Annotated in this window: 109 protein-coding genes (1 of these 109 only partly in view); 80 read left to right on the top strand and 29 right to left on the bottom strand. The window is 70.7% G+C overall.

The features are described 5' to 3' along the window. The first annotated feature begins 25 nt into the window (after positions 1 to 25). The 30 genes from rplB to glmM all read left to right on the top strand — a co-directional run bounded on the left by rplB (position 26) and on the right by glmM (position 20259). Entirely contained in the window at positions 26 to 865 is an 840-nt protein-coding gene (gene rplB, locus JOE55_RS04505; protein WP_006213505.1) for a 50S ribosomal protein L2, read from the top strand. 12 nt (positions 866 to 877) lie between these two features. After that, a complete protein-coding gene (gene rpsS, locus JOE55_RS04500; protein WP_006213504.1) occupies positions 878 to 1159 on the top strand; it encodes a 30S ribosomal protein S19 in 282 nt (93 codons plus the stop codon). 52 nt (positions 1160 to 1211) lie between these two features. Continuing rightward, a complete protein-coding gene (rplV, locus tag JOE55_RS04495) occupies positions 1212 to 1577 on the top strand; it encodes a 50S ribosomal protein L22 (protein ID WP_006213503.1) in 366 nt (121 codons plus the stop codon). Continuing rightward, the gene (gene rpsC, locus JOE55_RS04490) at positions 1578 to 2396 is read left to right on the top strand and encodes a 30S ribosomal protein S3 (protein WP_024289930.1); all 819 of its coding nucleotides are present in this window, start codon (positions 1578 to 1580) and stop codon (positions 2394 to 2396) included. Next, positions 2396 to 2812 carry a 50S ribosomal protein L16 gene (gene rplP, locus JOE55_RS04485; protein WP_006213501.1) on the top strand — a complete coding sequence of 139 codons (417 nt, stop codon included), beginning with the start codon at positions 2396 to 2398 and terminating at the stop codon, positions 2810 to 2812. Before rpsC ends, rplP begins: the two co-directional genes overlap by 1 nt. A 30-nt stretch (positions 2813 to 2842) precedes the next feature. Further along, positions 2843 to 3067, top strand: coding sequence for a 50S ribosomal protein L29 (gene rpmC, locus JOE55_RS04480; protein WP_006213500.1), 225 nt, complete (start codon positions 2843 to 2845; stop codon positions 3065 to 3067). Continuing rightward, complete coding sequence (gene rpsQ / locus JOE55_RS04475) at positions 3064 to 3351, top strand: 30S ribosomal protein S17 (RefSeq protein WP_006213499.1); 288 nt, start codon at positions 3064 to 3066, stop codon at positions 3349 to 3351. Before rpmC ends, rpsQ begins: the two co-directional genes overlap by 4 nt. Positions 3352 to 3819: 468 nt before the next feature. After that, entirely contained in the window at positions 3820 to 4191 is a 372-nt protein-coding gene (gene rplN, locus JOE55_RS04470; protein WP_006213498.1) for a 50S ribosomal protein L14, read from the top strand. Continuing rightward, on the top strand, positions 4191 to 4535 hold the full coding sequence (gene rplX / locus JOE55_RS04465; RefSeq protein ID WP_006213497.1) for a 50S ribosomal protein L24: 345 nt from the start codon (positions 4191 to 4193) through the stop codon (positions 4533 to 4535). The genes rplN and rplX overlap by 1 nt, the downstream gene beginning before the upstream one ends. Further along, entirely contained in the window at positions 4535 to 5095 is a 561-nt protein-coding gene (rplE, locus tag JOE55_RS04460; protein WP_006213496.1) for a 50S ribosomal protein L5, read from the top strand. The genes rplX and rplE overlap by 1 nt, the downstream gene beginning before the upstream one ends. 64 nt (positions 5096 to 5159) lie before the next feature. After that, positions 5160 to 5558, top strand: a complete 399-nt coding sequence (gene rpsH, locus JOE55_RS04455) for a 30S ribosomal protein S8 (protein ID WP_006213495.1) — start codon at positions 5160 to 5162, stop codon at positions 5556 to 5558. Positions 5559 to 5588: 30 nt separating this feature from the next. Continuing rightward, a complete protein-coding gene (rplF, locus tag JOE55_RS04450; RefSeq protein ID WP_024289932.1) occupies positions 5589 to 6125 on the top strand; it encodes a 50S ribosomal protein L6 in 537 nt (178 codons plus the stop codon). A 2-nt stretch (positions 6126 to 6127) separates the two neighbouring features. Continuing rightward, a complete protein-coding gene (rplR, locus tag JOE55_RS04445) occupies positions 6128 to 6502 on the top strand; it encodes a 50S ribosomal protein L18 (RefSeq protein WP_024289933.1) in 375 nt (124 codons plus the stop codon). Continuing rightward, positions 6499 to 7221: a 30S ribosomal protein S5 gene (gene rpsE / locus JOE55_RS04440; RefSeq protein WP_006213492.1), complete on the top strand. Its 723-nt coding sequence runs from the start codon at positions 6499 to 6501 to the stop codon at positions 7219 to 7221. Before rplR ends, rpsE begins: the two co-directional genes overlap by 4 nt. After that, a complete protein-coding gene (rpmD, locus tag JOE55_RS04435) occupies positions 7221 to 7430 on the top strand; it encodes a 50S ribosomal protein L30 (protein WP_024289934.1) in 210 nt (69 codons plus the stop codon). Before rpsE ends, rpmD begins: the two co-directional genes overlap by 1 nt. A gap of 2 nt (positions 7431 to 7432) precedes the next feature. After that, positions 7433 to 7924, top strand: a complete 492-nt coding sequence (rplO, locus tag JOE55_RS04430) for a 50S ribosomal protein L15 (RefSeq protein WP_006213490.1) — start codon at positions 7433 to 7435, stop codon at positions 7922 to 7924. 293 nt (positions 7925 to 8217) lie between these two features. Further along, positions 8218 to 9528, top strand: coding sequence for a preprotein translocase subunit SecY (gene secY, locus JOE55_RS04425; RefSeq protein ID WP_006213489.1), 1311 nt, complete (start codon positions 8218 to 8220; stop codon positions 9526 to 9528). A 71-nt stretch (positions 9529 to 9599) separates the two neighbouring features. After that, a complete protein-coding gene (locus JOE55_RS04420; protein WP_204782143.1) occupies positions 9600 to 10163 on the top strand; it encodes an adenylate kinase in 564 nt (187 codons plus the stop codon). A 155-nt stretch (positions 10164 to 10318) separates the two neighbouring features. After that, on the top strand, positions 10319 to 11149 hold the full coding sequence (gene map / locus JOE55_RS04415; protein ID WP_006213487.1) for a type I methionyl aminopeptidase: 831 nt from the start codon (positions 10319 to 10321) through the stop codon (positions 11147 to 11149). A gap of 237 nt (positions 11150 to 11386) precedes the next feature. Continuing rightward, entirely contained in the window at positions 11387 to 12547 is a 1161-nt protein-coding gene (gene rlmN / locus JOE55_RS04410) for a dual-specificity RNA methyltransferase RlmN (RefSeq protein WP_051452760.1), read from the top strand. 272 nt (positions 12548 to 12819) lie between these two features. Then, on the top strand, positions 12820 to 13041 hold the full coding sequence (gene infA, locus JOE55_RS04405) for a translation initiation factor IF-1 (protein ID WP_006213485.1): 222 nt from the start codon (positions 12820 to 12822) through the stop codon (positions 13039 to 13041). A gap of 61 nt (positions 13042 to 13102) precedes the next feature. Then, complete coding sequence (gene rpmJ / locus JOE55_RS04400; protein WP_006213484.1) at positions 13103 to 13216, top strand: 50S ribosomal protein L36; 114 nt, start codon at positions 13103 to 13105, stop codon at positions 13214 to 13216. A 182-nt stretch (positions 13217 to 13398) separates the two neighbouring features. Beyond that, on the top strand, positions 13399 to 13767 hold the full coding sequence (gene rpsM / locus JOE55_RS04395) for a 30S ribosomal protein S13 (RefSeq protein WP_006213483.1): 369 nt from the start codon (positions 13399 to 13401) through the stop codon (positions 13765 to 13767). Positions 13768 to 13845: 78 nt separating this feature from the next. After that, entirely contained in the window at positions 13846 to 14250 is a 405-nt protein-coding gene (rpsK, locus tag JOE55_RS04390) for a 30S ribosomal protein S11 (protein ID WP_006213482.1), read from the top strand. Positions 14251 to 14401: 151 nt separating this feature from the next. Beyond that, complete coding sequence (locus JOE55_RS04385) at positions 14402 to 15403, top strand: DNA-directed RNA polymerase subunit alpha (protein WP_006213481.1); 1002 nt, start codon at positions 14402 to 14404, stop codon at positions 15401 to 15403. Positions 15404 to 15488: 85 nt separating this feature from the next. Then, positions 15489 to 16262, top strand: a complete 774-nt coding sequence (rplQ, locus tag JOE55_RS04380) for a 50S ribosomal protein L17, sunset domain variant (protein ID WP_024289938.1) — start codon at positions 15489 to 15491, stop codon at positions 16260 to 16262. A gap of 232 nt (positions 16263 to 16494) precedes the next feature. Beyond that, positions 16495 to 17418, top strand: a complete 924-nt coding sequence (gene truA / locus JOE55_RS04375; RefSeq protein ID WP_024289939.1) for a tRNA pseudouridine(38-40) synthase TruA — start codon at positions 16495 to 16497, stop codon at positions 17416 to 17418. 246 nt (positions 17419 to 17664) lie between these two features. Next, positions 17665 to 18108, top strand: a complete 444-nt coding sequence (gene rplM / locus JOE55_RS04370) for a 50S ribosomal protein L13 (RefSeq protein ID WP_006213478.1) — start codon at positions 17665 to 17667, stop codon at positions 18106 to 18108. 38 nt (positions 18109 to 18146) lie between these two features. Further along, the gene (gene rpsI / locus JOE55_RS04365) at positions 18147 to 18653 is read left to right on the top strand and encodes a 30S ribosomal protein S9 (RefSeq protein WP_024289940.1); all 507 of its coding nucleotides are present in this window, start codon (positions 18147 to 18149) and stop codon (positions 18651 to 18653) included. A gap of 253 nt (positions 18654 to 18906) precedes the next feature. Then, positions 18907 to 20259 carry a phosphoglucosamine mutase gene (gene glmM / locus JOE55_RS04360; RefSeq protein WP_053447815.1) on the top strand — a complete coding sequence of 451 codons (1353 nt, stop codon included), beginning with the start codon at positions 18907 to 18909 and terminating at the stop codon, positions 20257 to 20259. Positions 20260 to 20488: 229 nt separating this feature from the next. Here the strand turns inward: glmM and mscL are convergent, their stop codons facing one another. The 3 genes from mscL to coaA form a co-directional block, all read right to left on the bottom strand. Then, entirely contained in the window at positions 20489 to 20929 is a 441-nt protein-coding gene (gene mscL, locus JOE55_RS04355) for a large conductance mechanosensitive channel protein MscL (protein WP_204782142.1), read from the bottom strand. Positions 20930 to 21048: 119 nt separating this feature from the next. After that, positions 21049 to 21801, bottom strand: a complete 753-nt coding sequence (locus JOE55_RS04350) for a M15 family metallopeptidase (RefSeq protein WP_006213474.1) — start codon at positions 21799 to 21801, stop codon at positions 21049 to 21051. Between the two features lie 45 nt (positions 21802 to 21846). Next, positions 21847 to 22803, bottom strand: coding sequence for a type I pantothenate kinase (gene coaA / locus JOE55_RS04345; RefSeq protein WP_053448314.1), 957 nt, complete (start codon positions 22801 to 22803; stop codon positions 21847 to 21849). Positions 22804 to 22907: 104 nt separating this feature from the next. Here coaA and JOE55_RS04340 point away from each other — a divergent pair, with 104 nt between their 5' ends. The 6 genes from JOE55_RS04340 (at position 22908) to mgrA (ending at position 33181) form a co-directional block, all read left to right on the top strand. Next, positions 22908 to 23321, top strand: coding sequence for a holo-ACP synthase (locus JOE55_RS04340; RefSeq protein WP_024289944.1), 414 nt, complete (start codon positions 22908 to 22910; stop codon positions 23319 to 23321). Next, complete coding sequence (locus tag JOE55_RS04335; protein ID WP_204782141.1) at positions 23321 to 25033, top strand: NAD(P)H-hydrate epimerase; 1713 nt, start codon at positions 23321 to 23323, stop codon at positions 25031 to 25033. The genes JOE55_RS04340 and JOE55_RS04335 overlap by 1 nt, the downstream gene beginning before the upstream one ends. A gap of 161 nt (positions 25034 to 25194) precedes the next feature. After that, positions 25195 to 27390, top strand: a complete 2196-nt coding sequence (gene glgX / locus JOE55_RS04330; RefSeq protein ID WP_204782140.1) for a glycogen debranching protein GlgX — start codon at positions 25195 to 25197, stop codon at positions 27388 to 27390. Positions 27391 to 27514: 124 nt separating this feature from the next. Next, on the top strand, positions 27515 to 29986 hold the full coding sequence (gene treY / locus JOE55_RS04325; protein ID WP_204782139.1) for a malto-oligosyltrehalose synthase: 2472 nt from the start codon (positions 27515 to 27517) through the stop codon (positions 29984 to 29986). Positions 29987 to 30066: 80 nt separating this feature from the next. Continuing rightward, positions 30067 to 31947: a malto-oligosyltrehalose trehalohydrolase gene (gene treZ / locus JOE55_RS04320; RefSeq protein ID WP_204782138.1), complete on the top strand. Its 1881-nt coding sequence runs from the start codon at positions 30067 to 30069 to the stop codon at positions 31945 to 31947. A 133-nt stretch (positions 31948 to 32080) separates the two neighbouring features. Continuing rightward, on the top strand, positions 32081 to 33181 hold the full coding sequence (gene mgrA, locus JOE55_RS04315) for an L-glyceraldehyde 3-phosphate reductase (protein WP_053447809.1): 1101 nt from the start codon (positions 32081 to 32083) through the stop codon (positions 33179 to 33181). 114 nt (positions 33182 to 33295) lie between these two features. Here mgrA and JOE55_RS04310 read toward each other — a convergent pair whose 3' ends face one another. Continuing rightward, on the bottom strand, positions 33296 to 35434 hold the full coding sequence (locus JOE55_RS04310; protein ID WP_204782137.1) for a phosphatase: 2139 nt from the start codon (positions 35432 to 35434) through the stop codon (positions 33296 to 33298). Positions 35435 to 35485: 51 nt separating this feature from the next. On the opposite strand from JOE55_RS04310, the gene alr reads away from it, so the two are divergent. The 9 genes from alr to JOE55_RS04265 all read left to right on the top strand — a co-directional run bounded on the left by alr (position 35486) and on the right by JOE55_RS04265 (position 43652). Continuing rightward, positions 35486 to 36811, top strand: coding sequence for an alanine racemase (alr, locus tag JOE55_RS04305; protein ID WP_338125424.1), 1326 nt, complete (start codon positions 35486 to 35488; stop codon positions 36809 to 36811). Next, entirely contained in the window at positions 36804 to 37403 is a 600-nt protein-coding gene (gene tsaE / locus JOE55_RS04300; protein ID WP_204782136.1) for a tRNA (adenosine(37)-N6)-threonylcarbamoyltransferase complex ATPase subunit type 1 TsaE, read from the top strand. The genes alr and tsaE overlap by 8 nt, the downstream gene beginning before the upstream one ends. A gap of 13 nt (positions 37404 to 37416) precedes the next feature. Then, positions 37417 to 37860 (top strand): zinc-binding metallopeptidase family protein, encoded by a 444-nt coding sequence (locus tag JOE55_RS13415; RefSeq protein ID WP_204782135.1) that lies wholly within the window; start codon positions 37417 to 37419, stop codon positions 37858 to 37860. Positions 37861 to 38042: 182 nt separating this feature from the next. Next, positions 38043 to 39608: an alkaline phosphatase D family protein gene (locus JOE55_RS04290; RefSeq protein ID WP_204782134.1), complete on the top strand. Its 1566-nt coding sequence runs from the start codon at positions 38043 to 38045 to the stop codon at positions 39606 to 39608. Then, positions 39605 to 40444 carry a polysaccharide lyase family protein gene (locus JOE55_RS04285; RefSeq protein ID WP_204782133.1) on the top strand — a complete coding sequence of 280 codons (840 nt, stop codon included), beginning with the start codon at positions 39605 to 39607 and terminating at the stop codon, positions 40442 to 40444. Before JOE55_RS04290 ends, JOE55_RS04285 begins: the two co-directional genes overlap by 4 nt. 34 nt (positions 40445 to 40478) lie before the next feature. Next, a complete protein-coding gene (tsaB, locus tag JOE55_RS04280; protein WP_204782132.1) occupies positions 40479 to 41228 on the top strand; it encodes a tRNA (adenosine(37)-N6)-threonylcarbamoyltransferase complex dimerization subunit type 1 TsaB in 750 nt (249 codons plus the stop codon). Beyond that, positions 41225 to 41791, top strand: coding sequence for a ribosomal protein S18-alanine N-acetyltransferase (gene rimI, locus JOE55_RS04275; RefSeq protein WP_204782131.1), 567 nt, complete (start codon positions 41225 to 41227; stop codon positions 41789 to 41791). The genes tsaB and rimI overlap by 4 nt, the downstream gene beginning before the upstream one ends. After that, entirely contained in the window at positions 41788 to 42900 is a 1113-nt protein-coding gene (gene tsaD / locus JOE55_RS04270; RefSeq protein WP_204782130.1) for a tRNA (adenosine(37)-N6)-threonylcarbamoyltransferase complex transferase subunit TsaD, read from the top strand. The genes rimI and tsaD overlap by 4 nt, the downstream gene beginning before the upstream one ends. Before the next feature lie 38 nt (positions 42901 to 42938). After that, positions 42939 to 43652: a hypothetical protein gene (locus JOE55_RS04265; RefSeq protein WP_204782129.1), complete on the top strand. Its 714-nt coding sequence runs from the start codon at positions 42939 to 42941 to the stop codon at positions 43650 to 43652. Here JOE55_RS04265 and JOE55_RS04260 read toward each other — a convergent pair whose 3' ends face one another. After that, positions 43653 to 44795: a glutamate--cysteine ligase gene (locus JOE55_RS04260; protein WP_204782128.1), complete on the bottom strand. Its 1143-nt coding sequence runs from the start codon at positions 44793 to 44795 to the stop codon at positions 43653 to 43655. Between the two features lie 422 nt (positions 44796 to 45217). On the opposite strand from JOE55_RS04260, the gene JOE55_RS04255 reads away from it, so the two are divergent. Continuing rightward, a complete protein-coding gene (locus JOE55_RS04255) occupies positions 45218 to 46363 on the top strand; it encodes a glycoside hydrolase family 3 N-terminal domain-containing protein (RefSeq protein WP_239547044.1) in 1146 nt (381 codons plus the stop codon). Positions 46364 to 46508: 145 nt separating this feature from the next. Here the strand turns inward: JOE55_RS04255 and JOE55_RS04250 are convergent, their stop codons facing one another. From JOE55_RS04250 to JOE55_RS04230, 5 genes are all read right to left on the bottom strand, one after another. Further along, the gene (locus JOE55_RS04250) at positions 46509 to 47813 is read right to left on the bottom strand and encodes a THUMP-like domain-containing protein (RefSeq protein ID WP_204782126.1); all 1305 of its coding nucleotides are present in this window, start codon (positions 47811 to 47813) and stop codon (positions 46509 to 46511) included. 60 nt (positions 47814 to 47873) lie between these two features. Beyond that, positions 47874 to 48629, bottom strand: coding sequence for an iron ABC transporter ATP-binding protein (locus JOE55_RS04245; protein WP_204782125.1), 756 nt, complete (start codon positions 48627 to 48629; stop codon positions 47874 to 47876). Beyond that, on the bottom strand, positions 48626 to 49663 hold the full coding sequence (locus JOE55_RS04240; RefSeq protein ID WP_204782124.1) for an iron chelate uptake ABC transporter family permease subunit: 1038 nt from the start codon (positions 49661 to 49663) through the stop codon (positions 48626 to 48628). Before JOE55_RS04240 ends, JOE55_RS04245 begins: the two co-directional genes overlap by 4 nt. 14 nt (positions 49664 to 49677) lie before the next feature. Beyond that, a complete protein-coding gene (locus tag JOE55_RS04235) occupies positions 49678 to 50676 on the bottom strand; it encodes an ABC transporter permease (protein ID WP_204782123.1) in 999 nt (332 codons plus the stop codon). A 135-nt stretch (positions 50677 to 50811) separates the two neighbouring features. Then, positions 50812 to 51810 (bottom strand): siderophore ABC transporter substrate-binding protein, encoded by a 999-nt coding sequence (locus JOE55_RS04230; protein ID WP_204782122.1) that lies wholly within the window; start codon positions 51808 to 51810, stop codon positions 50812 to 50814. 404 nt (positions 51811 to 52214) lie between these two features. Here JOE55_RS04230 and groES point away from each other — a divergent pair, with 404 nt between their 5' ends. The 10 genes from groES (at position 52215) to JOE55_RS04180 (ending at position 67341) form a co-directional block, all read left to right on the top strand. Beyond that, positions 52215 to 52511, top strand: coding sequence for a co-chaperone GroES (gene groES / locus JOE55_RS04225; protein ID WP_024289962.1), 297 nt, complete (start codon positions 52215 to 52217; stop codon positions 52509 to 52511). A 162-nt stretch (positions 52512 to 52673) separates the two neighbouring features. Then, the gene (gene groL, locus JOE55_RS04220; protein ID WP_061710802.1) at positions 52674 to 54281 is read left to right on the top strand and encodes a chaperonin GroEL; all 1608 of its coding nucleotides are present in this window, start codon (positions 52674 to 52676) and stop codon (positions 54279 to 54281) included. Positions 54282 to 54499: 218 nt separating this feature from the next. Further along, positions 54500 to 56599: an acyltransferase family protein gene (locus JOE55_RS04215; protein ID WP_053447797.1), complete on the top strand. Its 2100-nt coding sequence runs from the start codon at positions 54500 to 54502 to the stop codon at positions 56597 to 56599. Positions 56600 to 56723: 124 nt separating this feature from the next. After that, the gene (gene guaB / locus JOE55_RS04210; RefSeq protein WP_024289965.1) at positions 56724 to 58250 is read left to right on the top strand and encodes an IMP dehydrogenase; all 1527 of its coding nucleotides are present in this window, start codon (positions 56724 to 56726) and stop codon (positions 58248 to 58250) included. A gap of 43 nt (positions 58251 to 58293) precedes the next feature. Beyond that, the gene (locus JOE55_RS04205; protein WP_204783199.1) at positions 58294 to 59415 is read left to right on the top strand and encodes a GuaB3 family IMP dehydrogenase-related protein; all 1122 of its coding nucleotides are present in this window, start codon (positions 58294 to 58296) and stop codon (positions 59413 to 59415) included. Between the two features lie 104 nt (positions 59416 to 59519). Continuing rightward, positions 59520 to 60542 carry an SURF1 family protein gene (locus tag JOE55_RS04200; protein ID WP_204782121.1) on the top strand — a complete coding sequence of 341 codons (1023 nt, stop codon included), beginning with the start codon at positions 59520 to 59522 and terminating at the stop codon, positions 60540 to 60542. Next, entirely contained in the window at positions 60539 to 61126 is a 588-nt protein-coding gene (locus tag JOE55_RS04195) for a DUF3817 domain-containing protein (RefSeq protein WP_024289968.1), read from the top strand. The genes JOE55_RS04200 and JOE55_RS04195 overlap by 4 nt, the downstream gene beginning before the upstream one ends. 137 nt (positions 61127 to 61263) lie before the next feature. Next, complete coding sequence (gene guaA / locus JOE55_RS04190; protein WP_204783198.1) at positions 61264 to 62850, top strand: glutamine-hydrolyzing GMP synthase; 1587 nt, start codon at positions 61264 to 61266, stop codon at positions 62848 to 62850. A 115-nt stretch (positions 62851 to 62965) separates the two neighbouring features. Then, positions 62966 to 67123: a hypothetical protein gene (locus tag JOE55_RS04185; RefSeq protein ID WP_204782120.1), complete on the top strand. Its 4158-nt coding sequence runs from the start codon at positions 62966 to 62968 to the stop codon at positions 67121 to 67123. Then, positions 67120 to 67341 (top strand): hypothetical protein, encoded by a 222-nt coding sequence (locus JOE55_RS04180; protein WP_155930976.1) that lies wholly within the window; start codon positions 67120 to 67122, stop codon positions 67339 to 67341. Before JOE55_RS04185 ends, JOE55_RS04180 begins: the two co-directional genes overlap by 4 nt. Here JOE55_RS04180 and JOE55_RS04175 read toward each other — a convergent pair. The 3 genes from JOE55_RS04175 to JOE55_RS04165 all read right to left on the bottom strand — a co-directional run bounded on the left by JOE55_RS04175 (position 67310) and on the right by JOE55_RS04165 (position 69497). Next, positions 67310 to 68335, bottom strand: a complete 1026-nt coding sequence (locus tag JOE55_RS04175; RefSeq protein WP_204782119.1) for an SAF domain-containing protein — start codon at positions 68333 to 68335, stop codon at positions 67310 to 67312. The two genes, JOE55_RS04180 and JOE55_RS04175, sit on opposite strands and share 32 nt — an antisense overlap. A 142-nt stretch (positions 68336 to 68477) precedes the next feature. Beyond that, positions 68478 to 68750, bottom strand: coding sequence for an FmdB family zinc ribbon protein (locus JOE55_RS04170; protein ID WP_006213433.1), 273 nt, complete (start codon positions 68748 to 68750; stop codon positions 68478 to 68480). A 102-nt stretch (positions 68751 to 68852) separates the two neighbouring features. Beyond that, positions 68853 to 69497: a 5-formyltetrahydrofolate cyclo-ligase gene (locus tag JOE55_RS04165; RefSeq protein WP_197017351.1), complete on the bottom strand. Its 645-nt coding sequence runs from the start codon at positions 69495 to 69497 to the stop codon at positions 68853 to 68855. A gap of 249 nt (positions 69498 to 69746) precedes the next feature. On the opposite strand from JOE55_RS04165, the gene galU reads away from it, so the two are divergent. The 5 genes from galU to JOE55_RS04140 all read left to right on the top strand — a co-directional run bounded on the left by galU (position 69747) and on the right by JOE55_RS04140 (position 75158). Next, the gene (gene galU / locus JOE55_RS04160; RefSeq protein ID WP_024289973.1) at positions 69747 to 70676 is read left to right on the top strand and encodes a UTP--glucose-1-phosphate uridylyltransferase GalU; all 930 of its coding nucleotides are present in this window, start codon (positions 69747 to 69749) and stop codon (positions 70674 to 70676) included. Then, complete coding sequence (locus JOE55_RS04155) at positions 70673 to 71308, top strand: GNAT family N-acetyltransferase (protein ID WP_024289974.1); 636 nt, start codon at positions 70673 to 70675, stop codon at positions 71306 to 71308. Before galU ends, JOE55_RS04155 begins: the two co-directional genes overlap by 4 nt. A gap of 163 nt (positions 71309 to 71471) precedes the next feature. Then, positions 71472 to 72329: a hypothetical protein gene (locus JOE55_RS04150; RefSeq protein WP_204782118.1), complete on the top strand. Its 858-nt coding sequence runs from the start codon at positions 71472 to 71474 to the stop codon at positions 72327 to 72329. Positions 72330 to 72463: 134 nt separating this feature from the next. Continuing rightward, positions 72464 to 74170 carry a CYTH and CHAD domain-containing protein gene (locus JOE55_RS04145; protein WP_204782117.1) on the top strand — a complete coding sequence of 569 codons (1707 nt, stop codon included), beginning with the start codon at positions 72464 to 72466 and terminating at the stop codon, positions 74168 to 74170. Positions 74171 to 74321: 151 nt separating this feature from the next. After that, positions 74322 to 75158 (top strand): Bax inhibitor-1/YccA family protein, encoded by an 837-nt coding sequence (locus JOE55_RS04140; protein WP_006213426.1) that lies wholly within the window; start codon positions 74322 to 74324, stop codon positions 75156 to 75158. A gap of 99 nt (positions 75159 to 75257) precedes the next feature. On the opposite strand, the gene JOE55_RS04135 is transcribed toward JOE55_RS04140, so the two are convergent. Further along, entirely contained in the window at positions 75258 to 75860 is a 603-nt protein-coding gene (locus tag JOE55_RS04135) for a nitroreductase family protein (protein WP_024289977.1), read from the bottom strand. A 123-nt stretch (positions 75861 to 75983) separates the two neighbouring features. On the opposite strand from JOE55_RS04135, the gene JOE55_RS04130 reads away from it, so the two are divergent. Both JOE55_RS04130 and ilvA read left to right on the top strand, forming a co-directional pair. Further along, the gene (locus JOE55_RS04130) at positions 75984 to 77603 is read left to right on the top strand and encodes an AI-2E family transporter (protein ID WP_235444517.1); all 1620 of its coding nucleotides are present in this window, start codon (positions 75984 to 75986) and stop codon (positions 77601 to 77603) included. A gap of 193 nt (positions 77604 to 77796) precedes the next feature. Then, the gene (ilvA, locus tag JOE55_RS04125) at positions 77797 to 79044 is read left to right on the top strand and encodes a threonine ammonia-lyase (protein ID WP_024289979.1); all 1248 of its coding nucleotides are present in this window, start codon (positions 77797 to 77799) and stop codon (positions 79042 to 79044) included. 95 nt (positions 79045 to 79139) lie between these two features. Here the strand turns inward: ilvA and greA are convergent, their stop codons facing one another. Then, positions 79140 to 79646, bottom strand: coding sequence for a transcription elongation factor GreA (greA, locus tag JOE55_RS04120; protein WP_006213422.1), 507 nt, complete (start codon positions 79644 to 79646; stop codon positions 79140 to 79142). 231 nt (positions 79647 to 79877) lie between these two features. Continuing rightward, on the bottom strand, positions 79878 to 80309 hold the full coding sequence (locus JOE55_RS04115) for a DUF4307 domain-containing protein (RefSeq protein ID WP_204782116.1): 432 nt from the start codon (positions 80307 to 80309) through the stop codon (positions 79878 to 79880). 197 nt (positions 80310 to 80506) lie between these two features. On the opposite strand from JOE55_RS04115, the gene mca reads away from it, so the two are divergent. Further along, positions 80507 to 81430 carry a mycothiol conjugate amidase Mca gene (gene mca / locus JOE55_RS04110; RefSeq protein WP_204783197.1) on the top strand — a complete coding sequence of 308 codons (924 nt, stop codon included), beginning with the start codon at positions 80507 to 80509 and terminating at the stop codon, positions 81428 to 81430. 55 nt (positions 81431 to 81485) lie between these two features. Continuing rightward, entirely contained in the window at positions 81486 to 81854 is a 369-nt protein-coding gene (locus JOE55_RS04105; protein WP_053447785.1) for a hypothetical protein, read from the top strand. Positions 81855 to 81886: 32 nt separating this feature from the next. On the opposite strand, the gene trhA is transcribed toward JOE55_RS04105, so the two are convergent. After that, complete coding sequence (gene trhA, locus JOE55_RS04100) at positions 81887 to 82684, bottom strand: PAQR family membrane homeostasis protein TrhA (protein WP_204782115.1); 798 nt, start codon at positions 82682 to 82684, stop codon at positions 81887 to 81889. Between the two features lie 266 nt (positions 82685 to 82950). Between trhA and JOE55_RS04095 the strand changes: the two genes are divergently transcribed. Both JOE55_RS04095 and JOE55_RS04090 read left to right on the top strand, forming a co-directional pair. Continuing rightward, on the top strand, positions 82951 to 83712 hold the full coding sequence (locus JOE55_RS04095; RefSeq protein WP_006213416.1) for an isoprenyl transferase: 762 nt from the start codon (positions 82951 to 82953) through the stop codon (positions 83710 to 83712). A 195-nt stretch (positions 83713 to 83907) separates the two neighbouring features. Next, positions 83908 to 85305 (top strand): PhoH family protein, encoded by a 1398-nt coding sequence (locus JOE55_RS04090; RefSeq protein WP_029643644.1) that lies wholly within the window; start codon positions 83908 to 83910, stop codon positions 85303 to 85305. A gap of 39 nt (positions 85306 to 85344) precedes the next feature. Here the strand turns inward: JOE55_RS04090 and JOE55_RS04085 are convergent, their stop codons facing one another. Continuing rightward, complete coding sequence (locus tag JOE55_RS04085; protein ID WP_204782114.1) at positions 85345 to 86625, bottom strand: glycosyltransferase 87 family protein; 1281 nt, start codon at positions 86623 to 86625, stop codon at positions 85345 to 85347. A 96-nt stretch (positions 86626 to 86721) separates the two neighbouring features. Beyond that, on the bottom strand, positions 86722 to 87483 hold the full coding sequence (locus JOE55_RS04080) for a hypothetical protein (protein WP_006213413.1): 762 nt from the start codon (positions 87481 to 87483) through the stop codon (positions 86722 to 86724). Positions 87484 to 87577: 94 nt separating this feature from the next. Between JOE55_RS04080 and JOE55_RS04075 the strand changes: the two genes are divergently transcribed. After that, a complete protein-coding gene (locus tag JOE55_RS04075) occupies positions 87578 to 88090 on the top strand; it encodes a prepilin peptidase (RefSeq protein ID WP_024289987.1) in 513 nt (170 codons plus the stop codon). A gap of 133 nt (positions 88091 to 88223) precedes the next feature. Beyond that, positions 88224 to 88742, top strand: a complete 519-nt coding sequence (locus tag JOE55_RS04070) for an NUDIX hydrolase (RefSeq protein ID WP_024289988.1) — start codon at positions 88224 to 88226, stop codon at positions 88740 to 88742. Between the two features lie 62 nt (positions 88743 to 88804). Here the strand turns inward: JOE55_RS04070 and JOE55_RS04065 are convergent, their stop codons facing one another. From JOE55_RS04065 to JOE55_RS04050, 4 genes are all read right to left on the bottom strand, one after another. Then, positions 88805 to 90550 (bottom strand): pyruvate dehydrogenase, encoded by a 1746-nt coding sequence (locus tag JOE55_RS04065; RefSeq protein ID WP_204782113.1) that lies wholly within the window; start codon positions 90548 to 90550, stop codon positions 88805 to 88807. A 202-nt stretch (positions 90551 to 90752) separates the two neighbouring features. After that, positions 90753 to 92165, bottom strand: coding sequence for a class II fumarate hydratase (locus JOE55_RS04060; protein WP_204782112.1), 1413 nt, complete (start codon positions 92163 to 92165; stop codon positions 90753 to 90755). Positions 92166 to 92222: 57 nt separating this feature from the next. Next, positions 92223 to 93011, bottom strand: coding sequence for a carbonic anhydrase (locus JOE55_RS04055; protein WP_239546420.1), 789 nt, complete (start codon positions 93009 to 93011; stop codon positions 92223 to 92225). A 53-nt stretch (positions 93012 to 93064) separates the two neighbouring features. Continuing rightward, positions 93065 to 93823 carry a DUF4245 family protein gene (locus tag JOE55_RS04050; protein WP_204782111.1) on the bottom strand — a complete coding sequence of 253 codons (759 nt, stop codon included), beginning with the start codon at positions 93821 to 93823 and terminating at the stop codon, positions 93065 to 93067. A gap of 1386 nt (positions 93824 to 95209) precedes the next feature. On the opposite strand from JOE55_RS04050, the gene glpX reads away from it, so the two are divergent. Then, positions 95210 to 96202 (top strand): class II fructose-bisphosphatase, encoded by a 993-nt coding sequence (gene glpX / locus JOE55_RS04045; protein WP_006213404.1) that lies wholly within the window; start codon positions 95210 to 95212, stop codon positions 96200 to 96202. Between the two features lie 202 nt (positions 96203 to 96404). Further along, the gene (locus JOE55_RS04040; RefSeq protein WP_204782110.1) at positions 96405 to 98255 is read left to right on the top strand and encodes a hypothetical protein; all 1851 of its coding nucleotides are present in this window, start codon (positions 96405 to 96407) and stop codon (positions 98253 to 98255) included. Between the two features lie 81 nt (positions 98256 to 98336). On the opposite strand, the gene JOE55_RS04035 is transcribed toward JOE55_RS04040, so the two are convergent. From JOE55_RS04035 to JOE55_RS04020, 4 genes are all read right to left on the bottom strand, one after another. After that, positions 98337 to 99416, bottom strand: coding sequence for a peptidoglycan bridge formation glycyltransferase FemA/FemB family protein (locus JOE55_RS04035; protein ID WP_204782109.1), 1080 nt, complete (start codon positions 99414 to 99416; stop codon positions 98337 to 98339). A gap of 88 nt (positions 99417 to 99504) precedes the next feature. Further along, on the bottom strand, positions 99505 to 101379 hold the full coding sequence (locus JOE55_RS04030) for an LCP family glycopolymer transferase (protein WP_338125423.1): 1875 nt from the start codon (positions 101377 to 101379) through the stop codon (positions 99505 to 99507). A gap of 69 nt (positions 101380 to 101448) precedes the next feature. Beyond that, positions 101449 to 101934 carry a 5-(carboxyamino)imidazole ribonucleotide mutase gene (purE, locus tag JOE55_RS04025; protein ID WP_051452763.1) on the bottom strand — a complete coding sequence of 162 codons (486 nt, stop codon included), beginning with the start codon at positions 101932 to 101934 and terminating at the stop codon, positions 101449 to 101451. Between the two features lie 210 nt (positions 101935 to 102144). After that, positions 102145 to 103371 (bottom strand): 5-(carboxyamino)imidazole ribonucleotide synthase, encoded by a 1227-nt coding sequence (locus JOE55_RS04020; RefSeq protein WP_204782108.1) that lies wholly within the window; start codon positions 103369 to 103371, stop codon positions 102145 to 102147. 138 nt (positions 103372 to 103509) lie between these two features. Between JOE55_RS04020 and JOE55_RS04015 the strand changes: the two genes are divergently transcribed. Further along, positions 103510 to 104139 carry a GtrA family protein gene (locus tag JOE55_RS04015; protein ID WP_204782107.1) on the top strand — a complete coding sequence of 210 codons (630 nt, stop codon included), beginning with the start codon at positions 103510 to 103512 and terminating at the stop codon, positions 104137 to 104139. Here the strand turns inward: JOE55_RS04015 and JOE55_RS04010 are convergent. Beyond that, positions 104126 to 104917 carry a TIGR03089 family protein gene (locus JOE55_RS04010; protein ID WP_204782106.1) on the bottom strand — a complete coding sequence of 264 codons (792 nt, stop codon included), beginning with the start codon at positions 104915 to 104917 and terminating at the stop codon, positions 104126 to 104128. The two genes, JOE55_RS04015 and JOE55_RS04010, sit on opposite strands and share 14 nt — an antisense overlap. A gap of 326 nt (positions 104918 to 105243) precedes the next feature. Between JOE55_RS04010 and JOE55_RS04005 the strand changes: the two genes are divergently transcribed. The 4 genes from JOE55_RS04005 to JOE55_RS03990 all read left to right on the top strand — a co-directional run bounded on the left by JOE55_RS04005 (position 105244) and on the right by JOE55_RS03990 (position 108061). Next, positions 105244 to 105708: a WhiB family transcriptional regulator gene (locus tag JOE55_RS04005; protein WP_338125422.1), complete on the top strand. Its 465-nt coding sequence runs from the start codon at positions 105244 to 105246 to the stop codon at positions 105706 to 105708. Between the two features lie 50 nt (positions 105709 to 105758). Further along, positions 105759 to 106580, top strand: coding sequence for a DUF3499 family protein (locus tag JOE55_RS04000; protein ID WP_204782104.1), 822 nt, complete (start codon positions 105759 to 105761; stop codon positions 106578 to 106580). A gap of 225 nt (positions 106581 to 106805) precedes the next feature. After that, positions 106806 to 107057, top strand: a complete 252-nt coding sequence (locus tag JOE55_RS03995; RefSeq protein WP_029643653.1) for a Trm112 family protein — start codon at positions 106806 to 106808, stop codon at positions 107055 to 107057. Further along, a complete protein-coding gene (locus JOE55_RS03990; RefSeq protein WP_204782103.1) occupies positions 107054 to 108061 on the top strand; it encodes a lipoprotein intramolecular transacylase Lit in 1008 nt (335 codons plus the stop codon). Before JOE55_RS03995 ends, JOE55_RS03990 begins: the two co-directional genes overlap by 4 nt. Before the next feature lie 72 nt (positions 108062 to 108133). Here JOE55_RS03990 and JOE55_RS03985 read toward each other — a convergent pair whose 3' ends face one another. Next, positions 108134 to 109768 (bottom strand): dolichyl-phosphate-mannose--protein mannosyltransferase, encoded by a 1635-nt coding sequence (locus tag JOE55_RS03985; protein ID WP_420870979.1) that lies wholly within the window; start codon positions 109766 to 109768, stop codon positions 108134 to 108136. A gap of 47 nt (positions 109769 to 109815) precedes the next feature. On the opposite strand from JOE55_RS03985, the gene rsmI reads away from it, so the two are divergent. The 4 genes from rsmI to JOE55_RS13040 form a co-directional block, all read left to right on the top strand. After that, on the top strand, positions 109816 to 110715 hold the full coding sequence (gene rsmI / locus JOE55_RS03980) for a 16S rRNA (cytidine(1402)-2'-O)-methyltransferase (protein WP_197017352.1): 900 nt from the start codon (positions 109816 to 109818) through the stop codon (positions 110713 to 110715). A gap of 112 nt (positions 110716 to 110827) precedes the next feature. Continuing rightward, positions 110828 to 111832 carry a TatD family hydrolase gene (locus JOE55_RS03975; RefSeq protein WP_204782102.1) on the top strand — a complete coding sequence of 335 codons (1005 nt, stop codon included), beginning with the start codon at positions 110828 to 110830 and terminating at the stop codon, positions 111830 to 111832. A gap of 17 nt (positions 111833 to 111849) precedes the next feature. After that, positions 111850 to 112839 carry a 16S rRNA (adenine(1518)-N(6)/adenine(1519)-N(6))-dimethyltransferase RsmA gene (rsmA, locus tag JOE55_RS03970; RefSeq protein ID WP_204782101.1) on the top strand — a complete coding sequence of 330 codons (990 nt, stop codon included), beginning with the start codon at positions 111850 to 111852 and terminating at the stop codon, positions 112837 to 112839. After that, positions 112836 to 113619, top strand: the 5' portion of a protein-coding gene (locus tag JOE55_RS13040; RefSeq protein ID WP_204782100.1) for a GHMP family kinase ATP-binding protein. The gene runs 191 nt beyond the window's last position; 784 of the gene's 975 nt are visible here — the first part of the coding sequence; the start codon lies at positions 112836 to 112838; the stop codon falls past the right edge of the window. The genes rsmA and JOE55_RS13040 overlap by 4 nt, the downstream gene beginning before the upstream one ends.

Raw genomic sequence — 113619 nt, 5'->3', positions numbered from 1 at the left:
AACAGAGTCAACGAGGAACTAGAACATGGCTATTCGCATTCACAAGCCCACGACGCCGGGCCGCCGCGGCTCGTCCGTCGCGGACTTCGCAGAGATCACGCGCTCGACCCCGGAGAAGTCCCTGCTGCGCCCGCTGCCCAAGAAGGGCGGACGCAACAACCTGGGTCGCATCACCACGCGCCACAAGGGCGGCGGGCACAAGCGCCAGTACCGCGTCATCGACTTCCGTCGCCATGACAAGGACGGCGTGGACGCCAAGGTCGCGCACATCGAGTACGACCCGAACCGCACCGCGCGCATCGCGCTGCTGCACTACGTGGACGGCACCAAGCGCTACATCCTGGCGCCCAAGCGCCTGACTCAGGGCAGCATCGTCGAGTCCGGTCCGGCGGCCGACATCAAGCCCGGCAACAACCTGCCGCTGCGCAACATCCCGGTCGGCACCACGCTGCACGCTGTGGAGCTGCGTCCGGGCGGCGGCGCCAAGCTGGCCCGCTCGGCCGGCGCCTCGGTGCAGCTGGTCGCCAAGGAGGGCAAGTACGGACAGCTCCGTCTGCCCTCCGGCGAGATCCGCAACGTCGACGTCCGCTGCCGCGCGACCGTCGGCGAGGTCGGCAATGCCGAGCAGTCGAACATCAACTGGGGCAAGGCCGGCCGCAACCGCTGGAAGGGCATCCGCCCGACCGTGCGCGGCGTCGTCATGAACCCGGTGGACCACCCGCACGGCGGTGGCGAGGGCAAGACCTCCGGCGGCCGTCACCCGGTCAACCCGAACGGCAAGCCCGAGGGTCGCACCCGTCGCCCCAACAAGGAGAGCGACAAGCTCATCGTCCGTCGCCGTCGCACCGGCAAGAACAAGCGCTGAGGAGCCTGAACCATGCCACGCAGCCTGAAGAAGGGCCCCTTCGTCGACCAGCACCTGTATCTCAAGGTGGCCAAGGAGAACGAGAAGGGCACCAAGAACGTCATCAAGACGTGGTCCCGTCGCTCGATGATCGTGCCGGACATGCTCGGCCACACCATCGCGGTGCACGACGGACGCAAGCACATCCCGGTGTTCGTCACCGAGTCCATGGTCGGTCACAAGCTCGGCGAGTTCGCGCCCACGCGCACCTACCGCGGCCACGTGAAGGACGACAGGAAGGGCAAGCGCCGCTGACCTTCTCAGGTCGCAGCGTTTGACTTCCCGATAAGACGAGAAGAGGAAAGCAATGGAAGCCAAGGCATCCGCGCGCTACGTTCGCGTGACGCCGATGAAGGCCCGGCGCGTCGTCAACCTGATCCGTGGCCAGCAGGCGCACGAGGCTCTGGCGATTCTGAAGTTCGCCCAGCAGGGCGCTTCCGAGCCGGTGTTCAAGGTCCTGTCCTCGGCGGTCGCCAATGCGCGACAGACCGCCGATCAGAAGGGACTGCCGTTCCGCGAGGAGGAGCTCGTCGTGAGCGAGGCCTTCGTGGACGAGGGTCCGACGATGAAGCGGTTCCGTCCGCGAGCCCAGGGCCGCGCGTTCCGCATCAACAAGCGCACGAGCCACATCACCCTGGTCGTGGCGACCCCGGAGAACGAGGAGGTCCGCTAAGTGGGACAGAAGATCAATCCCAACGGCTTCCGTCTGGGAATCACCACGGACCACGTCTCGCACTGGTTCACCGATTCCAACAAGGCGGGCCAGCAGTACAAGGACTATGTCCGCGAGGACATCATGATCCGCAAGCTCATGGACACCGGCATGGAGCGCGCCGGCATCTCGAAGGTCGATATCGAGCGCACCCGTGACCGCGTCCGCGTGGACATCCACACGGCGCGTCCGGGCATCGTCATCGGCCGCCGCGGCGCCGAGGCCGATCGCATCCGCGGCGAGCTCGAGAAGCTCACGGGCAAGCAGATCCAGCTGAACATCCTCGAGGTCAAGAACCCCGAGATCGATGCGCAGCTGGTCGCCCAGGGCGTCGCCGAGCAGCTCGCCTCGCGCGTGGCCTTCCGCCGCGCCATGAAGAAGTCCATCCAGTCGGCGCAGCGCGCCGGCGCGAAGGGCATCCGCATCCAGTGCGCCGGCCGTCTGGGCGGCGCCGAGATGTCCCGCTCGGAGTTCTACCGCGAGGGCCGCGTGCCCCTGCACACGCTCCGCGCGAACATCGACTACGGCTTCTTCGAGGCCAAGACCACCTTCGGCCGCATCGGCGTGAAGGTCTGGATCTACAAGGGCGACCTGACCTCCAAGGAGCTCGCAGCTCAGGAGGCGGCAGCCCAGTCCCGCGGCCGCGGCGGAGACCGTCGCGGCGGAGGCGCCGGCGATCGCCGTCGCCGTCCCGAGCGCACTGACCGCAATGATCGCGGTGGACGTCGTGGAGAGCGCTCCGGCGACGCCCCCGCAGCGAATGCAGAGGGTGGTAACTGATGCTCATCCCCCGTCGTGTGAAGCACCGCAAGCAGCACCACCCCAAGCGCGGTGGCACTGCGACCGGCGGCACCACGGTCTCCTTCGGAGACTGGGGCGTCCAGGCACTGACCCCGGCCTACGTCACCAACCGGCAGATCGAGGCGGCTCGTATCGCCATGACCCGCCACATCAAGCGCGGTGGCAAGGTCTGGATCAACATCTTCCCGGACCGTCCGCTGACCAAGCGCCCCGCTGAGACCCGCATGGGCTCCGGCAAGGGCTCGCCCGAGTGGTGGGTCGCCAACGTCAAGCCGGGTCGCGTGATGTTCGAGCTGGGCGGCGTGTCCGACGAGGTGGCCCGCGAGGCCCTTCGCCTGGCCATCCACAAGCTCCCGATGAAGGCGCGCATCGTGCGTCGCGAAGGCGGTGAATGATCAATGGCCGTTGGATCCAAGGATCTGAACATGGAGAAGCTCGTCGAGCTCGACGACGCCGCTCTCCAGTCCGAGCTGAAGAAGGCCAAGGAGGAGCTGTTCAACCTGCGCTTCCAGTCGGCCACGGGTCAGCTCGAGAGCAATGGCCGTCTGAAGGCCGTCAAGCGCGACATCGCGCGCATCTACACGGTGCTGCGTGAGCGCGAGCTGGGCATCCGCGGCGCAGCCGAGACCTCGAAGGATGGTGCCAAGTGACCGAGCAGCCTCAGAAGACCGCTGAGACCGACCAGCGCGGGGATCGCAAGACCCGCCGCGGCTACGTCGTCTCGGACAAGATGGACAAGACCGTCGTCGTGCAGCTGCAGGACAACGTCACCCATGCCCTCTACGGCAAGGTGATCCGCCGCACGCAGAAGGTCAAGGCCCACGACGAGGCCAACGAGTGCGGCGTGGGCGATCTCGTCCGCATCGCCGAGACCCGCCCGCTGTCGGCTCAGAAGAACTGGCGCATCGTGGAGATCGTCGAGAAGGCCAAGTGATCTGAGGCTCCCGCGCTGCGGGAGCCTCACGGTGCCCCGCCGCATGCGGGGCACCGCAGGGCTAGCGCCCCTTCACCGCTCGCGCGGGGGAGGGGCGCTTCGCCGTCCCCGCCGGCCGGGCCTGCCCGCCAGGACGTGATGCGGCTCAAGCCGTGATCCGCGTCCTGGCGCGGATCACGGCCTGTCGGGCGGGTGCCTCATGTGCTAGAGTTTCGCCCTTGTGTGGGCATCTCTATGCCCCGACCCTCTGCCTTCCGTGCCAGCGCATAATGCTCGCGGCTTCGGCGCGCCTTCGGGCACACCGGCAAGACCACGAGTCCAGATGCTTCTGGCACGGTGCGGCGGAGCCCCTGCCGGGAGCGCCTCGCGCGGAGCCGGTGGAGGGGGATCCATCCGACGAACTGTTCCGCAAGGCCCGCCCCTGCTCTCGAAGGGTGCGAGAACCAGCGTGACGACAGGAGAGCAACAGTGATTCAGCAGGAGTCGCGACTCAAGGTCGCCGACAACACGGGTGCGAAGGAGATTCTCACCATCCGTGTCCTCGGCGGCTCTGGTCGACGCTACGCAGGCATCGGCGACACCATCGTCGCCACCGTGAAGGACGCCATCCCCGGCGGCAACGTCAAGCGCGGCGATGTCGTCAAGGCCGTCATCGTGCGCACGCGCAAGTCGCGTCGCCGCTCGGACGGCTCGTACATCCGCTTCGACGAGAACGCGGCCGTCATCCTCAAGTCCGAGGGCGGCGATCCGCGCGGCACGCGCATCTTCGGCCCGGTCGGGCGCGAGCTGCGCGACAAGAAGTTCATGAAGATCGTCTCCCTGGCACCGGAGGTGCTCTGATGCCCAAGTTCAAGATCAAGACCGGCGACCTGGTCCAGGTCATCACCGGCAAGAAGGAAAACAAGGGCAAGCAGGGCAAGGTCCTGCGTGTCATCACCGAGACCGAGCGTGTGGTCGTGGAGGGCGTCAATGTGATGACCCGTCACAAGCGCCCGACCATGCAGGGTGAGTCCGGCGGGATCGAGAAGGTCGAGGCCCCGATCCACATCTCGAACGTCGCCCTGGTCGATCCCGAGACCAACAAGCCGACCAAGGTCGGCTACCGCACCGAGACGGTGGAGCGCAACGGCCGGACGAAGACCGTGCGCGTCCGCGTCTCCAAGACCACCGGCAAGGATCTGTGATGACTGAGACCACCACCGCCCCGCGCTTCAAGACCAAGTACGACGAGGTCGTCGCGCCGGCGCTGCAGGAGCAGTTCGGCTACAAGAACGTCATGCAGATGCCGCGCATCACCAAGGTCGTCGTCAACATGGGCGTCGGAGATGCCGCCAAGGACTCCAAGCTCATCGACGGCGCCGTGCGCGACCTCACCGCGATCACCGGCCAGAAGCCGGTCATCAACCGCGCCCGGAAGTCCATCGCTCAGTTCAAGCTGCGTGAGGGCATGCCGATCGGCTGCCACACCACGCTGCGCGGCGAGCGCATGTGGGAGTTCCTGGATCGCCTCGTGACCCTGGCTCTGCCCCGTATCCGCGACTTCCGCGGTCTGTCGGACCGTCAGTTCGACGGCAACGGCAACTACACGTTCGGCCTGACCGAGCAGGCGATGTTCCACGAGATCGATCAGGACAAGATCGACCGCGTCCGCGGCATGGACATCACCGTGGTCACGACCGCCACCTCCGATGATGAGGGCCGCGCACTGCTCAAGGCGCTCGGCTTCCCCTTCAAGACCAACTGAACCACTACGTCGCAGGTCCCGCCCCCGGGCGGGAAACCATGACGAGGAAGGGCTAGAGCCCACCATGACAATGACAGATCCTGTCGCAGACATGCTGACCCGTCTGCGCAATGCCAACTCGGCCTACCACGACACCGTGGCCATGCCGTACTCGAAGCTGAAGGCCCGCCTGGCGGAGATCCTCAAGGCCGAGGGCTACATCGAGGACTGGACCGAGGAGCCGGCTCGCGTCGGCAAGACCCTGGTCCTGAACCTCAAGTTCGGCCCGCAGCGCGAGCGCTCCATCGCGGGTGTGCGCCGCATCTCCAAGCCTGGCCTTCGCGTCTACGCGAAGTCCACCAACCTGCCCCGAGTCCTGGGCGGCATGGGCATCGCGATCATCTCCACCTCTTCCGGCCTGCTGACCGATCGTCAGGCCGCGAAGAAGGGCGTGGGCGGCGAAGTCGTCGCCTACGTCTGGTGACCCGCTAGCAGAGGAAGGAAGGAAGAGAACATGTCACGTATCGGACGTCTCCCCATCTCTGTGCCCAGCGGCGTCGAGGTGAAGATCGATGGCTCCCTGGTCACCGTGAAGGGACCTAAGGGGGAGCACCAGCACCAGATCGCAGCGCCGATCACCGCCGTCCTGGAGGACGGTGTGATCACGGTGTCGCGACCCGATGACGAGCGCGAGTCGCGGTCCCTGCACGGGCTGACCCGCACTCTCATCAACAACATGATCGTCGGTGTCACCGACGGCTACTCGAAGGGCCTCGAGATCGTCGGCACGGGCTACCGCGTCACGCCGAGGGGCAAGGACCTCGAGTTCGCCCTCGGCTACTCGCACCCGGTCCAGTTCGAGGCTCCCGAGGGCATCGAGTTCGCCGTCGAGGGCGCGAACAAGGTGTTCGTGAAGGGCACCGACAAGCAGCAGGTCGGCTATGTGGCCGCCAAGATCCGCGCCCTGCGCGCCCCGGAGCCCTACAAGGGCAAGGGCGTTCGCTACGCGGGCGAGCAGATCCGTCGCAAGGCCGGAAAGGCAGGTAAGTGACCATGGCTCTCAAGTTGAAGAGGGGCAAGTCGAAGTCCGCGGCGCGCAACCGCCGTCACCTTCGCGTCCGCAAGCACGTCTCGGGAACCGCCGAGCGTCCGCGCCTGGTCGTGAACCGCTCCAGCCGGCACATGTTCGTCCAGGTCATCGACGACAAGGCCGGTGTGACGCTCGCGTCCGCATCCACCATGGAAGCCGAGCTCCGCGCCGCGGAGTCGGACAAGTCGGAGAAGGCCAAGCGCGTGGGCGAGCTCGTCGCCGAGCGCGCGAAGGCAGCCGGCATCGAGGCCGTCGTGTTCGACCGCGGGGGCAACAAGTACCACGGTCGTGTGGCAGCCGTCGCTGACGGCGCCCGTGAGGGAGGTCTGGCACTGTGAGCGAGCAGAACACCGAGAACACCACCACCGAGACTCAGACCGAGTCCACCGGTGCAGAGCAGTCCAACCAGGGTAGCGGCGGCGATCGCGGCGGGCGCGGCGGCAATGACCGCGGCGGTCGCAACGATCGTGGCGGACGCGGCGGCAACGACCGTGGCGGCCGTGGCGGCCGTGGCGGCCGCGGAGGTCGCGACGAGGAGAAGGACAAGTTCCTCGAGCGCGTCGTGACCATCAACCGCGTGTCCAAGGTCGTCAAGGGCGGCCGTCGCTTCAGCTTCACCGCACTCGTCGTGGTGGGCGATGGCGAGGGCATGGTCGGCGTCGGCTACGGCAAGGCCAAGGAGGTCCCCGCGGCGATCCAGAAGGGCGTCGAGGAGGCGAAGAAGAACTTCTTCCGCGTCCCGCGCATCGAGGACCGCACCATCCCGCACCGCGTGCAGGGCGAGGCCGCCGCAGGCGTCGTCATGCTGCGTCCGGCCACTCCGGGTACCGGCGTGATCGCCGGCGGTCCGGTGCGCGCCGTGCTCGAGTGCGCCGGCATCCACGACGTCCTGTCGAAGTCGCTGGGCTCGTCGAACCAGATCAACATCGTGCACGCGACCATCGAGGCGCTGCGCATGCTCGAGGAGCCCGCTGCTGTGGCTGCTCGTCGCGGCCTGTCGATGGAGGACGCCATCCCGGCGCCCCTGCGCGGCATCCAGCAGAAGGCAGGTGCGTGATGACCACTCCGAAGCGAATCAAGGCTGACGGCCGGGACATCCGGATCACCCAGACCCGTTCCGTGGTCGGCCAGAAGCAGAACATGCGCGACACCCTGCGTTCCCTGGGCCTCAAGCGCCCCGGCAACGTGGTCGTCCGCAAGGCGGATGAGGTGACGGTCGGCATGGTCAACACCGCCGCCCACCTCGTGCAGGTTGAGGAGGCCTGATCATGGCTGAGCAGAACACCGACAGCGTCGTGTCCGTGGACGGCACGACCTCGAGCGCCCTGAAGATCCATCACCTGCGTCCGGCTCCGGGCGCCAAGAAGGCCCGCCAGCGCGTGGGCCGCGGTGAGGCGTCGAAGGGCAAGACCGCAGGCCGCGGCACCAAGGGCACCAAGGCCCGCTACCAGGTGCGTCCGGGCTTCGCAGGCGGGCAGCTCGCGCTGCACATGCGCCTGCCGAAGCTGCGCGGCTTCACCAACCCGTTCCGCGTCGAGTACCAGGTCGTGAACCTGGACCGCCTGGGGGAGCTGTTCCCCCAGGGCGGCACGGTGGACGTCGACCAGCTCGTGGCCAAGGGCGCGGTTCGCAAGAACCAGCCGGTCAAGGTGCTGGGCGACGGCGAGATCTCTGTGGCCGTGAACGTCACGGCGCACAAGTTCTCCAAGTCGGCCGCTGAGAAGATCTCCGCCGCGGGCGGTTCGACCACCGCTCTGTGATCCTGGCGGCGGGCTAGGCGATCCCCGAGGATCCGCCCCGAGTCCGCCACCGGATCGCGACCAGAAGGGCCTGTCTCCCGCACGGGGGACGGGCCCTTCTGCCATCTGCGCAGGCGGAGGGCCGCCTTCGGATGTGAGGAGGCGCTCCCGGGCCCGATGCGCTGATGCTGGACACGATGGTTAGACTTGCACGGGCCATCACAGCCCCATGCCGACCCCCGCCCGTCCCAGGGCGTTCGCCGGATGACGGAAGACCGGCCGACGGTCTGCCCCCACGACCAGAGGAGAGTCGATTGCTCAGCGCTTTCGGACGGGCGTTCAAGACTCCCGAGCTGCGGAACAAGCTGCTGTTCACCATCGGGATCATCGTGATCTACCGCCTGGGCACCTTTGTCCCGGCTCCCGGTGTGGACTACGGCAACGTCCAGCAGTGCCTGGCCCTGGGCAATGCCAGCGGCGGCGTCTACGACCTGGTCAACCTCTTCAGCGGCGGAGCCCTGCTGCAGGTGTCCATCTTCGCCCTGGGCGTGATGCCCTACATCACGGCGAGCATCATCGTCCAGCTGCTGCGAGTGGTCATCCCGCGCTTCCAGGAGCTGCATGAGGAGGGTCCGCAGGGCCAGGCCAAGCTCACGCAGTACACGCGCTACCTCACCATCGGGCTGGCGCTGCTGAACGCGACCACGATCGTCTCCCTGGCCCGGTCGGGCCAGCTGCTGGGCGACTGCCCGCTGCCGATCATCCCGAACGACTCGGTGCTGACCATCGCGATCATCATCATCGCGCTGACCGCCGGCACGACCGTGATCATGTGGCTCGGCGAGCGGATCACGGAGCACGGCGTGGGCAACGGGATGTCGCTGCTGATCTTCACCTCGATCGCGGCGTCGTTCCCGTCGGCCCTGGGCCAGATCTTCAACACGCAGGGCGCGCTGGTCTTCGGGCTCGTCTGCCTGGTGGGCCTCGTGGTGATCATCTGCGTGGTCTTCGTGGAGCAGTCGCAGCGCCGCGTGCCGGTGCAGTACGCCAAGCGGATGATCGGCCGCCGCACGATCGGCGGCTCGACCACGTACATCCCGCTCAAGGTCAACATGGCCGGCGTCATCCCGATCATCTTCGCCTCGTCCATGCTGATGCTCCCCGGGCTCGTGACCCAGTTCGCGGCGCCCACGGACGGCTCGCCCATGCCGGGGTGGATCAACTGGATCAACACCTACCTGGCGTCCGGCGACCACCCGGTCTACATGGTCACGTATTTCCTGCTGATCGTGTTCTTCACGTACTTCTACGTCTCGATCACCTTCAACCCGGAGGAGGTCGCCGGGAACATGAAGCGCTACGGCGGCTTCATCCCGGGCATCCGCGCCGGGCGGCCCACGGAGAAGTACCTGCAGTACGTCATCAGCCGCATCACGCTGCCCGGCGCGCTGTACCTCGGCGTGATCTCGATGATCCCGCTGGTGGCCCTGGTGCTCTTCGATGCCAACCAGAACTTCCCGTTCGGCGGTCCGTCGCTGCTCATCATGGTGGGCGTGGGCCTGGATACTGTGAAGCAGATCGACGCTCAGCTCCAGCAGCGCCACTACGAGGGCCTGCTGCGCTGAAGCGCTGACGTCGGCGTGCAGAGCGGGCCCGGCGCAGCCATCCACCATCCGCTCCAGATCAGGAGAAGCACATGACTCGCATGCTGATCATCGGCCCGCCCGGTGCGGGCAAGGGCACCCAGGCGGTGCGCATCGCCGAGCGCCTGGGGATCCCGGCCATCTCGACCGGGGACATCTTCCGGGAGAACATCCGCGGCGGCACCGAGCTCGGCAAGGAGGCCCAGTCCTACACCGATGCCGGCAACCTGGTCCCGGACTCCGTGACCAACCGCATGGTGCGCGATCGGCTGTCGTGGGACGACTGCGCCGAGGGCTTCCTGCTCGACGGCTACCCGCGCAACACCGCCCAGGCGGAGGAGCTCGACCGCATCCTGCAGGAGTCCGGCACCCAGCTGGATGTCGTCCTGCAGCTGACCGCGGATCGGGACGAGCTGGTCGCGAGACTGCTCAACCGCGCCCAGGAGCAGGGCCGCACGGATGACACCGAGGACGTCATCCGGCACCGACTGGACGTCTACGACCGCGAGACCGCCCCGGTGATCGGCCTCTACGCCGACCGCGGCTTGGTCACCGAGGTCGACGGCCTCGGCACGATCGACGAGGTCACCGAGCGGATCGCTCAGGCCCTGGCCTGATCCGCCGCCGGACGGCGCAGCCTCCGAGAGCATGATGCACCCACGGGTGCGCGGCGCGGCGGAGACCACCATGGCCCCAGCGGGGTCGCACGACAGCGCAGGGCCGGTGCCGCGAGCACCGGCCCTGCGCACTGCCCGAGAAGAGAGGGGGCGGCATGTTCGGCCGCCGCAAGATCGAGTACAAGACCGATGAGCAGCTGCGCGGCATGGTCCGTGCCGGCGTGGTGACCTCCCGCGCGCTCGACGCCGCGGTGGCCGCCGCACGCCCGGGGGCCACGACGGCAGACGTCGACGCCGCCTTCCGCGAGGTGCTGGCCGCCAACGGGGCCACGTCCAACTTCCTGGGCTACTTCGGCTACCCGGCGACGGTCTGCGTGTCCGTCAACGAGGAGGTCGTCCACGGCATCCCGGGCGAGCGCGTCCTGGAGACGGGGGACATCCTCTCGATCGACGGCGGCGCGATCGTCGACGGCTGGAACGGCGACTCCGCCCGCACCGTGATCCTCGGCAACCCGTCGGAGGAGGACCAGCTGCTCTCGGACGTGACCCGCGAGGCCATGTGGCGCGGCATCGCCGCGGCGGCCACCGGAACCCGTGTCGGCGACATCGGCGCGGCGATCGAGGACCACGTGCGCGAGCGCGTGGGCCAGCGCCTGGGGATCCTGGAGGACTACGTGGGCCACGGCATCGGCTCGCAGATGCACATGGCCCCGGACGTGCTCAACTACCGCGCCTCGGGCGGCTCGCCGGCGCTCAAGCCGGGCATGTGCCTGGCCATCGAGCCCATGCTCGTCACCGGAGGCATCGCTACCTCGACCCTGTCCGATGACTGGACCGTGGTCACCGACGACGGCGGCCGCGCCAGCCAGTGGGAGCACTCCGTGGCGATCCACCGCGGCGGGCTGTGGGTGCTGACCGCCGAGGACGGCGGTGCCTCCGAGCTCGAGCCCCTGGGCGTCACGCCCGTGCCGATCCCCGGCAGCTGAGAAGACACAGCCCTCCCCTCATGAGCGACCCTGATCGGGACGCGCCGCAGAACCGACACCGCCCCACCGGGGCCTGGAGACATCGTGAGCCAGACCAACCAGCCGCTGCCGGATCCGACCGTGGGTCGGCCCGAGACGCCGATCGCCCCCGTCGAGGAGCTCGACGAGGCGCAGATCCTGGGAGATGACGCCGAGACCGAGATCTCGGAGGTCGAGACCGCCCAGCCGCCGGTGGACATGGAGCAGACCGACCCGGATGCCGGCACCGCGGACACCCCGCGCCCGGTGCCGGGCCAGCTCGTGTTCCAGGCCGCCCGTCGCGGCAAGCCTCCGCGCCATCTCGCCGACACGGACATGGCAGGACGCCGGGAGATGCTCAAGGAGATGGGGCACAAGCCCTTCCGCGCCGAGCAGCTCTCGCGCCACTACTTCGAGCGCTTCGCCTCCGATCCGGCGGATATGACCGATCTGCCCAAGGACGGGCGCGAGCAGCTGGTGCACGACACCATGCCCGAGCTGCTCAGCACCGTGCGCACGCTCAGGGCCGACGGCGGAGACACCGTCAAGCGCGTGCACCGGCTCTTCGACGGAGCCCTCGTGGAGTCGGTGCTCATGCGGTATCCGAACCGCGTGACCATGTGCATCTCATCCCAGGCCGGCTGCGGCATGAACTGCCCGTTCTGCGCGACGGGGCAGGCGGGGCTGACCCGCAACCTCTCGGCAGCCGAGATCGTGGGCCAGGTGGTCGAGGGCATCCGCATGACCCGCGACGGCGAGGTCGGGCGCCGCGAGCAGGATCCGCAGCGTGTCTCGAACATCGTCTTCATGGGGATGGGGGAGGCCCTGGCCAACTACAAGTCGACCATGCAGGCGGTCCACCGCCTGATCGACCCGGCGCCGGAGGGCCTGGGCATCTCGGCCCGCGGGCTGACCATGTCGACCGTCGGGCTCGTGCCGGGCATGCGCAAGTTCACCCGCGAGGGCCTGCCGATCACCCTCGCCCTGTCCCTGCACGCGCCGGACGACGAGCTGCGCGACGAGCTCATCCCGATCAACAACCGGTGGAAGGTCGACGAGGCGCTGGATGCGGCCCGTGAGTACTTCGATGCCACCGGACGGCGTGTGTCCATCGAGTACGCCCTGATCCGGGACATGAACGACCAGGGCTGGCGCGCCGACCTGCTGGGGGAGAAGCTCAACGCCCGCGGAGCAGGCTGGGTCCACGTCAACCCGATCCCGCTGAACCCCACCCCGGGCTCCAAGTGGACGGCCTCGCGCCGGGGCGTGGAGCAGAACTTCGTCGAGCGCCTGCGTGCCCACGGCATCCCCACGACCGTTCGCGACACCCGCGGCTCGGACATCGACGGCGCCTGCGGGCAGCTGGCCGCCGCGAGCTGAGCCGAGCACTGGGCGACCGCCCGGAGGGATCGAGATCACCCTTCCTGCGGCCGAAGGAGGCCCCGGACCATCTTGTCCACAGGGCCGCAGTAGCGTAATGTCTTCTGCTGGTTGTCTGCGTATCCCTCTGCGTGCCCGGACATCGCCCCGCACCTGTCTCGCCCCCGGGCGTCGGCTGTCGTGCGCGGGACCGGAAGCAGCAGAGATCTGCAGACAGAGAGCCGAACCCCGCCCGTCTCCTTCGGGAGCGGGCACTGAAGTGAGCGGAGTACATGGCTAAGAAAGACGGAGTCATCGAGATCGAAGGCGGCGTGGTCGAAGCGCTCCCGAACGCAATGTTCCGGGTTGAGCTCGACAACGGCCACATCGTCCTGGCCCACATCTCCGGAAAGATGCGCCAGCACTACATCAGGATCCTCCCGGAGGACCGTGTGGTGGTGGAGCTGAGCCCCTACGACCTCTCACGGGGTCGGATCGTCTACCGCTACAAGTGAGTCGGAGAGTCGTCGGTCCTGCCGGCGGCGCCGATTCGTCCAGCAAACGCGAAGGAATGCGATGAAGGTCCAGCCGAGCGTGAAGCAGATCTGCGAGAAGTGCAAGGTGATTCGCCGCAACGGACGAGTCATGGTGATCTGCGAGAACCCGCGCCACAAGCAGCGTCAGGGCTGAATCAGCTCTGAGGCGAGATATCCGCCGCACCAGCGGCGGATGACAGAGGCACCGCTCCCGACCGGAGAGATCCAGGCGGGCACCCCCGGGCACGGAGGCCGGGGACCACGGAACAGGGCTCATGCCCACCGATGGACAGCGATGCTCCAGACCTCCGGAACGAACCGAGGAGAACAGCCGATATGGCACGTCTCGCAGGCGTCGATCTTCCGCGCGACAAGCGCGTGGTGATCGCACTCACGTACATCTACGGCGTCGGGCCGACCCGCGCCAAGGAGGCCCTCGCGGCCACCGAGATCCCCTCCGATGTCCGGGTCAAGGACCTGACCGACTCCCAGCTGGTCGCACTGCGCGACTTCATCGAGGGCAGCTTCAAGGTCGAGGGCGACCTCCGCCGCGAGGTCGCCGCCGACATCCGCCGCAAGGTCGAGATCGGCAGCTACCAGGGCATCCGCCACCGTCGCGGTCTGCCTGTGCACGGTCAGCGCACCAAGACGAACGCTCGCACCCGCAAGGGCCCCAAGCGCACCGTCGCCGGCAAGAAGAAGTAACGCGCTCACCTGATCTGAACCGGTGCGACCGCTCGTCGCGCCGAATGCACAGAAGACCACCACGCAGCAGGAGTAGAAATGCCCCCTAAGACTCGTGCGACCGCCGCTCGCAAGCCGCGTCGCAAGGACAAGAAGAACGTCACCCAGGGCCAGGCCCACATCAAGTCGACGTTCAACAACACCATCGTCACCATCACCGACCCGTCGGGTGCGGTCCTCTCCTGGTCCTCGGCCGGCGAGATGGGCTTCAACGGCTCCCGCAAGTCGACCCCGTACGCCGCTCAGATGGCCGCCGAGGCCGCTGCCAAGCGCGCGCAGGAGCACGGCGTCCGCAAGGTCGACGTCTTCGTGAAGGGCCCGGGATCCGGCCGCGAGACCGCGATCCGCTCCCTGCAGGCCACCGGCATCGAGGTCGGCTCGATCCAGGACGTCACCCCGAGCGCTCACAACGGCTGCCGCCCCCCGAAGCGCCGCCGCGTCTGATCACCGGCACGGCTGAGCGGCGACGGGGCCCCGCCCCTCGCGCCGGCCGTGCCCTCCGCAGCCGTCGGGCCCGATTCCGACGGCAGCGTCCAGAGAGTGCTCCACCACCTGCGTGCGTCATATAGCGGAGGCACGCCGAAAGGAAACATCAGTGCTCATTGCACAGCGTCCTGCCCTTTCCGAAGAGGTCGTGGCCGACAACCGCTCCCGGTTCACCATCGAGCCGCTGGAGCCCGGCTTCGGCTACACCCTCGGCAACTCGCTTCGCCGCACCCTGCTCTCGTCGATCCCCGGTGCCGCTGTCACCAGCGTGCGCATGGACGGCGTCCTCCACGAGTTCTCGACCATCGAGGGCGTGAAGGAGGATGTCACCGAGCTCATCCTGAACGTCAAGAAGCTGGCCGTGTCCTCCGAGGAGGACGAGCCCGTCACCGCGTACCTGAACAAGCAGGGGCCCGCCGAGGTCACTGCCGCTGACATCCAGGTGCCGGCCGGGGTCGAGATCCACAACCCGGGTCTGCCGATCGCCACGCTGAACTCGAAGGCCAGCCTCAACCTCGAGCTGACCATCGAGCGCGGCCGCGGCTACGTCACCGCCGCTCAGAACAAGCTGGCGGATGCCGAGATCGGCCGCATCCCGGTCGACTCGATCTACTCGCCGGTGCTCAAGGTGACCTTCCGCGTGGAGGCCACCCGTGTCGAGCAGCGCACGGACTTCGACCGCCTGGTCCTGGACGTGGAGACCAAGGAGTCCATCTCCCCGCGCGATGCCATGGCCTCGGCTGGCACCACGCTGGTGGAGCTGTTCGGCCTGGCTCGCGAGCTCAACATCGAGGCGGAGGGCATCGAGATCGGCCCGTCCCCGACCGACGCCGCCATGTCCGCCGACATGGCGCTGCCGATCGAGGATCTCGAGCTGACGGTGCGCTCCTACAACTGCCTCAAGCGCGAGGGGATCCACAGCGTGGGCGAGCTCGTGACCCGCTCCGAGGCGGACCTCATGGACATCCGCAACTTCGGCGCGAAGTCCATCGACGAGGTCAAGGCCAAGCTCCAGGAGCTGGGTCTGGCCCTCAAGGACTCGCCTCCCGGGTTCGAGGCGGCCGCGCGGCCCGCGGCCATCGACGACGAGAACCCGTTCGACGTTCAGTAATCCTTCCGCCTCTCCTCATCCGGACCGCCGCGCGCCCCGAGCGCCGGACGGCAACGGCTGAGTCACTTCCAGGAGACCAATCACCATGCCTGCACCTACCAAGGGACCCCGTCTCGGCGGCAGCCCGGCGCACCAGCGCCTGATCCTGCGCAACCTGTCGCAGCAGCTCTTCGAGCACAAGCGCGTCACCACCACGGTGACCCGTGCTCGTCGCGTGCGCCCGTACGCCGAGAACCTGATCACCGCCGCCAAGAAGGGCGATCTCAACGCCCGCCGCAAGGTCCTGGGCCAGCTGTCCGACAAGTCCGTCGTGCACGAACTGTTCACCACCATCGCCTCGGCGATGGAGGACCGTCCGGGCGGCTACACCCGCATCACCAAGATCGGCAACCGCAAGGGCGACAACGCGCCCATGGCGGTCATCGAGCTCGTCATGGAGCCCGTGGCCACCAAGGCGACCGTCGCCGAGGCCGAGGCGGCCACGCGCACTGCGGCTCCGGCCGCCGAGCCGGCCGCTGCCGCTGAGCCGGCTGCTGCCGAGGACGTCGTGTCCGATCCCTCGACCCCGCTGGCCGAGGAGGGCGGCGTCAGCGCCGCCGCCGCGGATGCCGAGGCCCAGGCCTCCGGCGACATCGAGGCCGACGAGTTCGCCGGCTCCGCCAAGCCGCTCGAGTCCGGCGAGACCCCCGAGGGCTTCACCATCAAGGGCAACAAGGACTCCATGAAGTTCCACGTGCCCGGCTCGCGCTGGTACGCCTCCACCCGCGCCGAGGTCTGGTTCGACACCAAGGCCAACGCCGAGGCGGCCGGGTTCGCCCCGGCAGGCGGCGCAGCCGCCCAGAAGATCGACGGCGAGTGATCTTCGGGCTCTGAGGCTCTCGGGTCTCGGGCCGACGACGGCCGCCGTGCGGATGCCTGCGCATCCGCACGGCGGCTTTCGCGTTTCCGCAGGGCCGACGGCGGCAGCAGCCGGGCCGTGCGCTGGTCGGGCGGCGATCGCGCACAGGACGCTGCCGGGGCTGAAGGATCCGCCCCGGTGGACCGCCCAGGAGCGCGGCAACCGATCGACGACGGATGAGGGAGGCGAGGCGATGAGCACGCAGAGGCAGAGCCCAGCAGGGGCGGGCGCCGCCGAGGCGGTGCGCTTCCGCCTGGACCTGGCCTACGACGGCACGCCATTCGCGGGCTGGGCTGTGCAGCCCGGGCTGGAGACGGTCCAAGGCAGCCTGGAGGCTGCCCTGGAGCTGGTCGTTCGCGCTCCGGCCCGGCTCGTGGTGGCAGGACGCACCGATGCCGGTGTGCACGCCCGCGGGCAGGTCGCCCATGCCGATCTCACCGGCGAGCAGGCGATGCGGGTGCTCAGCGGTCGGGAGGGTCCGCGACCGGACGGACTGGAGCGGCGCCTGGCCGGAGGCCTGAGCCGGATCCTGGGCTCCGACAGGCGCCGACGGGGGCTTGCGGAGATCCCGGGGGCGATCGTCGTGCGACGAGCCAGGCCCGCCCCCGAGGGCTTCGACGCCCGATTCTCGGCGGTCGCGCGGCGCTACGTGTACCGGATCGACGACGGAGCGGCCGGCCACGACCCGCTGACCCGGAAGTCCACCTGGGCCCTCGATCATCGGCTGGACGAGACAGCCATGCGGGAGGCCGTCGAGCCGCTTCCGGGGCTGCACGACTTCCTGAGCTTCTGCCGCCCCCGGACGGGGGCGACCACCATCCGGGAGCTGCAGGAGATCTCCCTGCGGCGCACCGACAGCGGTCTGCTCGAGGTCGAGCTGCGCGCCGATGCCTTCTGCCACTCGATGGTCCGCTCGATCGTCGGCTCGATGGTCCGGGTGGGCAAGGGCGAGCGGCCCGCCTCCTGGCTGCGGGACAGGCTGGAGGAGCGGTCCAGGTCCTCCGAGACGCTGCTGGCGCCTCCCCGGGGGCTCGTCCTGGAGGAGGTCGTGTATCCGGAGGACTCGCAGCTGGCGCAGCGAGCCCGGCTCACGCGAGCGCGTCGGGAAGGGGCCTGAGCCGGGGCCGGCCCCGGTGGAAACGGACGGCCGCTTCGGGTAAGGTGGCCTGCTGTTGTGCGTGTCCCGCCTCGGTTCACGTGTACCCGGATCCGCCGTCCAGTTGCAGGGCACAGGGCGATCTGGTGCGCTGAGGTTCTGGGGACCCGGATGCTGCTCGGCCCTCACCCGAGCCCCGGAGGCACACGGAACCCGGCCCCTGACCCCAACTCAGGGCCACTCTTCATCGAACGAAGGCAGATCAACGTGCGCACGTATACCCCGAAGCCCGGTGACGTCCAGCGTGACTGGTACGTCATCGACGCGACCGACGTCGTCCTGGGCCGTCTGGCCAGCCACGCGGCAGTCCTGCTGCGAGGCAAGCACAAGGCCACCTACGCCCCTCACGTCGACACCGGCGATTTCGTGATCGTCGTCAATGCGGACAAGGTCGCCCTCACCGGCGACAAGCTGCAGAAGAAGATCGCGTACCGCCACTCGAACCACCCCGGCGGCCTCACCGCGACCACCTACGCCGAGCTGCTCGCCAAGAGCCCCGAGCGTGCGGTAGAGAAGGCCATCAAGGGCATGCTCCCCAAGAACAAGCTGGCGGCTCAGCAGCTGTCCAAGCTCAAGGTCTACGCCGGCCCGGAGCACCCGCACGGTGCCAACAAGCCCAAGACCTTCGAGTTCAACCAGGTCGCCCAGTAATCCGGGCCTACGAGAACGACTGACACAAGGAGAACATCGTGGCTCAGAATACTGATGAGCAGTTCGCGCAGGACGGTGAGGAGCTGACCTCCTACACCTCCGAGTCCACCGGCGCAGCCGCCGAGTCCGCCGTCGCCACCGAGCGTCCGGCGCTGACCGTCCCCGGCCAGGGCACCGGCCGCCGCAAGGAGGCTGTCGCTCGCGTTCGCCTGATCCCCGGCTCCGGCCAGTGGAAGATCAACGGCCGCACGCTGGAGGAGTACTTCCCCAACAAGCTGCACCAGCAGGAGGTCAACGACCCCTTCACGCTGCTGGACCTGCAGGGCGCCTACGACGTCATCGCGCTGGTGCACGGCGGCGGCCCCTCCGGCCAGGCCGGTGCCATGCGCCTGGGCGTCGCCCGCGCGCTCAACGAGATCGACGCGGAGCACAACCGCTCGACCCTCAAGAAGGCAGGCTTCCTGACCCGTGACGCCCGCGTCATCGAGTCCAAGAAGGCAGGCCTCAAGAAGGCCCGCAAGGCCCCGCAGTACTCCAAGCGCTGATCCAGCGCCTCTGCGCAGCTCCCGCCTGATCGGGACTGCCTGACCCAGCGCCCCGTCGCACACGGACATCGTCCGTCAGCGGCGGGGCGCTGTCGCGTCGACAGGGCGCCTGCGACGGGACTCCTCGGCGGCTGTCCGTGCCGCTGCCACTCGTCGGCGGCGAGACCCGGGCCCAGTGTCCAGCCGAGCCACGACTCCGCATGTGGTGGATGGAATGCGTCAGCGCGGCCCACGGGCCTAGGATGTTGGATCGATGACACGAATCTTCGGAACCGACGGCGTACGCGGTCTGGCCAATGAGCTGCTCACGGCAGACATGGCGCTGGACCTTTCTCAGGCAGCGGCCATCGTGCTGGGCCACGACCATGCGGCTGATGGCCGCCGCCCCAGGGCTGTGCTCGCCCGGGACGGCCGGGCCTCGGGCGAGTTCCTGGGTGCGGCCGTAGCCGCCGGGCTCGCGGCCTCAGGCGTCGACGTCGAGGACGCCGGCACCGTGCCGACCCCGGCGCTGGCCTACCTGGTGGGCGACACCGAGGCGGACTTCGGCGTGATGATCTCCGCCTCGCACAACCCGGCCCCGGACAACGGGATCAAGTTCCTGGCCGCCGGCGGCAAGAAGCTGCCGGACGCCGTGGAGGACCGGATCCAGGCCGTCTACGACGCCAAGGACTTCCGTCGGCCCACCGGCGCCGGGGTGGGACGCATCCGCACCCTCACCGACGCCGAGGACCGCTACGTGATGCACCTGGTCGCGGCCATCCCGCACCGCCTCGAGGGGCTGAAGATCGTTCTGGACTGCGCCCACGGCGCCGCCTCCGGTCCGTCTCCGGACGCGTTCCGCGATGCCGGGGCCGAGCTGGTCGTGATCGGCGCCCAGCCCGACGGCCTCAACATCAACGACGGCGTGGGCTCGACCCACCTGGGGCCGCTGAAGGAGGCCGTGGTGGCCCACGGGGCGGACCTCGGCATCGCCCATGACGGCGACGCCGATCGCTGCCTGGCCGTGGACGCCCAGGGGCAGGAGATCGACGGCGACCAGATCATGGGCATCCTGGCGGTGGCCATGCACCAGGCCGGGCGCCTGAAGGACGACACCCTGGTGGTGACAGTGATGTCCAACCTGGGGCTCAAGCTCGCCCTGCAGGAGCGCGGCATCCGGATCGTCGAGACCAAGGTCGGGGACCGCTACGTCCTCGAGGCCATGGTCGAGCACGGCTTCAACCTGGGCGGCGAGCAGTCCGGTCACGTGATCATGGCGGACTGGGCCACGACCGGCGACGGCCTGCTCACCGGCCTCATGCTGGCCTCTCAGGTGGCGGGGACCGGCCTGCCGCTGTCCGAGCTGGGCACGGTCATGACCCGCCTGCCGCAGCGTCTGCTGAACGTGAAGGGCGTGGACCGCTCCGCCGCCTCGACCGACGAGGGCGTGGCGGAGGCCGTGGCGGAGTCGGAGAAGCGACTGGGGGAGACCGGCCGTGTGCTGCTGCGTCCCTCCGGGACCGAGCCCGTGGTGCGCGTGATGGTCGAGGCCGCCACGCAGGAGCAGGCCGACGAGGAGGCCGCCGCGCTGGCCGAGGTCGTGCGGCAGCGGCTCGCCCTGGGCTGAAGCCGCGGCTGAGACCCGCTGCCTGCTCGATTGAAGCGGCGGCGCAGGATGAGGAGGAGCCCCGACGGCATCGCCCGTCGGGGCTCCTCCTGCTTCTGATCAGCGGCTCCGAGCGCAGAAGAAGACCCCTGCCGCGAGTCGCGGCAGGGGCCTTCTTCTCTCTCCCAGCGCCGCCCGGCGCTGTGCTCTCAGATCATGAGGTGAATGGGGGTGGTGGAGCCTGTGGGGCTCAGACGGACGGCGTGTCCTTGGGCGAGACGCTCTCGGCCTGGCCGGCGCCCGGGACGAGCGCGTCGCGGATCTCGGTGAGCAGGGCGACCTGCGGGTCGACCTCCTCCTCGTCCGGGTTGATGCCGAGGCGCAGGTTGCGGCGCTCGATCATCTTGTTCATCGGCATGACGACCACGAAGTAGAGGGCCGCGGCGATGATGAGGAAGTTGATGATGGCGGTGAGCCACGCGCCCAGGCGGACGTAGTTCTCGGTGCCGTTGACCTGGATGGCCAGGAACTGATCGAAGTTGGGGAACCCGATCAGGCCCGAGATCAGCGGCATGATGACCGAGTCCACGAGCGTGGAGATGACGGGGGCGAACGCGCCGCCCACGATGACGGCGACGGCAAGGTCGATGACGTTGCCCTTCATGATGAATTCCTTGAAACCCTGAAGCATGAGGGCAACAGTAGCGGTGAAGGACGTGTCAACCTGTTGCCGGGAAGCTTTTTCTCGGATCTCAGAGGTGATTTCCGTCACACTGCTCTCGGGGCGCGACCCCGTCGTGACCTGGGGCGTCAGGAGTAGTCCGGTGCGGGGCCCGTTCCGTAGAACTCCTCGAGCGTGGCAGCTCCGGAGTCGGCGAACTCCTGGGCGCGCTCCTCGCCGATGTAGCGGAAGTGCCAGGGCTCGTAGGCGTAGCCCGTGACGTCCTCGCCGTCCTGGGGGTAGCGCAGCACGAATCCGTAGTCCTGCGCGTGCTCGGCGGCCCACTGGGCCGCTGCCGTGTCGGCGAAGCACTCCTGCAGGTCGCAGCCGGAGCCGTCGGCGATGTCCATGACCAGACCCGTCTGGTGCTCTGAGTGCCCGGGGCGGGCCGAGATGGTGTCGGCGGTCTCCTGGCCGTTGACGTCGACCCAGTGCTGATAGGTGGTGACCTGCTCGTCGTAGGGGCGGTAGGCCGAGGTGATGCTCACGGTGATGCCCTCGTCTCGCATGTCCGAGAGCATCTGCTGGGCGGCTCCGGCTGCGTCCTCGCGCAGCTGCTGGCCCTCGATGTCCTCGAGCGGCTCCGGGGCGTAGTCCTCCGGATCCAGCGGGCGCGCCTTGTTGACGACCACATCGGTCGAGGTGGAGGTGTCGACGTCGGCGTCGGACACGGCGGCCGCGCCGGATTCAGCCTCTGCCTCCGCGCCGCCGCTCTGGGCGGAGTCCGCGGCGGCGGAGCTGCTGGAGTCCTCCTGCGGCTGCTCGGATCCGCATGCCGAGAGGCCCAGAAGGCCCAGCAGGGTGACGGAGGCGGCCAGGCGGCGTGGGAGGGGGGTGGTCATGATCGGGCTCCGATGCTCGGGGGTGCGGTGCGGATGTTCGGGGGGTCAGTTCTTGCGCAGCAGGACGCGGCGGATCGAGTGGTCCGAGTCCTTGGAGAGGATCAGCTGCGCTCGGCCGCGGGTGGGCCGGACGTTGCGGACCAGGTTCGGCTCGTTGATGCGGCGCCAGATGTCGGTGGCGACCTCCTCGGCCTCCTCGTCGGAGAGGCTCGCATAGCGGTGGAAATAGGAGTCCGGGTCGGCGAAGGCGCCGTGTCGCAGCTGCTGGAAGCGCTCCACGTACCAGCGCTCGATGTCCTGGGTCCGGGCGTCGACGTAGATGGAGACGTCGAAGAAGTCGCTCAGGGCCAGGGCCGCGCGGTCGTCGGGTCCGATCTTGGCGGGGGCCAGCACATTGAGGCCCTCGATGATCACGACGTCCGGGGCGGTGACCACGACCTCCTCGTCCGGGAGGATGTCGTAGGTGACGTGCGAGTACTTGGGCGCCCGGACCTCCAGCGCCCCGGACTTGATGTCAGCCACGAACCGCAGCAGCGCCCGACGGTCGTAGGACTCCGGGAAGCCCTTGCGGTGCATCAGGCCCCGGCGCTCGAGCTCGGCGTTGGGGTGCAGGAAGCCGTCGGTCGTCACGAGCTGGACGTTGGGCGTGGACGGCCACCGGGCCATGAGCTCGCGCAGCAGGCGGGCGGTGGTGGACTTGCCGGCGGCCACTGACCCCGCGATCGCGATGACGAACGGGGTGCGCGCGTGCTCCTGGCCCAGGAACTGATTGGTCGAGTTGTTCAGCGCGGTGGCGGCGGTGTCGTAGAGGGTGAGCAGCCGGGACAGGGGGAGGTAGACCTCGCGCACCTCGTCGGCGTCCAGATGATCTCCCAGGCCGCGCAGGCTCTCGATCTCCGCCTCATCCAGCGGCAGCTCGATCTCATCGGACAGGCGCGACCACGTCAGCCGGTCGAGCTCGACGAACGGCGACAGTCGGTGGATTCCGGGGGCTGTGCTCATCGGCGCCATCGTAGTCCGCCGAGGCGGCGCGCCCCGATCCAGGCGGTCCGTGATGACCTCCTGCGAAGGATCGGGGGCAGCGCACCGGGATTAGGCTGGCTCGCATGATCATCGGCAGCGGCATCGACGTGGTGGACATCCAGCGGTTCGAGCGGCAGCTCGAGCGCACGCCCAGGCTGCGCGAGCGGCTGTTCGTGCCCAGCGAGCGGGTGCTGCCGCTGCAGTCGCTGGCTGCGCGCTTCGCGGCCAAGGAGGCCGCGGCCAAGGCGCTGAAGGCGCCGCCCGGCATGATCTGGCAGCACTGCTGGATCGAGAAGACCGAATGGGGCGCCCCGATCCTGCGCACCGAGGGCACGGTGGCCCGGGAGGCGGCCCGTCAGGGGATCGACCGGTGGCACCTGAGCATGTCCCACGACGGGGGCCTGGCCATGGCCTACGTGATCGCCGAATCGACGGGCTCAGCGGATCCGGAATCGCTCGGCTCGGCGGACCCCGACGACGCCGAGGCGGTGCTGTGATGCGCCCGGGGTTCTCGGGAGAGGCCGTGCGCACGGCCGAGCAGCCGCTGCTCGAGCAGGGCAGGGGCCCGGCGCTGATGGCGGTGGCCGCGCACGGCCTGCAGCTGCACTGCCGGCGCCTCCTGCGCACTCGTCGGGGGCGGGTCGCCGGATCCCGCGCCGTGGTCCTGGCGGGCAAGGGCAACAACGGCGGGGACGGGCTCTGGGCGGCCGCTGCGCTGCGCGGCGCCGGTGTGGCGGTGACGGCGATCCCCACGGCCGACTCGCTGCACGAGGACGGCGCTCGCGCTCTGCGGCAGGCCGGCGGAGTCGTGAGCGCATGGTCGCTGGACGACGAGCACGTTGAGCAGGCCCTGGACCTGCTGCTCGGCGCGGACCTGGTGATCGACGCGGTGCTCGGCACCGGGGCCTCCGGCGGGCTGCGCGGTGCCATGGCCGAGCTCGCGCGATCCTTCGACCAGCGCTCGCAGGAGACAGGGGGGCAGGGGCCCGTCGTCGTGGCCGTCGACGTCCCCTCCGGGCTCAGCGCCGACGGCGGGGCGCTCGAGGGTCCTGTGCTTCCCGCCGCCTCCACCGTGACCTTCGGCGCGGCCAAGACGGCCCAGCTCACCGCCCCCGGCGATCGGCTGTGCGGCCGTGTGGAGGTCGTGCCGATCGGCATCGAGGCGCACCTGCGATCCCCGGACGTCCTGCGGCTCGAGGATCGCGATCTCGAGGCGCTGTGGCCGCGCCCGGTCGGCTCGGACCACAAGTACACCCGCGGCGTCGTCGGGATCGTGGCCGGGTCCGAGGAGTACCCGGGGGCCGCTGTGCTGACGGTGCGCTCGGCGCTGGCCGCCGGGACCGGCATGGTCCGGTACCTGGGCGATGAGTCCACGCGCAGGATGGTCAACCTGACGAGCCCCGAGGCCGTGGTCTCCGATAGTGCCCCCGCCGACGAGCATGTGCAGGCCTGGATCGCGGGCCCGGGCGCCGTCGACGAGGCGCAGCACCAGCGCTGCGAGCAGGCGCTGGCCGAAGCGCTGCAGCGCAGGATCCCTGCGGTGCTCGATGCCGGAGCCCTGGAGATCGCCGGGCGCAGCCTGGCCGACACGCGGCTGCGGCCGTGGATCGTGCTCACCCCGCACGCAGGCGAGCTGGCCGAGCTGCTGCGCTGGTGCGAGGCCTGGGACCGGCTTCCGGAGGGCGTCGCGGCTGCCGAGCGCGAGCAGATCGAGGCGGACCCCGTGCACTGGGCGCGAACGGCCGCCCGGGCGACCGGGGCCACCGTCGTGCTCAAGGGCGCCACCACGACCGTCGCGGCTCCGAGCACCGCGGAGGGCGCGCCGGACCCGGACGACGACCGGGACGGCGCATCCTGCGTCCTGACGGCCGGAGACGGCAGCCCGTGGCTGGCCACCGCCGGCTCCGGGGACTGCCTGGCCGGCATGCTCGGAACCCTGCTGGCCCACGACTCCGCCCAGCCGCAGCGGCTCGAGCGCGCCCTGGGCCCGTGGCTGGCCGACAGCTCGCTGCCCGAGCATCTGCGGGGCGGTCTGCGCGACCGGCTCGCAGGCGACGGGCGCTGGTCGCTGCTGGCGGCGCTGGCCGTGGTGCTGCAGGGGCGCGCCTCGCGGCGGGGAGGAGAGGGCCCGCAGCCCTGCCGCCCCGAGGACATCCGCGCGGCCCTGACCCGCGGGGACGCGGGATCCGGGGCGGATCTGGGCAGCTGAGGGGGGCCGAGCGCGAACGGACGGGGGCCGTCCGGCCCTGATGTCGGCACCTGCGCTAGGCTCGGTGCAGTGCGCCGACGCACCGGGAGTCCTTTCTGTCTGCGTCCCTCGAGGGTCAGGCGGCGGATCCCGAACCCCTACACCTTCAGGAGATCATCGTCGTGACCGAAGTCTGGCCCGGAACCGCTTACCCCCTCGGGGCGACCTTCGACGGAACGGGCACCAACTTCGCTCTGTTCTCCGAGGTCGCCGAGAAGGTCGAGCTGTGCCTGTTCGACGACCAGGGCACCGAGGAGCGCATCGAGGTCGAGGCCGTCGACGGCTATGTCTGGCACTGCTTCCTGCCCAACGTCGAGCCCGGTCAGCGCTACGGCTACCGCGTGCACGGCCCGTGGGAACCGTCGCAGGGCCTGCGCTGCAACCCCTCCAAGCTGCTGCTGGATCCCTACGCCAAGGCCGTGGACGGCTTCGTGCGCGAGTGGGGCCAGCCGCTGTTCTCCTACGAGTTCGGTGACGAGGACTCCTTCAACGACGAGGACTCGGCCGAGCTGATGATGAAGGGCGTGGTGATCAACCCGTTCTTCGAGTGGCAGGGCGACCGCCCGCCCAAGCGCGAATACCACAAGTCCGTGATCTACGAGGCCCACGTCAAGGGGCTCACGCAGCAGCTCGACGAGATCCCGGAGAACGAGCGCGGCACCTATGCCGGCGTGGCCCACCCGGCGACCATCTCGCATCTGAAGAAGCTCGGCATCACCGCGATCGAGCTCATGCCGGTGCACGAGTTCGTGCAGGACTCCACGCTGCTGGAGAAGGGCCTGCGCAACTACTGGGGCTACAACACCATCGCGTTCTTCGCCCCGCACCACGACTACTGCTCGACCTCGACCCTCGGCGGGCAGGTCCAGGAGTTCAAGGCCATGGTCCGCGCCCTGCACCGGGCGAACATCGAGGTCATCCTGGACGTGGTCTACAACCACACGGCGGAGGGCAACCACCTGGGGCCCACGCTGTCCATGCGCGGGGTGGACAACAACGCCTACTACCGCACCGTCGAGGACGACCCGAAGTTCTACATGGACTACACGGGCACCGGTAACTCGCTCAACGTGCGCCACCCCCATGCGCTGCAGCTGATGATGGACTCGCTGCGCTACTGGGTCACCGAGATGCACGTCGACGGCTTCCGCTTCGATCTGGCCTCGACCCTGGCTCGCGAGTTCTACGACGTCGACAAGCTCTCGACCTTCTTCGAGCTCGTGCAGCAGGATCCGATCGTCTCCCAGGTCAAGCTGATCGCCGAGCCGTGGGACGTCGGCCCTGGCGGCTACCAGGTGGGCAACTTCCCGCCGCAGTGGACCGAGTGGAACGGCATGTACCGCGACACCGTGCGGGACTTCTGGCGCGGCGAGCCCTCGACCCTGGGCGAGTTCGCCTCCCGCATCACGGGCTCGGCGGACCTGTACGAGAACAGCGGACGCCGTCCGTTCGCCTCGATCAACTTCGTCACGGCCCACGACGGCTTCACGCTGCGCGACCTCGTGTCCTACAACGAGAAGCACAACGAGGCCAACGGCGAGGACAACAACGACGGCGAGTCGCACAACCGCTCCTGGAACTGCGGTGTGGAAGGCCCCACGGACGACGCCGACGTCCTGTCGCTGCGCGCACGGCAGCAGCGCAACTTCATCGCCACGCTGATGCTCTCCCAGGGCACCCCCATGCTCCTGCACGGCGACGAGCTCGGACGCAGCCAGGGCGGCAACAACAACACGTACTGCCAGGACAACGAGATCTCCTGGATCGACTGGGACGCCGCCGACGCCCCGCTCGTGGAGTTCACCTCCGCGCTGATCCACCTGCGCCGGGACCACCCCACGTTCCGCCGCGCGCAGTTCTTCGACGGCCGTCCGGTCGAGATGGACGAGCGCACGGACGAGGATCCCATGCCGGACATCGCCTGGATCAGCACCGACGGCTCGGCCATGACGCCGGCCGACTGGGACGAGCCCCTGTCCCGCACGCTCGGGATGTGGCTCAACGGCCATGGCATCACAGGCAAGGACGCCCGCGGTCGCCAGATCACCGACGTCGACTTCCTGGTGTGGTTCAACTCCTCCCCGGAGGACATCACGTGCACCCTCCCGCCCGCCGAGTACGGATCTACGTGGGAGGAGCTGCTGGACACCGCCGGCGAGCACGGCAACGGCTCGGTGCTCACGCACTCGACGGAGTTCGTGCTCAAGCCCAAGTCCATGGTGGTGCTGCGCCAGTGGGATGAGCCCGAGGACGAGCCGGACACCTCGGTGGCGGCCTCCGTCGCCGCCTACGCGTCCCAGGCCCAGCCGGACGAGTGAGCCGCGAGCCGGGTGATCCCGGCTCGCCTGAGACTGGGGCCAGTCCCGACCGATCGGGGCCGGCCCTCCCACCCAGGATCCGCAGCAGGAGAGGTGCTCCTGCACCAGCACACGAGGAGACCACGTGCGCATTCCCGCCTCGACCTACCGACTCCAGATCACCCCCGACTTCGACCTCACCGCAGCAGTCGAGCAGCTCGAGCGCCTGCAGGCGCTCGGCGCGGACTGGGTCTACCTCTCGCCGGTCCTGCGCTCCGTGGGCGGCTCGGACCACGGCTACGACGTGGCCGATCCCACCGAGGTCGACCCGGCCCGCGGGGGCAGGGATGCTTTCGACCGCTTCTGCCGCTCGGCGCACGAGCTGGACCTGGGCGTGCTGGTGGACATCGTGCCGAACCACCAGGGCGTGGCCTCCCCGCCGGAGAACCCGTGGTGGTGGTCGCTGCTGCGCGACGGACGCGGCTCCGAGCACGCGCAGGCCTTCGACGTCGACTGGGAGTCCTTCGGCGACCGGGTGATGATCCCGGTGCTCGGCGACGACGCCGACGAGGACGGCACTCCGCGCCCGGGTCGGGCCGACCAGGCGCTGGAGCAGCTCGAGGTCGAGCTGCGCGACGGGCAGCCGGTGCTGACCTACTTCGACAACGTCTACCCGGTGGCCGAGGGCACGGCGATGTTCGATGACGACGGCCGGGCCACGGAGCCTGCCCGGATGATCCACGAGCGGCAGAACTACCAGCTGGTCAACTGGCGCCGCGGGGATGCTGCCCTGAACTACCGCCGCTTCTTCACGATCGCCACCCTGGCGGGGATCAGGGTCGAGGACCGCCAGGTCTTCGAGGACTCGCACGTGGAGGTCCGTCGCTGGATCGACGAGGGCCTGGTGGACGGGCTGCGCATCGATCACCCGGACGGGGTGCGCGATCCCGCGCAGTACCTCGGCTGGCTGGCCGAGCTCACCGGCGGGCGCTACACCCTGATCGAGAAGATCCTGGAGCCCGGGGAGCTGCTGCCGCGCGAATGGCTGGAGCAGGGCCTGACGGCCGGCACCACGGGCTACGACGCCCTGGGTGTGATCGACCGGCTGCTCGTGGACCCGGACGGGGAGTACCCGCTGACCGCTCTGGACGCCTCCCTGCGCGCCGGCTCGAGCGCCGAGCAGGCTCAGGAGGGCGACTGGGAGCGGATGATCCACGGGACCAAGCGGGCCGTGACGGACGGGTCCCTGCATGCCGAGGTCGAGCGCCTGGCCCGCGAGGCCTCCGTCGAGCCCGCCCTGGAGGGCGTCTCGCACGAGACCCTGGTGGACGCCCTGAGCGAGGTCCTCAGCTGCTTCGGCGTCTACCGCACCTACCTGCCGTGGGGCTCGGAGCACCTGGCCGAGGCGCTGGAGGCCTCGCAGGGCTCCCGTCCGGAGCTGGCCGAGGTGCTCACCGCTCTGGGCCCGGTCCTGGGGCTGGGGGTCGAGGACGAGTCGGAGCTGACTCCGGCGGCACGACGCTTCCAGCAGACCTCCGGCATGGTCATGGCCAAGGGCGTGGAGGACAGTGCGTTCTACCGCTACTCCCGTCTCACCTCGCTCACCGAGGTGGGCGGGGATCCGTCGTCGTTCTCGCTGTCCGCTCAGGAGGCCCACGACGAGTTCGCGCGTCGTCACCGCGACGAGCCGCTGGCCATGACGACCCTGTCCACCCACGACACCAAGCGCTCGGAGTCGGTGCGCGCGCGGATCAGCGTGCTCGCCGAGATCGGGGAGGAGTGGGCCGTGGCGCTCGCCTCCGTGGAGCGCGATGCCCAAGCCAGGGGCGTCGGTCCGCTGGCCGATCGCACGCTGGTGAACCTGGTGCTTCAGGCCATGGTGGGGGCCTGGCCCATCAGCCGCGAGCGCGCCGTGGACTACGCACTGAAGGCCGCCCGCGAGTCCGGGACCGCGACCGCATGGGTCGACGGCGACGAGGCCTTCGAGGCAGATCTCAGCGGGCTGATCGACCTGGTGCTGGAGGACCCGGCCGTGCGCGGCACGGTGGAGGGCATCGTGCGTCGAGTCCAGGCACCGGGCTGGTCGAACGCGCTGTCGCAGAAGCTGATCCAGCTCACCGTGCCCGGCGTGCCGGACGTCTACCAGGGCTCCGAGCAGTGGGCTCCTGCGCTCGTGGATCCGGACAACCGCCGCCCGGTGGGCCACGCCGAGATCGCGCAGCGACTGGCCGCCCTCGACGAGCGCCGCGACGATCCTTCGGTGGCGCGCGAGCATTCCGTGCCCGCAGTGGACGAGACCGGCGATGCCAAGCTGCTGGTGACCTCGCGGGCGCTGCGTCTGCGCCGCGACCGCCCGGAGCTGTTCTCGGACTATGCACCGCTGCAGGCGGAGGGCGAGCAGGCAGAACACCTGTTCGCTTTCGACCGCGGCGGTGCGCTGACCCTGGCGACGCGGCTTCCCGTGGGGCTGGAGGCTGCCGGCGGTTGGGGCGAGACAAGCCTGGTGCTGCCCGACGGGCAGTGGAAGGATGCCCTCACCGGCGGGAGCTTCAGCGGCACCGTGCGGGTCTGGGAGGTGCTCGACCTGCTGCCTGTCGCACTGCTGGTCCGCGACTGAGCTGTTCCACCGTTATACCGAACGATCATTCTCCGAGGCGGGCGCACGCATCGTCTCCCCACCGCAGAACGGAGGACGACATGTCCTACTCCGCAGGAAACGGCCGAGCCCCTCTGGATCGCTTCGACGTCTTCGCCCCGCATGCGGCGGGTGTCGTCGTGCGCATCGACGGGCAGGACCACGAGATGATCAAGGCCCTCGACCTGCCGGGGCACAGCCCGCGCGGGCTGGAGCCGGCTCCCGAGTACGCCTCCGGCGAGCACAGCCCCATGGGCTGGTGGACGCTGCCGGACGAGGCCGCCGAGTCCGTGCCGTCCACGACGGTGCGCTACGGCTACATCCTCTCCAAGGTCCTGGACCCGGGCACGCCCGAGGAGCGCACGATCGAATCGGCCGTGCTGCCGGATCCGCGCTCCATGCGCCAGCCGCAGGGCGTGCACGAGCTGTCATGCACCTACGACCCCGCCGACTTCGAGTGGACCGACCACGACTGGGGCGGGGCCGATCTCGAGGACACCGTGCTCTACGAGATGCACATCGGGACCTTCACCCCGGAGGGCACCTTCGAGGCCGCGATCGAGCACCTGGATGCGCTCGCCGAGCTGGGCATCGACGCCGTCGAGGTCCTGCCCGTCAACGGGTTCAACGGCTCGCGCAACTGGGGCTACGACGGCGTGGCCTGGTACACGACCCAGGAGGAGTACGGCGGGCCGATCGGCCTGCAGCGTTTCGTGGATGCCTGCCACGAGCGCAACCTGGCCGTCGTGCTGGACGTCGTCTACAACCACCTGGGCCCATCCGGGAACTACCTGCCCGAGTTCTTCGAGGTCTTCACCGCCGGTGCCTCCTCGTGGGGCGAGCAGATCAACCTGGACGACTTCGGCTCCGACGGGGTGCGCGATCACATCCTCGACAATGTGCGCATGTGGCAGGAGGACTTCCACGTCGACGGCTTCCGCATCGATGCCGTGCACGCGCTCAAGGACTCCCGCGCCCGCCACATCCTCCAGCAGATCTCGGACCGTGTGGCGGAGACCTCGCAGCGCACCCGTCGTCGTGCCTTCACGATCGCGGAGTCGGACCTCAACGACGTCCGCATGGTCGAGGGCACCGAGCGCAACGGCCTGGGGATGAGCGGACAGTGGCTCGACGACTGGCACCACGGCGCGCACTGGGCGCTGTCGGGGGAGTCGCAGGGCTACTACTCGGACTTCGCCTCGCTGGGGGCGCTGGCCAAGTCCATGGAGGGGGCGTTCTTCCACGACGGCTCGTTCTCGTCCTTCCGCGGGCGCTCCCACGGGGGGCCCGTCGACCCGCAGCGGCAGAAGCCGTGGCAGTTCGTGACCTACACGCAGAACCACGATCAGGTGGGCAACCGGGCGACCGGCGACCGCTTCTCGCAGACGCTGTCCACGGATCGCCTGATCCTGGCCGCGGCCCTGCTGCTGACCCAGCCGTACACGCCCATGATCTTCCAGGGCGAGGAGTGGGCGGCCTCGACCCCGTGGCCGTTCTTCACCGCGCATCCGGAGCCCGAGCTGGCCGATGCCGTGCGCAGCGGCCGCAAGGCCGAGTTCGCGCGCATGGGATGGGACGAGGACTCCGTCCCGGATCCCCAGGCGCAGGAGACCTTCGACTCGGCGATCCTGAAGTGGGATGAGCGTGAGCAGGGCGATCACGCGAAGGTGCTCGCCGCCTACCGGGAACTGATCGACCTGCGCCGACGCACCCCCGAGCTGCGCGGCGGCTTCGAGACGATCCGCACCGAGTTCGAAGAGGACGGCCGCTGGCTCGTGCTGCACCGCGGCCCGGTGTCCGCAGCCTTCAACTTCGGCGACGACGCCGTGGACGTGCCGCTGGGCGGTGCCGCTTCGTCGGTGCTGTGGAGCCACGGCGCCGAGGAGCCGGCCGGGGAGTCCATCCGTCTCCAGGGCAGCGGCGCAGCGGTGCTCAGGGCCTGAGAGGCTGTGCTGGACGGTCCGCCATGATCCAGCGGCCTCCGCTTCCTCCAGGGAGCGGAGGCCGCTTCGGCTCCGAAGCGGTGCGTCCTGCTGCTCCCATTGCGCTGTCGCCGGGCGGTGGAAGGATGGGCACATGCTGATCTACGGAGATGACACCCGCTGGACGCCCGCCGAGGACCGCTACGAGTCCATGCCCTACCGCACGCTCGGGACCTCGGGCCTGAAGCTGCCCGCGATCTCGCTGGGGCTGTGGCACAACTTCGGCGATGACAAGCCCATGGCCACGCAGAAGCAGATCCTGCGTCAGGCCTTCGACTCGGGCATCACCCACTTCGACCTGGCCAACAACTACGGCCCGCCCAACGGCTCGGCCGAGCTGAACTTCGGGCGCGTGCTCAAGGAGGACTTCGCCGATCTGCGCCAGGAGATCGTGATCTCCTCCAAGGCCGGCTGGGACATGTGGCCGGGCCCCTACGGCTTCGGCGGCTCGCGCAAGTACCTCATCGACTCGCTCGATCAGTCGCTCGAGCGCATGGGCCTGGACCGGGTGGACATCTTCTACCACCACCGTCCGGATCCGGAGACCCCGATCGAGGACACCATGCGCACCCTGGACCGCATCGTGCGCTCGGGCCGGGCGCTGCACGTGGGCATCTCCTCCTACAGCGCCGACGACACCGCCCAGGCCCAGCAGATCATGCGCGAGCTCGGCACGCCGCTGGTCATCCACCAGCCGTCGTACTCGCTGCTCAACCGCTGGATCGAGGAGCCCTCCGAGAACGCGGACGGCCCGGCCGGCGGCAAGAACCTGGTGCAGGTGCTGGGGGAGGCCGGTATGGGCTCGATCGTGTTCACGCCGCTGGCCCAGGGCATGCTCACGGACAAGTACCTGAACGGCATCCCGGAGGACTCGCGCGCCGCGGCCTCCAAGTCCCTGAACCCCGAATGGCTCACGGACGAGAACATCGAGCGCATCCGCGGGCTGAACGAGATCGCTCAGCAGCGCGGTCAGACCCTGGCGCAGATGGCGATCGCCTGGACCCTGCGCCCGCAGGACGGCGGGCAGGTCACCTCCGCGCTGGTGGGAGCCTCCTCGGCCCGGCAGATCGCCGACAGCGCCAAGGCCGTGGAGAACCTCGAGTTCTCCCAGGACGAGCTCTCCCGCATCGACGAGCTCGCTCGGGACGCCGGGGTGAACATCTGGGCCAAGGCCACCGAGTCCACCAAGGACTGAGCTTGGACCGCTGAGGGGCCGCCTGCCGGTCGGCGGCTAGGCAGCACGAAGGGGACGCCTCCGAGTGGAAGCGTCCCCTTCGTCGTGCCCGCACCCTGCGCTGCGGGCGAGCGCTCAGCAGATCGGCAGCCCGGCCCGCTCGAGCACGAAGTCGGTCAGCGGGGCGTAGGCCTCGGGCGGGATGTTGTCGTCCATCGGCACGACGACCTCGATCAGGCCCTGCTGCTCGCCCACGAACGGGGCAGGGTCATTGCAGTCGGCGATCGCGATCACCCGCGCCCCGCGGGAGCCGGCGGCACCTGCCATGCCGTGATCGGAGACCACCAGATCAGGCAGGAACGAGGGATCGCCGGCCTGCTCGGCGAGGCGATCGAGGGCCAGTTCCATGGGCTCCGGGCGGTGCGTGTGCCGCAGTCCGCCGTACTGCTCGACCATCATCACATCCGAGACCTGGCGCACCTGCCCGTCGTCCCAGGCGATGCCGCCGTGCATGTGCAGCACCTCGGCACCTGCCGCGCGGGCGGCTGCGGCCAGGCGGGAGTAGATCGGAGGCAGGGCCGCGGGGTGAGCCGTGGCGAAGAAGATCGTGGCGCCGGGTCGCACGGCGTCGGCGAGCACCGCGGCGTAGCGCTCGAGCGCGGCCACGCACAGCTGGGCGCTGATCGTGTCCACGCCCTCGGTGAAGGACGGGTCGGCGCTGATGCCGACGCGCTCGACCATGAGGCGGAAGACACCGTCGTACGTGGTGCCCGGAGTCGGGGTGACGCCCATGTACTGGTGCTCGGAGGAGTCCAGGAAGCCCTGGATGTTCGCCAGATTGGCCTGCCGGGGCGTGGCCACCGGGCCGGTCGCGTGGAATCGGTCGAGGTGATCTGCCAGGTCCTGGGGGCTCAGCGCTGAAGTCGTCATGGCTGCCACAGTAGGTCCGGGCGTGATCCCCCTCTGCGACGGGGCATAGACCTGCTCGACGTGGGCCCGAGCTGCGGCCGCCCAGGAGAAGCCGCGGGCGCGCTCGGCGGCGGCACGGCCACGCCGAGCCAGCTCCACGGGATCTCTCAAGGTCGACCGCAGCGCCTCGGCCCACGCCTGCGGAGTGCGCTGACCGACGAGCCAGCCGGTGCGGCCGTCGTCGAGCGCTGAGCGCAGCCCGCCGGCATCCGAGGCGAGCACCGGGGTCCCACAAGCCTGGGCCTCCAGGGCCACCAGGCCGAAGGTCTCCGACGACGACGGCACCGCCCAGAGATCCGCCCGGCGCATGGCGGCGGCCAGCTCGGTCACGGGCAGCGAGCCGAGCCACTCGATCCGGTCCTCGATGCCGAGAGTCCGGGCCTGCTGGTGCAGGGAGTCGGTGAAGGCGTCGTCGCCCACCCCTGCCAGCAGCAGGCGGGGAACCGGGGCCTTCGGATCGGCGGCCAGCAGGCCCATCGCCTCCAGGAGGATCTGCGGGCCCTTGAGCGGCTGTAGGCGCCCCGCGAAGCCGATCACCGGCTCGTGGTCCTGGCGGGCAGCGGACTGCGGCTCGGAGGACGGAGCGTCGGGAGGCTGCGGGCCGTCCGGGCGGAACACCTCGAGGTCCACGCCCGGGGCGATCACGTGGGTCCGGGCGGGGTCGGCGTCGTAGAGCTCGCGCATCTGCTCGGCCTCGGCGGCGGTGTTGACCACCAGGACCGAGGTCTCGCGGATCAGGCGCTGCTCGGCGCACTCGCGGACCTCCGGCTCGAGGGCCTCCCCGGCGGCCGCCTGCGCGTTCTTGCCGCGGGCACTGGTGTGCAGGGTCAGCGCGAGCGGGATGTCCCAGTCCTGCGCCAGATCCCGGCCGACCTCCCCGGAGAGCCAGTAGTGCCCGTGGAGGACATCGGGGCGGGGCAGCAGCTGCGCAGCGGCGGCCCGCAGAGCCGCGGCGACGGCGGGCAGGTGCCGCGGCAGCTCGTCCTTGGCCGTGCTCGCGGTCTCGGGCAGAGTCACGCTCACCAGCCGCAGCCCCGGCAGCTCGCCGACGGGCTGGGCCGTGACGGTCTGCGCCGGACGCCGCTGCCCGGGGTGCTCGCTGTCGCGCCACAGGGTGATGAGATCGACCGCATAACCCTGGCAAGCCAGCTCGCTCGCCAGGTGCCGGACGTAGACGTTCATCCCGCCCGCATCCCCCTGACCGGGCTGGCGCAGGGGAGAGGTGTGCAGGCACAGCATCGCAATGCGCAGGCACTTCTGCGACGGACCGGTCGGAGCGGCGCAGGGATCTTCGGAGGTGAGCACGCGAACACTCTAGGGCCGCTGGGCGCGCGACCACGGTGCCACAATGGTCCGGTGAGCACCGATCCCCAAGCCCCTGACACCCGCAGCCAGCCGCCTGCCGCAGCGTTCGTCGCCCAAGACGTCCATCGTCAGGGCGCGGCGCCCGAGCGAAGCGCGGTCGTCGATCTCGCCGCGATCCGCCACAACGTGCGGGTGCTGGCCGAGCTCGCCCATCCTGCCGCCCTGATGGCCGTGGTGAAAGCCGATGCCTACGGCCACGGTGCGGTGCCGGTGGCCCGTGCAGCACTGGTCGCAGGGGCGCAGGGCCTGGGCGTGGCACATGTGCGCGAGGCCCTCGAGCTGCGCGAGGCCGGGATCCGCGCCCCGATCCTGGCCTGGCTGCACACCGCGGACACCGACTTCGAGACTGCGCTGCAGCGGGACATCGCTCTGGGGGTCTCCGGTGCGGAGCTCTTCGAGATCGCGGCGACGGCCCAGCGGATCGGGCGCACGGCTCGGATCCACCTCAAGGTCGACACCGGCCTGGGCCGCAACGGCTTCGCGCTGTCGCAGTGGCCGCAGGTCCTCGAGACCGTCCGCGGGCTGGAGCGAGGCGGTGCGCTGCGCGTCGACGGGATCTTCTCCCACCTGGCCGTCGCCGATGAGCCCGAGCGCCCGGAGACCGATGAGCAGGTCGAGGCCTTCGCCGCCGCCGTGCGGCAGGCACGGGAGGCGGGGCTCGCCCCGCGGTTCACCCACCTGGCGAACACGCCGGCGACCCTGTCGCTCGGGCAGCCGGGTGCGCTCGCGGATCCGCAGACCACGCGCGGGGACATCGTGCGCACCGGCGTGGGGATCTACGGCGTCTCGCCGTTCGCCGATCGCAGCGCCCAGGAGCTCGGGCTGCTGCCTGCCATGACCCTGCGGACCTCGGTGGCCAACATCAAGCGGGTCCCCTCGGGCCAGGGGGTCTCCTACGGGTTGAGCTACCGCACCTCCGAGGCGACCACCCTCGCGCTGATCCCCATGGGCTACGGCGACGGCGTGCCGCGCGTGGCCACCGGGGCCCCGGTCATGATCGAGGGCCGCACCTACCCGGTCGTCGGGCGGATCGCCATGGACCAGATGGTCGTTGACCTGCGGACCACGGAGGACATGAGCCATCTGCTGGGTGCGGAGGCGGTCCTCTTCGGCGGCGAGGGCGCCCCCTCGGTGCGCGAGTGGTCCGAGGCCGCCGGGACGATCGACTACGAGATCATCACCCGGATCTCCCCGCGCGTGCAGCGGGTGCACGTGGACACCCGCGCCGACCTCGCGTTCGACCGGGTGGCGCAGGAGCGTGCGGCCCACGCTCGGGCGAACGCATCCGAGACGGGCCAGGGCCGCGCCGATGGCTGAGTCCGGCGGCAGCGCGCCGCGCTGGGAGCGCACCGTGCAGGTCGGCTCGGCGATCGAGACCCAGCGCCTGGCCGAGCGGCTGGGACGCGAGCTGCGAGCCGGTGACCTGATCCTGCTGGACGGTCCCCTCGGGGCCGGCAAGACGACCTTCACGCAGGGCCTGGGCCGCGGCCTGGGAGCGGTGGAGGGGATCATCTCGCCCACGTTCGTGCTGGCCCGTCGCCACCCGAACGAAGCCCACGGCCCCCGTCCCGGCGCCCCGGGGCTCGTGCACGTGGACGCGTACCGGCTGGCCGATGCGGCCCAGGTCGAGGACATCGACCTCGAGGTGACCCTCGCCGAGTGGGTGACGGTCATCGAGTGGGGGCGCGGCAAAGTCGAGGGGCTCAGCGACTCTCGGCTGGAGATCGAGATCGAGCGGCCGCAGGGAGGGCAGCGCTCGCTGTCGGACGTGCTGGCGGAGTTCGCCGCGGACCACGACGAGGACGAAGCTGCCGCCGTCGACGAGCCGCGGACGCTGCGGCTGCGCGGCATCGGCCCACGCTGGGACCGCGTGCCGAAAGCGCTGCACGACTTCGCCGACCAGGGCTGAGCTCACGTTGCCCGTGCCCGGGGCGGGTGCTCCGGCGGTCGTCTTCGACGCCGTGCAGGAGCAGCTTGAAGGGCAGCGCGAGGTCTACATCGACCTCCACGCCCACCCCGAGCTGTCCATGCACGAGACCCGCACCAGCGGCATCATTGCCGAGCGCCTGGAGGGCTTCGGCTTCGAGGTCCACCAGCGCGTCGGCGGCGGCGTGGTGGGCGTGCTCGCCAACGGTCAGGGCCCCGTGGTGATGAACCGGGCGGACTTCGACGCCCTGCCGGTCGAGCAGAGGACAGGGCTGGACTACGCCCCCACCGAGACGACCACCGACGAGGACGGCCGCGCTGGCCTGGCTGGGCTGACCCGCTCTCCGACGAGGGCCCAGCTTCGCAGTCCCTCAGCACTGAGGGGATGCGAAGGTGCGGCCTCGAGCGTCCGGGTGGAGGAATCTCTGATCGGCCGATGACACTGCGCAGGCGCGGACGGCCCGGGGACCCGCACGATCTGATCGGCCCCAGCCGATGCGTCGACGTCTTCAACCACTCGTGACCGGCAGGTCCAGGGGCATTCAGCGCCAGTTCGGGTACGGGAAACCTGAGGCGGGGACGGTGGGGCCTTCCCCCGAAACCCGCTCCCCATGAAGGACCCATGTCACCCACCACGGCCCCGCACACCCTGAACCGACGACGGCTCCTGGAGCTCGGAGGCCTGACCGGCACCGCGCTCGCCCTGGGCATCAGCGCCCCTGCCGAGGCGAGCGAGTCCGGGGAGGCAGCCGGGGCGACGTTCGGGCTGGGAGTCGCCAGCGGCGCACCGCGCCCCGACGGCGCCGTGCTGTGGACGCGTCTGGCCCCGGACCCACTGGCCGAGGACGGGCACGGAGGGATGCCGCTGCGGCCGGCGCCGGTGCGCTGGGAAGTCTCCCGGGACCCGGAGTTCACCCGCGTGGAGCGGCGGGGCAATGCCCTGGCCCAGCCCGAGCTGGCGCATTCCGTGCATCCTCGCGTGGAGGGGCTGGCTCCGGACACGCAGTACTGGTACCGGTTCCGATCCGGCCAGGAGGTCAGCCCGGTGGGGCGGTTCCGGACCCTGCCGGCCCCGGGACAGCAGACCGACGCGTTCTCCTTCGGCCTGGTCTCCTGCCAGGCCTGGTACCACGGGCACTTCACCGCGCACCGCCACCTGGCCCAGGAGGAGGACCTGGACCTCGTGGTCTTCGTGGGGGACTACATCTACGAGTACGGGATCACAGCGGACAACCTGTGGCGCCAGGGCGCGAGCGTCGCGCCAGCGCACGAGGTGGAGATCGAGACCCTCGAGCAGTACCGGCTGCGCTACAGCCTCTTCAAGTCGGATGCGCACCTGCAGGCCGTGCATGCACGGGCGGCGGCCGTGGCGGTGTGGGACGACCACGAGGTCCAGAACAACTACGCCGCGGCGGTCTCCGGCAAGGACGTGTCCCCGGAGGACTTCGAGCATCAGATCGCGGTGGCCTACCGGGCGTTCTACGAGAACATGCCCCTGGACCTCGAGGCCCTGCCCACCGGCCCGGACGCGGACATCACGAGCGGCTTCGACGTGGGCACGCTGGCGCGCTTCAGCCTCCTGGACTCGCGGCAGTTCCGCGATCCGGAGCCTGCCGATGCCCAGGAGCAGAACCGGGAGCAGCGCACGATCCTGGGCGCCCAGCAGGAGTCCTGGATCGAGGGCCGCCTTTCGCAGAGCACTGCCACCTGGGACGTGCTGGCCAACGGGGTCGTGCTCACGGCCGTCTCCGAGGACCGCACCGACATGTGGGACGGCTATCCGGCAGCCCGCCGACGCCTGATGGCGGCCATGTCCGAGGTCTCCAACCCGGTCATGCTCACCGGCGACATCCACAAGCACGTGGCCGCCGAGCTCAAGGAGGACTTCGCGGATCCGTCCTCCGAGACGATCGGCGTCGAGCTGGTCTGCACGTCGGTGGCCTCCGACGGGGACGGATCCGAGACCGATGCCCACACCGCGGACTGGACCCGTCACCCCTACGTGCGCCACTACGACGGGCGCCGCGGCTACGTCCACGTCCGGCTGACCCCGCAGGAGATGACCTCGAGCTTCTGGGCCGTGCCCTGGATCGAGGCCGATGACACAGCGCCCAAGGAGCTCTCGGCGCGCTTCAGCACCCGAGCAGGAGAGCCGGGACTCGCCCCGGCCGGAGAGGACCGAGCATGAGCCCGCGCCCGCAGACCGTCCAGGACCTCGAGGCCGAGGCGGGGATCGGCCGCCTCGAGCTGCGGTGGCAGGCGCTGCCCTGGGAGCCGCTGATCGATCACTACCGGATCTACTCGGGAGCGCCCCGGGGCAGGGGGCGTGAGCCGGACCCGGAGCACCTGGTGGGCCGGACCGTCTTCCCGCGCTTCGTGCTGGACGGGCTGGACCCCGCTGGGGAGCAGCACAGCCTCACGGTCATCGCCGTGAGCGATGCGGGGCGCCTGTCCCTGTCCAGCCGGCCGCTGATCGCAGCCTCGCAGGCCTCGGTCACCGAGACCGGCACGGAGCTGGCCGCGATCGGCTCCTTCGACGGGAGGACCCACGAGCTGCAGTTCGCCCCGAAGGACTACGCGAAGATCCCGAAGGCCTACCCTCAGGCGCTCATCGAGTTCCGCCAGGGCGACGACGAGCCCCGTCAGGCCTGGCCGTACCTGCTGCCCGGTCCCGGCGACGCCTGGGCGGGCCGGAAGTCCTATCGGGCCCGCTGGGTCGTGGACCTCGACGAGGCCCCGGGCACGACTGATCTGGCGCTGTGGCTCGTGGACACGACCTCGCTGGGCGGGAGGCTGGACATCGCCGTCAACGGGACGCCGGTGCGCGGCATCGAGCTGCCGCGGGGGTCGAACAAGGGCTCGCGGCAGGGCGATGCCACGGCGACCGGCTCGCCGCTCAAGCGCTCGCGCCACGAGCTCGAGCTCCCGGCCGGGGCCCTGCGCGCCGGTGAGAACACCGTCGAGTTCGTCCTCGCCGAGGGCGGCTGGGTGGCCTGGGACGCTCTGGGCCTGTTCGCGCGCTGAGCGGGGACGTGAGGCGGCGGCTTAGACTGACCAGGTGCTTCTGCTGTGCCTCGACTCCTCCTCCGCCGCCTCCGTCGCGCTCCTGCAGATCGACGACGATCCAGGACCCCCTTCCGGCGACCACGACGCCTCGCCCGGGAAGGCTCGGGTGCTGGCCGAGTGGTCGACCGAGGACACCCGCAGCCACGCGGAGGTCCTGACCCCGGCAGTCCAGGACGTCCTGCAGCGGTCCGGGACGGCGCCCGAGGACCTGTCCGGCATCCTGGTGGGCACCGGCCCCGGGCCCTTCACCGGCCTGCGCGCAGGACTGGTCACCGCGCGCGTGCTCGGCTACGCCTGGGACCTGCCGGTCTGGGGGATGACGAGCCTGGCCGCTCTGGCCCTAGACGTCGCGGCGCTTCCGCAGCCGCCGTCGTCCTTCGTCGTGGCCGCCGACGCCCGGCGCCGTGAGGTCTACTGGGCGCAGTACCGACTGCAGGGCACGGGGGCGCCGCTGCTCGTCGACGGGCCTCGCGTCGGTCCTGCCCAGGAGCTGCCCGAGCTGCCGGTCTACGGCCGCGGTGCCGGCCTCTACGCCGAGCAGCTGTCGCAGGCCGTCGTCGAGCCGGTGCCGGGCGGGCCGCAGCAGGCGCCGTCGCAGTGGCAGGCGAGCGCGGCGTCGCTGGGGATGGCCGCCGCCGAGGCGCTGGCCGCGGGCCAAGAGCTCTCGCAGGACCTTGCTCCGCTGTACCTGCGCGACTCCGACGCCAAGGTGCCCGGGCCTCGGAAGAAGGCCGGGGCGTGAGCGGGCCGTGGCAGCTGCGCACGGCGGCGCTCGAGGACGTCGCCGCACTGCACCGCCTGGAGCGGGAGCTGTTCCCCGGCGACGCCTGGTCCGAGGACATGCTCGCCGCCGAGATCTCGCATGTGACCCGCCGCTACCTGGTGGCGCTGCAGGACGAGCGGATCGTGGGATACGCCGGCGTGATGGTGGTGGCAGAAACCGCCGACGTGCAGAACATCGCGGTGATCCCGCAGCTGCGCGGGCGCGGCCTGGGCTCGGCCCTGCTGCAGGCGCTGCACGAGATCGCGAGTCGGCGCGGTGCGCAGGAGGTCCTGCTGGAGGTGCGCGAGTCCAATGAGACGGCGCAGTCGCTCTACCGGCGCTTCGGCTACACGGAGATCGCCCAGCGCCCGCGCTACTACCCGGACGGGGAGACCGCGGTGATCATGCTCGCCCCGCTGAGCGCCGACGGCGACGCTTCCGCGGGAGTCAGCACCCAGCGCCCGCCGAGCACGACCGACCTGACGAGCCACATGGACCTGTCCGCCGCAGCGCACGACGACCCCCGGGAGGACCCGCGATGACCACGACCGACAGCCCCCTGGTCCTGGGCATCGAGACCTCGTGCGATGAGACCGGCGTGGGCATCGTGCGCGGGCGGCGCCTGCTGGCCAATGCCGTGGCCTCCTCGATGGACCAGCATGCCGTCTTCGGCGGGGTCATTCCCGAGATCGCCGCCCGCGCCCACCTGGAGGCCATGACGCCCACGATCGAGGAGGCGCTGCGCACCGCAGGGGTGCGCCTGCAGGATCTCGATGCGATCGCCGTGACCGCAGGCCCCGGTCTGGCCGGTGCCCTCATGGTGGGCGTCTCTGCCGCCAAGGCGCTCGCACTGGCCACGGGCAAGCCGCTGTACGCCGTGAACCACCTGGTCGCCCACGTCTCGGTGGGCCTGCTGGATCCCGACGACGACGGCGCCCCGACCCTGATCGCGGAGGACGGCTCCCTGGTGCCCGGTCTGGGTGCGCTGCTGGTCTCCGGCGGGCACACCGAGATCCTGGCCGTGCGGGAGATCGCCGAGGACGTCGAGATGCTCGGCTCGACCATCGATGACGCCGCCGGAGAGGCCTACGACAAGGTCGCCCGCCTGCTCGGACTCGGCTACCCGGGCGGCCCCGTGATCGACCGCGCCGCCGCCGAGGGGGATCCGAAGGCCTTCCGCTTCCCGCGCGGTCTGGCCGCCGGCAAGTACATGGGCAGCGCGGAGGCGCCTGGCCCGCACCGCTACGACTTCTCGTTCTCCGGTCTCAAGACCGCGGTGGCCCGGGTGGTCGAGGCCTTCGAGGCCGAGGGCCAGGAGGTCCCGGTCGCCGATGTGGCCGCCTCCTTCCAGGAATCGGTGGCCGATGTCATCACGTCCAAGGCCATGCTGGCTGCGCGCGAGCATGGGCTGTCCACCCTGCTGCTGGGCGGGGGAGTGGCGGCGAACTCGCGACTGCGCGCACTGGCCGCCCAGCGCTGCACCGAGAACGGCATACGCCTGGTGGTTCCGCCGCTGAGCCTGTGCACGGACAACGGCGCCATGGTGGCGGCTCTGGGCTCGCGGCTGGTCTCGGTGGGGGCGCAGCCGACCGGGCTCGAGTTCACCGCCGATCCCGGGCTGCCCGTGGCCACGGTGTCCAAAAATCAATGAAGAGACGTATTTCCGGCTGATTGACGATTGGAGTTCTAGTGGTATCTGCTGATGATTTCATCCCAGGGGAAGACGAGCAGGATCGTTCTTCGTTGACCGTTTACGTGAATCCACCATTTGGCGGAATGGATGAGATCGTGAAGGCTGGTCAGCTTGTTCACCATTATCTAGAAAAGAGGGGATTCGATCCGGGGCGGATCGATCCGGTCCCTGGGATGGGAGCTTCTGCAGGTGGTATTGAGCTGGGAGTGCTTTTTAAAGCGGCAACGTTGGTATTAAAATGCACCAAAGCTGTGGTTGAGATTTCTCAGCTTGTGAAGGCGCGTCGAAATAGGTGGATCATCGATGAGCATAGGACGAATGGATTGGCGCACATGACCTACGCTGCTGACCCGGGGGCCCATCCCCTTGGTCTTCTGATCCAGCTCGAAGGCTTGGACGACGAATGGCAAGCCGTCTTCCCTGGCACTCACTTGGATTTGGTGTTGAATTTAACCAGTTCGAGAGGGGTGCCGCGCTCCGGCGAAAAATCTGCAATCGTGCATTTAAGGGCTTCTGAAGTCTCGGCCCCTGTGATGGCGGAAATACTTAGGCACTTCGGAAAACAAAATTCCGGAAATATGTTTTACCGAATGCACGGGGGTAAAATTCTCGGAGTGCGTCGCCTTCGTAAGGAGATTCCACCAAGAGATCCCAGTCACAAATTCTGGAAGAGCAATCTTAGGAAGCAGATGATGTGGGATCGGGTCTGATTATTCGCGCCGCGCGCGCTGCACGACGTCGAGGGCGGCGGAGCGCAGGTCGCCGTCGTGGGCGGCCACGGCGGCGCGCTGATGCGTGGAGCCGGTGCCCTCGGCGATGATCCGGGCCACCCCGGCGAGCTCCTCGACGCAACCCAGGTCCACGGCGATCGGCTGCAGGCGCTCGAGCATGTCTGCCAGGTCGTCGGTGACGAGCAGCTCCTCCAGGGCGTTGTCCCGGATGATGATCGCCTCCAGCCCGTAGCGAGCGGCGCGCCATTTGTTCTCTCGGATCAGCCACGGGCGCATCTGCTCGACCTTGCGCCCCGAGTCCACGATCCGCGAGGCCTCCTCGGCCAGGCACTGGGTGAGCGCTGCGATCGCACTCAGATCCCGCACGGAGGTGGGGGAGTCGCAGAAGCGCATCTCGACCGTGCCGTACTTGGGCACGGGGCGGACATCGAGGCGGGATTCGCTGATGTCGTCGATCACGCCGGTGGCCAGCAGATCGGAGACGCACAGCTCGAAGTCCGACCAGTTCTGGAACGAGTAGGGGATGCCCGCGGTCGGCAGCTGCTGGAAGAGCTGGGCGCGGTGGGAGGCGTAGCCGGTGTCGAAGCCGTTCCAGTACGGAGAGTTGGCCGACAGCGCCAGAAGGTGGGCGTAATGGGCCAGCAGGTGGTCCTGGACCGGCAGGGCCTTGTCCTGTGAGTCGACGCCCACGTGGACGTGCATCCCGAAGATCACCATCTGCCGCCCCCAGTACTGAGCGCGGTCCAGGACGGTGAAGTAGCGGTCCTTCTCCACGACCGACTGGTCCTGCCAGCGGGAGAACGGATGGGTGCCCGCGGGGTAGATCTCGATGCCCTGGGGGTCGGTCACCCGGCGGATCTCACCGAGCATCTGCTCGAGCTGACCCACCGCCTCCCCGACGCTGCGGCACACCCCGGTGACCATCTCCACGGTGTTGTTCAGGAACTCGCCGGTCAGCACGGGGTGATCGCCGTCCTCGGCGCGCTGCGGAACCTGGCTGTGCACGGCAGCGAGGATCTCCTCCGCCCGGGGCACGAGCGCGCCGGTCTGGGCGTCGACGAGCGCGACCTCCCATTCGATGCCCAGTGTCGACTGCGGCGATGAGCTGAATTCGATGTTCATGGCACCTCGCTGGCAGGACGTCCGGGGATCCGCTCGGCGGCATCCGAGCGGATCCCACTGTAGAACAGCGCACAGCCCTCGCGGTGCGGATCGCTACCCTGGACGGCATGCCGCGTCATGAACTTCCCCCCGTCGACCGTCGCACCCCCGCCCTGCCGGACTCCGTAGCTGTCCGTGCCCGCTTTCGCACCCGTCGCGCCGGGCTCGGCCTCGTCCTCGCCGGAGGGCTCGTGCTCAGCGCCTGCGGAAGCCAGCAGGCGCCGTCGGAAGGGACGACGCCCTCCGGGACCGCCTCGGACGGGGCGAGTGCCGCGAGCCCGTCGGAATCCTCCGCCCGCTCCGAGGCCGGCTCAGGCGAGCAGGCCGCCGGACTGCTGCCCGATGAGCGGACCCGTGCCGCGGCCGAGGAGGCAGTGTCCGAGATGACGCTCGAGGAGAAGGCCGGGCAGGTTCTCCTGGCCACCTGGAGCGGGGCGGACCCTGCCTCGGTCGATGCCCAGATCAGCCAGATCGGGGATCTGCACCTGGGCGGTGTGATCGTCATGGGGGCCAACGTCCCCACCGCCGACGGGCAGGGGATCACGGAGGAAGCCGGCGCGGGCGGCGGCGCCTCGGACGTCGACGTGGAGGCCATGCGCTCGCAGAACGAGCGGGTCGGTGCGGCCCTGAGCCCCCAGGAGCGCAACTGGTCCGGGATCATCGGCGTCGATCAGGAGGGCGGCTCCGTCGCCCGCCTGGCCGAGCCCCTGACCGTCTGGCCCTCCGCGCAGACCGTCGGCGCCGCGGACGATCCGGAGCTGACCCGCGAGGCGGCCGCCGGGATGGGTGCAGAGCTCGCCGGGCTCGGCTTCACCATGGACTTCGCCCCCGTGGCCGATGTGACCAGCCCCGACGACGCCGTCGTCCAGGACCGCGCCTACAGCGACGACCCCGAGATCGTCTCCGAGCAGACCGTGGCCGCCATGAGCGGACTCTCCGATGCGGGACTGATCTCCTCGCCCAAGCACTTCCCGGGCCACGGCTCCGTCAGCACCGACTCCCACGTGGGGCTGCCGGTCCAGCAGACCCCGGTCGAGACCCTGAAGGATGGGGACTGGGCACCGTTCCGTGCCGCGGTCGACGCCGGCGCCCCGACGATCATGATGGGGCACATCGCCGTGAGCGACTGGAACGCCCAGGTGCCCGCCACGCTGGAGCCGAAGGCCTACCAGGCGCTGCGGGAGGATCTCGGCTTCCAGGGGGCGGTCGTCACCGATGCCCTCGACATGGGGGCCCTGAAGGACGTCGTGGGACCGGGCCGACCCGTCGACTCGGGGGTCACCACCCCTGCCGGTGCGGCCCTGCAGGCCGGCGCGGATCTGCTGGTGATGCCCGAGGACGAGGCCGCGGCCCACGCGGACATCGTGCAGGCCGTGGAGTCCGGTGCCATCCCGCAGCAGCGCCTGGACGAGGCCGCCACCCGGGTGGTGGCCATGCAGATGAGCTATGACCAGGCCCAGGAGTCGGCCCCGGTCGAGCCCGCGGAGCCCGGGAGCCACCAGGAGCTGGCCGCGCGCTTCGGCGGCTGAGCCCGGCTGCCCGTCGCGGCGCTGAGGCCGCAGATCGGCAGCTGATCGACATCGACGACATGCGGAGCTGCGGCTTCGACGAATGGGAGCGCCGAGGCCGCAGATCCGCAGCCGATCAGCAGCGATGGGGTGCGGTGGTGCGGCATCAGCTCATCGGCTCGACGACCAGGACCGCACGGCGCTCGCCGGTGCGGCCCTGTTCGTCGCTGTCCCACAGCCGCGTGACGATCAGCGTGGCGCGATTCGGCCCGGACGGCTTGAGCTGCCGGCGCAGCTGCTCGGGCGTGACGTCGGTGCCGCGCTTCTTGATCTCCAGGGTGCCGATCCGGTTCTGCTTCACCCAGGACTTGAGCACCTTGACGGTGTGGGGCAGGACCTCGCGCACGCGGTAGGCCCGGGCGAACGGGGTCGACGGGTCCTGGACGTCGGAGGCCGTCAAGTAGGCGATGCGGGGATGAACCAGGCGTGCACCCAGACGATCGCCCAGGTCCTGCACCAGTCCGGCGCGGATCACGGCTCCGTCGGGCTCCCAGACGACGTCGCCGGCGGCGATCGGCGGGACGGCGTCGTCGCTGTCCTCGGAGACCGTCAGGGGTGCGTCGTCGGGGTCTGGGAACGGCTCCGAGGAGATCAGCTCGTGGTGGCCCTGCTCGCCCATGACCAGGGCGGCGCGGCGGATCCCGGGGCGGGCCAGTGCTCCGAACCACAGCACGACCTCGACGACGTCGCGGCGGTGGGAGATCCACTGCGCCTCGCACCCCTCCGGCACGGCCGCGTGCGGCAGGCCCGGGCCCATCTTCACGCCCACCGGCATCCCGGAATCGGCCAGCGCCTGGACGAAGGACAGGGGAGGGGAGAAGGCTTCCGGATCGAAGATCCGCCGGGAGGCTCCGGCGGTCTCGCGGCGGGCCGGATCGAGCCACAGCGCCTCGGGGCGTCCGCCGGGCAGCTCGTCGAGGTCGAGGCTCTGGACGTCGGCCTGGACCACGCGGGTCTCGGGGAACGGCGTGAGGTTCACCGTCGCCACGGCCGCGGTGGTCTCATCGAGCTCCACGGCGGTGACGTCGAGCCCGGCGGAGGCCAGGGTCATGGCGTCGGCGCCGATCCCGCAGCCCAGATCGGCCACGCGGCGCACGCCGGCCTGGACGTACCGGCTGGCGTGGACGGCGGAGACGCTCAGCCGGGTGGCCTGCTCGAGGCCGTCCTGGGTGAAGAGCATGTGCTGGGCGAACTCGCCGAACTTGGCGACTGCCGCGGTGCGCAGCCGCGACTGGGTCATGGCCGCGGAGATCAGCTCGGGGGCGAACCCCTCGGCCCGCAGCCGCGAGATCTGCTGCAGCGCCTGGTCCTCCCGGTAAGGACCCAGCCCGTCGAGCAGCCTCATGCCCTCGGGCGTGAGCAGCGCGGCCAGGGACTCGGCGGCGGTCTCGGGGGAGGGGGTCTCTTCCACGTCCTCGACCCTAGCCTCTGAGCGGACGGTGATCGACGGACCTGCGCGGCGACGCGAGGATCAGTAGCAGGAGGCGAGCCGGCCGTTGGGGCCGTCGATCACGGTGATGGGGGTGTCGAAGACCTCCGTGAGCACCTCGTCCGTCAGGATCTCCTCCGGGGTGCCGAAGCGGGCGATCTGCCCGTCCTTCACCGCGCAGATGTGATCGGCGTAGTGCCCGGCGAAGTTGATGTCGTGCAGCACGATGATGATCGTTCGGCCGAGCTCACGGCAGGCGGAGCGCAGGAACTGCATCATCTGCACCGAGTGCTTCATGTCGAGGTTGTTCAGCGGCTCGTCCAGCAGCACGTGATCCGTCTCCTGGGCCAGGACCATGGCCACGTAGGCGCGCTGGCGCTGGCCGCCCGAGAGCTCGTCCAGGTACCGGTTCTGCAGCTCGGTGAGGTGCAGGAAGTCCAGGTACTTCGAGATGATCCGCTCGTCCTCCACGTTCAGCCGTCCCCCGGAGTAGGGGAAGCGCCCGAAGCCCACGAGCTGGCGCACCGTCAGGCGGGTGACGTAGTGGTTCTCCTGCCGCAGGATCGACAGGATCTTGGCCAGGTCCTTGGACTTCGACTTGGCGACGTCCATCTCCGCCACCTTGATGACCCCCTCGTCGAGGGACAGCAGGCGTCCGATCATGGTCAGCAGCGTCGACTTGCCGGCGCCGTTGGGCCCCACCAGCGCGGTCATGCCGCCGGTGGGGATCTCGAGGTCGACCGGGCCGATGCGGACCTCATCGGTGTAGTGCTTGCGGACAGTGTTCAGGGTGATCACAGGCGTCCCTTTCGCAGGATGACGTACAGGAAGACGGAGCCGCCCACGAGCTCGATGATGATCCCCACGACGCCCTGGGCGTAGAAGACGTGGTGCATCAGGAAGTAGGCCCCGGAGAGCACCACGAAGCCGATGAGCATGGCGACCGGGAAGATCCGTCGGTGGTCGTAGGTGTCGGCGAACTGGTAGGCCAGCGTGGCCACCAGGAAGCCCAGGAAGGTCAGCGGGCCCACCAGGGCGGTCGAGACGGCCATGAGGATCGAGATCAGGAACAGGATCCGGATGGTCTCCCAGCGGTGGTTCAGCCCCAGGTTGTTCGAGACGTCGGCGCCCATGGCCACGACGTTCAGCCGCCGGGCCGACAGCCACAGCGCCAGCCCCGCGGCCAGGCACAGGGGGATCGCGATCGGCAGGAGGCTCGCATCCGCGTTGGACACGGAGCCGAAGAGCCGGGCGTTGAGGACGTCGAACTCGCTGGGGGTCAGCAGACGCTGCATGAAGGTCGACACCGAGCCCAGGCCGCCGCCGATGATGATGCCGACCAGCAGCATGACGTGCATGCTGCCTCGGCGCCCGGCGAGCAGCCAGGTGTACAGGGCGGTGGCCAGCAGGACCATCAGGCTCACCTGGACCACGAACTGGGTCATGCCGCTGAAGGCCACCAGACTGGCGGCTCCGGCGAAGTAGACCACGCCCGTCTGGATCGCCACGTACAGGGACTCGAAGCCCATGATCGACGGGGTGATGATCCTGTTGTTGGTGGCGGTCTGGAAGCTCACGGTGGCCATGGCCTGGCAGAACGCCACCACGCCCATCACGATCACATTGGTCAGCCGCAGCTCGACGATGCGCCAGAACCCCGGCGTGCCGAACGGCAGCGGGTTGTCCCAGGCCAGCAGACCGCCGGCGAAGAGCACGGACAGCGCGAGCAGCACCACGACCACGATGACGTAGCGCCGGCGGGCGGCGGGGGTCGCGAAGGCCCCGGCGCTCGAGCGCTGGGCCTTGGCGGTCGTGGGTCTGGCGAGTGTCATCCGGGGGTCCTCCATCAGGCGCTGCGGCGCTGGCGCAGCAGCAGGGCGACGAACACGACGGCTCCGACGATGCCGAGGATCACGGAGACGGGGATCTCGAACGGGGCGATCAGCGTGCGCCCCAGCAGATCGCACACGGTGACGATCGCGATGCCCAGCAGGCAGACCCAGGGCAGGTTGGAGCGCAGGTCGTCGCCGCGGATCATCGAGACGATGTTGGGCACGATCAGCCCCAGGAACGGCAGATTGCCGACCACGACGGTCACCACCCCGGTGGCGATCGCGATCAGGATCGTGCCGAAGAGGATGATCCGGCTGTAGTTCAGCCCGATGCTCGTGGCGATGTCCTCGCCCAGCCCGGCGGCCGTGAGCCTGTCGGCCACGATGAACACCACGACCACGACGGCCGCCACGATCCACAGGACCTCGTACTGCCCGCGCAGCACCGAGGTGAAGCTGCCGGCGAACCACACGCCGAGGTTCTGCAGCATGTCGGTCTGCAGCGCCAGGAAGGTCGAGACGGAGCCGACCACGGCGCCGAGCATGATGCCGACGATGGGCACGATCAGCGACGAGCGCAGGGACACCCGGCGCAGGAAGAGGAAGAAGACCATCGTGCCGACGAAGGCGAAGAGGATGGCGGTTCCCATGCGCGTCATGAGCGTGGAAGACGGGAAGACGATCATGGCGGTGAGCAGGCCCAGCCCCGCCCATTCGGTCGTGCCGGTGGTCGTGGGCTCCACGAAGCGGTTCTGCGTCAGCAGCTGCATGACCAGCCCGGACATGGACATGGCCGCCCCGGCCAGCACGAGGGCGATCGTGCGGGGAAGGCGGGTGATGCCGAGCATCTCAGCGCCGCCCTCCGAGCCGAGGTCGTAGACCCCCGTGAACAGGGACAGGACCAGCAGCCCTGCGACCGCTGCGGTCGCCAGCCACAGCTTCCAGTCGAGCAGGGCTGCGGCGAGCCCGGATCGTCGGGTGCTCGCCTCGGCGCCGGTGCGGGCTTCGGTCATCGGGGTCCCCTCAGCATGGTCGGGCGGTGCGGAGGCATGCGCCTCGTCCCGGGAGGCCGGGCACGAGGCGCATGCCTCAGCGGCGGCACCTGCATCGGGCCTCGACGCCGGTGCCGCCGCTGACAGATCAGCAGGTCAGCTGCTCTTGGACTCGAAGGCGTCGGCCAGGCCGTTGAAGATCTCGGTGTAGGTCTGGATGCCCTCGTTGGTGTAGGTGTCCGCCGGAGCGTAGTAGATGTCGCCCTCCTTCACGGCGGTCACGTCCTGCAGCGCCTCGGACTGCTCGATGACCTCGGCGGCGGGGGTGGCGCCCTCCTCCGAGCTCACGCCGGCGTCGCGGTCCAGGACCACGATCCAGTCCGGGTCGGAGTCGGCGATGGCCTCGACGGAGATGTCGTCGCCCTGGTGGTCGTCCGAGGCGCCTTCGACCTCGAGGGCCGGGGTGAAGCCGAACTCGTCGAACAGCGGTCCGAAGGTGCGTCCCACGCCCGGGGCGATGTAGCCGATCTCGCCGCCGGAGACGTTGACGGCCATGACGGTGTCGCCCTCCTGATAGGAGTCGGACACGCGCTGGGCGGCATCGTCCAGGCCGCCGTTGAGCGAGTCGGCCTCCGAGGTCTTGTCGAAGATCTCGCCGATGGCCGAGGTCTGGCGCTTGAGCTCCTCGAAGAAGTCCTCGCCCTCGCGGGGCTCGAACTCCACGATCGCGGCATCCGGGACGAGCTCGGCGATCTGATCGTGGTAGTCGCCGAAGCGCTGGCCGTTGACCACCAGGCTGGGCTCCACGCCGGCGATGGCCTCGAGGTCCGGCTCGCGGTGATTGCCGATGTCGACGACGTCATCGCCCTGCCAGCACTCGACCGTCTCCGGCAGCAGGGGCTTGGGCGCCGCGGCCAGCTCGACGTCCCACTCGCACAGGGTCTCGAACGTGCGGTTGTCGGTGGCGACCACGTTCTGCGGCGGCAGCGCGACGGTCTCGGTGCCGAAGTTGTCCTCGACCTCGATGCTGTCGGTCTCCCCGGAGCTGCTCTGGCTGTCCGAGTCGCCGGAGCCGCCGCAGGCGGTGAGTCCGAGGGCCAGGGCCAGGGGCAGGGCGGCCAGTGCGGCGCCGGAGCGGCGGCTGGGTGCAGGCATGGGAGCATCCTCTTGTCTGTCGACGACGTGGTGGCGGAGCAAGGTGAGCCTCACCTTGAGTAGGTCAGGATTACCTTACTGGTGACCTTAAAGGATTCTCCCAGCTGTTGCCAGGGCTTTCCTCGGAGTCTGCAGGCCGGCTGGGAGTCGTTCCGGGGCGTTCGTTCCTCCGCGGTGTGCAGCTGGCACTCGCCTTGACCGACTGCCAGCGCCGTCTCTAAGGTGGCTTTAGCACTCGCCCTCGGGGGGTGCTAAGGGATTCGGGCCGATCGGCACCGCGACGACGGTTGGCAGATCCTCTGGCGCACCAGCACCGGGGTCCTCGCAGCAGCGGGGAGCAGCACCTCGGCGGGGCGCCGTGACAGCTTCAGCAACACTTCGAATCCATGAGAGAAGGAGACATCGTGTCGATCTCCATCAAGCCGCTTGAAGACCGCATCGTCGTCCAGGTCGTCGAGGCCGAGCAGACCACCGCCTCCGGCCTGGTCATCCCGGACACCGCCAAGGAGAAGCCCCAGGAGGGCAAGGTCATGGCCGTGGGCCCGGGCCGCGTCGACGACTCCGGCAACCGCATCCCGGTCGACGTCAAGGAGGGCGATCTCGTGATCTTCTCCAAGTACGGCGGCACCGAGGTCAAGTACAACGGCGAGGAGTTCCTCGTCCTGCCGGCGCGCGACGTGCTGGCCGTCGTCGAGAAGTGAGCCTGACGACCCCCTGATCACCTCAGGCGGTCCGAGCAGAGGGCGCCCGCCGCGTGCCCCGCGGTTGCGCGGGTCCGCATGGCCGGCGCCCTCTCTCGTCGATCAAGACCCCAGTCATCCCGACGGGCCCGCGCCCGTCGATCCCGAAGGAGAATCCGGCCCATGGCCAAGCAGCTGCTCTTCCGCGAGGACGCACGCAATCAGTTGAAGGAGGGTGTCGACCGCCTGGCCGACACCGTCAAGGTCACCCTCGGCCCGCGCGGCCGCAACGTGGTCCTGGACAAGAAGTGGGGCGCCCCCGTCATCACCAATGACGGCGTGACGATCGCCCGAGAGGTTGAGCTGGACGACCCCTACCAGAACCTGGGCGCCCAGCTCGCCAAGGAGGTCGCGACCAAGACCAACGACGTCGCCGGCGACGGCACCACGACCGCCACCGTCCTGGCGCAGGCGCTCGTGGAGGAGGGCCTGCGCAACGTGGCCGCCGGCGCCGCCCCGGGCCAGATCAAGAAGGGCATCGAGGTCGCCGTCCAGGCGGTCGCCGATCGCCTGCTCGAGGACGCCCGCGAGGTCTCCGGCGACGAGGTCGCCAAGGTCGCTGCGATCTCCTCGCAGTCCGAGGAGATCGGCGAGCTGATCTCCCGGGCCTTCGAGGTCGTGGGCAAGGACGGCGTGATCACCATCGAGGACGGCTCCTCCACGGAGATCGAGCTCGAGGTCACCGAGGGCATGCAGTTCGACAAGGGATACCTGTCGCCGTCGTTCGTCAAGGACGCCGAGCGCCAGGAGGCCGTCATGTCCGACGGCCTGGTCCTGCTCTACCAGGGCAAGATCTCCTCGGCGCAGGAGCTCATGCCGGTGCTCGAGAAGGTCGTGCAGACCAAGAAGCCGCTGACGATCATCGCCGAGGACGTCGAGGGCGAAGCCCTGTCCACGCTGGTCGTCAACAAGCTGCGCGGCACCCTGGACGTCGTGGCCCTGAAGGCCCCGGGCTTCGGCGACCGCCGCAAGGCGATCATGGAGGACCTGGCGGTTCTCACCGGCGGCACCGTGGTGACCTCCGAGCTGGGCATCGCCCTGGACCAGGTCTCCCTGGAGCAGCTGGGCTCCGCCCGCACGGTCACCGTGACCAAGAACGAGACCACGATCATCGACGGCGGCGGCACCGCCGAGGCGATCTCCGAGCGTGTGGACTACATCCGCGGCCAGGTCGAGCGCACCGATTCCGAGTGGGACCGCGAGAAGCTGCAGGAGCGCCTGGCGCGCCTGGCCGGCGGCGTGTCCGTCATCAAGGTCGGCGCGGCCACCGAGGTCGAGGCCAAGGAGCGCAAGCACCGCATCGAGGACGCCGTCTCCTCGACCCGCGCGGCCCTCGAGCAGGGCATCGTGGGCGGCGGCGGCTCGGCGCTGGTCCACGCCTCCGCGGCGATCGACGACGTCAAGGCCCAGCTCGACGGCGACGCTGCCGTGGCCGCGGACATCGTGCGCCGCGCCCTGCGCCAGCCGCTGCGCTGGATCGCGCAGAACGCCGGCCAGGACGGCTGGGTCGTGGTCTCGCGCGTAGAGCAGATGGAGCTCGGGCACGGCTACGACGCCAAGGCCGATCAGTACACCGATCTGCTGGCGGCGGGCATCATCGATCCCGTCAAGGTGACCCGCTCTGCGCTGCAGAACGCGGCCTCGATCGCGGCCCTGGTGCTGACCACCGAGACCTTGGTCACCGACAAGCCCGCGGAGGACGATCAGGACGGCCACGGCCACCAGCACTGATCCGGAAGCTGCGGCGCTGACAGCGGCCGCAGCAGGCCGAGGACAGGCCCGGCTCCCGTCGCACTCGCGGCGGGAGCCGGGCCTTCTGCGCACCTCGGACGATGCCGCGGGCGGGCAGCCTGCGCTGGTAGGTTGACGCCCGTATTTCCCCCGGAGGCTGCGCAGGCATGCAGGCTTCCGCATGACCCGCTGCCGTGGCCGCAGCACGGAGGAGAAGCATGTCCGAGCAGCAGGAGACAGGCGGCACCGCGGACGACGCCCGCCGCCGGGAATCCGTGGCCAGGTACTCCGGCTTCCGCCCGGAGATCCAGGGGCTGCGCGCCGTCGCCGTGATCATGGTCGTGCTCTACCACGTCTTCCTCGGGCGGGTCTCGGGCGGCGTGGACATCTTCCTGCTGATCTCGGCGTTCTTCATGACGCTGTCGTTCGTGCGCAAGCTCGAGGGCGGGCGCCCGCTGCGGATCGGACGCTACTGGCTGCACACCTTCAAGCGGCTGCTGCCGCTGGCGGTGCTCACGGTGCTGGGCACCCTGGTGCTGGTCGCTCTGTTCTTCCCGGCCTACCGTGTCGAGGAGGCCCTGCGTCAGGCAGCGGCGGCCCTGACCTACACCGAGAACTGGGTCCTGGCTCTCACCTCGGTGGACTACTACGCCGCCGACCGCTCCACGGCCAGCCCGTTCCAGCACTTCTGGTCCCTGTCCGTCCAGGGCCAGGTCTTCCTGCTGTGGCCGCTGCTGTTCGGACTGACCTGGCTGCTGACCCGCGGCCGGTCCCGCCTGCGGCCCGTGCCTGTGCTCGCGGTGCTGTTCAGCGCCATCTTCGCCGCCTCGCTCGTGTTCTCGATCGTCACGACCGCCACCCAGCAGGAGTTCGCCTACTTCGACACCCGAACCCGGCTGTGGGAGTTCGCCCTGGGCTCGTTGCTGGCCTTGGCGCTGCCCTTCATCCGACTCCCGCGGTGGCTGCGCGTGGTGCTGGGGTGGGTGGGGTTCGTCTCGATGGTGCTGGTGGGCCTGCTGGTCGATGTGCAGGGGGCCTTCCCCGGCTGGATCGCCCTGTGGCCCCTGCTCTCGGCGGCCGCCATCATGGTCGCCGGGCAGACGGACTCGCGCTTCGGCCTGGACCGGATCTTCGCCGCCAAGCCGCTGGTGCGCCTGGGGGACTCCTCCTACGCGCTCTACCTCGTGCACTGGCCGCTGCTGATCACCTACCTGGTCATCCGCGACCGCCCGGAGGCGGGGCCGCGCTCCGGGGTGGTGCTGATCGTGCTCTCGCTCGCTCTGGCGATCCTGGCGACCAAGCTCATCGAGACGCCGCTGAAGAGCTGGAAGTGGCCCGAGGCCACCAAGCTGCGCCTGGCCGGAGCGGTCGTCGTGTGTCTGGCGGTCGGTCTGGGGCCGGTCCTTGCCTGGCAGCAGAGCCTGCGCGCGGACGTCGCCGAGGCCCCGGACGGCCCCACGGCCTCGAACCCGGGTGCGCTCGTGCTGCGAGACGACGTGCAGACCGCGCCGGATCCCGACGCCCCGACGATTCCGTTGGCCGCCCAGCTCGACGACCAGGCGCCGGACCGGGGCGCTGCATGCCCGAGCGAATGGGACATCCCCGTCGGATCGCAGCAGTGGTGCCGCGAATCGGTGCCCGCGGAGGACCCGTCGCAGACCGTGCTGCTGATCGGCAACTCGCACTCCGAGCACTGGCTGGACGCCCTGCGGCCGGTGGCCGAGGCGAACGGCTGGCGGGTGGTCAGCTACATCAGGCCCGGCTGCTATTGGACGAGCCACGAGGACCAGCTCGATGACGAGTGCGGCCCCTGGCTCGACGGCTCCATGCCCCTGGTGCATCAGATCGACCCGGATCTGATCATCACCCAGTCGACCTTCACCAACGCCGAGGGCGAGTACTACAAGCCGGACTACGACCAGCGCGTGCGCGAGGTCACGGGCGAGGGCTACCGCGTCCTGGGAGTGCGCGACATCCCGCGGTTCGATCAGGCTCCGCCGGAATGCGTCATGGAGGAGGGGTCCGCGCAGGCTCCGCAGTGCCAGAAGACCCATCCCATGCTCGGACAGCCCGATCCCATGCAGCCGCTGGCCGAGGAGCTGCCGCTGTACGCCGAGATGGACATGACCGATCAGATCTGCCCGGAGGGGACCTGCCCGCCCGTCATCGGGAACATGTACGTGCAGTGGGACAGCGGGCACCTGTCCATTCCCTACTCGCGCTCGCTGGCCTGGACCTTCGGCGACCGCCTGGCCGCAGCCCTGGCCGGGGACGGCGTGGTCGTGGAGCACCAGCCCGCTCTGCCGCAGCTGCAGTGAGGGCCGCCTCGGCAGGCGGAGGGGCCGAGGGCCCGTGAAGGGTCCTAGACTGTCCTCTCGAAACCGCACCGCGCCCGGGAGCCGCCGGGGCGTCGGCCGTGCCGTCGATGGAAAGGTCCTCCCCGTGTCAGAAGCCCCCGTCCCGACCGCCCTGTCCGAGGATCCGTTCGGCTTCGTCGGACTCACCTACGACGACGTCCTCCTGCTGCCGGGCAGCACGGATGTCATCCCGTCGGAGGCCTCCACGCGCACGCGCCTGTCGCGGCGCATCGAGCTCGAGACGCCCATCATCTCGGCCGCCATGGACACGGTGACCACCGCCAAGATGGCGATCCAGATGGCCCGCCTGGGCGGCATGGGCGTCATGCACCGCAACCTGTCGATCGCGGATCAGGCCGAGAACGTGGACCTGGTCAAGCGCAGCGAGTCCGGGATGATCACCGATCCCGTGACGGTCAGCCCGGAGGCCACCCTGCGCGAGCTCGACCGCCTCTGCGGCTACTACAAGGTCTCGGGCCTGCCCGTGGTCGAGGACGGCACCCGCCTGGTCGGCATCATCACCAACCGCGACACCCGCTACCTGCCGGAGTCGGACTTCGACACCCGCACCGTGCGAGAGGTCATGACCCCCATGCCTCTGGTCACCGGGCGCGTGGGCATGCCCAAGGAGGAGGCCTTCAAGCTGCTGGCCTCCAACAAGCTCGAGAAGCTGCCCCTCGTGGACGATCAGGGCGCGCTGAGCGGGCTGATCACCATCAAGGACTTCACCAAGGCGGAGCAGTACCCGCGCGCCACCAAGGACGACGAGGGCCGCCTGCGGGTCGGTGCGGCCGTCGGCTTCTTCGGCGACGGGTGGGAGCGGGCCATGACGCTCGTCGAGGCCGGCGTGGACGCCCTGTTCATCGACACCGCCAACGGGCACTCTCAGGGCGTGCTGGACATGATCGCCCGGCTCAAGGCCGAGCCGTCGGCCGCCCACGTGGACGTGATCGGCGGCCAGGCCGCCACCCGGCAGGGCGCCCAGTCGCTGATCGACGCCGGGGCCGACGGCATCAAGGTCGGCGTGGGGCCGGGCTCGATCTGCACCACGCGCGTCATCGCCGGCGTGGGCGTCCCGCAGATCACCGCGATCAACGAATCCGCCAAGGCCGCGATCCCGGCCGGCGTGCCGCTGATCGCCGACGGCGGCCTCCAGCACTCCGGCGAGATCGGCAAGGCGCTCGTGGCCGGGGCGGACTCGGTCATGGTCGGCTCGCTGCTTGCCGGCACCGATGAGTCCCCGGGCGATCTGATCTTCATCAACGGCAAGCAGTTCAAGGCCTATCGCGGCATGGGCTCGCTGGGGGCCATGCAGACCCGGGCCGGGAACACGTCGTTCTCCAAGGACCGCTACTTCCAGGCGGACGTGGGCTCGAACGAGAAGCTGATCCCGGAGGGCATCGAGGGCCAGGTGCCCTACCGCGGCCCGCTGTCCTCGGTGATCCACCAGCTCGAGGGCGGTCTGCGCCAGACCATGTTCTACACCGGCGCCCGCTCGATCGAGGAGATCAAGCACAAGGGCCGCTTCGTGCGGATCACCTCCGCCGGGCTCAAGGAGTCGCACCCGCACGACATCTCGATGACCGTCGAGGCCCCCAACTACAAGCGCTGATCGGACCCGATCCGGCGCTGGAGACAAGGACGCTGACGTGAACCTGAACTACGACATCGAGATCGGCCGCAGCAAGCGGGCCCGTCGGACCTACTCCTTGGACGAGGTCGCCCTGGTGCCCTCGCGGCGCACGCGCGACCCCCGCGAGGTCTCGACGGACTGGCGGATCGACGCCTACACGTTCGAGACCCCCTTCCTGGGCGCGCCCATGGACTCGGTGACCTCCCCGGCCACCGCGATCGCGCTGGGGCGCATGGGCGCCCTGGGCGTCCTGGACCTCGAGGGGCTGTGGAGCCGCTACGACGATCCCGAGCCGCTGCTCGAGGAGATCGCGTCCCTGTCGGGCGAGGACCTCCCGGCCGCCACGCGCCGCATGCAGGAGATCTATCGCGCGCCGATCCGCCCCGAGCTGATCACCCAGCGGCTGGGGGAGATCAGGGAGGCCGGCGTCATCGTGGCCGGCGCCCTGACCCCACAGCGCACGCAGGAGCACTACCGCACCGTGCTGGAGGCGGGCGTGGACCTGTTCGTGATCCGCGGGACCACCGTCTCGGCGGAGCACGTGTCCCAGGCGGAGGAGCCGCTGGACCTCAAGCGCTTCATCTATGACCTCGACGTCCCCGTGATCGTCGGCGGAGCGGCCGGCTACACCCCGGCCCTGCACCTGATGCGCACCGGCGCCGCCGGCGTGCTCGTGGGCTTCGGCGGCGGGGCCTCCATGCGCACCGAGCAGGTGCTGGGCATCCACGCAGCCGGCGCCTCGGCCATCTCGGACGTGGCGGCAGCTCGCCGGGACTACCTGGACGAGTCCGGCGGGCGCTACGTCCACGTGATCGCCGACGGCGGCGTGGGCACGTCAGGGACCATCGTCAAGGCCCTGGCCATGGGCGCCGACGCCGTGATGCTGGGCACCGCCCTGGCTCGGGCCGAGGAGGCCCCCGGGCGCGGCTGGCACTGGGGTGCTGAGGCCCATCACGGCGAGGTCCCGCGCGGCGTGCGCACGCGCGTGGGCACCGCGGGGCCGCTGCAGGAGGTTCTGCACGGGCCCTCGAGCCAGGTCGACGGCAGCTCCAACCTGGTCGGCGCGCTGCGCCGGGCCATGTCGACCACCGGCTACCTGGACCTGAAGTCCTTCCAGCGCACCGAGGTCGTCGTCCACGGCTGAGCCGTCGGGAGCGCGGAAAGGGGCGCGCACCGCTGCGGTGCGCGCCCCTTCGCGCATCCCGGGAGCGATTCGGCGGCGTCCGAGGGCGTCATTAGACTGGAGCGGTGCTTCGGACCGCCCTCAGACCCAGATCCCTGCTCGTGCTGGCGGTCTGCCTGGGCGTCGCCCTCGTCTTCGTCCTGCTGAGCCGCTGGCAGCTCGAATCCAGCCGGGACGCGCAGACCGTCTACGACCCGGGCAAGGAGATCGTCCGCCCGCTGCAGGAGACCCTGGACCCCGGCGCCGCCTCGACCCTCGAGCAGGTCGACACCGCCGTGGAGGCCACCGGGACCTATCTGCCGGATTCGACCGTGCTGATCGAGGACCGCCTGCAGGACGGGCGCTCCGGGTGGTGGGTCGTGGCGGGGCTGCAGATCCCGGGAACGCAGGACGACTGGTCGGGCGCCGATGCAGACCTGGTGCTGCCCGTCGTGCGCGGCTGGACGGATGACCCCGAGCACATCCCGCAGCTTCCCGAGGGGGAGGTCTCCGTGGCCGGGCGGCTGCTGCCGCAGGAGGCCCCGGTCTCCACCCAGGACCAGGAGCCGCAGCGCTACGCCAGTCTGTCGCCGGCCCAGCTGTCCAACGTGTGGGACGTGCCGATCTACTCCGGATTCGTCACCGCCATGGCCGAGGCCCCTGCCGCGCAGCCCGCGCCCCAGGACGGATCGACCGGCCTGGCGGAGGACGACGGCACCCTGCCGGAGCAGGGCGGCCTGATGTCGCCGCAGCTGGAGGCCGTCTCGGTCGATCAGCAGCCCACGGACACCTCGCTGGACCCGCTGAACATCTTCTACGCGGTCGAGTGGGTCGTCTTCGCGGGCTTCGCGCTGTGGATCTGGTTCTCCTCCGTGCGCGATGACCACCGGCGCAGCCAGGACCCCGCTGCCTGGTTCGAGCTCGACGGCGAGTCCCTGGCCTACGCCTGGGATCAGGAGGCCCAGCGGTTCTACTACTACGATCCCGTCGCCGGGGAGTACTTCTACTTCGACGACCAGCCCGCCGCGGACCAGAGCGTCCCGGCCGGTGCAGATGACCAACCGGAGGACCGCGGGCGAATCGACCCGCAGAGCGGAGAGCAGCGATGACCCAGGGAGCCCCGCAGGAGGGAACGCCCCGGCCCAAGCAGCGCACCGACGGCGTGCGCGTCACGGCGCCGGAGGGGGCGGATCCGTCGAAGGCCCGCGAGCCAGGCCAGCTGCCGCAGTACTCGGCGCTGCGCACGCGCCGGCGATTCGGCGGGACCGAGTCCCAGATCAGGTGGTGGCTGAACTTCTACATGGTCTGGGCCTGGATCTCCGGCACGTTCCTGCTGCTGCTCGTGGCCGAGATGATCCTGCGCTACGCCATGGGCTTCGACGTCATTGCCGGGGGCACCATGGCGGGCACGGGGGAGTCCGTGGCCCTGGGCCTGCGCGACAACGAGCTGATGGACATCGAGGGCGGCGTCAACATCTCCACCTGGGTGCTGATCGTGCACGGCTGGTTCTACGTGGTCTACCTGTTCTCGTGCTTCCGCCTGTGGATGCTCATGCGATGGCCGTTCCCGCAGTTCATCGTCATGGCCCTGGGCGGCGTGGTGCCGTTCCTGTCCTTCATCGTCGAGCGCAAGATCCACCGCTCGACCGCCCAGGAGCTGGCCTCGTTCCCCAAGGCGGCCAAGCGGTACTGAGGCGCCGACCGGCCGCAGCCCTGCGGTGACCTAGACTGTCGGCCGTGACATCTCAGCCCAGCACCGTGACATCTCAGCCCAGCACCACGTCCGCATCCGAGACCGCCGATGCAGCCCACGGGTCCCAGGGCCCGGTCCTGGTCGTCGACTACGGAGCCCAGTACGCCCAGCTCATCGCCCGCCGCGTCCGCGAGGCGGACGTCTACTCGGAGATCATCCCGCACACGCTGTCCACGCAGGAGATCCTGCAGCGCAAGCCGTCTGCGCTGATCCTCTCCGGCGGGCCGTCGTCGGTGTGGGCCGAGGGCGCCCCGGTGCGCGATGCCGAGCTCTTCGAGGCCGGCATCCCGATCTTCGGCATCTGCTACGGCTTCCAGGTGATGGCCAACGCCCTGGGCGGGACGGTGGCCAAGACGGGCGCGCGCGAGTACGGCGCCACGATCGTCGACGCCTCGCTGGGCGTCGCGGACACCGCGCCCGAGGGCCAGGACGTGCCGGGACCGGATTCGATCCTCACCGGCTCCCCGCGCCTGCAGAAGGTCTGGATGAGCCACGGGGACTCCGTGACCGAGGCCCCCCAGGGCTTTCGCGTGCTGGCGTCGTCCGGCGGCGCCCCCGTCGCCGCGTTCGTGGACGAGCAGCGGCGCCTGGCCGGTGTGCAATGGCATCCGGAGGTCCGCCACACCGAGCACGGCCAGGCCACGATCGAGCGCTTCCTCTTCGGGATCGCCGGGCTGAAGCCCACGTGGTCCACCGAGAACATCATCGACGCCCAGGTCGAGCGCATCCGCGAGCAGGTCGGCGACGGCCGCGCGATCTGCGGGCTCTCCGGCGGCGTGGACTCGGCGGTGGCCGCAGCGCTCGTCCAGCGCGCGATCGGGGACCGCCTGACCTGCGTGCTCGTGGACCACGGGCTCATGCGCCAGGACGAGGTCGAGCAGGTCGAGACGGAGTACGTGGCCTCGACCGGCGTCAACCTGCACGTGGCGCGGGAGTCCGAGCGCTTCCTCGATGCCCTGGCGGGAGTCAGCGACCCCGAGACCAAGCGCAAGATCATCGGCCGCGAGTTCATCCGCGCATTCGAGGCCGCCGAGGAGGCGGTGCTCGTGGCCGCTGCGGATGAGGGCGCCAAGGTCACCCACCTGGTCCAGGGGACCCTCTACCCTGACGTCGTCGAATCCGGCGGCGGCGAGGGCGCGGCCACGATCAAGTCCCACCACAACGTCGGCGGGCTGCCCGAGGACCTCGAGTTCGAGCTCGTCGAGCCTCTGCGCGAGCTGTTCAAGGACGAGGTCCGCGAGGTCGGCCGCCAGCTGGGCCTGCCCGAGTCGATAGTGGGACGGCAGCCGTTCCCCGGTCCGGGGCTGGGCATCCGCATCATCGGCGAGGTGACCAGCGAGCGCCTGGAGATCCTGCGCCGCGCGGATGCGATCGCCCGCGAGGAGCTCACCGAATCCGGGCTGGATCAGGAGGTCTGGCAGATGCCGGTCGTCCTGCTGGCAGACGTCCGCTCGGTGGGCGTGCAGGGCGATGGCCGCACCTACGGCCACCCGATCGTGCTGCGCCCCGTGTCCAGCGAGGATGCCATGACCGCCGACTGGTCCCGCCTCCCGGAGGACCTGCTGGCGCGGATCTCCAACCGGATCACGAACGAGGTTCAGGAGATCAACCGCGTGGTCCTGGACGTGACGTCCAAGCCGCCGGGAACCATCGAGTGGGAGTGAGCGGCGGGGCCGCAACGGCCCTGCCGCCTCCCGCAGGCGGCGTCTCCCGCGCCGACTGAGCAGTCCCCGACGCCGCGGCCCGCCCAGGCCGCGGCGCTCACCTATTAGGAGAAGCATGTCCCCCTCGTCCGAGTCCGGAGCCCCCGTTCCGCACGGCTCCGCGTCCTCCCACCGCAGCGGCCAGGAGACCGTCTCGCTGCAGGCCTGGACGCGGCAGATGGACGCCTACACCGGCCCGGACACGCTGCTGGACTTCAACCAGGTCGACAACGTCTGCATCGACCTGACGGAGGCCAACTCCTCCGGGCAGGCGCAGCTGATGATGGGCCGCCCCACCCGCTTGTCCACGATCATGCGCGAGCAGGCGGGGCTGCAGCGGGCGTCGCGCGCGGCGCGGATCCTGCGCACCAAGATCCACGAGCTCTCCGCCCAGCACGGGCTCGATGCCGCCTACCTGGCGGCCGGCACCGCCTCCTGGCTGCAGGCGGAGCCGCGTCCCCGTGCGGAGGACGCCCAGGGCCCGCACGAGGCGGGGGAGCGCGGCCACGGCGACCGGTACTCGACGCAGCGGCGGTTCATCGCCCCGGTCCTGCTCGCCCCCGTGACCATCCGCCCGCGCTCGGACGGCGATGACTTCGATCTGCAGATCGTGGGCCCCGCTCAGCTCAACCCGGCCATGGTCCGGCGCCTGCTGGCCGATCACGGGGTGGACCTGACCACCGGCGAGATCTCCCGCCTGGCCTACGGCACGCGCCGACTGGATCCGGCACCGGTGCTCGAGTCCCTGCGCATGGTCGCCTCCGAGGTCCCGGGCATGCACGTGGAGCACCGCCTCCTGGTCTCCACCTTCGCGGACCTGCACGACCGTCCCGCCGATGAGCACGTGCCCGCGCGCACCGACGTGATCCGCGACCTGGCCCGCCTGAAGTCCACGGCCGTCGGCAAGATCCCGCAGCCGCAGCCGCTGCAGAACCGCTCCGTGCCGCTGGATCAGCGCGATCCGGACTCCGAGCTGCTGCTGCTCGACGCCGACAGCTCCCAGCAGGAGGTCGTCGACCTCGCCACGCAAGGCGACTCTTTCGTGGTCACCGCAGCCCCCGGCACCGGGCAGATCGCGACCGCCGTGAACACCGTCGGCGCGCTCGTGGCCCAGGGCCGCTCCGTGCTCGTGCTGGGGGAGCGCCGGGCCGCCCTGGCCGATTTCCACCGAGGCTTCGAGATGCTCGGGCTGTCGTCGTCGGTGCTGCAGCTGGGCTCGCACCTGACGGGCGAGGAGGTCGCCGGCCAGCTCGTCGAGTCGATCACGCGCGCCGAGCGCGCCCAGGAGCCGGACCTGCGCGCCCTGCACAACCGGCTGCGCTCCGTGCGCGACCTGCTGGCCGGGCACATGGAGGCCCTGCACCGCCAGCGCCCGCGCGTGGAGGCCTCCGCGTATCAGGCCATGCAGGCCCTGGCCGAGCTCACCTCCCGCCCGGACGGGCCCACCACCCGGGTCCGGTTCTCGCGCGGGGTGCTGGACGCCGCCGCCCACCGCGCCGAGATCACCCGCCAGCTCGAGAGGGCCGCGGAGCTCGGAGCCTTCGACGCCGCGACCCTCGACGGGCCGTGGGAGGGCGCGCGCCTGGTCAATGACGAGGAGACCCGGCAGGCCCGTCACCTGGCCCAGTCGCTGCTGCTCGAGCTGACCACCCTGGAGACCGGGATGCGCACGGTGATGTCGGTCTCGGGGATGCGCGCCGGGGCCACGATCCCCGAATGGGGCCAGCAGCTGCGCTTGCTGCAGGAGGTCGAGTCCTCCCTGCGCTCCTTCACCCCGGACATCTTCGACCGTCCGGTGACGGACCTGATCGCGGCCACGGCGGCCTCGTCCTGGCGGCGCGATCACGCGATCGAGATGTCCGGGCTGCAGCGCTCGCGGCTGCGCAAGGCGGCCAAGGAGTACATCCGACCGGGCGTCCACCTCTCGGACCTGCACGCCTCCCTGGTCAAGGTCCAGTCGGAGCGCGACCGCTGGCGCTCCTGGTCCACCACGATCGAGAAGCCCGAGATCTCGGACGCGGTCGACGACGTCGCCGAGATCCAGCAGCGCTTCATCGAGGACCTCGAGGGCCTGATGATCGCCCTGGAGGGCTCCCGCACGGGCGGGGGCCTGATGGAGCTCGACGTCGCCGAGCTGCGCGAGGTGCTCACCCAGCTGATCGACGATGAGGCCAATCTGGAGACCATCCCCGAGCGGACGCTGCTGCTCGAGGGCCTGCGCGATCGCGGCCTCGGCGAGTTCGTCGAGGACCTGACCTCTCGGCGCGTGCCCGGGCACCGGGTGGCCGAGGAGTTCGATCTGGCCTGGTGGCAGTCCTCGCTGGAGGCCATGGCCGCCGATGACGGCCTGCTGCCCATGACGGACGGCTCGAGCCTGCGCCGCGCCGAGCAGGACTTCCGCCGCGCCGACTCCGCGCACATCTCCTCCGGTCCGCAGCGCCTGATCTGGGCCCAGGCCCAGCGCTGGCGCCGTCTGCTGCGGGAGCAGCCGGAGGCCGCCGGGGAGCTGCGCGACATGCTGCGCCAGGGCAGCGCCCCGCTGCCACAGCTGCTCAAGGCCTGCGGCGACCTCACCCGTGCGCTGGCCCCCGTGTGGACCGCGAGCCCGCTCGTGCTCTCGGCTGCGCTTCCCGATGACCTCGAGATCGACGCCGTCGTGGTCCTGGACGGGGAGTCGACGCCGCTGGCGGCCGTGCTGCCCGCCGTGACCCGTGCTCGCCAGGTCGTCGTCTTCGGCGATCCCGCCCTGGGCCGCCCGCAGCCTTTCACCGTGGCGCCCATGACAGGGGAGTCCTCCGGGCCGGTGACCGAGGTGGACTCCGCGTTCGACGCGCTCTCGCGAGTCGTCGATCGCCGTCAGCTGCGCGTGCTGTACCGGGACATGGACGCTCACCTGTTCGATCAGCTCAACGCGGACTTCTACGGGGGGCAGCTCACTCGCCTGCCCTCCGGCGCCGCGCTCACCGAGGGCGATTCCCGCCTGGAGGTCGAGTACGTCGCCGACGGCTACGGCGAGCTGGCCGCCGGGCACGAGGGCGTGCAGTCCCCGAACGCCGAGGTGCGCCGCGTGGTCCAGCTCGTGATCCGCCACGCGCGCCTGCACCCGGAGCGCTCGCTGGCCGTCGTGACCCCGAGCGCCCGCCATGCCGCACGCGTCGCCCAGGGCGTGAGCGCCGTGCTGGGGCAGCGCCCCGAGCTCGCGGAGTTCTTCCGGCCCGGGCCCGAGTCCTTCCGCGTGGTGGATCTGCACCGGGCCGTGGGGCTGCAGCGCGACACCGTGATCTTCAGCGTGGGCTTCGGGCGCACCGATCACGATCGCGTGCTGCCCTACCTGGGGCAGCTCTCGGACCGCGACGGCCGCCGGGGCTTCGTCCTGGGGATGACGCGCTCGCGGCTGAACACGATCGTGGTCTCGTCCATCCGTCCCGAGGAGCTGGAGCCCAGCTCTCTGCACAACGGCGCTCGCGATCTGCATCGCCTGCTGCTGCGCATCGAGGAGGCCGGGCACATCCGCATCGGCGCCGCCGATGAGCCGCTGCTGGCACAGAAGGACGAGCGGCAGGAAGTTCTCCAGGACGCCGCCGGGACTTCGGAGGCAGGGGATGCCGGGGCCGAGGCCCCTGAGGCCGAGGCCGCCCACGAGTCGCCGGAGCCCGTCGAGGCCGCTGAGCGGCCCGAGGCGCAGGACCGTCCCAAGCGCCCGCACCTCTCGCTGGTGGGGGCTCAGGAGCCCGCCCGGGCCGAGCAGGGCGACGAGCCCGCGGCCGAGCCGGCCACGCAGCCGATCCTGGTGCACGATCCCATGGAGCTGGCCGACGCCGCCGTCCACGAGGACGCCCTGGTGCAGGACCTCTCGCGCCGTCTGGTGCAGCGCGGCGCGGCGGTGCGCCACCACCACGAGGACGCGATCGACCTGATCGCCTGGTCCGAGACCGCCGAGTCGCTGTCGGCCGGAGCCGTGGTGGGACAGCGCTCCAGCGGCGACCCGGTGCGCATCCCGGTGGCCGTGGTCTCCGACGGCACCGAGCAGGTGGCCCGCATGTCGGTGCGCGAGCGCTCGCGGCTGCGCCCGCAGCAGCTCGAGCGCAGCGGCTGGAACCACCTCACGCTGTGGACCATCGAGGTCTTCACCCAGCCCGACGCCGTGGCCGGCCTGATCTGCCGCTACCTGGGGCTGCCGGCTGATACCGGCACCACCGGCGTGGACGGGGCCGGGACGACGGGCCGATCGTGAGCCCGCAGGAGCCTCGGCGGCGCCCGCCGCGCGGCACGCGCCGAGCGGTCGGCGGCAGCCCGGCACCCGGGCCGGATGCCGGATCCGGCGGCGCTGAGCAGCGCCCTGCAGCCTCGGATCGAGCGCACGAGCCGACCCCCGAGACCCTGGACGAGGTCCCGGACGACGCCCAGCGCGACGACTGGCTCAGCGCCCAGCGGCCTCCGCACTGGGGCTGAGCGCCTCAGCATCCGCGGGCGCGGCCACGAGCACCGGCACGAGCTCGCCCTCCGGGGCAGCCGCCAGACGCTCGGCCGTGGCGGCATCTGCGCCCACGACCAGAAGGTCGTCCTGGCTCTCCGGCGTGGAGGCCAGCAGGCCGTCGGCAGGCTCAGCCGGATCGGCCACCCAGAGCACCGGCAGCTGCGCCGCCACTCGCGCCGAGGTCTCGGAGGCACCGGTCTGCTCGGAGCCCTCGGCCCCGTCCTCGGACGCGTCGGCGGCATCGCCGTCGGTCCGGTCATCGGCTGCGGCGCTCGGTGAAGGAGCCGGGAGATCGGCATCGGAGCGGATGAGGTCCACGTGCTGACCGGGCCGCACGTGGGTCAGTGTGGCGGAATCAGCCACGCGCAGCGTGACGGCCGTGGTGCCGGGCGGCTGCCCCGAGAGCAGATCCGGTCCGAGCACCGACGGGCCGGTCAGCGGCTGTCCCTCGACGACAGCGCTGGCCAGGGTGCGCCCCACCCATGTCTCGATCTGCTGATCCGCTCCCGGGGACTCCCCGGCCGCATCTGCGGCCAGTCCCTCGGTTGGGGTGCTGAGGGGATCCGTGCTTGGCTGCCGTGTCCCGACGGAGCTGCCCTGGTCGTCGGGGGCCGCGGTGTCCTCGGCGCCTGCTGCGGACTCGCCGGGCACCAGATCGACCGGGTAGTCGGCCACCCGGAGGTCATCGGGGGACAGGGCCGTGCCGGCGCCCAGGGAGCGGGCCGCCACCACCGTGGGCACAGTGCGCTGGGAGGCCGGGCTGATCTGCAGCACGGCGATGGCTGCGGCGATGCTCAGGAGCACAGCGGCGATCAGGCGTCGGCGTCGGGACAGGGCCGTGCGCAGCGTGATCCCCAGCGGATAGCGCGGTCGTCGTGGAGCGGAGCGGGGTCTCCTCCGCGCTGTGCCGCGGCCGCCGAGTCGTGCACGGCGGCCGGGGGAGGGGGCCGAGCCCCGTCGGATCGTCATGCCGGCACGCTAGGCGGGGCCTCGAGTCCCGTGGCGCTGCTGCTGTGCCGGTGGGGGAGCGGCGGCCCGAGAAGGCGGTCCGATGCGCGGCTGTGGAGCCTCGGAGCAGCCGCACATCGGAGGCGCAGCCGCGATCAGCGGGTCAGTCCGACGAGCTCGAGCTCGAGGAGGCGGAGCTCGAGGAGCTCGTGCCAGAGGTGCTGGACTCCGAGGATGAAGCAGAGGACGAGGAGCTGCTCGCACGGGAGTCGTTGCGGTAGAAGCCCGAGCCCTTGAAGACCACGCCCACGGAGTTGAACTGCTTGCGCAGCTCGCCGCCGCACTGCGGGCACTCGCTCAGCGGGGCGTCCGAGAAGGACTGGCGGACCTCGAGCTGGTGGCCGCAGCTCTTGCACTTGTAGGCGTAGACGGGCATGGAGGGACCTTCCGGACGACGGCGAGGCACGGTGCGTGCCGAGGGCGGGGCCGCGGCGGCCTCTGCTGAGGAGACGACGGCGGCTTCGGATCGGCCTCGATTCTATGCGCCTGTGCTCTCGGCCCTCGCCGCCGAGCCCTGCAGATCGACCAGCCCCGTCTCGGTCAGGGCGAGGTGAAGCCGGGCGTCCCAGGGCTCGCCGGGAACAGCGCCAGGAGGCAGCACCTCCCGGGCGAAGACGCAGGCCGCCGCCGGGGTCCCAGGGTCGAGCGACTGCAGGAAGGCGTCGTAGAACCCGCCGCCCATGCCCAGGCGCAGGCCCTCGGCGTCGACGGCCAGGGCGGGCACCAGGACCAGTCCGAGATCCTGCGGAGCCTCGCTGAGGGGCCCGACCGCCTCGGGCAGGCCCCCGGGCCCGGACGGGGCGAAGCCCGTGGAGTCCAGCCACGGCGTCCACAGCATCCTCCGTCCGGGCTGGGTCACAGGCAGCAGCAGGCTCCGATGGGCCATGTGCTCCCGCAGCGCCTCCGTGAGCGGGGGCTCCTCGGGCAGCGGCAGGAAGGCGAGCACGGGGCCGTCGGGATGCCGGGAGAGCAGCTGCTCGAGCCCGGTGGCAAAGCCGACGACCTGCCGGGAGCGCTCCTGCACGGAAGTCCCCGCACGGTCCGCGCGCAGACGTCGACGCAGCGCGCGCTTGCGCTCACGGACTGAGGGCACTGGCGTCTGAGGAGCGTCGGAGCCGGTCATGAGCCCCATCATGGCAGTTCATGAAGCCGACGCCTCTGTCCACACTGTGGCACCGGCCTCGATGAAATCCGATGTGCTGCTGGGCGCTGAGATGCCCCCTGGGGCGACGAGACGGCGGTGGCAGCGGGGCTGCGAAAGCGGCGGGCACAGCGCGACGGCCCACAGCCGGGAGGCCGGTCCGCGAACACGACTCGCGGGGTGATGCGACCCACAAGGATCCCGCAGGGGGTGTTCCGTTAGCCTTCGAGCATGAGCTCTGAGAACCCCAAGCGCACCGTCCGCAAGGCCGTCCTGCCCGCCGCCGGGCTGGGCACCCGCTTCCTGCCCGCCACGAAGGCCACTCCCAAGGAGATGCTGCCCGTGGTGGATCGCCCCGCGATCCAGTACGTGGTGCAGGAGGCCGTCGATGCCGGTCTGACCGATCTGCTCGTGATCACGGGCCGCTCCAAGCGCGCCCTCGAGGATCACTTCGACCGCATCCCGTCGCTGGAGGCCCAGCTCAAGGAGTCCGGCAAGGACAAGCTGCTCGAGGCCGTCGAGCACGCCTCCGAGCTCGGCGACCTGCACTACCTGCGCCAGGGCGACCCCAAGGGCCTGGGCCACGCGGTCCTGCGCGCCAAGACCCACGTGGGCGACGAGCCCTTCGCGGTGCTTCTCGGCGACGACCTCATCGACGAGAAGGAGGACCTCCTCTCCGAGATGATCGAGGTCCAGCAGCGCACCGGCGGCTCGGTCGTGGCCCTGCTCGAGGTCCCGCAGGAGAGCATCGGCGCCTACGGCTGCGCCGACGTCTCCGCGGTCGAGGGCGAGGACTACGTCCGCGTCAACGGCCTGGTCGAGAAGCCCGAGCCCGCCGAGGCGCCGTCGAACCTCGCGGTCATCGGGCGCTACGTCCTGCACCAGGGCGTCTTCGAGGTGCTCGAGCACACCGAGCCCGGCCGCGGCGACGAGATCCAGCTGACCGACGCCCTGGCCGAGCTGGCCGCCCAGGAGGGCGAGGGCGGCGGCGTGTACGGCGTGGTCTTCCGCGGCCGCCGCTACGACACCGGCGACAAGCTGTCCTACCTCAAGGCCAACGTCACCATCGCCTCGGAGCGCGAGGACCTCGGCCCGGAGCTGCGCGCGTGGCTGATCGAGTTCGCCAAGGGCCTCGAGGGCAAGGACGCCGACCAGGCGTGAGCCCGCGGGTTCAGTGGCCCGTGCGGCTGTCCTGGGGCGACCTGCGGCTGCGTCCCCTCGTCGCGCGCGATCGCGGCGAGTGGGATGCGGTGCGGTGGGAGAACCGGGAGTGGCTGGACCCGTGGGAGGCCACGAACCCAGAGCCCTCCGAGACGCTGCCGTCGTTCCGGCGCTTCGTGCGGGAGCAGGACCGGGAGGCGAGAGCGGGACGCAGCCTGCCGTGGGTCATCGCGGAGCGGCGCCCGGACGGCTCCTGGCCGATGGTCGGCCAGCTCGCCGTCTCGTCGATCACCGGCGGAGCCGCGCGCAGCGCCTCGATCGGCTACTGGGTCGACGCCACGTGCGCCGGACGCGGGATCGCGCCCATGGCGGTCGCGATGGCCGTGGACTACTGCTTCCAGCATCGCCGCCTCCACCGGGTCGAGATCAACATCCGCCCGCAGAACGCAGCGTCTCTGCGCATCGTCGAGAAGCTGGGCTTCCGCGACGAGGGGCTGCGGCGGGATTACCTGCACATCGCGGGGAGCTGGAGCGATCACCGCAGCTTCGCGCTGACGGCCCCGGAGCTCGCTGCCGGGGGCCTGGTCGAGCGCTTCACCGGCACCGGCAGGCCGATGATCGTGCAGTCCTGAAGGTGTGTCGCGCGGCGCTTCGCTGCGACGCATTCCCGGCGGAGTATGGGATCATGGGGCCGAGCACCTGAACGTGCCGCCGTTCTGCGCTGTCTTCGACCCGCAGCGGATCCGGCACCAGCCGAACAGCCTCATCACCTTGAGAATCCGAGGAGCCCGGAAGATGCCGAGCAGCGACACCCAGCCTTCAGCCGGCGTCTTCGACGGCCTGGCGATCAGGTGGGATCGCACCTCCGTGTTCCTGCTGGGCGCCGGGAGCCTCGCGCTGGCCGTCGTGCTGGGTCTTCTGACTCCCTTCACCGCCGTGACCTGGCCCTGGCCGGTCTTCCTGCTCCTGCTGGGCACGGGCAGCATCGCAACCCTCGTGTACGTCGCGGATCAGGAGCGCGCCGCTGCGCCGGCCGCCGGCACCTCCGTGCGCAGCGCCCGCAGCGCGCTCGGTGCTGAGGCTGCCGTCGAGGGCCAGCCGGAGCAGGCCGAGGCGCAGGACCGAGCGCTGTTCGACAACGAGCAGCACGTCGCCCGGGAGGCCGAGCGCCGCGAGCAGGCGGATCGCCAGGACCTGGACCTTCCTGAGGATCAGGAGTTCCTGGACGACCTGCGCTTCGAGGACGAGGAGCAGGACGCCGGCCGCAGCGTCGTCCGCTCCTCCACGGCCGCCCCGTACGTCCCGCCGCGCGCCGACCTCCAGCGCTCCGCCGCGCGTCCGGCGGGCGTGCGCACCCAGGCTGCCGGCCAGCTCGTGCCCACCCACGAGGAGCTTCGCGCCGCAGCACGTCGGGTGGCCGAGCAGTCCTCGCAGGGCCGCGGCGAGACCTGGGAGCCCGTCGCGGTGCCCAAGCCCACCTACGCCCGCGTGGCTGTGGCGCCCCGTGCGGCCGTCGAGCCCATGCAGGCTCCGGCCGCGCCCAAGACCTCCGGACGCCCGCTGCGCGAGGCCGCTCAGGTCCCGCAGCCCCAGACCGAGCGCCCCGGCGCCTCCATCGACCTCGACGACGTCCTGTCGCGGCGCCGGGCCTGAGCCGGCCTGCCAACCCGCACACCCTTCGAGAACATCGTCGGCCGCATCGCCATCGGGCGAGGCGGCCGACGACATTCCGCTCCCACCCGCAGAAGCCACAGCACCTCCACGACCTCCCGAGAGGAGATCCGGCGATGACCCCCAGCACCCAGCCCGAGATCGAGCGCAAGTACGAGGTGCCCGCAGGGGCCGAGCCGGTGTGGGATGACATGCCGCGCCTCAAGGTGGAGCCGGAGCAGGATGTCCGCTCCCTCGAGGCCACCTACTACGACACCGCCACCGGCAGCCTGGCCGCCTTCGGGCTGGCGCTGCGCCGTCGTCGCGGCGGTCCGGACGAGGGGTGGCACCTGAAGTTCCGCGCCGATGGCCTCAAGCACGAGGTCCACGTGCCGCTGCTGCGCACCGCCGACCGGCTGCCGGCGCAGATGCGCCAGCTGATCTCGGGCCTGCTGGACGATCAGCCCCTCGAGCCTCTGGCCGTGCTGCGCAACGAGCGCCAGGTGCTGCAGGTGCACGACCCGGAGCACGGCCGCGTGGCCGAGATCTGCCTGGACGACGTCCGCGGCACGGAATCCGCCACGGGCATCACCCGGGTGTGGCAGGAGTACGAGGTCGAGCTGGTCAACGGGACCCAGGCAGATCCCCAGGCCGTCTTCGACGAGATCGAGACGGTGCTGCTGGCGGCCGGGCTGCGTCCGTCCGCCTCCGCAGCCAAGATCGCGCGCACCCTGGGCGCCGAGGACGACGCCGAGGCCGTCACGGTGATCGGCCCCGACGGCGAGCAGCTGCCGGGCACCCAGCCGGAGGATTCCTCCGAGGACCGCGCCGAGAAGGCCTCCTCGAAGGGCAAGAAGGGGAAGAAGGACAAGAAGGACGGCGGGAAGAAGGGCAAGAAGGACAAGAAGGGCGGCGGCAAGAAGGCGAAGCGGGCCGGGGCGGAGCCGGAGTCCGAGCCGAGCACCGAGCAGATCGTGCGGACCGCGCTGCTCGGAGCCGTCCGACAGATCCAGTGGAAGGACTTCCTGGTGCGGATCGGGGCGGAGCCGGCCGTGCACGGCCTGCGCCGCGCGGCGCGCACCTGCGAGGCCCTGCTCATCGGGCTCGGCCCGGATCTGGCGAATCCCCAGGAAGCGGCCGAGGCAGGCCGGATCGTGCGCGAGATGAGCCAGGAGCTCTCCGCGCTGCGCGATGCCGAGGTCGTGGAGCAGCTGCTCCCGCTGCGTGCCCAGGACGCGGGGGAGGCCCTCTCCCGATCGGCTGCCGCCCAGCTGGTGACCATGGCCCGGGAGAACCGCGAGGCGCAGACCACGGCTGCGCGCCGGCGCCTGCTCTCCAGCGGGCACCAGGAGTCGCTGCGGGCCCTGGGCGGGATGCTCGATCGGGCGCGGCTCAGCGAGTCGGCTGCTGAGCGGACGCCCAAGAAGCTCGGCTCGCGCATGACCGAGCGCTGGCTGGAGACCGTCAGGCAGCTGGGGCCCACGCCCGCCGAGACAGTGGAGCTCGAGGACGTGCTGGTCCACGTCCATGCCGTGCGCCGCGCGCTGCGTCTGCTCAGCTTCGGGTCCGAGGTCTTCGAGCTCACCGCGCTGCGAGCCCGCAAGTCCCAGGTCGCGGTCCTCCCGAGCGCGGAGGGCTACCTCGAGACCTGCGGGGAGCTCATGGACTGCCGCGTGATGGATCTCTGGTACGCCTCCGCCGCTCGCGCGCTCGTGCGCAAGGGCGGCGATCGCTACGGCGTGGGCATCCTGCACGGCCGGGAGCGGGCGCGGCTCGAGGCATCGGCCGAGGACAGCGTGCTCCTCCTGGAGGACCTCTTCGGCCAGCTCGAGGGCGAGGACTGAAGCCCCTGAGCCCATGAGGCCCCGCCGGACCGTTCGCCCACAGGTGACGGCCCAGCGGGGCCTCAGTCGCGACTGCTAGCCTGGGGCCAGCCCCCATTACCGCCCTCGACTGCCCCACAGGACATATGCGGGCACAGGAAAGGACGATTGCATGAGCAATCCCATGCTCCGCGACTTCGGCGCCCAGAAGGGCGCCCGGCCCCAGCAGGGCCAGTACGAGCAGAACGGCCGGATCTACGACTACGCCGGCGGGGCCGGTCAGACGGCCAGCGCGGACAAGCTGCAGGGCATGTACGACCAGCCCACGGCAGGCCCTGCGCAGACCGGCCGCATGACTATGACCGACGTCGTCATGCGCACCGCCATGACCCTGGGCACCGTGATCGTCATGGCGGTCGTGGGCTGGTACGTGCCGGCCCTGGCCATCCCCGGCGCGATCATCGGCCTGGTGCTCGGCCTGGTCAACGCCTTCAAGCGCGAGCCCTCGCCCGTGCTGATCATGGCCTACGCCGCGGCTCAGGGAGCCTTCCTGGGCGGGTTGTCCATGATCATGGAGGCCAGCGCTTACCAGGGCATCGTGCTCCAGGCCGTCATCGGCACCCTGGGCGTGGCCGCCGTCGTGCTGGTGCTCAACCAGCTGGGCATCCTGCGCTCCAGCCCCGTGCTGACCAAGATCGTGCTGGTCGCCATGCTCGGCTACCTCGTGTTCGGCCTGGTCAACCTGGGCCTGTCGGTCTTCGCCGGCTTCAACATGCGCTCGGACGTCAGCATCCCGGGCACCGACCTGCCGCTGGGCCTGCTCATCGGTGCGATCGCCATCCTGCTGGCGTCGTACTCGCTCGTGCTCGACTACGAGAACATCCGCAACGGCATCGGCCGCGTGCCGGCAAAGTACGCCTGGTCTGCGGCCTTCGGCCTGACGGTCACGCTGATCTGGCTCTACGTCGAGATCCTGCGCATCCTGGCGCTGTTCAACAGCAACGACTGAGACAGCTCGCGCCGCGGGAGACATCCTGCGCAGCACAGGGCCCGGCCCCCACCAAGCGATCCTTCGCCGGTGGGGGCCGGGCCCTTCTCGTCGCTCGGGTCAGTCCAGGAATTCGAGCGGGGTCTGCGGCTTGGGCCCCGCAGCGGCCTCCCGCGCCTCAGCGGCCGGGACCCGGCCGACGAACAGCCAGCCCAGGATCTCTTCGCGCTCCTGCAGGCCGTAGAAGTCGTGCAGGACCTCCTGGTCGGGCGACTCGCGCGGTGCCCACTGCACGCCCCAGCCGACGCCGCACAGCGCAGCCTCCAGAACGGTGTGCGCGGCCAGTGCCTCCATGCGCTGGCGCTTGCGGGACAGCTGAGCGTCCTCGGCGGGACGGAAGACGAGGGCCAGCGCCATGCCGCCTCGCATGGCGAAGGCCAGCGAGCCGCGGAAGGCCGCCAGACGGCGCAGCTGCTTGCCCTTCAGCGGTGCGCTGCCATCGCCGACGTCCGGCAGGGAGCGCAGCCCGGAGAGCGCGGCGGCCAGCTGCGGGGCCTGCGTGCGAGTGGTGGCGATCAGGCGCCAGGGAGCGGTGTCGTCGGGCGCAGGTCGACCCGCGGCCGCCCGGACGATCTGCTCCAGCTCGGCGCGCGTGGGGGCCTCTGGGAGCAGAGTGATGGCGCGTCGACGCTGGGACAGGATTCTCAGGAACGGGGCGACCATGGAGCCATCATCCCACCTTCGGGACATTGCGCCCCTGTGCGTCGGAGAATCGGGGATGACGAGGTGAAGGCCACTGCCTGTCCTGCCTCGGTGCTGTCCCCCGGAGGTGCCATGATGAAGCCCATGACATCAACCACCGGATCCTCGCCCGATCATGAGCGCGAGCCAGATATCCAGATGCCCAGGAAGGGCGTGAGCGACGGCCAGAGCGTTCCGGCAGGCGTGCGGGTGGCCGCAGCCTGGTCCTGGCGCATCATCGTCATCATCGCCGGAATCTACGTGCTGGGGCGCCTGCTCGGGTCGGTGACCACCGTGCTGATCCCGGTGCTGCTGGCCGCCCTCGTGGCGAGTCTGATCGCCCCGCTGTCCCAGGCGCTGCGCCGCCTGCGGTTCCCGGGCATCCTGGCCTCTCTGAGCTCGATCGTGATCCTGATCCTGGTCGTCTTCGGCCTGCTGGCCCTTGCGGGGCAGCAGATCATCTCCGGCTTCAGCAAGCTCAGCGACTCGGCCATGGCCGGTGTGAACGCCCTGATCGGGCTGATCGAGGACCTCCCGATCGATGTGTCCACGGACCGGCTCAACGACCTGGTGGAGCAGGGCATGGGCTGGCTGCAGGACAACTCCGGGTCGATCCTCTCCGGGGCCGTGTCGTTCGGCTCGACGGCCGGCAACTTCGTGACCGGCTTCTTCATCATGATCTTCACCCTGATCTTCTTCCTCTCCGATGGAGAGCGGATCTGGCTGTTCATCGTGAAGCTGTTCCCCAAGCCGGCTCAGGCCGCGGTGAACGGTTCGGGCCGCAAGGCCTGGATCTCGCTGGGGCAGTACGTGCGGGTGCAGGGCTTCGTGGCGTTCATCGACGCCGTGGGCATCGGCCTGGGAGCGTTCATCCTGGGCGTTCCGCTGGCGGTGCCGCTGGCGATCCTGGTGTTCATCGGCTCGTGGATCCCGCTCGTGGGCGCTGTGGTCACCGGTGCGATCGGCGTGCTCGTGGCGCTCGTGGCCAACGGGCCGATGGCAGCCCTGGGCATGCTGGCCGTCGTCATCATCGTGCAGCAGCTCGAGGGCAACGTCCTGCAGCCGCTGATCATGGGCCAGGCGGTCTCCCTGCACCCGCTGGCGGTCTTCCTGGCCGTGGCCTCGGGATCCGTGGTCGCGGGCATCCTGGGCGCGCTGTTCGCGGTGCCGCTGCTGGCCATGGTCAACTCCGTGATCCGCTATCTCTCCAGCAGGGGATGGGAGCACGACCCGGACATCGCCTGGCAGCCCTATCTGTATCCGTGGGAGATACGCCGAAAGGCCAAGGCCAAGGAGCTCACCCGCGAGGAGGTGCTCCAGCAGTTCCGCCGCTTCAGCCGCACCCGCCGCAATGAGGAGGCCAAGTCCCGCAACAAGGAGGCCGAGAAGGACGTCACGCAGCGCGAGCGCGATCGCGCCCTCGAGGCCGCCGACCGGGTGTCCGAGGCCGAGCGCCGTCGTCACGCCCGGCAGAAGGAGCACCACGGCGCCGCCAAGGAGACCGACGTCCCGCAGCCCCGACCCACGCAGGAGGCGGGCGAGCTCGAGGAGGCGCAGGTGGCGCGCATGCCGCAGGGCCTGGGAGACGACGTCGGCCAGCCCACTCCCGGCGACCGGGTGGTCGCGGGCGTCGACGACGCCGATCCGACTCCGCCCGATCAGGGCGGCTCCGAGGATGGTCTCGATTCCGAGGCGGACGGCCGCGGAGGCTCCCACCGGGTCTGATCGGCCGGGGCCGTCGCAGCGCAGTCGCCTCCGCTGAGGACGACGCGCCTCGTCGGGAGCTCGTCGATGGGTCGCAGCGGCACCGCAGACGGTGTCGGGGCGGCCCATCGTCGCGTCCTAGGATGGATGGCGGCCCGCACCGGGGTCGAGCACGTCCATCGGGTGCCGCAGCACCCAGGTTCAGGAGGACCCCATGTCGCTGTCCGAGCTACCCGTCCAGCTCGAGGACATCGAGCGCGCCGCGCGGCTGCTCGACGGCGTCATCGAGCGGACTCCTGTGGCGCATTCCCGGGCGCTGTCCCGGGAGCTGGGCTCCGAGGTCTGGCTCAAGGCCGAGAACCTGCAGCGCGCCGGCTCCTTCAAGGCCCGCGGGGCCTACGTGCGGATGGCCGGGCTGTCCGATCAGGAGAAGGCCCGCGGGGTCATCGCGGCCTCGGCAGGCAATCACGCCCAGGGGGTGGCGCTGGCCGCCAGCCAGCTCGGGATCCGGGCCAGGATCTACATGCCTCGGGTGGCGGCCCTTCCCAAGATCGCCGCGACCCAGGACCACGGCGCTGAGGTCGTGCTCTTCGGCTCGACCGTGGACGAGGCGCTGAGCGAGGCCAAGCGGGTGGCCGAGGAGTCCGGCATGGTCTTCATCCACCCCTTCGACAACGCGGAGATCGTGGCCGGTCAAGGAACGCTGGGCCTCGAGATCCTCGAGCAGGTCCCGGAAGTGGACACCGTGCTCACGGGTGTGGGTGGAGGTGGGCTCCTTGCGGGTCTGGCTGTCGCCCTGAAGGCCAGAGCCGCCAACGGCGGACGCCCGGTGCGGCTGATCGGCGTGCAGGCCGAGAACGCCGCCGCCTACCCGCCCTCGCTGGCCGGGGACGCGATCGTCTCCCTGGACAGGGTCTCGACCATCGCCGACGGCATCGCCGTGGGCAAGCCCGGAGAGCTGCCCTTCGAGATCATCCGCGACCTCGTCGACGACATCGTGACGGTCTCGGAGGACCGCCTGGCCGAGGCGCTGATCTTCCTGCTCGAGCGCAACAAGCTCGTGGTCGAGCCGGCCGGTGTGGTCGGCGTGGCCGCGCTGCTCGACGGACGCCTCCAGGAGGTCCACGGAGACCTCGGCACCACGGCTGTGGTGCTTTCCGGCGGCAACATCGATCCCATGCTCATGCTCAAGGTGATCCAGCGCGGTCTGGCGGCGGCTGGGCGCTATCAGACCCTGAAGATGATGCTCGTGGACCGCCCCGGCGAGCTGACCCGCATCTCCGGGATCATCTCGAGCCTGGACGCCAATGTGACCGGCGTGGACCACACCCGCATCGGCGGCTCGCTGTCCATGGGCGATGTCTCCATCACGATCGACATGGAGACCAAGGGCCACGAGCATTCGCGCGCCGTGATCGCCGCCCTGGAGGCCGAGGGCTACGAGCCCGTCGTCGTGCACTGAGCCGAGCGCTCCCGCAGCCCGCACCCGCTGCGGGTCGGCATGAGGAAGGCGCCGTCTCCCGAACGGGAGACGGCGCCTTCGCCGTGTGCGGGGCTTCAGCCGCGGAAGGGCTTGGCCTCGAGGATCTCGACTTCGATGGACTTGCCGTTGGGGGCCTCGTAGCTCACCTTGTCGCCGGCCTTGTGGCCTGCGATGGCCGCGCCCAGCGGGGAGCGCAGGGAGTAGACCTCCAGGTCGGAGTCCCCGACGAGGTCCTCGGCGACCTCGCGGGAGCCCAGCAGGAAGGTCATCTCGTTGCCGGCGATCTTCGCCGTGACGATCATGCCGGCTTCGACGACGCCGTTGTCCTCGGCGAACTCGCCTACCGTCGCGTTCTCCAGGAGATTGGTCAGCTGCTGGATGCGGCCCTCGTTCTTGGACTGCTCCTCGCGGGCGGCGTGGTAGCCGCCGTTCTCCTTGAGGTCGCCCTCATCGCGAGCCGCCTCGATGCGGTCGACGATCTCCTGACGGTACGGCCCGGAGATGTGGTCGAGCTCCTTCTTGAGGCGGTCGTAGGCCTCCTGGGTGAGCCAGGCGCCCTCGGTCTCGGGGGTCTCGGACACGGTGCTCTTCTCTCTGTCTGCGGTGGTCTTGCCGGCACGGCACCCGACGCCGGGGCGCGGGGCCTCTGCGGTCTGCTCGGGCGGTGCCGCTGCCTGAGGGGGCTGCGCTGCGCATCGCTGGGATGCGGGCGCGGCGGAACAGGCAGGAGGATCATCTTATCGGAAAGGGGTGCGATCTTCGGCACACCGATCCACGGCGCCCGTGTCAGGCCGAGTGCGCGCGGCCGGGGCTCAGCCCAGGTTCCAGCAGCTGTCGACCCGGGCGGTGTTGGCCGGATTGGTGGTGCGGATGGCCAGGCGGTGGGCGGTCGTGCGCTCGGCCTGGGAGTCCGCGGGCAGCGTGATCTCCTCGTAGCCGACGACGGCCCAGTCCTCGTTCAGCGCCTCGACGCCGCAGCGCACCGCCCGATCGGGATCGCGGGTGACCTCGAAGTCGGCGGTCACCTGGGCCGAGGAGATGAGGTCGAAGCCCACGTCCTTGGAGCTCGGCGCTGCGGACCGGCCCTGCACGATCCACACGACGAACAGGGTGGCCACCAGCAGCGCGGCCCCGATCAGACCCCAGCGAGCACGAGCGCTCAGCCGGCGGCGGGGACGGAGGTCATAGCGCTGCTGCAGCACCGACGTCTCGCTCGCGGCTGCGGGCTCTCTCGTGTGCGGCATGCCTTCCAGTCTAGTGCCGGCCTCGGACGCCCCGGTCGGTCCGGGCACCGAGGGAAGGCCCAGCCGAGGCGCGTAGGATCGCGGGGTGTGCGTGCTGTCGGCCGGAGCCGGAAGCGCGCCGCCTGCTGAGCACGGATGCTTCGTGCTCAGCGCCCCTCATCGGAAAGGATCTCAGGACCTTGCCCTCGTACTCCGACATGCGTCTGCTGGCCGTCCACGCCCATCCCGACGACGAATCGTCGAAGGGCGCCGCCACGATGGCGCACTACCGCCGTCTGGGCGTCGACGTGATGGTCGTGACCTGCACCGGCGGCGAGTCCGGCTCGATCCTCAACTCCGCCATGGAGTCCGTGCCCCACGCCCGGCGCGACCTCGCGGGCTACCGCCGCCAGGAGATGGACCGGGCGGCCAAGGCGCTGGACATCCGCCACCGCTGGCTCGGCTACACGGACTCCGGGCTGCCCGAGGGCGATCCGCTGCCGCCGCTGCCGCCGGCGTGCTTCGCGCTGCAGCCGGTGGACCGGGCCGCCGGCCCGCTGATCCAGCTGGTCCGCGAGTTCCGCCCGCACGTGATCCTCACCTACGACGAGAACGGCGGCTATCCGCACCCGGATCACATCCAGACCCACAACGTCGCCATGCGCGCGTGGGAGAAGGCAGGGGAACCCGAGCACCTGCCGGAGCTGGGCGAGGCCTGGCAGCCGCTGAAGCTCTACTACGACCGCGCCTTCGACCTGGATCGCCTCCAGGCGCTGCACGCGGCCCTGATCGCCAAGGGCCTGGAGTCCCCGTTCGCCGAGCGCATCGCGCGTCGGCTCGAGGCCCGGGACACGGAGGGCAACGACTCCGCGCCGAACGAGCACGTCACCACGACCAAGATCCACTGCGCCGACTGCTTCCCGGTGCGCGACGAGGCCCTGCGGGCGCATGCGACCCAGGTGGCCCCGGAGTCGTGGTTCTTCGCCATGTCCCCACAGGACCAGGCCGCGGCCTGGCCGTGGGAGGACTACGTGCTCGCCGACACCCGCGTGGACGCCGAGCTGCCGGAGACCTGCGTGTTCACCGGGATCGTGGACGAGGTCCACCCGGACCCCGAGGACGCCCCCTCCTGGCAGATCTGAGGGACCCGCGCCCGCGGAGCCCCAGAACCTTCGAAGAGACGAGATCACCGCTTCCATGCTCAGCCTGCCGCTGCAGAACTACAACGATGCCACCGACCCGGGTGAGCTGCGCCCCGGCCTGGAGGCCGAGCAGGTCAGCCCCGGGCTGCTCGGCTTCCTGATCACCTTCGTGATGGTCGCCGTCGTCGTGCTGCTGATCGTCGACATGGTGCGCCGCCAGCGCCGCCTCCGCTACCGCGCCGATTACGCGCGCGCCCGCGAGGAGGCCGAGTCGGGGGCTGCGCTCCAGTCCCCGGAGGCGGCGCAGGAGGACGAGCCCGCCGGATCAGCCGCGTCCACGGACACCTCCCGCGGCGGACCTCCGGGTGCCCGCGAGCAGGACGATGCGCGCGCCGAGAGGGACGCTCCGGGCGAGCGGCCCTGAAGCCGCCCGCGCAGCAGTCGTGCCAGTGCCGCTCAGGCGGACATCGCGACGACGATCGCGCTCCAGTGGCACACGAAGCCGATCACGGTGCACGAGTGGAAGACCTCGTGGAAGCCGAAGTGCAGCGGCGCGATCGCCGGGCGCTTCAGCGCGTAGACCACCGCGCCGGCGATGTAGGCGATCCCACCCACGGACAGCAGCACGGTGGCCGCTGAGCTCACGGGCCAGAACACCGGGAGGTAGGCCACCGCGATGCAGCCCATGACGATGTACAGCGGCGTGTAGAGCCAGCGCGGGGCGCCCATCCACACCAGGCGGAAGGCGATCAGGCCCGCGGCGCAGGACCAGATGATGATCAGCAGCGCCCGCGGATCCTCGAGCAGGGCGATCGCCAGCGGCGTGTAGGTCCCCGCGATCAGCAGGGCGATGTTGCAGTGGTCGAACCGGCGCAGGAAGCCCGTGACCCGGGGGGACCAGTAGCTGCGGTGGTAGATGCCGGAGACCCCGAACAGCAGCAGCCCGGTCACGCCGAAGATCGCGCAGGCGAACCGCAGCTCCAGGCTCGGCGCCAGCAGCACCGCGATCAGGCCCAGCACGAACACGACCGGGGTGAACGCTGCATGGATCCAGCCGCGCATCAGCGGCTTGCGCTCGACCGGGGGATGCCGCTCCGAGAAGCCATGCCGTGAGAGCAGACGGGACGCGGCCACGGAGCGGGTCACGGTGGGCAGCTCGAGCCGACGGCGCCTGCGCCCGCCCGTGGCCCGGGTCTCGTCGCGGTGATTCTGCACACGGCGTCCCTGCGGCGCCTCGGCGGTGTGCGGTGACATGGAGCCTCCCGGGGACGTCACTGAGGATCTGCGCAGCGGTGCGATGCGGATCCTGTCCATGCTATGCCAACGGCCTGCGATCGAGCTGGGTGCATCGTCAGCCGAGAGAGGACGGGATGGGCGGCGCGGTGGATGCGCCGCTGCTCCAGCAGCGCCCGCGCTATCTTTGGGGCAGCGGCGTCACCGGTCCATGAGAGACCGTGCGGGGCCGGACAGGGGTGCCGGGCCGCAAGGCCCGCAGCCGAACCGCCAGATGGAGGGACTGCGTGTCCAAGACCCGCCCGCTGTACCGCCTGTACGAGCAGCGGCTCGAGGCAGGGCTGCCGCCCGAGCAGCTGCCCGGGCACGTGGGGGTGCTCGTGGACGGCAATCGGCGCTGGGCGGAGCAGTCCGGAGGCTCGACCGCAGACGGCCATCGTGCCGGGGCCGAGAAGATCATCGAGTTCCTGGGCTGGTGTCGGGATCTGGAGATTCCGCACGTCACGCTGTACGTCCTGTCCACCGAGAATCTCAAGCGCCCGGCCGAGGAGCTCGGACCGCTGCTGGAGATCATCGCCGAGCTGATGAGCTCGCTGCAGACCCGCAGCCTGTGCCAGGTCCAGGCGGTCGGCGCTCTCGAGATGCTCCCCGACGACCTCCGCGGCTCCATCCGCGAGCTGGAGCGCGCGACCGTGGGGAACGAAGGCCCTCACCTGAACATCGCGGTGGGCTACGGCGGGCGCCAGGAGATCGTCGACGCCGTGCGGGAGATCTTCGCGGGGGCGCTCGAGCGCGGCGAGGACGTGGCCGAGCTCGTCCAGCGCCTGAGCGTCGATGACATCTCCGAGCACCTCTACACGCGCGGGCAGCCGGATCCGGACCTGTTGATCCGCACCTCGGGGGAGCAGCGGCTCTCCGGCTTCCTGATGTGGCAGTCCGCCTACTCGGAGTACCACTTCTGCGAGGCCCTGTGGCCGGACTTCCGCTACGTGGACTTCCTGCGCGCGCTGCGCGACTACGCGAACCGCCATCGCCGCTTCGGCGGCTGAACAGCGCGGCCGACGCGGCCGGTCCGCGCCCGACGATCGCGGGAGCACCATGTCCCGCTCCGGTGAATCACACACGTGCAATTCATGCTGCGTTCATGCCAGCGGAGTCCGGGCACTGCGCCGCTGTGCCACGTTGGAGCCAGGCGGGCCGGAGGATGAGCCATCCGGGCGCCCCGACGGCAGGAGGATGCGGCGATGACGAGCACCACCACCCACCCCACTGGTCAGCAGGGCCCCGTGCGAGCGTCGGAGCAGGCGCCGCCGCGGCCTGAGCCGAGCGCCGAGCCCCCGCGCGCGGGAGTGCGCTGCTACGTGGTGGACACCTCGGTCCTGCTCTCGGATCCCCGGGCCGCGCTGCGCTTCGCGGAGCACGACGTGGTGCTGCCGGTCGTCGTGGTCATGGAGCTGGAGGCCAAGCGCCACGACCCTGAGCTCGGGTACTTCGCGCGCAAGGCCCTGCGGCTGCTGGACCGGCTGCGCGTGGACCATGGTGGGCTGGATCGCCCGATCCCGCTCGGCGATCACGGCGGTCGGCTGCGCATCGAGCTGAACCACATCAGCGAGACCGTGCTGCCGCTGAGCTTCCGGCTGCGCGACAACGACTCGCGCATCCTGGCCGTGGCCCGGAACCTGGCCGATGAGGGCCACGATGTCTGCGTGATCTCCAAGGACCTGCCCATGCGCGTGAAGGCCTCTGCGCTGGGCCTGGACGCCGAGGAGTACCGCGCCGAGTGGATCGGCGACGACGAGCACGAGTGGTCGGGCATGGTCGAGCTCGACGTCGACGACGAGCTCGTGAGCCGCCTCTACGCCGACGAGGACGTCCGCGTCCCCGGCTCGGAAGGGCTGCCCTCGGGCGCCGGACTGATCCTGCACTCGCACCGCGGCAGCGCCCTGGCCCGGCTGCGCCCCGACGGCGGGACCCGGGTGGTGCGCGGGGACCGCGAGGTCTTCGGGCTCAGCGGCCGCTCCGCCGAGCAGCGCATGGCGATCGACCTGCTGCTGGATCCGCAGGTCGGCATCGTCTCCCTCGGCGGGCGCGCCGGCACGGGCAAGTCGGCGCTCGCGCTGTGCGCCGGGCTCGAGGCGGTCCTGGAGCGACAGGAGCACCGCCGGATCATCGTGTTCCGCCCGCTGCACGCGGTGGGCGGCCAGGAGCTGGGCTATCTGCCCGGTTCGGAGGAGGAGAAGATGAGCCCGTGGGGCCAGGCGGTCTACGACACCCTGGGCGCGGTGGTCTCCGAGAACGCGATGGCCGAGATCAGCGCGCGCGGGCTGCTCGAGGTGCTCCCCCTGACCCATATCCGCGGCCGCTCCCTGCATGACGCCTGGGTCATCGTGGACGAGGCGCAGTCCCTGGAGAAGAACGTGCTGCTGACGGTGCTGTCTCGCATCGGGCAGAACTCGAAGGTCGTGCTCACCCACGACGTGGCCCAGCGCGACAACCTGCGCGTGGGCCGTCACGACGGGATCGCGGCGGTCGTGGAGGCGCTGAAGGGCCACTCGCTGTTCGGGCACGTGACCCTGACCCGCTCCGAGCGCTCGCCGATCGCGGCGCTGGTCACCGAGGTGCTCGAGCGCACCGAGGTCTGAGCCGACCGCCTCAGCCCCGGCCGGAGCTCGTGCCGGGGCTCAGGCGTCCTCGGCCGATGCCTGCCGGGGCCGCAGCGCGACCCAGGCTCCAGCGGCCATGGAGACGAGCAGGGGGACGGTTCCGAGCCGCTCGAGCGCAGGGGGACCGTTGAAGACCACGTCGGCCCCGCGGTCGCCCAGGTACTCGGCGGCCATGACCGACGGATTGTCGCTGAAGGCCACCAGGATCATCAGCGCCAGCACCGCGGCCGCTGCCCATTCGGCAGGCGGTGCGCTGCGCGGGCGGTCCGGGACCAGGGCGAACAGCAGCGGCAGCACCCACACCCAGTGGTGCTCCCAGGAGATCGGGGAGATCAGCAGCATCACGAGCGCGCCCAGCACGACGGCGGAGAACGGGTCGCCGGCTCGCGCCGCGCGGCGGATGCCGAGCCCTCCGAGCACGATCACGGCGACCGAGAGCAGCAGCCACAGGGGGGTGACCAGGGCATCCGGCAGACCCCACAGATGCAACATGCCGTTGAGCGACTGATTGGAGATCCGTCCGGCGTCGCCCACACGATCCGTCGAGAACAGCTGGTGCGTGAAGTAGTCGAGCACCTCGCGGGGCAGGACCACGGCCGCGCCCAGGACCGTGATCAGCACGCCGAGGAGCATGCCGATGATCGTTCGCCACCGGCCCAGCACGAGCGGGACCAGGCCCATGGCCGCCGGGGTGATCTTCAGGCCGGCGGCCAGACCGGTGAGCACGCCCGAGCCGGCGCCCCCGCTGCGTCGACGGCCGAGATCCGCGAGGATCAGCACGGCCAGGAGGACATTGATCTGCCCGAAGATGAACGTGAACCAGACGGGGTAGAGATGCCAGGCCAGACCCAGCGCCGTCGCATAGGCCAGCAGCGTGGGGACCGGGCGCAGCAGGAACCAGCCGCGCGAGATCGGGGCCAGGCGCAGCACGACTCCGACGAACACCCCGATCAGCCCCGCATTGACCGCCTTGAGCACGGACCACGCCGATTCCAGAGACATGGCCCCCAGCGGATGGAAGAGGATCGCGGCCGCGGGCGGGTAGGTGAACGGCAGTTCGATCTTCCCGGCCTCCACGAGGCTCGGGGCATAGAGGTAGTCAGTCGTCGGGTTCTGGCCGTGCAGGATCTGGGCCGCGCGCCAGTAGACCTGCATGTCCAGCCCGGGGGCCTCACGCTGGCTGTGGACCACCAGGATGAACACGGCGGTGAAGATCAGCAGCCCCGCCCACATCAGCAGGCGCTGGAGCACGGACGGGGCCGACGGGGAGGACTCGTCGGCGAGGACGGCAGAGGGCATGGGCGCGGCGCCTTCGGTGGGGAGCGGATCGTGCGGTGGAGCTTCCGGGCCTGCAGCTCTGGTCTCGGACAGGCGTGCGGGCGACTCGGAAGTTGTTCAGCCCCGCAGCCTCCACGGCAGGTGCTGGGAGACGTCGGTGAGCCGGAAGGACACGGGGGTGAACAGGTCGTCGTTGAGGTAGTCGTCGACCGCCTCGATCCGCAGCCGGTGACCGGAGCCGGCCTCGGGGCCCTCGAGCACCTCCGACGCGGTGCAGATCCCGGTCTGCTCGTCGATGCTCACGGCGGTGGGTGCGGGAGCCAGCGGATGCCCGGGCTCCACAGGACGATAGCCCACGAGCGGGCGGACGACGGCCCGGCGCACGGGGCGGCCGTCGTCATCGACGGCGCTGCGGATCTCGGTGAGGGCCGCTGGGGCCCGCTCCGCGAGGTAGAGCGGCTGCGGGGCAGGCCCTGCCAGCTCGACCGGATCGAGGACGGCCTGCCACCGGCCGCCGCCGAAGACCGGGTCCCCGTAGGCCGCCTCCGGACGGCGCTCGACCAGCCCCGAGCGGGTGTAGATGGGGCTGAGCAGTCCAGGAGGCACGAGCCAGGACTCGGGGCGAGCGGAGACGTAGAAGTCGTCGCGCGAGCCCACGAGATCCGTGGAGGTGTACAGCGCGGTGCCGTCCAGTGCCTCCACGCGCAGATCCTCCGGGCGGCGGATCCAGCAGCGCACGGGGGCGGTCTCGGGGCCCAGCCAGCTCAGGGTGAAGCGCACCGTGCCCCAGCGCCAGGGGGAGGACCGGCACAGGGCGGCGAACTCGGCCGGATCGGTGGCGGGGGCGGCGCAGGGACGACCGCTCGCAGACGGGGTCATGCAGCCATCTTAGGTCGTCGCAGCGTGGTCACTGCTGTCCACAGCTGCTCGCACGGCCTCCCTCGCAGCTGCCGCCTCGGCTAGCTTCGAGTCCATGGGGGCGATCCTGGGTGGAGTTCTGGACGGCGGGGCCGCGCAGTGGGCTGCTGCGGCTCTGCTGCTGCTCGTGCTCACCGGACTCGCCGTGGTGGGCACCTGGCTCGTGGTGGTGGACCTGCGCGAGCACCGTCTGCCCGGGGACATCGTGCGCCCGGCCTGGATCGCCGCCGCGGCGGGGCTGGCAGGGGCCGGGCTGCTGGCCGGGCAGCCCGCGCGGATCCTCGCCATGGTGATCGGGGCGGCTGCGCTGTGGGGGCTGTACTGGCTGCTGCGCCGCGGCTCGAGCGGGGCTCTGGGCGCCGGCGACGTCCGTCTGGCCGGGCTGCTCGGCACCGTGCTGGGCTTCGACTCGCTGTGGCTGCTGCTGTGGGCCACCGCGGCTGCCTTCGTGCTCGGCGGGCTGGCCGCTCTGGTGGTCGTGGTGCGCGATCGCGGCGACCTGCAGACGCGCATACCGTTCGGACCGGCCATGATCGCGGGTGCTGCCGCCGCGCTCGTCGTGGTCTGAAAGCGCCGCCCGAGCGTACAGCGCGGCCGAGGCGCTGCCTCTCGGTCGGCGCCCGGGCTGCTGTGGGACGCTGAGGTGCTGCCGCTGCGCGGGCCGTCGTCGGGCGGCCCGGCACTGATCGAAGGAGGAGTCCGTGCCCACTCCCGAGTACATCCTGTCCCTGCGCGAGAAGATCGGTCATGATCTGCTCTGGCTTCCCGGAGCGACCGCCGTGGTCCTGCACGAGGGCCGGATCCTGCTGGGGCGGCGTGCGGACAACGGGAACTGGGCGCCGATCACCGGCATCGTGGATCCTGGCGAGGAGCCCGCGGCCGCTGCCGTGCGCGAGTGCCTCGAGGAAGCCGGCGTGGTCTGCGAAGTCGAGGGCCTGGCCGGTGTGAAGGCCGGGGGAGAGGTCGTCTTCCCGAACGGCGACCGATGCCGGTTCCTGGACCACACCTTCCGGTGCCGCTACGTCAGCGGCACCGCGCGCGTGAACGACGACGAGTCCACGGAGATCGACTGGTTCGACCTGGACGACCTGCCGCCCATGCGCGAGGACCTGCTGCGACGCATCCGCTGCGCCATGGACTTCGACGGCACCACGCGGTTCTCCACGGAGCCCGGTCCCTCCCAGGACCCCACGGGCGCCCACGAGCCGCCTCGGAGCTGAGAGCAGAAGAGCCGCCCCCGCCTCCGAAGAGGACGGGGACGGCTCGCGGTCTGCCGGTCGGATCAGCGCAGCGCGTTGATGTTGCGCAGGTTGGAGCGCGCCATCGAGACGGCCTCGCCGGCTCCGCCGTTCATCACGACCCTGCTGATCGCGGTCGCGAAGCCGAAGACCTGGTCCGAGGAGATCTGCGGCGGCATGGACAGGGCATTCGGGTCGGTGATGACCTCCACGAGCGAGGGCCCCTGGTGCGCCAGCGCCTCGCGCAGGGCGGGCTCGACCTCCTTGGCCTTGACCACGCGCCGGGACTGGAAGCCCATGGCGGCTGCGACCTGGGAGTAGTCCGTGTCCGGGACGTCCACGCCGAAGTCGGGCAGCCCGTCCACGAGCTGCTCGAGCTTGACCATGCCGAGCGTCGAGTTGTTGAAGAGCACGACCGTCAGCGGCAGCCGGTAGGTGGCCGCCGTGACGAGCTCGCCCAGCAGCATGGACAGGCCACCGTCGCCGGACATGGAGATGACCTGCCGGTCCGGGTAGGCGAACTGCGCGCCGATCGCATGCGGCAGGGCGTTGGCCATGGTGCCGTGCTTGAAGGAGCCGATGATCCGGCGGGTTCCCAACGGGCGGATGTAACGGGCCTGCCACACATTGGTCATGCCGGTGTCGGCGGTGAACACCGCGTCCTGCGCGGCGACCTCGTCCAGCACGCTGGCCACGTACTCCGGATGGATCGGGGAGAGCCTCTTGACGTTGCGGGTGTAGGCGCCCACGGCATGGTTCATGATCCGGTCGTGGCGCTTGAGGGTCTTCTTGAGGAAGGACCGGCTGCGCTTGCGCTTGAGCAGCGGAAGCAGCCCCTGCACGGTGGCCAGGGTGTCGCCGTGGACGGGGTAGTCGACCTGGGTGCGGCGCCCCAGCACGGAGGCGTCGCGGTCGACCTGGATGGTCAGGGTGTCCGGCAGGAACTGGTCGTAGGGGAAGTCGGTGCCGAGCATGACCATGACATCGGCATCCTTCATGCCCTCCGCGGCCGCGCCGTAGCCGAGCAGGCCGGTCATGCCGACGTCGAACGGGTTGTCGAACTGGATCGCGTCCTTGCCGCGCAGCGAGTGCCCGATCGGAGCGCCCAGCACATCGGCGAGCTCGATCACGGCGTCGTGGGCGTCGCGGACGCCGTCGCCGACGAACAGGGCGACGTTGTCGGCCTTGTTCAGGACCCCGGCCAGCTCGACCAGGCAGTCGGTGTCCGGGACCACGCTGGCGCCCATGACCGGCTTCCACTGCGGGGTCTCGGCGGTCGCCTCAAGATCGGCGACATCGCCGGGCAGGGTCACGACGGACACGCCGTGCAGGGTCGTGGCCTTCTGGATCGCCGATCGCACCACGCGCGGGGACTGGTCGGTCGTGGAGATCATCTCCGAGTACACGGAGCACTCGTTGAACAGGCGGTCCGGGTGGGTCTCCTGGAAGAAGGACTGCCCGATCTGCGCCGAGGGGATGTGCGAGGCGATGGCCAGCACAGGCGCCCCGGTGCGCTGGGCGTCGTACAGCCCATTGATCAGGTGCAGGTTGCCGGGGCCGCAGGAACCGGCGCACACGGCCAGCTCACCGGTGAGCTGGGCGTCGGCGGCCGCGGCCATGGCCGCGCCCTCCTCATGGCGGACGTGGATCCAGTCGATCCCGCCCTGGGCGGCACCTCCGGTGCGGCGCACGGCATCGACCACGGGGTTCAGGCTGTCGCCCACGATCCCGTAGATCCGGCGGACGCCGGCCTGCTGGAGCTGGGCCACGATCTGGTCTGCGAGCTTCATATCGTCTCCTTCGGGCGCGGTCGCTTCAGGGGGCGGCCCGCGCAGAGTCTGGAATGACACCATCGTAAGCGCGCATGCGATCGACGGCCGGGTCTTCGTGAGGCGCCTGACATCAGCTGTGAGCGGACGACGACGGCCGCCCTGCGCATCGGGTGCGCAGGGCGGCCGTCGTGGGGCCGAGCGGATCAGCGCCGGAGATCGCTCACTTGTACTGCCCGATCATGGTGGTGACGTCCAGGGCGGCATCGAGCTGGTCCTCGGTGAGCTTCTCGCCGTCCACGTAGCCGAGCTCGACGGTCGCCTCGCGGACCGTGACCTTGTTGGCCACCGCGTACTTGGCGATCTTGGCGGCGGACTCGTAGCCGATCGCCTTGTTCAGCGGGGTCACGATCGAGGGGGAGGCCTCGGCCAGGAAGCGGCAGCGGTCCTCGTTGGCGGTGAGGCCGTCGATCATCTTCTCGGCCATGACCGTGGAGGTGTTGGCCAGCAGGCGGATCGACTCGAGCAGGTTGGCGGCCATCACGGGGATGCCCACGTTGAGCTCGAACGCGCCGTTGGTGGAGGACAGCGACACTGTGGTGTCATTGCCGATGACCTGGGCGCTGACCTGGATCGCGGCCTCGCAGATCACGGGGTTGACCTTGCCCGGCATGATCGACGAGCCCGGCTGCAGGTCCGGGATGGCGATCTCGCCCAGACCGGTGTTGGGACCGGAGCCCATCCAGCGCAGGTCGTTGTTGATCTTCATGTAGGAGTACGCGATGTTGCGCAGCTGCCCGGAGGCCTCGACCAGGCCGTCGCGGTTGGCCTGCGCCTCGAAGTGGTTGCGCGCCTCGGTGATCGGCAGGCCCGTCTCCTCGCCGAGCAGCTCGATCACGCGCGCCGAGAAGCCGTCCGGGGTGTTGATGCCGGTGCCCACAGCGGTGCCGCCGAGCGGGACCTCGGCCACACGCGGCAGCGAGGACTGGACGCGCTCGATGCCGTAGCGCACCTGCGCAGCGTAGCCGCCGAACTCCTGGCCCAGGGTCACCGGGGTGGCGTCCATGAGGTGGGTGCGTCCGGACTTCACGATGCCCGAGAACTCCTCGGCCTTCTTCTCCAGCGATGCGGCCAGGGTCTCCATGGCCGGGATCAGCTCGTTGCTCAGCGCGGAGGTCACGGCCACGTGCACGGAGGTGGGGAAGACGTCGTTCGAGGACTGCGAGGCGTTGACGTGGTCGTTCGGGTGCACGGTGACGTCCGCGGAGGCCAGCTCGTCCGAGGCCAGCTTGGAGAGGACCTCGTTGGTGTTCATGTTGGACGAGGTGCCGGAGCCGGTCTGGAAGACGTCGATCGGGAACTGGTCGTCGAACTCGCCGGCGGCCACGCGATCCGCGGCGCTGCGGATCGCCTCGGCGCGCTGGGCGTCCAGGACGCCGAGCTCCTGGTTGGCCTTGGCGGCGGCCTTCTTGACCTGGGCCAGCGCCCGGATGTGCTGGCGCTCCAGGGTCTTGCCCGAGATCGGGAAGTTCTGGACGGCGCGCTGGGTCTGAGCGCTGTAGAGGGCGTCCGCGGGTACGCGGACCTCGCCCATGGTGTCGTGCTCGATGCGGTATTCGGACGTGTTCTCAGTCATGGGGCCAGTCTAGAGTCCCGCCGGGCCGCTCGCAGGGCGGAGCGGCCCGGCCGCAGATCAGCCCTGGTGCTCGACGCCGCCGTGCTCGGGGACGTCCAGCCACGAGCCGTGGCCGAAGGTGAGCTCGGCGCGGCCGTGCTTCAGGCTGTAGCACATGCCCACGATCGCGACCCGGCCCATGGACACGGCGGAGGCGATCGAGCGGGACTGATCGAGGATGCGGTGGGCCACCATCTCGACGTTGGCCTCCACGATCTCGTCGACCGAGTCCCGGCCCGCGCGCTGGCTGTCGAGGACGGCCGGCATGATGCGCTCGACGAGCGAGCGCTGGAAGCCGCGCGGCATCTCGCCGCTGCGCACCGACTCGCGCGTGGCCGTGACGGCTCCGCAGCTGTCGTGGCCGAGGATCACGATCAGCGGGACGTTGAGCACCTCGACCGAGTACTCGAGAGTTCCGATCACGGCGTCGTCGATGACCTGCCCGGCGGTGCGGACCACGAAGGTGTCGCCCAGGCCCAGGTCGAAGATGATCTCTGCGGCCAGGCGGGAGTCCGAGCAGCCGAAGATCGTGGCGAACGGGTTCTGCGACTGCGTCAGGGACTCGCGCCGCGAGGCGTTCTGGTTCGGGTGCTGCGAGGTGCCCTCCACGAACCGGAGGTTGCCGGCCTGCAGCTTCTCCCAGGCCTGGCGAGGGGTCAGCTGCGCTGCGGCGGCAGCAGGCGCGGTCGCCGTCGTCGTCGGCTGCTCGGCCGACGGGGAGGCGGCCTCGAGGGTCTCCTCGACGGCAGGTGCGGGTGACGGCTGCTCGGGGGCGGTCTGCGCGTCCGTGCGCGTTGCGGCGGTCATGGGATCCTCCTGGGTTGGATGGAAGTAGGCGGGTGTGAGGGAAGGGGCGCGGCTCACGCGCTGTCGTCGGCGGCGTCCGCAACGGCCTGGGCGGCGTGGTCGAACTCGGAGTCGGGTGCGGTGCCCTGCAGGATCACCGTGGTGCCCTCGACCTCGCCGATCCAGGCGGTGCGCTGCTCGTCGTCATCGTCCTCGCCGAAGTGCACCTCCCACTCGATGCCTCCGGCCTCAACGGTGTCCGCCTGCGGCAGCGAGTCGATCTGCTCGAGGGTCCAGGTGGGGTTGGCCTGATCGGTCTGGATCAGCCCGATGAAGCCGCCGCGCGGGGTCACCCAGCCGGCGTTCCAGGAGTCCACGCCGTCGGACTGCTGGCCCTCCCAACGGGCGTAGTTGGGGCTCCAGCCCTCGCCAAGGTCGGGGACGAGGGGATCGAAGTCCGCGACGTCGGCCGCGTAGCCGGCCTCGCGCTGCACGTCGACGTCCGGGCGGTAGGTCTGGGCATCGGGGCGCGGCTGCAGGAAGAAGAAGACCAGCACGAGCGCGATGAGCACCACCATGGACAGCACCATGGCCCGTGCCGGGGCGTTGACGCGCTTGGCCTGCTTCTGCGTCAGCTGGGGGACTACCGGCGGCTCCTGGTCGGCGCCGCTGCCGCGGTCCTGGCCGGCCTGCTGCGGCTGAGCCTCCTGCGCCTCGGGCTCCGGGCCTGCTGTCCGCACGGGCCGCCCCTCGGGGGCCCGTCGGGGCGCGGGGTCGGTGGGGGCGGGGGCTGCGCCCGAGCCGGCCCTGCTGCTGTCGTCGTTCTCCGTCACGCCCCCATTGTGCCCCGCCCGCGCGGCGCCGGGCGAACCGCCCCCCGGCGATGTCGCTCGAGCCGACCCCCGGAGCCCGACGTCCGCCGCGGCCCAGCGCCGGGCCGCGGTCCGGGACCTCGGTGCGCAGGTCGTAGGTGTACTGGGCGCTGCGCCACTGGGGATCCTCGCCGATCCGCGAGGCGGAGATCACGACGGCCTCGCGCTCGTTCATCCGCAGGATCTGCGAGACGTACCGCGGCAGGTTCCCGGGTTCGCGACCGCCGGTGCGCCAGGCGCTGCCGTAGTAGTGATCGGGCTGCTTCGCCCGCCGCAGCACGGAGGCGCGGACGGGGGCGGGCAGGTGCGCCTGCCGGTCGGCCGGCCTCCTGGTCAGGGTCGCAACCTCGGCCGAGTCCTCGTCCGCGGACTTCGTCGCCGTGCTCGTCCCCGCTGCATTCGTGGGGCTCCCGGCCGACGGCGACGTCGAGTCGACGGCCACGTCTCCCACGCGCGCGGTGGCGGGCTTGCGGGCTCGGCGCTTCACGGTGCCCGCCTTGACCCATCCTCCGCTGGGCTTGAAGGTGCCGCGCGGCTGGACCTCGAGCTCCTGCCCGACTCCGAGTCCCGTGAGGATTCCTGTGCCGATCTCGCCCATGACCATGGCATTCATGGCGTCCAGCGCGGCCAGACGGGCGAAGAGCGTCAGGAACCAGAGCTCACCCTGCTTCTCCTCTCCCAGCAGAGCATGGGCTCGCCGCTGCCGGACCTGCTGCCGCCGTCCGGGACGAGGCTCCTCGGGCAGCCGTCGGCGCAGGTCCTCGGTCTGGCCCCACCAGCTCGGCCCCCGGCGGCCTCCGCTGATCTGCGCCCAGGCATCCAGTCCGGCATGTCTGCGCGGGTCGTGCTGCGAGCGATCCGGTGCAGGCTCCCCGGCCCCGATGCCCTTGACGGCGGTGTCCGGCGCAGGGGGAGCAGTCGGCGGTGCGTCATGAGGCGCGTCCTCGATGGGAGCGCCCCACCCGGGCATGCCAGGTTCGGCATCGCCACCGGTCGCGTCCGCCTCGTCGCCTGGCGGGGGCTCGGTCTCGCCCTGGTCCGGTGGTCCACAGCGATCGGATCCTGCCGCGAGGCCTGCGCGCAACCCTGCCCTCGGACGGCACGCTATGCCGAACGGCACGCTGATCTGCCCGTCGGGCTGCAGGCACCGCGAATATGTCAGGGCGGCCTGCGACGGCACGGCCCTTCCTCGCCCGGGCCGCCGCAGGTGAGCATCAGGGGCGCGGACGGTCGCGGGCCTGCACCGAAGACGTGCCCGCCCTCCTTCCAGCCCGTTTCGCGGCTACTCTGGGAGACGTATATCGATGACGACGACGTCCTACGAGTACTCGACGGTGAGGAACCCCAGTGGCAGATCAGACCACCACCCAGTCCGCCCCCGACCGCAACCTGGCGCTCGAGCTGGTCCGCGTGACCGAGGCGGCGGCGATCGCCGCAGGCCACTGGGTCGGCGCCGGTGACAAGAACAGCGCGGACGGCGCGGCTGTCGATGCCATGCGCTCGTTCCTGTCCACCGTCGACTTCAACGGCACCGTCGTGATCGGCGAGGGGGAGAAGGACGAGGCCCCCATGCTCTTCAACGGCGAGCAGGTCGGCGAGGGCACCGGCCCCGCCAGCGACATCGCCGTGGACCCGATCGACGGCACCCGTCTGACCGCCCTGGGCATGAACAACGCCCTGTCCGTGATCGCCGTCGCCGACGGCGGCGCCATGTTCGACCCCTCCGCGGTGTTCTACATGGAGAAGCTCGTGGTGGGCCCGGAGGCCGCCGACTTCGTGGATCTGCGCCTGCCGGTCAAGCAGAACCTTCACCTGGTCGCCCGCGCCAAGGGCGTGCCCGTCAACCAGCTGACCGTCTGCGTCCTGGATCGCCCGCGCCACGAGGGCCTGGTCGATGAGATCCGGGCCACCGGCGCCCGCACGCGCATGATCCTCGACGGCGACGTCGCAGGCGCGATCGCCGCCTGCCGCGCCGGCACCGGCGTGGACGTCATGATGGGCACCGGCGGGACCCCGGAGGGCATCGTGACCGCCTGCGCGATCAAGGCCACCGGCGGCGTCATCCAGGGCCGCCTGGCCCCCATCGACGACGACGAGCGCCAGCGCGCGATCGACGCCGGCCACGACCTGGACCGCGTCCTGACCACCGATGACCTGGTGACCACGGACAACTGCTTCTTCGCTGCCACCGGCATCACCGACGGCGACCTGCTGCGCGGCGTGCGCTACCGCGGCGACCGCATCTCCACCCAGTCCATCGTCATGCGCTCGCGCTCCGGCACGGTCCGAGTGGTCGAGGCCGAGCACGTGGCCGAGAAGTGGTCCAAGTACTCCCGCTGAGACCTTCCGCTCGAGGCCCCGTGAGGCTCGACACCACGGGGCCCGGACCGCTAGGTCCGGGCCCCGTGGCCTTAGACTGTGCTCGATCTCAGCCCCTGGTGTGCCGTGTCACACGAGCGCTTCAGGCACCGCCCACCCGCAGCGGCGCACCTGCGCCGCCAGGGCACGCCCATCGCCCATGCCGCTAAGGAGTCCCCCCATCGTGGCTCTGTCCGTCACCTCCTCCCAGAACCAGAAGACCTGGGATGCCACCGTCCGCGTGACCGGCGGCCATCCCCTGCAGCTGTGGGGGATCGGCGAGTCCCAGGCCGCGGCGGAGCCCGGTCTGAAGCTGGATCGGGTGGTGGTCCGCGATGAGAACGATCGGATGGTCGGCTACGGGCAGCTGCAGATCCGCCGCGAGAACGTGGGCCGCGACGGCAAGGCGCTGCTGGTGGCCGAGTGCCTCAACGTGCACTCCAACCGGGCCAGCACCATCCCCGTCCTGCTGGATGCGCTGGCCGAGCACGCCGCCGAGCAGTGGGATGCCGCCCTGTTCAGCGTCGAGCTCGACGCCCCCAGCAGCCCCGAGCTGGTGGCAGCGGTGCGCGAGCACGGCTGGCAGCGCACCGGCGAGACGCCCGAAACGGAAGCCGGACCCCGGCGCCTGCGCGTGAACCTGGGCCACAGCGAATCCGACCTGTCCTCGAGGCTGTCCCAGGCCACCCTGGACCGCTGCCGCTCCGGGCTGAGGGTCTCGGACGTCGCGGTGCGGGAGATCACGACCCGCTCCGGGGATCTGCGGGCGGCAGGGCTGCGCACGGAGCAGATCGGCCGCCTGCTGCGCGAGCTCGGCCAGGACTCGCTGCTGCTCGTGGCCACCCAGGAGCGCGAGGGGCAGGAGCCCACCGCCCTGGGCTACCTCTGGTTCGTGCACACGGTCGGGCAGGCCATGCTCTACCGGGTCGGCTTCACGCGCGCCGCCCGCGAGATGGGCATCGACGACGCTCTGCTGCTCACCGGCGCCGTCGAGCTGCAGAAGCGGGGCGTCCAGCGCCTGGACGGCGGCGATGCCGCCGATCCCGACGTCCCCACCGTGGTGCGCGAGCTCGCCGATGTGCAGCGCACGATCCTGGGCCCGTGGCGCAAGCCACTGGGCGCGGAGACCATGGTCGCTGCCGACGAGACCTCGCATGGTGCTGCGGAGGAGAAGGGCGGGAAGAAGGCCGACAAGCCGGGCAAGCGCCGTCGCGGGCTGTTCCGCTCCGCCCGGTCGCAGAAGCCCGAGCAGCCTGAGGCCGAGCCGCAGGCTCCGGCCTCGCCCGAGCCGGAGCGGACCGTGGCCATGGACGCCGATGCCGCGGCCGACCGAGCCGCCGCGGAGCGCCGCCGCGACGTCCGCCGGCAGATCAGCTCCGACCTGGGTGTCGAGGTCACCGATCAGACCCCGGCGGTGACGACCACGGGCGCTCCTGCTTCAGAGGCGGCTGGCTCGGAGGCGGGTGCGACCGGACTCGCTGCCGCCGGCGGATCCGCGGACGCGGATCGCAGCCCCCGCAACCGCAGCCCCAAGGCCGGGGGCAAGGCCGAGCGCAAGCAGGCCAAGGCCCGCAAGCGCCAGGAGGCCGAGGCCCAGTCCGAGAGGGCGGGCACCCCGGACGGGAAGCAGCCCGGCAGCCCGGCAGCGATCAGCGTGGCGGCGAGCACCGGTGCTGCGGCTGCCGAGCCTGCGACCGCGATGACCGCAGCCCGCAAGGAGGCCGAGGCAGGCTCCGCCGAGGACGCGGCCGCCGAGCCCGCGACCCAGCCGTCGCAGGACGCGCGGCAGGCCCACGAGCAGCCTGCCGAGGCGGCCACCGCCGCGGCCGTCGAGGAGGCCCCGGTGCGTCCCGTCGACGTGGACGTCCAGGCCGCCCGGCGCGAGCGCGAGTTCAAGGCCGAGCAGCGTCGCGCGGAGCGGGTCGCGCAGAAGGCGGAAGACCTCGAGGTCCAGCAGAAGCCCAAGCGCGAGCCGATCGGCAAGCGCCTGCGCCGCGAGGCCGGCGGAGCCATCCGCGACGCCATGGGGCGCTGACGGCCCCGGCCGAGCAGAGCATGACCAGAGGCCCCGAGCGCATCAGCGCTCGGGGCCTCTGTCCTGTGCCGCGTCACCGGCTCAGCGGCCGAAGCGCCCCCGCAGCCGCTCGCGGATCGATGAGGCGCACTGGGCGGCCGCGGCGGGTGCGCGCTTGAGGGACGAGGGCCCCTCCTCGCGCAGCGAGCTCAGGGCGGCGCGGCCGTCGGTGCGGGCGGCGCCGAAGCCCTCGCGCAGGGCGCGGGCGGTCGTGTACGTCGCGTAGCCGCCCTTGGAGACCGGCAGGTCCCAGGTTCCGGGGTACTCGACGGGGCTGCCGCCGAAGGCCTTCTTGAACCGGGTGAAACCGTGCCACTCGTGCTCGGGGCCGGCGTCGTCGGGGGCGGTTCCGAACAGATCGAACGTGCTCAGCCCCTTCTCCTTCGCATCCAGGATCATCCGCACGACCAGGGGGATGCCCGCGGAGAGCTTCCGGTGCTGCACATCCATGGAGGCGTGCGCGTAGGTGCGGGTGTCGTCGGAGTCGTAGACCAGGGAGGCCCCGATCGGCTCGCCCTCCAGGCGAGCGATGTAGAGCACCGCAGCTCCCTGCGGCATGAGGACCTCGGCGGCAGTGCGCAGGTAGTCGTCGTGCTGGCGGTTGAAGCCCTTGCGCTCGGCGGTCTGCTCCAGGAACCGCAGCAGCACGGAGACCGTCTCGGGCTCCGTGTGGGCGGTGAACGTCACGCCCTTCTTGGGGATGTTGCGGTGCAGGTTGCGGTTGGTGGACTTCATGTCCCTGAGGATCGCGTCCTCGTCCTGCGTGAGGTCGATCAGCTGCGTGTGCCCCGGCTGCAGGTGTCTGGGGGAGGGGCGGAAGCCGCGCCGGCGCATGGCTCGGTCCTTGGACTCGGCACCGGTCTGGATGACGGCGAAGGCCGGCTCGACCCGCACGAACCAGCAGCCATGATCCTGCGCCGCCTGGCGCAGGGAGGCCATGGCGGCCTCGAACGACTCGACGGAGTCGGCGATCGGGCCGTAGGGCGCGTAGAGGTAGCGCCCGGTGCGTCCGCCCTCGACGGTGGCCTGCCAGGACCATCCCTGTCCGGATTCTTGGAGCACGGTGTGGCCCAGGGCGCGCTGGAAGTCCGCCCACGGCTGGGTCTGCAGAATATTCGTCACGCCGCCACTGTACCGGCCGAGACCACGGGCCCGGTCCGTGCCGGCGGGCGGCTCGGACCGGGCCCGTGAGGCCTGCGGGCGGGTGGGATCAGGGCACCGAGCAGGTGCCGTTGGGCGAGAGCTCGGGCGTGTCCCCGGAGGAGCCCTGGCCGTCGTCGGTGGTCTGGGCGGGCACCGTGACGAGGCTCGCGGAGCCCAGGGGGCCCGCACCGCCGACCGCCCCGGAGGCCTGCGGATCCTCGCCCTGTGCGGACTCCAGCATCTCCTGCACATCCGCGTGGAGCTGGTCGTAGTCCGGGTAGGTGGGGAACAGCTCGTCGTAGTAGGGCGGGCCGGCCGCATAGGTCACGAACTCGTGCTCCTTGGCCTTCACCGCCAGGTCCACGAACGAGCCCAGCGACGACTGCGGTATGTCCGTCTCGACCACCTGAGTGCCGGCGGCGGCCAGCTCCTCGAACTGGGTGACGACGTTCGCGGGGTTCAGCTGATCCAGCATGGCGGCCTGGACGCAGCGCTGGCGGGCCTGGCGGTCGTAGTCCGAGGCCCCCTGGCGGGAGCGGGCGTACCAGAGGGCGTGATAGCCGTCGAGTTTCTGGACCCCGGGCTCGATGTAGCCCAGGACCTCGTTGGGCTCGCCCGTGCGGGAGTTCGTGCCGCCGCCCATCGCGACCTGGCCGCCGACGTCGATCGTGATGCCGCCCAGGGCGTCGATGAGCTGCTCGAAGCCGTGCATGTCGATCATGGCGTAGCCCTGGACCTCGATGCCCAGCACGCCGGTGGCCGCATCCTTCATGGCCTCCACACCAGGATCCTCGACGTCATCGCCGTAGATGTCCTGGTGGTTCTGCATGACGTCCGTGTAGACGGCGTTGAGCAGGCACTCGTCGCCGCAGTTGTAGCCCTCCGGGTAGATCTCGTGCATGGGCGAGTCCTCCGGGAAGGGCACGTTCTGCAGATTGCGCGGCAGCGAGATCGTGGCGGTCTGGCCGGAATCGGCGTCGATGCTCAGCACCGTCATGGAGTCGGGGCGCAGGCCCACCCGGTCCCCGCCGGCGTCGGCGCCCATGAGCAGGATGTTGTAGCGCCCGTCGACAGGGCGGAACGGCATGCCGCCGGCGAAGATCTCGCCGACGGTCCCGCGAGTGACATTGAGCAGATGCGCCGAGTAGAGCAGCCCGCCGGAGGTCGCGAACAGCAGCACGGCCAGACCGGCGCAGGCCAGGGCCCTGGGGCGGGTTTCGAGCAGGCCGGGGCGGATCAGGCGCAGCGTGTCCAGGAAGAGCAGGCCCCACCAGATTGCGGCGATCACCAGGGCGAAGGCGATGACACGGCCGGAGATGCCGTTGGTCAGCAGGAACACCAGGGGATTGCGCCACAGCAGCGCCGAGAGCAGCGTGACGATCAGCACCGCCCAGCACACGACGCTGATCGTCAGGGCGATGCGGCCCAGTCGGCGGCTGCCGGCGGCGACCTGCGCCGAGCCCGGGAGCACGAGGGTGCCCAGGATCAGCAGCCAGGCCCGCCACGTGCGCCGACCGGAGGAGACGAACGACGGATCCCGCAGAGCGCGCGCCCACGAGGCCGTGCCGTCGCGGTTGCTCAGCTGCGCGTCCGAGGAGACCTCGGCGGCGATGTCCCGGTCCTGGGGGTCATCGCGCTCGAGGTCCTCGGTCTGGGGCGCGCTATCGCGAGCCGGGCGGTTCTCCGCCGGGCGCTGATCGGCGGGATGGCTGTCCTCGGGGGCGTCGGCGGCCCATGCGTCCTCGGCCCAGTGACGGCCGGCGGGGCGGGCGGAGTCCATGGACCCGTCCGAGCGCCGCGGGTCGGCGGCCTCAGGGGCAGGGGGCTGGTCGGGAGCGCTGCTGGGGCTGCGTCTGTCGTCGGAGACGGGATCCCGGCGGGAGGCGCCCGAGGCGTCGAGGCGTCGCCGACGGGGATCGCGGGGAAGCTGAGGTCCGGTCACGGTGTCACTCGCTGGATCTGGGAGGCGGGGAAGCGGCCGGGCCCGGAGCAGCGGACCGCGGCGGCGGAGTCACTCGGCGAGACGGCGACGCAGCGCGCGTCCCTTGTCCTGAGCGGAGGCGTTGAGGTCGGCGGCGAAGGAGTTGAGGTCGCGGCGCAGCTGGCGGGCGCGGTCGTCGGTGCCGGAGGCCAGGATGCGAGCCGCCAGCAGGCCGGCGTTGCGGGCGCCTCCGATCGAGACGGTCGCCACCGGGACACCGGCGGGCATCTGCACGATGGACAGCAGCGAGTCGAGGCCGTCGAGCGTCTTCAGCGGCACGGGCACGCCGATCACCGGCAGCGGCGTGGTCGCGGCGATCATGCCGGGGAGGTGGGCTGCTCCGCCGGCACCGGCGATGATCACGCGCAGCCCGCGCATCTCGGCCGAGGAGCCGTAGTCGAGCATCTCGGAGGGCATGCGGTGCGCGGAGACCACATCGACCTCGCAGGAGATGCCGAGCTCGTCGAGGACCTGGGCGGCGGCCTCCATGACGGACCAGTCCGAGTCCGATCCCATGATGACGCCGACATCGGGAAGCGCTTGGGTCACTGCACACTCCTGGAACTCGGGCCCGAGGCGGGGCCCTGGTCTGCGGGGGTGGCGCCGAGGGGCGCCGGTTGGGGATCAGCGCACACGGTACTCGCGAACCCTGGACGGGACGTGGAGATCGACGGACGGCGCCCCTGAGGAGGCGCTGCCGTCTCGGAGAGCCGTGCCCCGGAGCTCTCAGCGGCCGTCGCGCACCACAGCCGCTGCCGCCGAGGCCAGGGCGCGGACCTCGGCGGTCACGGAGCCGTCCGCCGGGTCCTCACGCCTGGACAGGGCATTGACGTGCCCGACCTTGCGCCCAGGCTTCACGGACTTGCCGTAGAGGTGGATCTTGGCGCGCGGATGCTCGGACATCGCCTGGGTGAGGCCTGCGAACAGGTTCGGCTGCTCGCCGCCCAGGATGTTCTTCATCACGGCGACGGAGGCAAGGGGCTCGGGCGATCCCAGGGGCAGGTCCAGCACGGCGCGCAGGTGCTGCTCGAACTGCCCCGTCACGGCGCCGTCCATGGACCAGTGCCCGGAGTTGTGCGGGCGCATGGCCAGCTCGTTGACGAGCAGTCTGCCGTCGCGGGTCTGGAACAGCTCGACAGCCATCACACCGGTCACATCCAGCTGCTCCGACAGCTCCAGGGCGATGCGCTGGGCGGTCGCGATCTCGTCCGGGGCCAGGTTCGGGGCGGGGCTGATGACCTCGTCGCACACGCCGTCGACCTGGATCGACTCGACCACCGGCCAGCAGCGCTGCTCGCCGCTGCGGCGCCGTGCCACCTGGGCCGAGAGCTCACGGGCGAAGTCGACGGCCTCCTCCGCCAGCAGCGGGGACTCGGCGCGGCCGAACCATTCGGCGGCCGTGCCGGTGCGGGCCTCGTCCTGCGAGCGGACCACCAGCACGCCCTTGCCGTCGTAGCCGCCCCGCGGCGTCTTGAGGATCACGGGCCACCGGCCGTCGGCGAAGGCCACGAGGTCCTCGGCGTCCGAGACCTCGGCCCAGCGCGGGTTCGGCAGGCCCAGGCGCTCGACAGCCCGGCGCATCACGATCTTGTCCTGGGCGTGGATCAGGGCATGGGGGCGGGGCTCGACGACGACGCCGTCGGCCAGCAGGGCCTCCAGGTGGGCGTTCGGGACGTGCTCGTGATCGAAGGTCAGCGCGTCCAGGCCCTGGGCGAAGGCGCGCAGGGCCTCGAGGTCATCTCCTGGGCCCACCTGATGCGAGGCCGCGGCCGGAACGGCCCCGGCATCCTGCGACTCCGCCAGCACCCGCAGCTCGATGCCCAGCTCCGTGGCGGCCGGGCCCATCATGCGGGCGAGCTGGCCTCCGCCGACCACGCCGATCACGGGTCCGGTGGGGGCGAAGCGCCGGGAGTCGGCTGCGGGATCGGGGCTCTGGCTGCTGTCGTCGTTCATCACACTCCCAGGGTAGTCGCGGGTCGGGTCGGCTCCCCGCCCGGTTCGCAGTAGTACACTTCTGCAGGCCCTCGTTCCGTTCCGATGCGCGCGACCTGCGCAGCTGCGGGGCCGTCTCGAATCCGGAGTCCTCACGCCATGACCGTTCGCTTCAAAGCCCTCTGGGACCTGTTCATCGCGGAGCTGATGAAGTTCGGGACCGTCGGCGGGCTCGCCTTCTTGGTCAATGCGGCAGTGGTCTGGGTTCTGATGTCGACGGTCCTGCACGACGGCCACCTCAAGGCCAAGGCGATCGCCACGGTCGTGGCCACGATCTTCTCCTGGCTGGCCAACCGCTACTGGACCTTCAAGGACAAGCGACAGGCGGACACCAAGCGGGAGGCCTGGCAGTTCCTGGTCGCCAATGTGATCGGCCTGTCCATCGAGCTGTCTTGCCTGGGTGTGAGCGTCTACGTCCTGGGCCTGACCAGTGAGCTCGCCTCGTTCATCTCCGGCACGATCATCGGCACCGTCCTGGGCACCGTCTTCCGGTACCTGGCCTATCGCTTCTGGGTCTACGCCAAGCCGCTGGACAGCGAGCCGGGCTTCGCTCCCTCGACCGCCTCGGAGATGGCGGCGATCACGGGAAGCCTCCCGGTCGTGGGGCAGGACCGGGCTCGTCGCCGCACCGGCAGCACCGCCCACGGGACCCCGGGCGCCCCGGAGCCGGTCATGGGCGATGACCGGCAGGGCCCGGAGGCAGAGGCCTCGGATCTCAGCTCCAGGTGAGTCCCACGCGCTCGGCGGCCAGATCCCGCTGCAGCGCCTCATCCCGAGGACGATCGCTGAGCACTGCTGTGCCCTCAGCGGCCCAGATCGCCAGCAGTCCCGCCAGAGCATCGCGATCCCAGCCGTCGACGGCCACGTGCACCACCGGGGCGGAGCCCAGCTCGGCGGCCCGGGCCTCGGCCTGGTCCCGCAGCTCGGCGAAGCTCAGAGCCCCGTCGCTCGTCTTGAGGGCGGCATCCGCGTCTGCGGGCCGGCTGGCCCCCGACCACCGGTCGCCGTGGGAGCGGATCTCGGCGCAGTAGTCAATGTCCCCGGGCTCGAGCACCGAGTCATCCGGCAGTCGCATGGCCAGCGCCGGGTAGGCCAGGATCAGACGATCCTCGACCTCCGCCACAGCCGCTGCCGCTGATCCTTCGGGCGAGGGGAGCGCATCGGCTGCCGCGCCGGTGCGATCGAGCAGAGCGCTGAGCCGGACGTCGCCGTCCGTGGGCTCCAGCACCACGCAGGCCCCGGTGCGCCAGGCCGCTGCGGCCAGCACCAGCGTGCGCCAGTGCAGCGCGGGATCCAGGACCACGCGGTCGCCGGGCATCAGGCCCAGATCATCCACCAGGAGGTTCGCGGTCTTGGCGATCCAGTTCTCGCTCACGCGACCGGACAGCTCGACCCGGCCTCCATCGGAGCCGTACCAGACCACGGCCGGAGTGGGGCGCTGGGCCAGGCGGGTCAGCAGACCGGTGATCTCGGCATCCGGTCGGCGTGCATCGGTGCGATCGTCCATGGTGATCCTCTCGACGGGGCTTGGGCGGGGCGGTCTCGCGGGGAGGCGAAGGCAGATCCTGAGTGTGCCGCTGCGGGCATCATTCGAGGTCAGAATGGGGCTCGACGGGGCTTCAGGGGCCTGCGCGCACGAGATCCTCGCTTGACGCAGGACACTTACACACGTGTAATTAAGGCTCCGAGCAGGTGATCTCCCACTGAGGGGAGCTGATCTGCTTCCCCCGCACAGTCTTCGCCGCGATCCTACGGCTCGCGCGTCTTCGCCGCATGAGATGGCGCATGACGCCGCACGAGCCCCACGGATCCTCGCGCACCGGAAGGACCGACATGGCAGAGCCCGCACGAAGTCGCGCAGAGCTGTCCGAGCCCGCCCGCCGCCGCCGCGGCGCCCGCGCAGTGCCGCAGGACTGGTTCCTGGACCCGGTCGACGGCGATTCCGCCTCCGCGGCGCCCGCGCGGCGTCTGAGCGGGCTGTCGGATACGGAGAGCGCGGATTTCCAGGATGCCTCCGAGGTCCCCGGCTCCATCTGGCAGGCCGTGGCCGGCGTCTACGGCGTGGACGACGACGAGGGCGAGCTCACCTGGCAGACCGATGCCCTGTGCGCTCAGACCGATCCCGAGGCCTTCTTCCCGGAGAAGGGCGGCTCGACCCGCGACGCCAAGCGCGTGTGCTCCGCCTGCCCGGTGCGCGATGAGTGCCTGGACTACGCCATGGCCCACGACGAGAAGTTCGGCATCTGGGGCGGGCTCTCCGAGCGCGAGCGCCGTCGTCTGCGCCGCGCCGGGCGCTGACGCGCCCGGATGCCCGGGCGACGGATCGACCGGAGGGTAGCCTTCCTCGAATGAGCACCGCAGAAGCACCGCTGGATCGACTCTGCTCCCGGCAGAGCTGCCGTCGACCCGCGCGGACCACCCTGACGTTCGTGTACTCGGACTCGACCGCTGTCATCGGACCGCTGTCGGTGCATGCGGAGCCGCACGCGTATGACCTGTGCGTTCCGCACGCCCAGCGCATGACCCCTCCGCGCGGCTGGGAGATCGTCCGCCTCGAGGGCATCCCCGACTCCCAGGACGAGGAGGCGCCCGCGGCTCAGCGCGGTGACCTCGTGGCGGATTCCGCGCCGCTGGCGCCGCTGAGCACGCTGCCCGGTGCCGCACGGACCCACGCGCCTGCCGCGGACGCCGGATCGCAGACGCAGAGTCCGCAGGCCGATGACGAGGACGCCGCCGGGGATGATGCCCCGGGGAACCCCTTCGGCTCCGCCTCCAAGGGGTGGGGCCGCAGGCGTCGTTCCCGGCTGAGGGCCGTGAGCTCCTCGGGGCACCAGGAGCCGGCCGAGGAGTCCGTCGAGCACGGCGGCGAGGCATCGTCCTCCGCGCCGGAGGAAGCCCCGGTCGCTGCGATTCCCGAGCACCCGAGCGTGTCGGGCGGGCGCGCGGCTGGGCTGCGCGCCGTCTCCGATCCCGTGCAGGACCGGGAGCCCGTCCAGGGCATCGACGATCCGGGCGAGGAGGGCTCCCTCCACGGCGAGGACGGCGCCTTCGACTCCCTGACGGATGAGATCTTCGCCAGCCACAGCACGGTGTACGTGCCCGCACGCCGAGCAGCGCGCCCCCAGCCCGAGGGGATGCGCCGCCCGCACCTGCGCCGCGGGCGCTCCTGAGCCCGACTCGGGGCCTGACCTGCCCCTACAATGGCCCACGGCGCCCCTCGATGAGGTCGCCTCGACCATGGTCCCCCCAGCCGAAGGCCTCCGCACATGACCAGCGCTCCTGGCTCCGATCCGTCGTCTCGACCCGCAGAAGGCTCGTCCCCTGACGGGACCTCCGAGTCGGATCTCCCCGCATCCGGCTCCACCAGCCGTCCGAGCACGGGACGGCTCCCATGGGTGCAGGATTCCGCTGCTCAGGAGTCGATCGAGCGCGCCCGCCACCGCGGGCGAGGGATCTCCGAGCTCTCCCCGGACCTGCTCGAGATCCTGCGCTGCCCGCTGACCCGCGGTCGGCTGCTGCCCCTCGACGAGCATCACCTCATGAGCGAGCTTCCGCACCTGGAGGGGATCCACCCCGTCTACGAGATCACCGACGGCATCCCGCATCTGCTGCCCGCTCAGGCGATGGCGGACCGAGGGCCCCGGTGAGCCGGTCGCGTCCGGCTCGCCCCCAGCAGCCGCTGACCTCCGGAGCGCAGTGGGCCCACCTGGGCCCGGCGGTCTCCGCGCAGAGCAGTTCCGAGCAGCTGGCCTCCTCCGGGTGGCCTGACGCTTCACGCGCGGCGGACGGCTCGACGAGCGGGCCCGTCGAGCCCTGGAGCGATGCTGGTCGGCAGAACGTCTCCCCGCACTCCGCCGAGCAGCCCCGCACACATGATCGATCGGAGCCGGAGTCTCCGGGCCTCGGCAGCACGGCGCATGCGCCCGAGGCCCGTTCGGGCGGCTCCCGTCGAGCGGAGGAGCAGGGCGGGCGACTGGGCGCACTGGGGGTGCTGACCCGCGTGCTCGTGGCACTGGCGGTGCCGCTGTCGCTGCTGGTGGTGAGCATCCGCCTGGTGGCCACGCCGCTGTTCCTGTGGATCGAGTACCACCGCCCGGGCTTCCCCGAGGATCCCTACGGGTTCCAGGCCGAGGACCGCATGATCCTGGGCTCCCACGGCATGGACTACGTCCTCAACTGGGCCCCGGGGCCGTTCCTGGGGGAGGTGCGCACCTCGTCCGGGCGGCCATGGTTCACGCCGGAGGAGGTCTCCCACATGACCGACGTGAAGTGGGTCCTGCAGATCGGCCTGTGGGCGGGGGCCGTGGTCGTCCTGGCGGCACTCGTGCTGGGCCTGCTGCGCCGCCGCGACCGCGACGGCCTGCTCACCTCCGTGGCCGTGGGCGGCTGGCTGACCGTGATCGCCGCCGCAGCTCTGGCGGTGGGGGCGGCACTGGGCTGGCAGCAGTTCTTCGCGGGGTTCCACTCCCTGTTCTTCTCCGATGGCACCTGGACGTTCTCGAACGCCGACACCCTGATCCGGCTCTACCCCACGCAGTTCTGGATGGACGCGGCGGGGACGATCGCCGTGATCACCGTGTGCGGCTCGGTGCTGGCCGCAGTCCTGGCGCAGCGGGCCCGTTCGGGTCGGCCCGGGCGTCGTCGGGCTTGATCCAGCAGACCCGGCAGACGAGGAGTCCCGCAGGAGCGCACAGCGCACCTGCGGGGCTCCGTCCTCCTCCGCTCAGATCCAATTGTCGAACCACATGCGGGCCCGCCAGTGGTCGTAGGGCAGGACCTGGGCGCTCCACAGGGGCCAGAAGAACACGGCCAGAGCCAGCACCGCGCACAGCCACAGGCCCACCACGATCCAGCCGATCCGCGCCGGCCACGGCCGTGTGTGCGGCCCCGGCAGCAGCAGCCCGGCCACTCCGGCCAGGACGAGGACCAGGAACGGCAGGTAGGGCAGGGCGTAGAAGAAGAACTTGGTGCGCTCCGGGTACATCAGCCACGGCAGCCACCCGACCGCGATCAGGCTCAGCAGGCTCGCCATGCGCCAGTCGCGGCGCACCGCCACGACCACGACGGCCACGACGAGAGCGATGAGGCCCGCCCACCAGATCCCGGGGTTGCCCTGGTTGAAGATCTGCTGCGAGCACTTGGCGGCCTCGCAGCCGGACTGGCCCTGGCCCAGGGACTCGTAGAAGTACGACGTCGGCCGGCCCAGGAACATCCAGTCCCACGGCTGGGACATGTAGGTGTGCTCGGAGGAGAGCCCCTGATGGAAGTCGTAGGCGGAGACGTGGTACTCCCACAGCGAGCGCAGCGGGGCCGGAAGCCACTGCGGGCCGTCGTCGGGGTGCTCGGCGGCCCACTGCCTGCGGTAGCCGCCGGTGGAGCGGAACCAGCCCGTCCAGGTGGCCAGGTACACCGCCAGCGCCACGGGGATCATGGACAGGAAGGCCGGGATGCCGTCGCGCAGCAGCCCCGACGGCAGCCAGAGCCTCACACCAGCGGCGCGCCGTGCCGTGAGGTCCCAGATCACCGTGAGCAGGCCCAGGGCGGCCACGAAGTAGAGGGCGTTCCACTTCACGGCCACGGCGAGCCCGCAGGAGACGCCGGCGGCGATCCGCCACCAGCGCACGCCGAGCCCGAGGCCCCAGCGGACGCTCCGGGCGCTCATCCGTCGGGCCAGGCGCTTTCGGGCGTCCTGGCGGTCGAGCAGCAGCAGCACGAAGGCCAGCAGGACGAACAGCGCCAGGAAGATATCCAGCAGGGCCAGGCGCGAATGGGCGATGTGCAGCCCGTCGACGGACAGCGCCAGCCCGGCGATGGCCGAGACGATGGGGGAGCGGAACAGCAGGGCGGCGGCGATCACCACCAGCACGATCATCAGCGTCCCCGCCACGGCGGAGGAGAAGCGCCAGCCGAAGGCATCGCCGGCGCCGAAGAGACGCATGCCCAGCCCGATCAGGATCTTGCCCAGCGGCGGATGCACCGCATAGGAGGGCGCCTCCAGCGGCTCGGGAGGGGTTCCGGCGGCGAAGCCGGCATCGGCGTCGTCGGGCCACTCGCGCTCGTAGCCCGAGAGCATGATCGCCCAGGAGTCCTTGACGTAGTAGGTCTCGTCGAAGGCGATGTCCTGCGGCTGTCCCAGGTGCCAGAAGCGCAGGAAGGCCCCCAGCAGGATGCTCAGCAGCGGCAGCAGCCACAGCCGGGACAGGCTCAGCGGCGTGCGCGGCAGAAGCCGTTCACGCAGCTCGGCCTCCGTGGGCGCGGACCGGCGCGGAGTCCAGGCGGCCGAGTCGAGGACGGCCATCGAGGTCGTGGGAGGACGGGCCGGCGGCGGCGCTGAGTGCGAGGGGGACACGGAGATCATGCTAGGGGAAGCGAATGCCCGTGAGCCCCGGGATCTACAGTGGTCCGGTGAGCACCGATCGCAACGCCCCCGCTGACCGCCACGACTCCGCTCGGATCGCGGGGCTGCCCCAGGGCGGCTGCCTGGTCCTGGCCGCCACCCCGATCGGCAACCTGGGCGATGCCTCCGACCGGCTGAAGGCCGCCCTGTCCATCGCCGACGTCGTCGCTGCGGAGGACACGCGCCGCACCCGTCGTCTGGCCTCGGGACTGGGGATCGAGATCACGGGACGGCTGGTGGCTCATCACGAGCACAACGAGGAGTCCAGCTCCCAGCAGCTGCTCGACGAGGTGCGCAGCGGCTCGATGGTCGTGGTGGTCTCCGACGCAGGCATGCCGACCGTCTCCGATCCCGGCTACCGGGTCGCGGCCGCCGCCGCTGCCCAGGACCTGCCGGTCACGTCGCTGCCGGGTCCGTCGGCCGTGCTCACGGCGCTCGCGGTCTCGGGGCTGCCCAGTGACCGCTTCGCCTTCGAGGGCTTCCTGCCGCGCAAGCCCGGGGCCCGTTCCGCGCATCTGGCGGAGCTGGCCGGGGAGAAGCGCACGATGGTCTTCTATGAGGCCCCGCACCGGATCGCGGCGATGATCGAGGCGATGGCCGAGGCCTTCGGCCCGGAGCGTCCTGCGGCCATCGCCCGCGAGCTGACCAAGGTCTACGAGGAGGTCCTGCGCGGGAGCCTGGGCGAGCTGCACGAGCGGATCCGCGAGGACGGTCTGCGCGGGGAGATCGTCGTGGTGGTCCAGGGAGCTCCGGCAGCCGAGCCTGAGGAGGCTGCGGATCTGGTGGGACTGGTGGAGCAGGAGGTCGCACGCGGGACCCGGCTCAAGGACGCCGCCGGTCAGATCGCCGCCGCGCACGGAGTCTCGAGGCGGGATCTCTACGAGGCGGTGCTCGCCGCTCGGTCCTGACGCGCACCGCCATCACTCGCCGCCCGGAGCCCTCGGAGATGACCGGGCCATCGGACCGGTGGGTGCGCTGTGGGGCCGATAGGCGTCGGGGCGGCGGGCTAGCCTGGACGGGATGAGAACCTCCCGCCTGAACCAGACGCTGTGGCCGGATCCCGCCCAGCGCCCCGCGACCGTCCCCGGGCAGACCCCGGAGGCCTACCGGCCCGAGCACTACGAGCTGCCCGAGGACGAGGCCTCGGGGCCGGGCACGCGTCGCCGGGGCGAGTCGGCGGAGTCCGGGCACAAGCGCGACCTGAGCTTCCCCGAGGCCCCCGAGCCGCTGCCCGTGCCCATCGTGGACAACCACACGCACATCGACATCCAGGACGGCCGGGTGCACATCGGCATCCCGGATGCCCTGGACGTCGCCGAGGACCTCGGCATCCGGGGGATCGTGCAGGTCGGCTGCGACCTCCCGTCGTCGCGCTGGGCGGTGGAGGCCGCCGAAGCGGACGAGCGGATCCTGGCCGCCGTGGCGATCCACCCCAACGACGCTCCCGGGCTGGCGCAGAAGGGCGAGCTCCAGGACGCCCTGTCGGTGCTGGACGAGCTCGCCGGGCATGAGCGCACGCGGGCCATCGGAGAGACCGGGCTGGACTACTTCCGCACCGGCAAGGACCACCACGAGCTGCAGCACGAGTCCTTCCGCGAGCACATCCGCCTGGCCAAGGAGCACGGGCTGGCCATGCAGATCCACGACCGCGACGCCCACGACGACGTCGTGCGGATCCTGCTCGAGGAGGGCGCCCCGGAGCGCACGGTCTTCCACTGCTTCTCCGGCGATGCCGAGCTGGCCCGGATCTGCAACGAGCACGGCTGGTACATGTCCTTCGCGGGCACGGTGACCTTCAAGAACTCCCACGGTGTCCAGGCGGGGCTGCGGGAAGCTCGGCCCGAGCTGGTCATGGTCGAGACCGACGCCCCGTTCCTCACCCCGCACCCCTACCGCGGTCGGCCGAACGCGTCGTACCTGGCGGTGCAGACGGCGCGCTGGATCGCCGAGCATCTCGAGACGCCCCTCGAGCAGCTGTGCGAGCGGGTGGATCGCACCTCGCGCGAGGTCTACGGCGAGCACTGAGCCGCTCGGCCGATAGCATGTCGGACGTGCAGAGCCCTGATGCCCCGGAACCCGCCGTCCTCCCGCTGCTCGGCCCCGCCGAGATCCGGGAGCTGGCCGAGGCCGCCGGCATCCGCCCCACCAAGACCCTGGGGCAGAACTTCGTGATCGACCCGAACACGATCCGCCGGATCGTCGCCGCCGCGCGGCTGGACGCCGGCCACGACGACGGCCCCGTCGACACCGTCCTGGAGGTCGGCCCGGGTCTCGGCTCGCTGACGCTAGGGCTGCTGGATGCCGCGCAGCACGTGGTCGCGGTGGAGATCGATCCGCCCCTGGCCGAGCGGCTGCCGCACACCGTCGCCCGCTTCCGCCCGGAGTCCGTCGAGCGCCTCGAGGTCGTGCTGGCCGATGCCCTGCAGGTCGACTCTCTGCCGCGGCAGCCGCAGGCGCTCGTGGCCAACCTGCCGTACAACGTGGCCGTGCCGGTCCTGCTGAACCTGCTCGCCCGCTTCCCCTCGATCCGCCAGGGGCTGGTTATGGTCCAGGACGAGGTCGCCGACCGCCTGGCGGCCCGCCCCGGCTCCAAGGTCTACGGGGTCCCCTCGGTCAAGGCGTCCTGGCACGCCGAGGTGGTCAAGGCCGGGGTGATCGGCACCCAGGTCTTCTGGCCGGCGCCGCGGATCAGCTCGGGGCTGGTGCGCTTCCGCCGCCGCGCCGAGCCGCTGGCGCGCATCGGTGCAGCCGAGGCCCTGGGCCTGACCGGAGCGGCGGGGGAGGCCGCCGAGCGCGACGCCGTCTTCGCCGTGGTGGATGCCGCCTTCGCCCAGCGCCGCAAGACCCTGCGCGCCGCGCTGTCGGGATGGGCAGGATCCGGAGCGCTCGCCGAGGAGATCCTGGTCGAGGCGGGGATCGCCCCGTCCGAGCGCGGCGAGAAGCTCGACGTGCTGGGCTTCGCGCGCATCGCCGCAGCCGGTGCCGCCCGCGGCATCATCGGCGGGCCGCGCAGCTCGAAGGAGTCGCTGTGAGCGTCCCGGTCCAGGCCACGGCCCCAGGCAAGGTCAATCTCTGCTTCCGGGTGGGCCCGCCGCGCGCCGACGGCTATCACCCGGTGGCCAGCCTGTACGCCGCCGTGGATCAGCTCGAGACCGTGCAGCTCGAGCTGGACCCTCAGCGCCCTGCCGGGGCGGTGGACTGCCAGCTGCAGGTGGTCGCAGGCTCCCTGGTGGCTCAGCAGGAGGCCGTCGGCGCGTTCGATCGCGGTCTCGTGCCGCTGGATGAGCGCAATCTGGCGGTGCGCGCGGCACAGGCCGTGCTGGCCGAGGCGCCCGCCCTGTCCGGCGGGCTCGTGCTGCGCATCGCCAAGGCCGTGCCGGTGGCCGGCGGCATGGGCGGCGGCTCCGCCGATGCCGCGGCGGCGCTGAGCGCGGCCGCGCGGCTCGTCGAGCGCGAGACCGGCCACGCGATCGCCCACGACCGGCTACTGGAGATCGGGGCGGGCCTGGGCGCCGACGTCCCGTTCGCCATGACGGGGGGAGCGGCCGTCGGAACCGGCACCGGCACCGAGCTGCGCGCCGTGCCGGTGCGCGCTCCGTGGCACGGGGTGCTGGTGGCCGATACCGGTGCGCTGTCCACGCCGGAGGTCTTTGCGACGCTGGACCTCATGCGCGCCGACGGCGTCCTGCCGGTGCCTGCCCCGTCCGAACTCGAGGTGCCCGCGCAGCTGCTGCGCGCCCTGGCCGAGGGGGAACCGGCCGCGGGGGCCGAAGCCGTGGCCAACGACCTGCAGGGCCCTGCGCTGCAGATGT

Source organism: Kocuria palustris (assembly GCF_016907795.1).
Taxonomy (GTDB): domain Bacteria; phylum Actinomycetota; class Actinomycetes; order Actinomycetales; family Micrococcaceae; genus Kocuria; species Kocuria palustris.
This window is presented reverse-complemented; position numbering and strand designations above follow the sequence as displayed.

Excerpts from the sequence above, each read along its gene's own strand:
- JOE55_RS04015 (WP_204782107.1), top strand. The coding sequence starts at position 103,510 with ATGACCGTTCGCTTCAAAGCCCTCTGGGACCTGTTCATCGCGGAGCTG.
- infA (WP_006213485.1), top strand. The coding sequence starts at position 12,820 with ATGGCTAAGAAAGACGGAGTCATCGAGATCGAAGGCGGCGTGGTCGAA.
- mca (WP_204783197.1), top strand. The coding sequence starts at position 80,507 with ATGCGTCTGCTGGCCGTCCACGCCCATCCCGACGACGAATCGTCGAAG.
- rpsK (WP_006213482.1), top strand. The coding sequence starts at position 13,846 with ATGCCCCCTAAGACTCGTGCGACCGCCGCTCGCAAGCCGCGTCGCAAG.
- rpsM (WP_006213483.1), top strand. The coding sequence starts at position 13,399 with ATGGCACGTCTCGCAGGCGTCGATCTTCCGCGCGACAAGCGCGTGGTG.
- JOE55_RS04080 (WP_006213413.1), bottom strand. The coding sequence starts at position 87,483 with ATGACCCCGTCTGCGAGCGGTCGTCCCTGCGCCGCCCCCGCCACCGAT.
- rplV (WP_006213503.1), top strand. The coding sequence starts at position 1,212 with ATGGAAGCCAAGGCATCCGCGCGCTACGTTCGCGTGACGCCGATGAAG.
- mscL (WP_204782142.1), bottom strand. The coding sequence starts at position 20,929 with ATGCTTCAGGGTTTCAAGGAATTCATCATGAAGGGCAACGTCATCGAC.
- rplF (WP_024289932.1), top strand. The coding sequence starts at position 5,589 with ATGTCACGTATCGGACGTCTCCCCATCTCTGTGCCCAGCGGCGTCGAG.
- JOE55_RS04145 (WP_204782117.1), top strand. The coding sequence starts at position 72,464 with ATGACCCCCAGCACCCAGCCCGAGATCGAGCGCAAGTACGAGGTGCCC.
- map (WP_006213487.1), top strand. The coding sequence starts at position 10,319 with ATGTTCGGCCGCCGCAAGATCGAGTACAAGACCGATGAGCAGCTGCGC.
- JOE55_RS04135 (WP_024289977.1), bottom strand. The coding sequence starts at position 75,860 with ATGGTCGCCCCGTTCCTGAGAATCCTGTCCCAGCGTCGACGCGCCATC.
- JOE55_RS04105 (WP_053447785.1), top strand. The coding sequence starts at position 81,486 with ATGCTCAGCCTGCCGCTGCAGAACTACAACGATGCCACCGACCCGGGT.
- JOE55_RS04085 (WP_204782114.1), bottom strand. The coding sequence starts at position 86,625 with ATGCCCTCTGCCGTCCTCGCCGACGAGTCCTCCCCGTCGGCCCCGTCC.
- JOE55_RS04260 (WP_204782128.1), bottom strand. The coding sequence starts at position 44,795 with ATGAACATCGAATTCAGCTCATCGCCGCAGTCGACACTGGGCATCGAA.
- glmM (WP_053447815.1), top strand. The coding sequence starts at position 18,907 with ATGACACGAATCTTCGGAACCGACGGCGTACGCGGTCTGGCCAATGAG.
- rpsH (WP_006213495.1), top strand. The coding sequence starts at position 5,160 with ATGACAATGACAGATCCTGTCGCAGACATGCTGACCCGTCTGCGCAAT.
- JOE55_RS04240 (WP_204782124.1), bottom strand. The coding sequence starts at position 49,663 with ATGACACTCGCCAGACCCACGACCGCCAAGGCCCAGCGCTCGAGCGCC.
- JOE55_RS04170 (WP_006213433.1), bottom strand. The coding sequence starts at position 68,750 with ATGCCCGTCTACGCCTACAAGTGCAAGAGCTGCGGCCACCAGCTCGAG.
- rplQ (WP_024289938.1), top strand. The coding sequence starts at position 15,489 with ATGCCTGCACCTACCAAGGGACCCCGTCTCGGCGGCAGCCCGGCGCAC.
- JOE55_RS04215 (WP_053447797.1), top strand. The coding sequence starts at position 54,500 with ATGTCCGAGCAGCAGGAGACAGGCGGCACCGCGGACGACGCCCGCCGC.
- JOE55_RS04235 (WP_204782123.1), bottom strand. The coding sequence starts at position 50,676 with ATGACCGAAGCCCGCACCGGCGCCGAGGCGAGCACCCGACGATCCGGG.
- ilvA (WP_024289979.1), top strand. The coding sequence starts at position 77,797 with ATGTCGCTGTCCGAGCTACCCGTCCAGCTCGAGGACATCGAGCGCGCC.
- rpsS (WP_006213504.1), top strand. The coding sequence starts at position 878 with ATGCCACGCAGCCTGAAGAAGGGCCCCTTCGTCGACCAGCACCTGTAT.
- JOE55_RS04255 (WP_239547044.1), top strand. The coding sequence starts at position 45,218 with ATGACGCTCGAGGAGAAGGCCGGGCAGGTTCTCCTGGCCACCTGGAGC.
- rplP (WP_006213501.1), top strand. The coding sequence starts at position 2,396 with ATGCTCATCCCCCGTCGTGTGAAGCACCGCAAGCAGCACCACCCCAAG.
- JOE55_RS04065 (WP_204782113.1), bottom strand. The coding sequence starts at position 90,550 with ATGAAGCTCGCAGACCAGATCGTGGCCCAGCTCCAGCAGGCCGGCGTC.
- JOE55_RS04115 (WP_204782116.1), bottom strand. The coding sequence starts at position 80,309 with ATGCCGCACACGAGAGAGCCCGCAGCCGCGAGCGAGACGTCGGTGCTG.
- JOE55_RS04335 (WP_204782141.1), top strand. The coding sequence starts at position 23,321 with ATGCGCCCGGGGTTCTCGGGAGAGGCCGTGCGCACGGCCGAGCAGCCG.
- JOE55_RS04185 (WP_204782120.1), top strand. The coding sequence starts at position 62,966 with ATGTCCCCCTCGTCCGAGTCCGGAGCCCCCGTTCCGCACGGCTCCGCG.
- JOE55_RS04055 (WP_239546420.1), bottom strand. The coding sequence starts at position 93,011 with ATGACCGCCGCAACGCGCACGGACGCGCAGACCGCCCCCGAGCAGCCG.
- JOE55_RS04075 (WP_024289987.1), top strand. The coding sequence starts at position 87,578 with ATGGGGGCGATCCTGGGTGGAGTTCTGGACGGCGGGGCCGCGCAGTGG.
- JOE55_RS04290 (WP_204782134.1), top strand. The coding sequence starts at position 38,043 with ATGTCACCCACCACGGCCCCGCACACCCTGAACCGACGACGGCTCCTG.
- JOE55_RS04285 (WP_204782133.1), top strand. The coding sequence starts at position 39,605 with ATGAGCCCGCGCCCGCAGACCGTCCAGGACCTCGAGGCCGAGGCGGGG.
- treZ (WP_204782138.1), top strand. The coding sequence starts at position 30,067 with ATGTCCTACTCCGCAGGAAACGGCCGAGCCCCTCTGGATCGCTTCGAC.
- rlmN (WP_051452760.1), top strand. The coding sequence starts at position 11,387 with ATGGAGCAGACCGACCCGGATGCCGGCACCGCGGACACCCCGCGCCCG.
- JOE55_RS04420 (WP_204782143.1), top strand. The coding sequence starts at position 9,600 with ATGACTCGCATGCTGATCATCGGCCCGCCCGGTGCGGGCAAGGGCACC.
- JOE55_RS04060 (WP_204782112.1), bottom strand. The coding sequence starts at position 92,165 with ATGACTGAGAACACGTCCGAATACCGCATCGAGCACGACACCATGGGC.
- coaA (WP_053448314.1), bottom strand. The coding sequence starts at position 22,803 with ATGAGCACAGCCCCCGGAATCCACCGACTGTCGCCGTTCGTCGAGCTC.
- purE (WP_051452763.1), bottom strand. The coding sequence starts at position 101,934 with ATGGGATCGGACTCGGACTGGTCCGTCATGGAGGCCGCCGCCCAGGTC.
- JOE55_RS04150 (WP_204782118.1), top strand. The coding sequence starts at position 71,472 with ATGCCGAGCAGCGACACCCAGCCTTCAGCCGGCGTCTTCGACGGCCTG.
- rplR (WP_024289933.1), top strand. The coding sequence starts at position 6,128 with ATGGCTCTCAAGTTGAAGAGGGGCAAGTCGAAGTCCGCGGCGCGCAAC.
- JOE55_RS04195 (WP_024289968.1), top strand. The coding sequence starts at position 60,539 with ATGACCCAGGGAGCCCCGCAGGAGGGAACGCCCCGGCCCAAGCAGCGC.
- rpmJ (WP_006213484.1), top strand. The coding sequence starts at position 13,103 with ATGAAGGTCCAGCCGAGCGTGAAGCAGATCTGCGAGAAGTGCAAGGTG.
- rpmC (WP_006213500.1), top strand. The coding sequence starts at position 2,843 with ATGGAGAAGCTCGTCGAGCTCGACGACGCCGCTCTCCAGTCCGAGCTG.
- JOE55_RS04000 (WP_204782104.1), top strand. The coding sequence starts at position 105,759 with ATGAGCACCGCAGAAGCACCGCTGGATCGACTCTGCTCCCGGCAGAGC.
- JOE55_RS04340 (WP_024289944.1), top strand. The coding sequence starts at position 22,908 with ATGATCATCGGCAGCGGCATCGACGTGGTGGACATCCAGCGGTTCGAG.
- tsaD (WP_204782130.1), top strand. The coding sequence starts at position 41,788 with ATGACCACGACCGACAGCCCCCTGGTCCTGGGCATCGAGACCTCGTGC.
- rplO (WP_006213490.1), top strand. The coding sequence starts at position 7,433 with ATGGCTGAGCAGAACACCGACAGCGTCGTGTCCGTGGACGGCACGACC.
- JOE55_RS04350 (WP_006213474.1), bottom strand. The coding sequence starts at position 21,801 with ATGACCACCCCCCTCCCACGCCGCCTGGCCGCCTCCGTCACCCTGCTG.
- trhA (WP_204782115.1), bottom strand. The coding sequence starts at position 82,684 with ATGTCACCGCACACCGCCGAGGCGCCGCAGGGACGCCGTGTGCAGAAT.
- JOE55_RS04230 (WP_204782122.1), bottom strand. The coding sequence starts at position 51,810 with ATGCCTGCACCCAGCCGCCGCTCCGGCGCCGCACTGGCCGCCCTGCCC.
- rplE (WP_006213496.1), top strand. The coding sequence starts at position 4,535 with ATGACTGAGACCACCACCGCCCCGCGCTTCAAGACCAAGTACGACGAG.
- JOE55_RS04020 (WP_204782108.1), bottom strand. The coding sequence starts at position 103,371 with ATGAACGACGACAGCAGCCAGAGCCCCGATCCCGCAGCCGACTCCCGG.
- rplB (WP_006213505.1), top strand. The coding sequence starts at position 26 with ATGGCTATTCGCATTCACAAGCCCACGACGCCGGGCCGCCGCGGCTCG.
- rplX (WP_006213497.1), top strand. The coding sequence starts at position 4,191 with ATGCCCAAGTTCAAGATCAAGACCGGCGACCTGGTCCAGGTCATCACC.
- galU (WP_024289973.1), top strand. The coding sequence starts at position 69,747 with ATGAGCTCTGAGAACCCCAAGCGCACCGTCCGCAAGGCCGTCCTGCCC.
- rpmD (WP_024289934.1), top strand. The coding sequence starts at position 7,221 with ATGACCACTCCGAAGCGAATCAAGGCTGACGGCCGGGACATCCGGATC.
- JOE55_RS04165 (WP_197017351.1), bottom strand. The coding sequence starts at position 69,497 with ATGACCGGCTCCGACGCTCCTCAGACGCCAGTGCCCTCAGTCCGTGAG.
- JOE55_RS04010 (WP_204782106.1), bottom strand. The coding sequence starts at position 104,917 with ATGGACGATCGCACCGATGCACGCCGACCGGATGCCGAGATCACCGGT.
- mgrA (WP_053447809.1), top strand. The coding sequence starts at position 32,081 with ATGCTGATCTACGGAGATGACACCCGCTGGACGCCCGCCGAGGACCGC.
- rsmA (WP_204782101.1), top strand. The coding sequence starts at position 111,850 with ATGTCGGACGTGCAGAGCCCTGATGCCCCGGAACCCGCCGTCCTCCCG.
- JOE55_RS04005 (WP_338125422.1), top strand. The coding sequence starts at position 105,244 with ATGGCAGAGCCCGCACGAAGTCGCGCAGAGCTGTCCGAGCCCGCCCGC.
- tsaE (WP_204782136.1), top strand. The coding sequence starts at position 36,804 with ATGGCTGAGTCCGGCGGCAGCGCGCCGCGCTGGGAGCGCACCGTGCAG.
- JOE55_RS03985 (WP_420870979.1), bottom strand. The coding sequence starts at position 109,768 with ATGATCTCCGTGTCCCCCTCGCACTCAGCGCCGCCGCCGGCCCGTCCT.
- JOE55_RS03975 (WP_204782102.1), top strand. The coding sequence starts at position 110,828 with ATGAGAACCTCCCGCCTGAACCAGACGCTGTGGCCGGATCCCGCCCAG.
- JOE55_RS04140 (WP_006213426.1), top strand. The coding sequence starts at position 74,322 with ATGAGCAATCCCATGCTCCGCGACTTCGGCGCCCAGAAGGGCGCCCGG.
- JOE55_RS04175 (WP_204782119.1), bottom strand. The coding sequence starts at position 68,335 with ATGACGATCCGACGGGGCTCGGCCCCCTCCCCCGGCCGCCGTGCACGA.
- JOE55_RS04130 (WP_235444517.1), top strand. The coding sequence starts at position 75,984 with ATGACATCAACCACCGGATCCTCGCCCGATCATGAGCGCGAGCCAGAT.
- truA (WP_024289939.1), top strand. The coding sequence starts at position 16,495 with ATGAGCACGCAGAGGCAGAGCCCAGCAGGGGCGGGCGCCGCCGAGGCG.
- groL (WP_061710802.1), top strand. The coding sequence starts at position 52,674 with ATGGCCAAGCAGCTGCTCTTCCGCGAGGACGCACGCAATCAGTTGAAG.
- JOE55_RS04090 (WP_029643644.1), top strand. The coding sequence starts at position 83,908 with ATGACGAGCACCACCACCCACCCCACTGGTCAGCAGGGCCCCGTGCGA.